The sequence below is a fragment of the Flavobacterium sp. LC2016-23 genome (assembly GCF_009674775.1).
Lineage (GTDB): Bacteria > Bacteroidota > Bacteroidia > Flavobacteriales > Flavobacteriaceae > Flavobacterium.
In genome coordinates this window covers 1-115343 of sequence record NZ_WKKE01000004.1, presented here as the reverse complement: position 1 = coordinate 115343, position 115343 = coordinate 1, and the positions used below count along the sequence as shown (strand labels likewise).

Sequence of the window (115343 nt, the reverse complement as noted above, 5' to 3'; positions counted from 1 at the left end):
GGAGGCGGTGAGTTTAATGTTTGTGTTTCACTGGCCAATTATGGTATAAATGCGGAGTTTGTAACCCGCCTGCCTGAGAATGAAATTGGAGGATCCGCACTGAAGGAAATGCGAAAAATGAACGTAGAGTCTAAAAACATTGTTTTTGGCGGCGAGCGTTTGGGAATTTATTTTCTGGAAACCGGAGCCGGAACACGCGGCAGTAATGTGGTTTATGACCGTGCACACAGTTCCATGGCAACTATTCAGAAAGGAACTATTGACTGGGAGAAAGTTTTAGAAGGTGCGAGCTGGTTTCACTGGAGCGGAATCACTCCGGCGATTTCAGAAAGCGCCGCTGAAGCCTGTCTGGAAGCCATTAAAGCAGCTCATAAAAAAGGAATCACGATTTCATGTGACTTAAATTACAGATCAAAATTATGGCAATACGGTAAAACGCCAAGTGCCGTAATGCCGGAAATGCTGCAATACAGTAATGTAATTCTGGGCGATATTGATACTGCGTATTTTATGTTGGGAATTCCGAAAGTGAATCCCAATTATCAGGACGAGAAATCACTTCCGGTTTTGTATGCTAAATTATTCGAATTGATTCCGGATTTAAAAATTGCCGCCACAACACTTCGTTATTCTGTAAGTGCTTCGCACCAGCGTATTGGTGGCGTTTTGTTTGACGGAAAAACAATTTATCAGGCAGCTGTAAAAGAAGTAACGCCTGTAGTAGACAGAGTAGGCAGCGGTGATGCTTTTATGGGCGGATTGATTTATGGTTTATCGGAATATCAGAATAATAACCAGAGGGCTTTAGATTTTGCAGTGGCAGCCTGTTGTTTAAAACATACCATTGCAGGAGATTACAATCTGGCTACTTTAAAAGAAGTTGAAAATATGCTGGATGGCGATTCTGCCGGATTGGTATCAAGATAGTTAGCAGAAAATGGCAAAATATTCAAGAATTGAAGTGGCTTCGCAAATGAAAGAAAACGGAATGGTTCCGTTGTTTTTTCATTCTGATATCGAAGTGAGCAAGAAAGTGCTGAAGGCCTGTTATGACGGAGGTTCAAGATTAATGGAATTTACAAGCCGCGGTGATTTTGCTTTTGAGGTATTTGGCGCTTTAAATAAATACGCTCTGGCTGAATTACCGGGAATGATGTTAGGGGCAGGCTCTGTAACAGATGCTGCTGCTGCGTCTTTGTACATGCAGCTCGGAGCTAATTTTATTGTAACCCCGGTATTCAGGGAAGATATTGCAATCGCCTGTAACCGCCGTAAAGTATTGTGGTCACCGGGTTGCGGAACGCTGACGGAGATTGCCAGAGCGGAAGAATTAGGCTGTGAAGTTGTCAAATTGTTTCCCGGAGATATTTATGGACCGGAGTTTATAAAAGCAGTAAAAGGGCCTTGCCCATGGACCAGTATTATGCCAACAGGTGGCGTTTTGCCGACAGTGGAAAGTCTTACTTCCTGGATTGGGGCCGGCGCGTTTTGTGTGGGTTTGGGATCACAATTAATTTCGAAAGAGATACTCGATAACAATGATTTTGACGGCTTAAAAACGAAAGTAAGTCAGGTATTGGAGATCATCAAAAATATTAAAATAAATAAGGGATAATCATACCCGTTCCTTATTTGGCTTGCCATTTTTTTAAAAGTTTTTAGATATTGTAACAGAGCATTGCGCTTGCAAAATAAATCTTGTCACTCCTCACAGCAAATTTTATTTTACTCACTCAGGTGTAATGCTTCTTTTACAATTAAAAAAATAAAAGCTAAATAAGTACCTAATATGATTGTTTATAATGGTGTAAAGAATTTATAATGGAAAAAATAAACAGATCAAATACGGAGTTTTCAAATAAGCTTCCAATAAAAATTGTACAATTTGGCGAAGGTAATTTTTTAAGAGCTTTCGTAGAATATGCGATTCAGAAATTAAATCAGGAAGCTGATTTTAATGCAGGAATTGCTGTGGTACAACCGATCGATAAAGGCCTGGTTAATATGATTAATGCCCAGGATGGTTTGTATACTTTGTTTATGAAAGGGGTGAAGAAAGGACAGGAAATCGAGGAAAAAGAATTGATTACCAATATTGTAAAGGCAATCGATCCGTATGCCTCTTTTCAGGAATACCTGGCTTTGGCCAAAGAGGAAGAGCTGGCTTTCATTATATCAAATACTACGGAAGCAGGTATTGAATATATAGAATCGGACCTTCCGACGATGCAGCCTCCGGCTTCGTTTCCGGCAAAATTAACGGTGCTTTTACACGAAAGATTCAAGCATTTTAACGGAGATACATCCAAAGGATTAACGATTATTCCCTGTGAACTGATTAATTATAATTCAGATACTTTAAAAGAGATTATTTTAAAATATGCAACGGAATGGAAACTGGGGCAGGATTTTATTTCCTGGCTTTTAAACAGCTGTTCTTTCCACAATACCTTAGTAGACAGAATTGTTCCGGGATATCCAAAAGACCAGATTGAAGAATACAACAGTCAATTATCCTATAAAGATGATCTGATTGTAAGTGCGGAAAGTTTCTTTTTATGGGTGATTGAAGGTGATGAGGACCTAAAAGCAAAACTTCCGTTTGAAAAAACAGATTTAGATGTAAAAATAGTAGCAGACATGCAGCCTTATCGTACCCGAAAAGTTAGAATTCTAAATGGTGCACACACGGCTATGGTTCCGTTTTCATTGCTTTATGGAAATGAAACTGTTAAAGAAACAGTTGATAATGCATTTACAGGAGATTTTGTAAACAAAGCTGTTTTTGATGAAATCAACGATACACTGAATATGGACAAAGCAGAGTTGACCAGTTTTGCTGAAGAAATTCTGGACCGTTTCAGAAATCCATTTATCAAGCACTTATTGTCTTCGATTGCCTTAAATTCGATTTCTAAATTCAAAGTACGTGTTTTGCCAAGTTTGACAGAATATGTGGCTATTCATAAAAAATTGCCCGTTCATCTGACCTTTGCATTTGCCTGTTTAATTCGTTTTTACAAAGGAACATGGAAAGGGGAAACGCTGCCATTGAATGATAGCGAAGATATCATTGCTTTTTTTAATGAAGTTTGGAAATCAGATGATTATAATAAAATAGCGACACTGACACTGCAGAATAAAAGTTTCTGGGATGCCGATTTAACGGTTATTCCTTCTTTGACGGAAGCGATTGCAAAAGCACTAAAGGAAATTGATGAAAATGGTGTGGAACAAGGTTTTTCCAATTTTAAAAAATAAATAATTCAGGAACTCACATACGATAGTTATGGAAACGCAAAAAAAATTAATAAAAGTTAATCCTACCGATAATGTAGCGGTAGCCTTAGTGAATCTGGTGGCTGGAGAGGTAATTAACTTTGAAGGTGAGGATATTACAATTGAATCAGATGTGAAGATGAAGCATAAAATTGCTTTGGTTCCTTTGAATATAGGTGACAGGATTATTATGTACGGTGTCTTAGTTGGAAAAGCAAGTGCCGGAATCGAAAAAGGCGGATTGCTTTCTACCCTAAATGTAAAGCACGAAAGTGATAAAGTGACTGGTAAAACGGAAACTATTGGATGGACAAAGCCCAATATCGATAAATGGAAAGATAGAACTTTTCTGGGCTATCACAGAGAAGACGGACAGGTTGGAACTGAAAATGTATGGTTGTTTTTCCCCCTGGTTTTTTGTGAAAACAGAAACATCGAAATCCTTAAAGATATCTTCGAAAAGGAATTAATGAAGCCTAAGGAAAATGATTATCAATTATTGCTTCGTTCTTTGGTGAAAACTGAAACGGGGGGTACAGGTAATGAAGCGGCTTCAAACGATGCTAATTTGTTCAATAATATTGAAGTGAAATTTATTACACATCAGGGCGGATGTGGCGGAATCCGTCAGGATTCGCACAGTCTGGCTAAATTATTGGCGGGATATGTAAACAATCCAAATGTGGCGGGAGCCACTGTTTTGAGTTTAGGCTGTCAGAATCTTCAGATTCAGATTTTTAAAGATGCTTTGGATGCCATAAATCCAAACAGTAAAAAACCGGTTTTAATTTACGATCAACAGCAAATAGGAACTATTGAAAAGATGTTAAGCAGTGTGGTAAAAGACACTTTCGAAGCCATCAAAAAAGCAAACGATATTCAAAGAACGCCGGCACCATTGTCTAAATTAACCATTGGTCTGGAATGTGGCGGTTCTGACGGTTTTTCCGGAATTTCAGCCAACCCGACATTAGGCGTGACCTCAGATTTACTGGCTGCTTTGGGAGGAACAACCATTCTTTCTGAGTTTCCTGAATTATGTGGTGTAGAGCAGGAACTGGTCAACCGTTGTGTAGAAGACGAAAGCGGAAAACGTTTTCTGGATTTAATGCAATGGTACGAAAAAACAGTGGTAGATGCAGGTTCAGGATTCGATATGAATCCATCTCCGGGAAACATAAAAGACGGTTTAATTACAGATGCGATGAAATCTGCCGGAGCTGCTAAAAAAGGAGGGACTTCACCAATTACAGGTGTTTTTGATTATGGAGAATACATCACAAAACCGGGATTAACGTTGCTTTGTACACCAGGAAACGATGTAGAATGTACCACTGCAATGGTAGGTTCAGGAGCTAATATGGTTTTGTTTACAACAGGTTTGGGAACTCCGACAGGAAATCCGATTGCACCGGTTGTGAAAATTTCCTCTAATACGGAATTAGCGACGAAAATGTCTGACATTATTGACATCGACACCGGCGGAATTATTACAGGCGAGAAATCGATAGACGAAATGGCCGATGAAATGCTGGAATTCATTATCGAGGTTGCAAGCGGTACCATTAAAACCAAAGCAGCCATCTTAAACCAAAATGATTTTATTCCCTGGAAAAGAGGGGTTTCGCTTTAAGAATTTAGCATAATATAAACGTAGAGACGCACAGCAAACGTAGAGACGCACAGCAGTGCGTCTTTTTTTGTTTACCATGTAAGTGATATGAGAAAATATAAGCCACAGATTGTGGTGATTTAAATGATTTAAAAAAAGGTTGCCACGAATTACACGAATTCACACAAATTATTAGCGTAAAGATTCGTGCAAATTAGTGTAATTCGTGGCAAAAAAAAGACGTACAGCAGTGCGTCTTATCTTGTTTTACCATATAATTGATTTAGAAGAAAATGTAAGCCACAGATTGTGGTGATTTAAATGATTAAAAAAAAGGTTGCCACAAATTACACGAATTCACACAAATTATTAGCGTAAAGATTCGTGCAAATTTGTGTAATTCGTGGCAAAAAAAAGACGCACAGCAGTGCGTCCAAATAATATTGTTTAAGCGAAGCTGCAGCAAAAATGCGCAAAGCTAAAATGAACTTACATCACTTATATGGTAAAGAAAAAATTTAAATGGCAGTTCTCGAAGACGATTTACGAATGTGTAATTCCGGTGCGAGCACTACCTTTTTTTCGATTTTGATCGTGTCGGTTTTATCAACCTGTTCCAGGAAAACACGGGCTGACATTTTTCCCATTTCAAGGGGAGACTGGTCCACGGAAGTAATCGATAATTCCATGAATTTGGTAAACGGTTCATTACTGAAGCCTGCTACGCAAAACTCCTTAGGGATACTGATGTTTTTATCTTTCAATTCCTGAATAGCTCCTAAAGCAGCAAAATCACTCGATGAAAAAATAGCATCAGGCGGAGTTTTGAGCTCCAGTAAAATATTTACGGCATCTTTACCGGCCTCGACGCTACTTTTGGTACGAATTACATATTCTTCTTTAAATGTCATTCCGTTATCCAGTAGTGCTTGTTTATAGCCTAAAAACCTGTTTTTAAAAATTTCAAGCGACTGATCTCCTGAAAAATGAGCAATATTCGTACAGCCTTCATCAATCAGATGTTTTGTGGTCATGTATCCGCCTTTAAAGTCGTTGATCGTGACAGAACTTACACCATCAATATGTTTGCTTCTGTCAAAAAATACCAGAGGTACATTTTTTTCTAAAACATAATGAAAAGCACCTGTGTTTTCGTTGGTCACATCAGTAACAGACATTAGTATGCCATCTACCTGCGCATCGATTAAGGTATACAGGTTTTCATTTTCTCTTTTAGGATCTTCATGGGTCTGGCAAATAATAACCTGATAACCATGCGGGTGTAATTCTTCTTCAATCCCCCTGATAACAGAAGCAAAGAAATTGCTGTCAATACGGGGAACAATAACGCCTATATTATTACTTCGGCCACTTTTTAATGCCAGAGCCAGCTTGTTCTGCTTGTAATTCATTGAAGCTGCCGTTTTGATCACTAACTCACGGGTGCTTTCTTTTATTTTCGGATTGTTATTTAACGCCCTGGAAACTGTAGCAGCAGTGATATTTAATTTTTTGGCAATATCATAAATAGTTATTTTTTCGCTCATTCAAAAGGTTTTCAGGTTAATTACTGGACAAAAGTACATCTTTTTTAGCTAACAAATAAAAATTGTTATCGATTACCATAACTTGTATCTCAAACGTTTTCAATGTTACAATCATAATAAATTATTCATTTTTTTACATTAAGTGTAAATATAGTTCCTAATAAAAATTAAATATATAAATTTTTTCTAAATAAATTTGGTGCAGTCAAACTATTTTTTTACTTTCGTGTAATCGATTACATAAAAGGTTGCATTTGCTGGCCTCAACTCATAAAATATTCTTTAAATGATTACAAATAAGACTATAACAGTAAAAAATGCAGCCGTTTTCGGTTTGGTATTCCTGTTTTTTTTGTCCTGTGCTAAGCAAGTATCCGGTATTTCTGAAGCTGATCCATGGAAAAAAAAGGATTTAATCATAAAAAGCATCCATTTGACGCATTTTTCCGACAAGACTTATAATATAAATGATTTTGGTGCAGTAGCCGACGGAAAAACATCTAATACAATGGCTTTTGAAAAAGCAATTAAAGAATGTGCTCAAAACGGTGGTGGAAAAGTACTGGTTCCAAACGGAAAATACCTTACCGGGCCGATACATTTAGAAAGTAATGTAAACCTGCATTTAGAAGATCAGGCAGAGATTCTTTTCAGTACAGATGCAAAAGAATATCCCTTAGTGCATACATCATGGGAAGGAACAGAACTGATGAATTATTCCCCTCTTATATATGCAAAAAACAAAACCAATGTTGCGATAACCGGCAAAGGGACCCTTAACGGTCAGGCCAATAGTACAAACTGGTGGATTTGGGCAGGAGGTAAAAACTACGGATGGCAGAAAGGAATTCCATCACAAAATGATCCGGAAAACCGTGAAGTTTTGATTGCTATGGCCGAAAAAGGAGTTCCGGTCTCCGAAAGGGTTTTCGGTGAAGGACGTTATTTACGGCCAACTTTTATTGAATTCTTCGAATGCAATACTGTCTTAGTAAAAGATGTTACGATTATTAATGCTCCTTTTTGGGTTTTACATCCCATAAAATCAAAAGATATGATCATTGACGGGGTGCTGGTAAACAGCCACGGACCTAATAATGACGGATGTGACCCGGAATATTCCCAAAATATAATTATCAGAAACTGCACTTTTAATACGGGAGACGACTGTATTGCCATCAAATCAGGAAGAGACGCAGACGGAAGAAGAGTTGCCATTCCAAGTAAAAATATTATTGTTCAGAATTGTAAAATGATAGACGGTCATGGCGGAGTAGTTATGGGCAGTGAAATATCGGCAGGAGTCAATAATGTTTTTGTTGAAAATTGCATCATGGACAGTCCAAATCTTGACAGGGCCATCAGAATTAAAACCAACTCAAAACGAGGCGGCACAACAGAGGATATCTATGTCAGGAATATTGAAGTAGGGACGGTGAGAGAATGTGTTTTGAGAGCAACAATGACCTATGATGTGTACGGAGCCCAAAAAGGAAATTTTATACCGGCTATCAGAAATATAAGTCTTGAAAATATCAAAGTCAAAAACGGTGGAAAATACGGGATTCTGGCCGATGGTTACAAAGAATCACCGATAGAAAATATCACATTTAAAGATGTCGTAATTGAAAAAGTAGATTCGGTCTATTCGCTTAAAAATGTTAAAAATGTAAATTTTATAAATACTTATATCAATGGAAAAAAAGTAGAATCAATTAAAAACTAAAATAACTATCAATTAACCAAACTATTAAATAAACTATGAACATTAAAGAACTATCAAAGAAAAAAATAAAATACAATGTGGTATTTTTATTTTTCCTGAATTTCCTTTTGAGCAATACAGTGAGCGCTCAGTCTACTGTGATTGAGGGGAAAATTACAGATGCAGCAGGATTATCGCTTCCGGGAGTAAATATTCAGGAAAAAGGAACTAAAAACGGAACTTCAACAGATTTTGAAGGGAGTTTCAAAATAAATGTTACAAATAATAAAGCAATATTAGTTATCACTTATTTAGGATTTCAGACACAGGAAGTTAGTGTTGCAGGAAAGTCTAAAATAAATGTGAGTCTGGCAGAACAATCCAATTCATTGAATGAAGTTGTAGTCGTGGGTTACGGAACGGTAAAAAAGACAGATTTAACAGGTTCGATCAGTACCATTAACGCTGCAACCATTACCGAAAGAAATACAACAAGTGCTCTTGAAGCCATTCAGGGAAGTACACCCGGAGTTTCCATTACCTCTTCTTCAGGACGTTCCGGTGACGGATTTAAAGTGGTCATCAGAGGAAATAACTCTTTGGTAGGCTCTTCTCCATTATACGTTGTAGACGGAGTGCCTGTTGATAATATTGATTTTCTTAATCCACAGGATATTTCAAGAATGGACGTTTTAAAAGATGCTTCTTCTGCTGCTATCTACGGTTCAAGAGGAGCGAGTGGTGTTATCATTGTAACCACTAAAAGCGGTGCAAACGTAAAATCCGGAATCAATGTAACTTTTGATTCTTCTTACGGTACAAAAGAAGCGGCAAGACTTCCGAAAATGATGAATGGTGAAGAGTGGTGGAAATTTCACCAGGTAGCTTACATGAGCGCAACACCGGCTACTCAGACCCCGGCACAGCTTGCCACGTTAGCCGGAAATCAAAGTCCGTTATTAGTATCAAGAGCAAAAAGCGGTTACAATTTTGACTGGGCAGACGCGGTTCTTAAAACAGGTATGACCCAAAATAACTATCTGAACGTTTCCGGACGTTCTGATTCGGGTCTGAGTTATAATTTAGGTTTTGGGGTACAAAGTGACGAAGGGCTTATTGACAATGATTCAACTGATAAATATTCTTTTAAATTAGGATTAAATCACAAGATAAACGACAAATTTACAACTGGTGCCAACATTACTATTGCCAGAGTTGCTACACAATTAGGAAGTGATTTAGCCATGCAGGACGCTTTCAGGCTTAGTCCGTTAATGTCTCCATGGGCCGTTGATGCTGCCGGAAATGAACAAGTAGGAAATTTGTTTTTTCTGCCTGGTAAATTAACCTATCCTGATGGTTCATGGGCAATTAATAAAACGAGTACCGTTAACCCGTTAATGGAAATTGCCAATTCTTCCCAAACCGAAAAAACATGGCAGTCTGTGGGTAACGTATTTTTTCAATACCAGCCCTTAAAATGGCTTTCCTTTAAAACAACATTTGCAGCCGGAATAGAAAATACGGTTACAAGCACCGGATATGGCGCACAAACCAATGCGGGTGTTACTTTAAATGGAAAAAATTCAGCATCGATTAAAAACTTCAATAATTTCAATTACACCTGGGATAACCAGATTGATTTGAAAAAAACTTTTGCGGGAGTACATGATTTTAGCGTATTGTTACTACAAAGTTTGTATTCTAACACAGATGAAACTTCTTATTTGTATTCTAACAATCAGCCTTTTAATACAGGATCTAATAATATGGGATCCGGAGTTCAGACCAGTTATAACATAAGCTCAGGGTATCAAAAAAATACATTAAGCTCTTATGCCGTTCGTTTAAATTATACGTTTAAAGACAAATATTTATTAACAGCTTCTTCCAGATGGGACGGGTCATCTGTTTTGTCGGAAGGAAATAAATGGCAGAGTTTCCCTTCTGTAGCCTTAGGATGGAAAATCAACAAAGAATCTTTCTTAGAAAGCAGCACTGTAATTTCGGACTTAAAACTACGCGCCAGTTTGGGGTATACCGGAAATGATAACGTAGCTCCTTACACTTCTCAGGCTTTATTAAACCAGCAGACTTTTTATGCGAACGGGGCGAATGTAGTTTCCGGCTGGCAGACCGAAAATTTAGCCAATCAGCAGTTGACCTGGGAAAAAACAAGAGAACTTAACTTCGGACTTGATTTTGGATTCCTGAAAAACAGAATTTCGGGTAGCGTAGATGTTTACGACAGATTATCTGACAAGCTAATCTACAAACAGGAATTACCTCTTGAAACAGGATATAAAAATACTTTTGCCAACGTAGGTTCGGTAAGCAATAAAGGGGTCGAGGTTTTATTAACGACTAAAATTATTAAAAGTGACTTCGTAAACTGGGAAACTACTTTTACCTTCACTAAAAACGTAAATAAACTGGAATCTATCTACAACCAGGATAAGGTGAGTGATATTGGAAATAAATTAATTTTAGGATCAGAGTTAAATCCTAATTACAATTATGTATATGATGGTGTCTGGCAGGAAAGTCAGAAGGCAGAAGCAGCAACTTATAATATGCTGCCGGGTCAGGCAAAACCAAAAGACCTGAATGGAGATGGTAAATTTAATAGTGATGACAGAACGGTAATTGGTAACGTCAATCCGGATTGGCAGGGAAGTTTATATTCTAAATTAACCGTAGGGAATTTTGATTTTAACTTTTCGGTACTGACAAGTCAGGGACAAACCGTTTTGAGTACTTTTCACCAAAACTTTGCCGATGTAAGCGACAGAGGCCGTCAGAAATTAGCAATGGATTATTTTATTCCGACAAACGGAACAGGTATTGAGGCGAATGCGAATAATACAAACCCAAGACCAGGACCGGTTGCCACTGGTGCAGGAGCTTACTGGACTTCTTTATTCGGTTATTACAGAGATGTTTCTTATGTGAAGATTAAAAATATATCTTTAGGATACACATTTAATGCAGAATTGTTAAAAAGACTTAAAATGAGCAACCTGAGAATTTATGTAAATGTTTTAGATCCGTTTGTATTTACAAATTTCGATGGATATGATCCGGAATGGGCAGCATCTCCTTTTGGAGTAAACCGTCCGGCATCCGTGACAACGCAGTTGGGAATAAGTGTTAAATTTTAATCAAGACATCAAATGAAAAAAATAATTATAGTATTAGGAATTATTATCTCGGCTTTAAGCTCTTGCAGCGACTATATTGAAGAAGAAAGCCTTTCAAATGTACCGGCTGATGAAACTTATAAAACCGCATCCGGATTTCAGTTATTGGTAAATTCAAATTACGCCTGGCTAAAAAGTATTTACGGCGGAAATCCCTGGTTGTTTGAATCCGGCACAGACATGTACGCTGAGGGAAGAACACCGGAACCGGCAGGTCTGAGCCAGTACACGCTTTTAATTCCTACGGCAGATAACGTAGCTGATTTGTACCGTCCTTGTTACCAGTTAATTCAATCGGTAAATAAAACGATTTACTATTCAGGAATAACAGAACAGACTTCAAACTTAAATACTTTAGTAGGAGAAGCCAGATTTTTAAGAGCACAGGCTTATTTTTTACTGGTACAGACTTATGGCGGTGTTCCAATTGTAAATGAACATGTTACAAGTCCTGTTTTATCTTTTAAAAGAAATACAGCGGAAGAAGTGTATACGCAAATTATAGGAGATTTAGACGCAGCTTTAGCAAGCGTTGGAACTTCTGCGTATGCTACATCCGGAAAAGTAAACAAAAGAGCTGTAAATGATTTACTTGCTAAAGTGTACCTAACCAGAGGATATGAAACTTATGGCAAACCAGACGATTTCTCAAAAGCTGCGGCTTATGCAGACGCTGCTATTGCCGGACAAACTTTAGGTATTGCTTTCGATCAGTTATTTAAACCCGGCAACGATTTAAATGCAGAAACAATTTTTTCTGTTCAATACGACAAAGCGTCAACAAGCACGGATCCTACCAAATTAGGAAACAACCAGTTTTACTATTTTGGCCCTTATTTAGGAGGAGCAGAAACAGGAGCGCCATTAAGAAGCTATAATTTATGTCCAACAGCTTATGCTTTGAGTTTATATGAGAAAGGGGATAAAAGATGGGATGCCACTTTTATGACCGAAATACTGGAAGGTCCGGAAACTAACAACGGACAGACTAAAACAGTTCTTTATTTTCCGTATTACAGAAGTGCCAATCCGGCTGCTTTAAAAGTGAGACATTTTTACGAACCAAAATGGTTTACGCCTGCGGACAGACTGGCCTGGGAAACGGCTAATGCATCCAGAAAAGCAGCCACTTTTGTATATCACCCTTGGGGAGAATACGATGCAGCGCATACTTTAATCGATAACCGTGACTGCTATACCATTCCCGTAAAGAAGTTTGATGACCCGGATCCGACTACACCATCCAGTACAGGTCCTGTTAGTACAAGAGATATTATTGTGGCCAGATTAGGTGAAACGTATTTAATTGCGGCAGAAGCCTATTTAAAAGCAGGTGTACCAGCAACAGGTTTAGATCGTTTAAACGAAGTGAGAAGAAGAGCCGGAGTAGCCAATGCAACAATCGGACAATTCAATATCGATTATATTTTAGATGAAAGAGGAAGAGAATTGGTGGGAGAATACAAACGCTGGTTTGACTTAAAACGTACCGGAACATTAGTGGCCAGAGCTTCGGCTTATAATTATAAAATTAAGGCTGCAAACTTTGTTGGGGTAGGCGGACAGTTAAAAATTTTAAGACCAATCCCTCAAACGGCACTGGACTTAAATCAAAATAAAGATTTTCCACAAAATCCGGGATATTAGTAATTTGTAATTTTGAAATATTAGTTTTTTTGAAGCAGTTAAAAAGGAGTCTGAACATGGTCAGGCTCCTTTCTTAACTGAAATTGAGAAATTGAAGATGAAAAAAATAGTAGTACTTTTAGTCTTGTTTTTAAAAGTCATCGATGCTCGAAGTCAATACCGTACAGATACTTCATACACCGTAAAAAGTACCTATGCCAAATTAATAGATACCTATCCTTTTATAACAGTTGCCCGGTCAGAAAAAAATCCAAATGTTAATCGGCTGAATGATGTGGTTTATGATCGGAAAAAAAGCAGGGCCTTACATTTTGATGCCTTTTTAAATAAAAACAAAAAATTAAATCCCGCTGTAATCCTGATTCACGGAGGAGGCTGGAGATCCGGGAATAAAAACCAAATGCATGAGCTGGCGCAGGAAATAGCTTCAAAAGGATATTCTTGTTTTGCCATCGAATACAGATTATCAACAGAAGCAAAATACCCGGAAGGGATTTACGATGTAAAAAATGCGATCCGTTTTATAAAAGATAATGCCAAAAGATTCCGTGTAGCTCCGGACAAAATTGCGGTTTTAGGATGCTCTTCGGGCGGACAAATGGCAGCTTTGATCGGTACAACAAATGGAAATCCGGCTTTTGAGGATGTAACGAATAAAAGCAAATCCTCTTCAGCAGTAAACGTAATTATAGATATAGACGGTGTTCTGGCTTTCAAACATCCCGAATCAAAAGAAGGAGAAATGGCCGCTTTTTGGCTGAATGGGACTTATGATGAAAATCCGGAAAACTGGAAAAACGCTTCGGCTTTAAGCCACGCAGACAAAAATACACCACCGGTACTTTTTATAAGCAGCAGTTTCGAAAGATTTCATGCCGGAAGAGACGATATGATTGTCCTTTTAAATCAGAATAAGATTTATAATGAGGTTAAAACAATAGAGAATTCACCACATTCCTTTTGGTTTTTTCAACCCTGGTTTAGTCAGACGATTGTTTATACCACACAGTTTTTAGATACAATTTTTAAATAATTTACCCTATAATGAAAGTAAAAATAAAAATAGCAGCCTTAGTACTATTCGGTTTTACTGCTGCAAATGCCCAAAAATACGATGTGAAAACAGCTAAAACCTATGCCGAAATTTCAGCCAAAACAGACGGAAAATGGGAAGGCCGAAAATATATTGGTGGTACAGTTTTTAAAAATGTAGACAAATTAAAATTAGCTCCGGAACATACCGATCATTCTTTTGATATCCGTTACGAAGGCCCGGGATGGGAAAATAACAGAATCGGATACCGTTTGTATCTGGACTGGAGAAATGCGATTGATATTTTCGGAAAGAAAACGTCAGCGAATATATTACCAAAAGTAGGGCAGGATAATTTCGATTCGTACCACGAAATGAGCGATTGGGGAGCAGATATCCTGAAAGCCGGAAAAGGAATCGGAATCGGATCCATCGATCGTTACCTGAACAAGGAGAAATTACACTTCCGTGAAGTCGATTCAACGATTGCCTATGTGAGCAATAAAACCAACGAATCGGTAGTAAAAATTGATTATTACGGATGGAAAACAGCGGCTGATAAAATCAATTTCACCTCAGAACTGACCATTAAACCGGACCAGCTATATACACAGCATACCATAAAAGCATCCAAAGCCATTCAGGGAATTTGTACCGGAATCGTCAAACAGAAAAATACCGAATTACTTAAAAAAGAAAGCAAAAATAAAAAATGGGCTTATCTGGCCACTTACGGTCAGCAATCCTTAGTTCCGGATAAACTTGGAATGGCTATTTTCTACCAAGTAAGTACAATCGAGAGTATTGAAGATACGGATTTAGATTATTTGTTAGTATTCAAACCCACAACCAAAGCAACTTCATTTTACCTTTTGGGCGCCTGGGAACAAGAAGTAAACGGAATTAAAACACAGGAAGAATTTGTAAAATACCTGAACGATAAATTAGAAGTACTAAACAAAAAAGGTAAAATGTAATCGTATGCTTAAACCGGTCTGTGTAAAAATCAATTTTATAAAATGCCTTGTTGTTTTACTGCTCATTGTTAACAGTAAAGTAACAGCACAGCAGCAGGATGATTCATGGGTTATTTCCGATCAGTTAAAATGGTCGGAAAGAACAGCACTTTCTATTTTAAATAAATACCCGAATGCCTGGCAGCTCGATGGAAATGACAAGCCTAAGTGGGATTATAAAATGGGTTTTGTATTGTGCGGTTTTGAAAAATTATATCAGAAAACAAACAACAAAAAATACCTCAATTACATAAAAGACTACGTTGATGAAATGATCGACAGTACCGGAAACCTTAAAAAATACGATAGCAAAGAATACAATATCGATTATTTAAGCCCGGGAAAACTTTTGTTTAATTTATACGATCTGACAAAAGATCCCCGCTATCTAAAAATTACGGGACAATTAAGAAATCAACTCGAAACCCAGCCGAGAACACCAAGCGGAGGATTCTGGCACAAACAGATTTATCCGGACCAGATGTGGATTGACGGCCTGTATATGGGTGAACCTTTCTACACGCAATTTACCGTAAAGTATGAAAATGGAAGAAGCCTGGACGATATTGCTAAGCAATTTGAACTGGCGCAAAATAATATCATCGATAAAAATACAGGTTTACCCTATCAGGCCTGGGACGAAAGTAAAGCAATTGGCTGGGCCAATAAACAAACGGGAACTTCACCAACCATCTGGGGGCGCGGGATTGGCTGGTACATGATGGCATTGGTTGAAACACTGGATTATTTCCCAAAATCACATCCAAAATACAAAGTACTGGTCGGATACCTCAATCAGATTGCAAAAAATGTAAATGAATGCAAAAGCCCGGAAGGGTTGTGGTACCAGGTAGCAGATAAGCCTCAGTTGTATGGCAATTATGTAGAACCATCTGCTTCAGGAATGATTATTTATGCCTTTGCAAAAGGGGCAGACAAAGGATATTTGCCTTCATCCTATAAAAAAACAGCCCAAAAATCATTTGACAGTTTTGTAAAAGAATTTGTAAAAGTGGATAAAACAGGAGTAATAACGATTCTCAATGTTTCTTCCAATGTAGGACTGGGAGGAAAACCGTTTCGCGATGGCACCAATGATTATTACCTCACTGCCAAAACAAAAGAAAACGGGGCAATAGGTATAGGAGCATTTTTGTTAAGTGCAATCGAGTTGAATAAATAACAGAATTTAAATATATTTTGAAATGAAAAATAACAGAAAAAAAGGATTTGTATCGGTTGTAATACTTGGACTTATGGTTTTGACAAGCTGTAAAATAACCTCTCAGGAACCGGCAAATAAGGATATCGTTATTTCTAAAGATTTAAAATGGTCCGATAAAATGGCTTTGACTTTGATGAAACGCCATCCTCAGGCCTATATGATCGACGATTCAAAAACAGCCAAATGGGATTATGTCCACGCCCTGGTTTTACATTCCATCGAAGAATTATATAAAAAAAATCCGGATCCAAGATACAAAGCCTACATAAGAGGTTATGTAGACACACTGGTACAAAATGATGGCAGTATTAAAACGTATGAATTCGATAAGTATAATATTGATTTAGTGGTGCCGGGCCGTCTTCTTTTTGATATTTATGCTACTTCAAAAGAACAAAAATACCTTACCGCTTTACAATCCATCCGCAAGCAGCTTGCCGAACAGCCACGTACAAAAAGTGGGGGATTCTGGCACAAACAAATCTATCCGAACCAAATGTGGCTGGACGGGTTGTATATGGGAGAGCCCTTTTATGCACAATATACCGTTACATTTGAAAACGGAAAAAGCCTGGATGATATCGCAAAACAGTTTGAGCTGATTCAGCTGCATGCAACCGATCCAAAAACAGGATTATTATACCACGGCTGGGATGAAAGCAAAGAAATGCCATGGGCAAATAAAGAAACAGGAAACTCTCCTAATTTCTGGTCCAGAGCTTTAGGATGGTACACCATGGCTTTGGTTGATGTGCTGGATTATTTCCCAAAAGACCATCCAAAACAAAAAGAACTGGTTAAATACTTAAATAATGTTTCGGCCAGTTTAGCCAAATATCAGGACAAATCCGGCTTATGGTATCAGGTAACCGATCAGGGCGCCAGAAAAGGAAATTACCTGGAAGCGTCAGGATCATCGATGTTTGCGTATGCTTTTGCCAAAGGAGCCAACAAAGGATATCTGCCTGAAAAATATAAAAAACTGGCCAACAAAGCCTTTGACGGCCTCACAACTCAACTGATCAAAAAAGTAGATGAAGACGGCGGAATCACCTTAACCCAGGCTTGTCAGGTGGCGGGTTTAGGAGGGAATCCATATCGTGATGGCTCTTACGAATATTACGTAAACGAAAGAAAAAAAGACAACGATCCGAAAGCAACAGGCCCTTTTATTCTGGCAGCATTAGAATTGAACAGATAGGTCAGATCAACTTTTTTGTTTTGAACACAAAGACCTGACAGGTTTTAAAAACCTGTCAGGTCTAATCAGAAAAGCTAAATTTTCTTTAAATGAAAAACATAAAAATCATCTTTTTTTTGTTATCCGTATTTTCGATACAACCGAATTTCGCACAAGTGTGGATTCCGGATAATGGAGACGGAACCTACACCAACCCGATTATTCATGCCGATTATTCAGATCCGGATGCGGTTCGGGTAGGAGATGATTTTTACATGACCGCTTCATCTTTTAACTGCATTCCGGGAGTACCGATTTTGCATTCCAAGGATTTGGTTAACTGGAAAATTATAAGCTACGCACTGGCCAAACAGCCGCCATTCGAAACCTACAATACAGTACAGCACGGGAATGGTGTCTGGGCTCCGAGTATTACTTATCATAACAATGAATTTTATATTTATTACCCCGATCCTGATTTTGGAATTTATATGATAAAATCAAAAAAAGCCGAAGGCCCATGGTCGGAACCGCTTTTGGTGAAAGCAGGCCTGGGACTTATCGATCCAAGTCCTTTATGGGATGATGACGGAAAGGTGTATATGGTTCATGCCTTTGCGGGAAGCCGTGCGCAGATTAAGAGCTTGTTAGTGATTTGTACCATGAATGCAGAAGGAACCGTGGCGAACAATGACGAGGTCATGATAATTGACGGACACGAAAGCGAAAGCACCATTGAAGGCCCGAAGTTTTACAAACGAAATAACTACTATTATGTTTTTGCTCCGGCAGGCGGCGTCTCTACCGGCTGGCAAACCGTTTTAAGATCAAAAAATGTTTGGGGGCCTTACGAGAAGAAAAAGGTTTTAGAACAGGGAAAAACCAGCATAAATGGCCCACATCAGGGCGCCTGGGTACAAACCCAGACGGGTGAAGACTGGTTCATTCATTTTCAGGACAAAGGCGCTTATGGCAGAATTGTGCACCTGCAGCCCATGAAATGGGAAAACGACTGGCCCGTAATGGGACAGGATTTGGATAAAAACGGCATCGGAGAGCCGGTCACCACTTTCAAAAAACCGAACGTTGGAAAAAAATACCCAATTGAAACCCCTGCCACATCAGACGAGTTTAATTTGCCTACATTAGGATTGCAGTGGCAATGGCAGGCCAATTCCCGGATTCAGTGGGGATTTCCAACCAGTTCAGGCTATTTGAACTTGTTTTGTATCAACAGTATTAAGGATGAAAAGAGAATTTTTGACGCTCAGAATTTATTGCTGCAAAAATTTCCTGCCGAAGAATTTATGGCTACCACCAAACTGACTTTCAATGCCAGACTGGACGGGGAAACGACAGGTCTTTTGATAATGGGTTTGGATTACAGTTATTTATGCCTGAGAAATAATAATGGCAAATTGTACTTGAATCAGAAAACCGGAACTTTTGACAAAACAATTTCGGAAACAGAAACAAAAGCTGTTTTGGTCGAAAACAATACGATATACTTAAGGGTTAAAGTGAAAAAAGGAGGCATCTGCAGCTTTTTTTACAGTTCCGATGATAAAAAATATCAGCCCATAGGTACCAATTTTACTGCCAAAGAGGGAAAATGGATCGGAGCCAAATTAGGACTTTTTGCTTTAAGTCAGAAAGTGACCAACGATTCCGGTAATGTAGCTGTGGACTGGTTTAGAATAACGAAATAAAAGAAGATGATTCCATTAAAAAAAATAATAGTATTTACTTTATTACTTACAGGCTTTGCAGCAATCGCTCAGAACAGTTATAAAAGCGGGTCTGATAAAGAAATGATTGTGGCGCAGGACGGCTCGGGGGATTTTACAAAAATTCAGGAGGCCATAAATGCGGCTCCGTCATTCCCGTATGAAAAAGTAACGATCCGTATCAAAAACGGAACTTATGCTGAAAAAGTCAGAATCCCGGAATGGAATACGCATCTGGAGCTGATTGGGGAAAGTAAAGAAAACACCATTATTACTTTCGATGATAATTTTTCGAAAATAAATTTAGGAAGAAACAGTACTTTTCATACGTACACGGTTTTAGTGGAAGGAGATGATTCCTCAGTATCCAATTTAACCATTAAAAATACTTCAGGCGATAATGGTCAGGCCATTGCATTGTCGGTGGTGGCGAATCGTGTACAGGTTTCAAATTGCAGGATACTGGGAAATCAGGATACATTGTACCTGTCAGGTGAAAAAAGCAAACACTATTTTAAGGATTGTTATATCGAAGGAACAACTGATTTTATTTTTGGAAGCGCTACCGCTTTATTCGAAAATTGTGTGATTCACAGCATAAAAAGCTCTTATATCACTGCTGCTTCAACTCCGCAGGGAAATGATTTCGGTTTTGTTTTTAGAAATTGCAAACTGACAGCCGATCCTTCTGCAACAGCCGTTTATCTCGGAAGGCCGTGGAGAATTTATGCCAAAACAGTGTATCTGAATTGTGAGATGGAAAAACAGATAATACCGGAAGGCTGGCAAAACTGGTCAAAACCCGAAGCTGAAAAGAATGCTTTTTATGCCGAATACAATTGCAAAGGCGAAGGACATCAGCCGACAAAAAGAGTTTCATGGTCGCATCAGCTTTCAAAAAAAGAAGCTGAAAAATATACTACAGAAAATATTCTTCAGGACAGCGTACCAAACTGGTTTTCCAAACAAAAATAGTTTTCATAAAAAGACATTAAATATGAATTTCAGAGGCCTTCTTTTTCTAGTAATTTCATGGAGTTCTTTCGCCCAGAAAACGGAATTTCCAACTGCAGCAGCAGAGGCTATCGTGAATAGAATCCAGCTGCCCGTTTTTCCTTCGTATGAGGTAAATATTGTAAAACTGGGGGCAAAAGGAGATTCTGTAACCAATAATAAAGCCTTTTTCGACAAAGCGATGGCCTTGTGTAAAAAGAACAAGGGCGGAACCATAATTGTACCCAAAGGGATCTATAAAGTAAATGGTCCGATTCACTTTGTGAGCAATGTCAATCTTAAAATAGAAAAAGGCGCTAAAATTAAATTTAGTGATGCCCCAAAAGATTATCTGCCAATGGTACTGACCAGTTGGGAAGGAACAATGCTGTACAATTACAGTCCATTAATTTATGCCTACGAATGCTCGAATATTGCCATAACCGGTGAGGGAACAATTGACGGTGAAGGAGGCAATATCTGGAAAAGCTTTAAAGCCAAAGAAAACGACGGCAAAATGCGCAGTCGTGAAATGAACCATAACAGCGTGCCACTGAACGACAGAAAGTTTGGGGAAGGTTATTTTATGCGTCCACAGCTGATTCAGTTTTTTAATTGTAAAAATATTCTGGTTGAAAATATCCGTATCGAAAATTCCCCGTTCTGGTGTCTGCATCTCTTGAAATCAGAAAGTATCACCGTTCGCGGAATAAGCTATAAATCATTGAATTACAATAATGACGGAATTGATCCGGAATACGCGAAAGATGTTTTAATTGAAAATGTAAATTTCGATAACGGCGACGACAATGTGGCCATTAAGGCAGGCAGGGATCATGAAGGAAGAGCCAATTCGGCTACGCCAAGTGAGAACATTGTGATTAGAAATTGTAATTTCAAGGGACTTCACGGAGTGGTTTTGGGCAGCGAAATGTCTGCCGGAATTCAGAATGTTTATGTAGAAAATTGTAAAACCGCCGGCTATCTGAAAAGAGGAATCTATATCAAAACCAATGCAGATCGCGGCGGTTTTATAAAGAATATCTTTGTCAATAACCTGAAACTGGATGAAGTAGAAGACTGCCTGTATATCACATCCAATTATCATGGGGAAGGAAGCGGTTTTCAGTCGGACATATCGAATGTTTACTTTTCGAATATCACCTGCAATAAAGCCACAGAATCCGGAATTGTGATTCAGGGATTCCCGGAGAAAAAAATCAGGAATATCTCTTTAAGCAACATCGAAATAAAATCGGCAAAAAACGCCCTGTCAAATGAAAATGCGGAGAATGTGCTTATGACCGATGTTTTTATTGGTCAGCGGGCGACTGTTCCCTCGGCAGCTAAGTAAAGAGGTTCTGAGTCTCTAAGATTCTGAGGTACTGAGGTAACAAAGGCCCAGAGTTACAAAGGTTCAGAGGTACAAGTATAAGTTAATAAACTTTGCGTCCCGATAGCTATCGGGATTACGTAAACCTTAGCGAACCTTGCGGTTAGTATTAACTTTCAAATCGAATAATCCAAAAATCCAAAAATCGAATAATCGAATAATCCAAAAAATGAAATACTTCCTTTCCATTTTATTTTTAATTTCCCTGAGTTGCCGGGCACAAAAAACAACGCTCTATTGTATTGGTGATTCGACAATGGCTAATAAAAAAGATGCCGATAAAAATCCGGAGCATGGATGGGCGCAGGTTTTACAACCCTTTTTTAATGAAAATATCATTGTAGAAAACAAAGCGGTAAACGGGCGCAGCACCAAAAGTTTTATCAATGAAAAACGCTGGGATTCCATCTGTAAGAAACTCAGAATAGGGGATTATGTTTTTATCGAGTTTGGCCATAATGACGAAAAAATAGCAGATTCAGCGCGATACACCAATCCGCATACAAGTTATCGGTATAATTTAATCCGGTTTGTAAAGGAAAGCAGGGAAAAAGGAGCAATTCCAATTTTATTAACTTCTATTGCAAGGCGAAATTTCAACGAACAAGGAGTATTGGTCCCTACCCATGGCGATTATCCTTTACAAACAAGATTGGTAGCACAGGAATACAAAGTGCCTTTTATTGACTTAGAATATTATACCGAATTGCTGGAGCAATCCTACGGACCCGAAAAATCAAAGTTGCTTCATTTACATTTTAAGGCAGGCGAAGTTCCGTATTATAAAGAAGATAAAAATGATGATACACATCTTTCTTTAAAAGGAGCTAGGGAAATCGCCAAAATTGTGATTAGTCAAATCAGACTTTCGAAAGATCCTGCTCTTGATCAATTAAAAAAGGGTATTAAATAACGATTTTTATTCCCTTCTTCAGGTTACAATTTCAGGAGCATATCCTGCCATTTTCCGATAAGGCTTTTTCACAAAATCTTCTGATGGTTTTCGTTGAAAAACAGCATAATATTTGGAGTGAAAATGGTTCATTCGTGTATAATTTAATTCATATACAATTTCTATCAGGCTACTGTAATTGCCACTTTGAAGCAGTTTTTTTGCCAGGATCATTTTTTCTTTTAAAAAAAGATTTTTAGGCGTATCGTTAAAATGTTTTTTAAACAGCATTTTATATTTGGTAGAAGACATGCCCGCCATTTCCGATAAGAAATTTATCGTAGGGAAGGGATTGCAGAGGTCTTTTAAAAAATAATCCTGTGTTTTAATAACCGCCTCAAGGTCCGTTTCCGTAATTTCATTTTTTTTCACCGATAGATTTTCATAGCGATTCAAAAAGTTTCCTAACAGCTTTAGTGAAATTCCTTTTAAGTAAGAATCGAATGAATGCTCAAAAACAGACTTATCAATAAGCGATCTGATCAGGAAAATACTGTTGCTGTCAATATGGTCGTAATAATAAAGGGACTTTCCCTCCTCTTTGTTTTTTTGTTTATGACATTCTTCTATAGAGTTAGTTTGCATAAGCTCCTTCAGTAATTTTTTGTCAACAAGCAGCCGTAATGCCTTGGTTCGTTCATTCACAGATGGCTTAAAAGAACTTTCCGTCTGATTGTCTATAATGGCAAGACCGGGATTTTCTCGGGAACCAATTTTGTACTCTGCCGTATCAATTTCTATAAAATTTGCGGAATCACTTAAATCAAAATGAAAGATATAGGATTCATTTTCAGATTTCAACCGGTTTATTTCAACCGGTTCCGTTAAAATAAAATCGATAAACAGTACAGAAATTCCCGGAGCGATAGGGGTGAAATACGTATGGCCTGTACCAAGAGTTTCCGGGATAACAATTATTTTATTATCAATAAGTTTTCCTTGTATTTCCTGAACTAATTCTTGCTGCCATTCTGGTTTTAAACTATAAAAATGATTGATTTTTTTCATAACTGTAGGTATTTGATTTATAACTGTTTCATAAAACTCTTTGGCGATAACCCGAAATGTTCCTTAAAGTTTAAGGTAAAATGAGAATTATTACTAAAATGAAGTCTGTTTGAAATTTGGGATATACTTAATTGTCCGTCTTCAAGAAGTTCTTTTGCAAGTGCCATTTTATTGTTCATGAAGAAAGAATAGGGGGTTAAGCCGGTCATTTTTTTAAACAAAATCTTAAACTTCGTTTCAGACATTTTAATTTTTTCTGTCATTGACAGTATGCTCGGAAATGGGCCTTCAATATTTTCAATTAAAAACATTTGCATTGCTATTATATTTTGAATATCTGATTCCTTAACGGTTTGAATAATAATCCTGTTGCGGGCTATTTTCTTTAAATAATTAGACATCAGCATATGTACCGTAGCTTTAAGATTTAAATCGAAAACCGGGCCACCTACTTTTAATTTGCGGAGATCATTGAGTATATGAAAACTATCATTACTGATCCTGTCAAACCGGATAACCGTGTTTTTTTTGGGATCGGTTATTTGCTGCAGGTCGGAGAAAAGAACAGTATCATCTTTAATAAATGCAGCAAGTTTGTTTTTTTGTATGAATATGCAAAGGGCATAAGTATGACTTCCTGATTTTATCTGGTAATTGGCTTTTAAACTGCCGTCTATGACAGCCAGATTGTATTTCCATCGCCCTAAGTCGCAGATGGTATTATTGGTCATTAAACGGGCTTCACCATCGGTAAGGTCATAATAGAATCCCACAAAATCATCTTTCGGGTTTTTTTGTATAAAATGAAGGTTTTTATGATATTTCACATCGATATAATAGGCTACGATCCCTTTTTCGCACTCCAGAAAATATCTGGTTCCCGATTGTATATCATCTGGAACAACTATAAAATTTCCGTCTATTTTTCCATCAAGTTGTCTTGCAAACGGTTCTACCCAGCTTAAATCAGCACAATAAGAATGTTCAATTATTTTCATGTGGCATTATGGTATTACAAAATTTTACTGCTTTAATTTTAATAGTTTACGAAGAATTTAATACGCGATTATTTGTTTCGTTCTTTGAAATTATTTTGTAAGAATTTGAATTAAATTTGCTTTTCCGGAGGTAATTTAGTGTAAAAAAGCTTGCCTTTTTTATCCGTTTTATAAGTGTAGGGATTCAATTGATAACTGTAATTTTTTGTCGATTTGGGACCTGAAAATGCATAAAAAAACAGCTTCGGTCTTAAAATCTGCAAAAAACCTTATTCTGACATTTTTATGTCTTAATTGAGCTATCCTGTAAGTACTATTCCGCTTAATTTTGCTTTTTTCAGAAGAGAAATAATAATGAAAGAACAAATTAATTAATACCATAAGAAATGAATACTTCTAAATTTTCTGCAGAGTTTGAGTTGAATATTAGTGAAATACAAAAGCTAAATAAGATGTATTTTAAGCGTTTGTATAAAGGAAGGGTTACGGTCTTTTTTATACTTATTGTGGTCGCTTTTCTTTTTTTTGATTTTTTAAGTTTAGAAAGTCAGGAAGATTTTATGAAATGGCAGTTAAAGAGCTTAATTCTGATTGTTTCGTTTTTTATGTTTCATTATTCATTTGTAAACGCAACATGCAAATTCTTTTTTAAGTGTATGAAAAAAATTGCCGTTTACAGCGGTCTTACAGGCAGCTATAAGCTTAATTTTACCAGTTCTTATATTTATGTAAATTCCCCGCTGGGTGCTTTTGCTCACAAATGGAGCCAGATAGATAAAGCAGTTTTAACTAAGGATTTCTTCTTTTTATATATTAAGGACAAGGATCAGCATATTATTTCTATTTCGAATAAATCTGATAAGAACAGAAACATGACTGATTTAATCACATTTGTCGAACGTCATGTTATGCATATTACTAAAATGTGAGCATTTAGCAGCGCATTTGATAAATATAAAATAGCATACAGTTTTTTGTGTCTGATAATTATCAAAAAAAGAAAGGACCGAGCCCCTTTATACCCTTTGTATCTCCTTAAAATGCGTTGATAATCTTTAAGAATTTACTTCAATAAGGCACTGTAGCAGGTGAAAGCAAAAAAATAAAAAATAAAAATGGAGATTATTTTTTTTGTAATTAACTGAAAATAAGAGGTCAAGCGCGTCGGTTAATTTAATATTAACAGGTGAGGCAAAAACAGGCATAATTTTAACATTAAAGATGCGTTATCTATCAAGCAAACTTTTATTTTTGCGCCTTAATTTAACAAGTATAAGCATGAAAGATCTATTAGTAAAAATCAACGCCGAAATCGACACATTCAAAGCAGAAGCTGAATCACTAACTGAAAAAGGTGTTAAAGCTGCTGGACCAAGAGCCCGTAAATCAACTTTGGAAATTGAAAAACTTTTAAAAGAGTTTAGAAAAGTTTCTATCGAAGAATCAAAAAAATAATATTTGTATTCAGGAACAAAAACCTCGTCTAAGCCTTAGACGGGGTTTTTTTATGGAAATTATTTAAATATTTCTATACGCTCTTTAGAGCTGGCCTGTTTTAGGCCTTTACCTATAATTCTATTCCTGCTTCTTCTGATTTTGACACAATCCTTACGATTTGTAGTTCTTTACCAATATTATTTCAGGATTTGCGTTTCTTATTAGAAACTCTGTTCAGGTGTATTATTTTACTTTGAATAATTTTTCCAAATACTCCACTTTTTCTTTTTCGGCCTGAACCAGTTCTTTTTCAGCCTGAACCAAACGTTCGTAAAGTTCAACTACTTTATCCAAAGAATTAAAATTACAAGTACTTTGGGGACCAAAATTACTACCAGAAACAGTTTCATTAAAAGTGTTGAAATAATTAACCACCCCTTCCTCCGAAAAGTTTTTAATAGCCTCTACCGTTACACCCAGAGCTTTTGCTACTTCAACTAATTTTTCTTCATCAATAGTCTCGCTGTTTTCCATAATAGAAACAGCCTGTTGATTGGTTCCTAAAGCCTGCGCTAAGACTTCTTGTTTTATATATTTCAGTTCACGAATACGGTTGATTTTTCGCCCGATGTGATTTGGTCTTGTTGCTGTGCTCATACTTCAAAGATATTTAAGATTGTTTTAAAAATAACGGTCGCCCCAAAACGAGATTTTTGTGGTGCGATACTGTTTTTATTGTTTGTCAGGGAGGAAACAAAAATACTTTTTTTATGTGTATTTTACTACATGTATTTCGTTTTTCTTGTATCTGATCTTACTGCAAGTCTGCCTGAATGGGGCAGGCGAAAAGCGGTGTAAAACTTGATATTTAATTTGTGTCAAATCTTAGAAGATTAAGAGTAGAAATAACAGCTCCGATCAAGTAATTCATACCATTAATTTGTCGTTAAAAGTGGCTCATTCTTCTTTAGAATCAGCCGCTTTTTTTATGGTACATTAAGTTTTTTATAAACCGAAATATGTATTTTTTTTTCCTTAGCTTTCGTGGTGCAATAAGTGTAAAATATACTTTTTTGACTTAAAAAATGATATATAAGTAAAATCGTTAGATCTAAAAATAAATAACAGGTAAAGATTGACGTTTGGATTTAATTACAACTCATAGTTATATTCTATAAGACCATTTGTAAGAAAAAAAATAGGATTATGCGTAATATTGCGATAGGAAGTTTTGTTTAAATTTCAGCATTTCCAGATCATTTTTACGTAGGAAATGATTTTTTGACCATCACTTTCTTTAAAATTTCCCCCAATCTCTAAAATAACTATTAATCAATTATGTTCTTTACTCTTACTCATGATCAGGTACAATTTTGCTATGGATCAAAACGCTGGCAATACAGTTTTAATGAAATTGTAGAGCTCGGATTACTTAAAAAAAAGAAATCCTACTTTCTTGAAAATGGTGTTTTTATTGCCATCACTGCTATAGCTTATTATTGCATGGTTTTTTCAGATTTAATGGAAATGTATTATATCGTGCCGACTTTATTATGCTATACTATTATCATTATTTCCAGATTTCATACGGATATCGATGCCGAGTATTATGTTATCGTAAAAGATGTTTATAAAAGAGAAATCCGGGTTAAGATAAAAAATCTGGACCGGCCTGTCATAGGAAAACAAATTGATCAGTACTTAAACCTTGAGTTCGATCGGATGGTACAAAAACAAAAATCCAACACTTAAAAAAAACAAGTAGATGTTATCAAACGAAACTTTTGGCTACGATCTTGCTTTTATCGTCGTTGCCGTAGTGTATGGTTTTATTATTACGACCAAAAAAAAATAGAAATGCAGCTTCATTAACCTACCATTGAAGTTGTATCAGATTACGTATTAAAAGGTATAGTTACAGTACCCTAAATTTAATAGTGAACTGTTAGCTGTACGAGATCCCCCATAAAGAGCTTATGACCACTTCAATAAAAAATAAAATTAAAAGCATTAGAGAGTTAAAAAATTATACTCAGGAATATATGGCAGATCAACTAGGCGTTACCCAGGCGGGTTATAGTAAAATAGAAAAAGGAAAGACTGTTCTTTCGTTTGTTAAATTAGTAGAAATAGCCCGTATATTAGACGTCAGTGTAGAAGATATTCTTAGTTTTGACAGTCAGCGGTATTTCAATAATTTTAATAAAGTTGAAGGAAATAATAATGGCAGCATTCAGATTAATTCTGATAACAATCCGGCTTTAAAAGAGCTTTATGAAGATAAAATAAGGCTGTTGGAAAAATTACTTAGCAAAACGGAAGAAGAATTAAACAGGTACAAAAAGAAGTTCGGTCAGCTTTAGAAAAAATAAAAAACGAGGTTTTTAAACCTCGTTTTTTATTTTTATCCTTTTATGTTTTATACAGTCTGATCCTCTGTAGTGGCGTCGGGAGCGTTTGTTTTTACGGAAGCGATTCCATTATCTCTGGCAGAAGTGCTTTCATACATTTCACTTGCACCAATGATCTGTCCATTTCCTGCTTTTAGGTTGAAATAAGGTTTTCCGCTGCTGGATTCCTTCTTGTCGTATTTGCTGTCGTCCTGCGAGTTTGTTTTTACAGATTCGATTCCGTTTGTACAGGCGGATTTTGTAGAATAGCCTTCGCTGGTCAGGATAGTCTGGCCGTTTCCTGCTTTTAAATTAAATTGAAATTCACCATTTGCTCTTGTAGTAATTACAAATTTTCCCATAGGTTTTTTGGTTTTTTAAGTTAGGTATTAACTATTTTGATAGTTATAAAAGTACAAAACTTAGTAGTACAAATTATGCCGCGACAAAAAAATATTTGATCATTTCACCACCAGAATTCTACTGTTTTTTATTGAAAGCAGCTAAGATATATTTCTGGTTGATTTCGTCACTTGGAGATTGTGAATTGTAATTTCCACCGGTAATAATCGTAACCATATTTTGTTCTTCCCAAATGTAAATTTTCTGTCCGCCGTTTCCCTGGGCCGCTTTTCCATTATAGCGCACTCCGTTTACATCCAGGTATTTGAGCCACCACAAATAACCGTAATTAACCCCTTGGACCACTGATTGTTTGGTCAGGGATTCCTGTACCCAGTCTTTAGAGATTACCTGTTTGCCATTCCACATCCCTTTATTCAGATAAAGCAACCCAAATTTCCCCATATCTCTGGGAGTTAAATAAATTTGGCAGAAGGTTTCTGAACTTGAGGTATCCGGTTTAAAATTCCAGGCGAAATTTTTAATGCCAATATCTTTAAAAAGAGTTTGTTTCGCAAAGTCGGGTAATGGCATTTTTGTGGCTTTTTCAATAATCCGGCCCAGTGTGATCGGATTTCCGGAGCAATACATTCCTTTTCCTCCGGGTACGTCAATCATGGGTAAGTCGAGGGTAAATTGTATCCAGTCAGCCGAATTATTCATGGTTGTTTCGTTGCCTTCCGATTTTGGGTTACTCACGTCACAATCCAGACCACTTTGGTTGGTTAAAAGGTTTTTAATGGAAATTAGCCTTTTATCTTCGGTAAGATTTTTAAAAGTATATTCTGGGAAAAAGGAAAGCACGGTTTCGTCTTTGCTTTTTATCAAACCTTTGTCAATAGCAATTCCGGTAAGTGCCGAGATAAAACTCTTGGTGGCAGATCGCAGTTCGTGTAATTTGGTTTTATTGTATTCGTAAAAATATTCTTCAAATACCAGTTTTCCGTCTTTAATAATCAGAACACTATGAACATTGGGTAATGTACCGTCTACGATTTTCTGCATCATTTCAGTCAGTAATGCTTTGTCTAAACCGGTTTTATCAAGATTTCCTGTTGGAATTCCATCCGGATCTTGTTTGGGCGGCTGGTATACGTACTTAAAATCTTTCGCGTTGAGCCTTGGATACCACATTTCTTTTGGGAAAACTACTTTTTTAGAGAGCAGGTTGTAACTATTTCCTTCAGTAGAATAACCGGTAATAATTCCTGCTTTTCGGTCAAAAGTTACTTTTTCATTTGACATATTTTCAAAAATATCTTTGTCAATGGCTTTTAATTTGTATTTGCTTTCGTTGATAATGGCGAATAAAACGGTGTCTTTTGGTGAAGCGGCTATTTTAAGAGAACCTTTATTTATATATTCATAAACACCTTCATATTCCTTTAATTGTTCGTAGGTAATTTTGAATTTTTGTTGTGCATAACCGGAATAAATCCCCAATAAAAATAACAGAAGCAAATGGTTTTTTTTCATTCTTTTTGGTTTTAAAAGATTGTTCGTTAGTTAATTAAGGAAAGTTATAAAAAAAAGAGACATCTAATTATTAATTAGTGTCTCTTTTTCATAGGTATGTATTTTTTAATACGCTTATTTAATGCTGATCGGCACTTCAACCATTGTTTTATCCCAGCCAATTACTAAATTAGCACCAGTACCCTGAGCGGTAAAAGCAATCGATAAAGCTTCTACAGGAGTTGAGATTGGTTTAACCGGAACAACAATTTTCACAAGGTCTTTACTTGCATCATAAGGGTAAGCGCCCCATAAATCAATTTCTTTATTGATAATAACGGTCCATTTGTCTTTCTCAGGAATTGCAAAAAGGCTATACGTCCCTGCAGGAACCGCAACACCATTGATCGTTACCGGTTTGTAAAATTTGATTTCCGTGTTTTCGTTAGCACCCACGCGCCATACTTCACCAAACGGAATTAATTCTCCAAAAATAGCTCTTCCTTTTGCAGATGGTCTTGAATAAATAACTTTGATGACAGGTGAAGGCGTATCTGTTTTCTTAAATTTTACAGCTTTATTCGGGAAATAAGCAATATCAGCAGGGCTGGCATCCAAAGGTGCGAATTTAACTTCCTGTGCATTAACAGAAAAGACAAACAATAAAAGAAGGGTCAGTAAACTAAAATTTTTCATAACGTAGTATTTTTAATATGATTCATACAAAAATAAGAGAATAAAGAATAGGAAAATATTAAATTTTTAGTCCTTTTTCTTTTTTTCATACCAGTCGTGCATAATGTAAAAGGCTTTCTTTTTCTGACCGTCGTTTGAGATCAGCCCTTTTCTGTTGTATTCGTCCTGAATCCCCGGCAGTAATCTCCTTGGTGATCTGAAATCTACCAGAATCCAGGGGCTCAATCCGCTGAGGTGTGGTATTTTTTCGATCATTTTCAGGTTCTGAATGTACAGGTATTCCTGGTATTCTTCTGTCCAGCGTTCGTTTTTTTCTCCATGTAAACCGGCTTTGGCATCACCTCCAAATTCAGAAACAATGACTGGTTTGTTGTATTTGGTTTTCCAGAGGATCTTTTCGGCATCTTCCAGATTTCCGCCGTACCAGCCTAAATACTGATTGAATGCAATGATGTCTAAATACTGACCGATTTCATCATTGATGGTTCCAAAGCCATCTCCGCTTTGCGTTAATAATGCCGCACTGATCAATCGCGTATTATCCAGTGATTTGGTATGGTCAACCAGGTTTTTGATGAAATTATTTCTGGCATCAGATATCGGAGTTTCATTGGCCATAGACCAAATGATAATACAAGCTCTGTTTTTATCTCTCGTAATGGCTGCGGTTAACTGGTCCTGAGCATTGTTATAGGTTTCTTTTCTGGTAAATTCAACCGTCCAGTACACCGGAATTTCTTCCCAGACCATTAAGCCTAATTTATCCGCCAGTCGGATAATGTTTTCGTTATGCGGATAATGGGCCAGACGGACATAGTTACAGCCTAATTCCTTTGCCCAGTTCAGCAGGCGTAAAGCATCTTCTTCAGAATTGGCACGTCCGCCTTTGGCATTTTCTTCATGAATGGAAATGCCGCGCAGGAAGATTTGTTTTCCGTTCAGTAAAATTTTATCCTCCTGCGTTGCAATAGTTCTGAAACCGATGGTATCTTTTAATTTTTCTCCGTTGAAATCTATCGTAACCGCATATAATTTTGGATTTTCAGGTGACCAGTACGAGATGCTTTCGGATGGAATTTCAAATTTCAAAATCCCATCAGTGCCTACTTTTCCTTTGTAATTGATTTTTAATTCGGGAATGGCGATGGCTATCGCATTTTGTGCCGGATTGAAGTTGTTGATTTTGATAAAACCTGATATTTTGTTTTTATCGTTTTTGTTCAGTTGAATGGTATAATCTTCCACAAAAGAGGCTGATTCTTCGATTAGGGTAACATCACGCGTAATCCCGCCGTAATTCCACCAGTCGGTATTAAGCGTCGGTACATCTTCTTTATGACGCGTGTTATCTACTTTGATGACCAGATAATTGTCTTTTGCTTTTACAATCGAAGTGACTTCATAATTAAAGGGCGTAAAACCGCCTTCGTGCGTTCCTAATTTCTTTCCGTTTAAATACACATCGGCTTTGTAATTTATAGCTCCAATGTATACAAAAAGCCTTTTTTGGGCTTTCAGGTCATAATCAAAGGATTTTTTGAACCATACATTTCCTTCGTAATATTTAAGCTCCGGAACCTGTGAATTCCAGTCTCCCGGAATGTTTATTTTGGGTGATTTGTCAAAATCGTATTCTACCAGTTCCTGTTTGTTCACAGCGTGATAATTACTAAAATAAGCAGCGTTGGAAGGCTTGGCCTGTTTGTCGTAAACATCATGGTGAAAACTGTAATATCCTGTTTCGTAGGGGTCAACGATATAATTCCAGACCCCGTTTAACGAAGTGGTATGTCGGTTGGGAACGTTTGAAATTAGGCTTTGTGCAAATCCTAAAACGGAAGTGGTCAGGAGTAATGTGGTTAATAGTTTTTTCATTTAGTATAGTATTAGTATGTTGATGATATTTAACCGCAAAGTCCGCAAGGAAAGTTCGCTATGGTGCGCAAAGCTTAAAAAAAACATAGCGAACCTTGCGTAAAACATGGCGTTCTTTGCGGTTAAACCCTAATTTACCGGGATCTTCAAATATTCCCCTTTAAAATTCTGGTTCAGCACCGTCATTTCGATCGGAATATTCAATCCATCAGGAATTACTTCAATCGAAGCTTTTCCGTTTGCCATCCGTATGGATTCGCTTCCGGTTGGTGTTCCCTGGCTTTTCATTGTTTTGCCTCCTTTAAGGCATTGGAAATATACGCTTTCTTCATAATCTAAACAACGTAAATTGTTGTTATCTATAGCAATAGCCGTTACAAGGTAATTTCCGTTCTTTAATTTCTGGGAAGACAATTGTAGCGAAACTGCGGATTCATTTTTAATAAAACGATAATTTATTTTCAAAGTATCCGAAACCGTTTTGCCGTCTTTATCTTTTCCAATAGCGATTAAAATGTTTTCTCCTTTTTTGAAGTTAACGTCCCAGGTCAGGCCGCAGGCCGGATAACTGGTGATATTTCGTTGTTTTTCACCCAGGGATTTTCCGTCATGGTATAAAGTCACTTTTTCGCAATTGCTAAAGACGCTTAGAATTCTTGGTGTATTTTCGGGCCCCTGGCGTTCTGTCCAGGTATGCGATTCGATGTAGGTAAAAGGTTTGTCGCTCCAGTAACTTTTAAAAACATAATACGCATCTTTTGGAACTCCGTTTCGGTCCACCAGTCCTTTTTGGTTCATGTACGGAATATCATCTTCGGGACGCAGCGGCGTTGCAAAATCCTTGAATGCCCATTGAACATTACCCACAAATGTTGGATCATTCTCGGATATATGCAAATGCCAGTCGAATAAATCGACAATATAATTTTCGCTCCAGTCGCCAATTTGGGCAATGTTAGCCACTTTGGTCTGTACAATGGCTTCTTCCCAGCCTTCGGCTTTTATGATATTTTCGCCTGTAACCGGATTTTCGCTGTGACGCCCCACGTGACTGTCGCCGCCATATTCGGCATGGATAAAATGTTTGTATTCTTTCTTGTACAAATCAATTGCTTTCTGATAGCTTTTATAACTCCCGGAATACCAGCCGGACCATATAGAAGGGGAGAAGACGTCTACAATCTGCGAACCTTCATAGTATTTTCGGATCGCTGTTTTTCTGTTGGGATCCATTTTATGGGCGATATCGTTTAGCTCCGTCAGAAAAGCATTGGTCTTTTCGGTATTGTCTCCGTCAGGAAAATCGGGAAGCCAGTTCATTTCATTTCCCAAAGACCAGATAATGATACTCGGGTGGTTGTAGTTCTGATTGATGATTTCCGCCAGCATGTTTCTGGTATTGGTTTTCCAGAGTTCATCGCCAATTCCGCCACGGCACCAGGGTAATTCATCCCAAACCAAAAGGCCGAGTTCGTCACAGGCTTTATAGACTTCGGGATCTTGCGGATAATGCGCCAGACGAACAAAATTAGCCCCCATCTTTTTTATGGATTCCATATCGGCACGGTGTTGCGCATTGCTCATGGCAGCACCAACACCGGCTTGTTCTTCGTGTCGGTGTGTACCGCGAAGCAATAGTCTTTTTCCGTTCAGGTAAAAAGGGCCATGATCTTTAAATTCAAACCATCGGAAACCTACTTTTTCAGTAACGCTGTCTTTGGCCTTATTTTTTTGGGATAAAACAGCTGTTACGGTATATAAATTCGGTTTTTGGGTATCCCACAATTCCGGATTTTTGATGTTTTCGAATGTGATGGTTGTTGTTTTATTGGTAACTGAAACGGTTTTACCGGCTACTTTTTTTCCTTTCGGATCCTTAAGAGTGACCTTCAGGGAAAGATCTTTTGTATTGTCCGGATTTACGGTCGATGCGATAATTTGTAAAGAGGCTTTTTTGTCGGAGACTTGCGGAGTGGTAATTTTTAGCTTATCGATATTGTTTTTGTATTTGGAAATCAGCCAGACATCGCGCGTAATCCCTCCATAAATAAAGAAATCACTTTTCTGTGAGGGAATAATTTCAATGTCATAACTATTGTCTACCCGAACAAAAACAGCATTGTTTCCTTCTTTGATAAAGTTCGTAATATCGATGGTAAAGCCAATATATCCGCCAATATGACCTCCGGCTTCTTTGCCATTGACATATACTTTGGTTGTGACATTAGCACCTTCGAAATATAAAAAATACCGTTTATCAGGATCTATTTGTGCAATGTTGAGCTGTTTCTGATACCAGCTTGCATCACGCCTGTAACCGGGATTTAAGTCGGTGGCGTCTTCGCTGTTCCAGCTGTGCGGCAGATTTATTCCGGTCCAGTTCGCTGCTTTTTGGGCATCGTTCAGGTTTGGAGTATGGTTTTCTAAATAAAGCCAGTGGTCATTGATATTTGTTTTAGTACGCAAATCAGTAGTTGCCTGAGCAAAAAGGCTGCCCAGGCAAAACTGAAAAACAAAAATGAAAGTAAAAAAAGAGCTATAGTGGTACGATTGTTTTCTCATAAGTTATAAGTCTTTTTTTCTTAATAATGCTTCCAGAAAATAGTAATCGGCATATACGATGGGTTCATCAATTTCATCTTTCTTAGGCCAGTTTCCTGTGCTGTGATCTAAAATAAAAGGCGCATTGATTTTAGGGTTTACAATATAGTGGTCTGACTCTAAAGTCCTGATTACCTTGTCGGCATAAGTCAGATAGCTTTTGTTTTGGGTATAGCTGTACAATTCGTATAATGCAGAAGCCATAACGGTTGCGGCAGAAACATCGCGTGCGGCATTTGGAATCGACGGATCTTTAAAATCCCAATACGGAATTCCATCTTCCGGTAGGTCTTTGTTTGTAATGAAAAATTGTGCTGTTGCTTCGGCCTGCTTCAGATAGGCCGGATCTTTAGTATATCGGTACGACATGGTAAAACCGTAAACGGCCCAGGCTTGTCCGCGTGCCCAAACCGAATCGTCATTATACCCCTGAAGCGTAGTTTTTTTTCTCACAGCTCCGGTATCAGGATTATAATCGATGACGTGATAACAACTGTTGTCTGCCCTAAATTGATTTTTCAGTGTGGTGTTGGCATGTTTTACCGCGATGTCGTGATACTTTTTATTGCCGGATAATTTGGCCGCCTCAAACAGTATTTCAAGGTTCATCATATTATCAATAATGACCGGATATTCCCAAATGTCTTTGTTGAAATCCCAGGAACGAATCGCTCCGGTTTTTTCATTAAAACGGGTACACAACGTTTCGGCTCCTTTGATGATCACGTCCTGGTATTCCGGTTTGTTTTCGACTTTTAAGGCTTCGCCAAAAGCGCAGTATACTTTAAATCCAACATCATGAGAACCACTGTTCACGCTTTCTTTTTTGCTGAAAGGGGTCCACTTTTCAGCCTGTTTTTGGTACTCGGAATTGCCTGTCAATCGATACAGCTGCCATAAGTTTCCGGCAAAAAAACCACTGGTCCAATCTCGCGAAGGTACTTTCTTTATGAGATTGGATTTCAGGTTCATGCTGCGCGGCATGGACAGGGAATCAACAGGATATTCCAACATCATTTTGTAACGGGTTTCCAAAAGAGTGCTGGCGGTTGCAGGCGTATTTTTTGTTTGCGAATTAATTCCGGATTTGCACGCTGTTGCCAGCAATGCAAACCCTAGAATTAAAGTAAAAAAACTAACTTTATTCATACTAATTAATCTAATGTTTAGTAACCCGGATTGTTTGGTTTTAAATTAGGATTGATGGCCAGCTCCGTTCCCGGTAAGGCAAAAAGGTAATCCCTGTTCGGATCAAAATTGGCATGAGGCTCAAAACCATCCGGACCAAATACTTCAGGACCGTTTTTCAGTCTTTTAATGTCATACCATCTGATGTATTCAAAGGCAAATTCGAGCCTTCTTTCATTAATGACCATTTTTCTAAAATCAACCTGAGATAATCCCGGAGTTACATTTGCAGGAAAAGAAACTTGTTTTCCGGCTTTGTTTCGGGCTCTTGCCAAAACCCTGTTTACATAACCGTCTGCTTCTGAGGTTCCCGGAGTAATTTCGTTTAAGGCTTCGGCGGCCGTCAGCAATACTTCGGCATAACGCATTGTGATGTAATTGTGTTGCGAAGTTCTTCCGTTAGCACCGGCTTTCCCCGGAAAACGAAAATATTTGGCAATATGTGGGCGAGGTGCTTTTTCGTTATCGCTTGACGGATAAATTTGCAAAGCCCCACCCGGACCTGTTTTCTTTCTGATGATCGTATCAAAACTTACCGCTCTTCTGTAATCTCGCTGGTCCCAGTCGTTAAAAACTTTTAAAGCAGGTACCGCTACAGAAAACCCCTGACCATAGCTGTAACTATCGTCTTTTAAGGAACCCGTAAAAAATGCCGTATAATCCTGACCGTAGTTTCCGGATACTAAGTTGTTGAAATCAATCGTGAATAATGGTTCTTTTAATGCCGCGGCTTTATTGGCATTAAACAAATCCTGAAAATCAGCATCCAGTCCCAATCCGAATTTTGCTTCGTTGCTAATAACATATTTCGCTTCATCGTAGGCTTTCTGGTATTGCCCTAACGTCAGGTATACAGAAGCCAGGTAACCTGCCGCTGTTCCTTTTCCCGGAACGGCTTTTACTTTTGGTTTGTCGTCCAGCCATTTTTTGGCAAATTCCAGATCTTCAATTATTTTAGCATAGACTATGGCTTCTTTGGTCCGGCTTAATTTATCGACCTGGGAAACTTCATTTACGGCAAAATCAATATAGGGAACGTCTCCAAAAATGCGAACCAGATGATAGTACGTAAAAGCTCTTGCGAAATAGGCCTGTGCAACGATGGCATTTACTTTTGCAGGATCACCCGGTGTTTTTTTCGCGCCTTCAATCGCCTGATTGGCCGCTGCAATAATGATATAGGATTGTGGCCAGAAGTTCGCCACAAGCGCATTGGTATCATTCATTTTAAAATCGTTGACATCGATTCTCGCGGCCTGAGTCGTTCTGTCACCAATATCGGCCATATCGTCTCTTAGCATCAGTGCAATTGTAAATTCCCTTCCCCAGTAATTGTTGTGGGCAATGTTGGCAAAACTTCCGTTTACAGCAGCCTGTAAATCGTCTGTATTGTTAAAAAAGTTAGCGGGACGAATGATTCCAACCGGATGTTCTTCTAAATCAGAGCACCCAAAGGCGAATATTCCCAAGAAAAGAAAAGCTATATATTTTTTCATAATGTGTTGTATTAGACTAAAATTTAATATTAAATCCGAATGTAAAAGTTTTCACATTTGGATAACTTCCATATTCCAGACCCAGATTCGTATTACTTCTGGCATTAGTATCATTCAGATAACTGGTCTCCGGATCTGATCCCGGATAATCGGTAATGGTCCAGATATTTTGTGCACTGATGTAAAAACGAACTTTGCTCAGTCCCATTTTAGAAACAATTTTTTCACTTAAACTGTATCCGACAGAGATATTTTTCAGACGGATATAACTCGCATCATACACAAATCTTGAAGTAACCCTTTTCGTTCTTGCCGCGTTGGCTGGAACGTTGGTATCGGTGTTGGTTGGCGTCCAGGCGTCTAAAACTTCTGTGGTAGCATTGTTATTTCCGGAAGCCAGTTCCATCAAGGTGTAATTTAAGACCTGATTGCCTTCTGAACCCTGGAAGAAGATATTTAAATCTAAATTTTTATACGTGAAATCATTATTCAGACCGAAAATGAAATCAGGATTCGGATTACCAATAATCGTTTTATCGTTGGAATCTAATTTTCCGTCACCGTTTACATCTTTAAATTTTTCACCGCCCGCAGTCGTTTCGAAGTTACCCGGAAGTGCCGTTTCTCCTTGTTGCAGTACACCGTCATAAATAAATCCGAAGAAAGAACCCACCGGTTGTCCCACTCTCAGAATCTGAGATTCTGTTGCGAGGAAATGTCCTGGTGTGGAGTTGATCAAAAGGTCTTTGTTATCGGCTAATTTCAATACTTTATTTTTGTTCGAAGAAATATTAAAACTGGTGGACCAGGTGAAATCGGCCCCGATAAAGTTTTTCGAATTAATTCCCAATTCCCAGCCTTTGTTTTCCAGTTCACCTACATTCTGAAGCTGCGATCCAATTCCCGAAACGCCCGGTAAAGGTCTGTTGAACAGCAAATCTTTGGTAATGGTTTTATAATAATCGGCTGTCAGGCTTATTCTGTTGTCAAACAAACCTAAATCAATTCCGTAATCCTGCTGATAAGACGTTTCCCATTTCAGATTTGGATTGTCTAATGAAGTCAGCTGCACCGCATTTACAATTACGTCACCGCTCACATCGTAAATTTCAGAGAATCTCGACAGGGTAGAGTAGGCCCCGATGGAAGGATTTCCGGTGGCACCGTAACTCGCTCTCAGTTTCAGGTTTGAAATGATTTTGCTGTCTTTTAAAAACTGTTCTTTGCTGATATTCCAGCCAATCGCTCCCGAAGGAAAAGTTCCGTATTTGTAGTTTTCACTAAAGCTGGAAGAACCATCGCGTCTGGCCGTAAACGTTAGTAAATATTTGTCGTCGTAATCAAAGTTCAACCTTCCGAAAGCAGAAATCAGTTCTGTTTCTGATAAAGAGGAATCCGGTTTTAAGAAAACCGTTCCGGCTCCTAAATTATGATACGAATTGGTGTTCGTTAAAAATCCTCTTGAAGCGGCAAAAGAGCTTTCGTTTTTATTCTTTTGATACGAATACCCTCCAAGCACCGTAAGGATTCCTTTCGAAATGATTTCTTTTTTATACGTCAGGTAATTTTCTGTCAGGAAAGAGGAATTTCTGTTGTTGCTCACAGAAGCTTCTCCTTTGATATTTTTTCCTGCAATTAAAGTCGAAGGAAGGAATCTTCCCGTCTGTGAATTAGAATCGGATAAGCCTAAAGTAGTTTTGAATTCAAGATCTTTTGTGAATTTATAATTGGCAAAAAAGTTGTTCCTGCTGACTACCGAAACTGTTTCCAGTATATTATCCATGGCTGTCGCATACGGATTATCGATATCGTCACCGATCGGAGCCGTAGACGTGTAACTGCCGTCTGCTTTATAAATTCCTAAATCAGGCATAAAACGGTAAGCTGCCGCGATAACACCTGCCGCCCCTGTACCACCGGCACCGGTTTGGGAAATAATTCCATCTTTGTTTTGTTTGCTCTGAAAAGTATTCAATCCCACTTTAAGCCTGTCGGTTAAGTCAGCTTCCAGATTGCTTACTATCGAATATTTGTCTATTCCGGAATTGATGACTACTCCGTTTTGGTTGAAGTAATTCCCCGAAACATAATATTTGATTTTATCAGAACCTCCTGAAAAAGACAGCGACGTATTCGAAACCAGTCCGTCACGATAAATGACGTCCTGCCAGTCTGTATCTGCCGGTCCTTGTGTGTGTGTCGTAAAACTTTTTCGGTAGGCAGCAAACTGATCGGCATTCAGTAAATGCAATTTATTGTTCACCGACTGGGTCGAAGTCGAATTGCTGAATTCAATTACCGGTTTTCCCGGTTTTCCTTTTTTGGTCGTCACCATAATAACCCCGTTGGATCCTCTTGATCCGTAGATCGCTGTTGCCGAAGCATCTTTTAAAACTTCAATAGAAGCAATATCCTGAGGTGCCGGCATCGAAACACCTGCAAAACCATCGACTACAATAAGGGCATCTCCACTGGCATTGATAGACGTTCCTCCACGGACCCTGATTTTCACGGGAGCGCCAGGTTCACCACCATTATTCGACTGAACGGCTACACCCGCAGCGCGTCCCTGTAAAGCCTGTTCGGCATTCAATAAAGGGTAAGCGGTAAGTTCTTTGGCCGTGACAGAAGACACAGAACCAGTGATATCACTCTTTTTACGGGTACCGTAACCGACTACAATTACTTCTTCAAGGTTTTTCGTATCGGGTTTCAGGCTGATATTGACAACGGTCTTGTTTCCTACCGGAATTTCAACGGTCTGGTATCCGACAAAGTTGAAAACAAGGACCGCATTTTTTTCGGAAACAAAAACAGAGTAATTTCCGTCCATATCTGAAGTGCCTCCCACAGACGATCCTTTGATATAAACATTGGCACCAGGAAGTCCGAGCAAGTCTTCACTGGAAGTGATTTTTCCGGTGACTTTTCTCTCCTGTGCATTCACAATAATGTTTCCCAGTAAAAAGACTACCAGAAAACACCATTTAAGCGACTTAATTTTTTGGTTTGTAAACATTCATTTTTTGGTTTAAGGTTAATGTTAGATCAAATAAAAAAGCAATAAACTCATTCCGATTATCAGAATCATAAACAGAAACTGCAGTAATATGAATTTTGTTTTTTTGAATTTCATACGACAAATGTATACGCCGAAAACGATATAGAAGTACAAAAAAGGGTATCTAAAAATACAGATACCCTTTTTTAAGCCTTGAAAACAGTGGATTTTTTATAGTACGGAGAGCGGTTTTGAAAATTTGTCAGCAAATTGTGACGGAGTTTCCCCATATCTTTTCTGGAAACATTTACTGAAGTATTTCGGATTGTTGAATCCGACTTTATAACTGACTTCTGAAACGTTTAATTTATTTTGTTCTAATAATTGCGCGGCACGTTTTAATCGTATTTCATGAATGAATTCGTTGGGCGTAAAATTGGTCCATGCTTTTACTTTTAAAAATAACATCGTGCGGCTGACCCCTAATTCGGAACAGAAAAACGGAATGTCAAACTGTTCATTGGAGATATTATCTTCTACAATTTTGAATGCCTTTTTTAATAATTCCTCATCCAGTGAAGAAACCGTTATTTCGGACGGCACAAAACTGTCTTCACTCGAAAACCTGGCTTTTAATCTTTCCGTAGAGTTCAGCAGGTTTTTGACCCGGAGTTTAAATTCTATCAGATTGAAAGGTTTGCTGATATAATCGTCAGCACCGCTTTCGAGGCCTTCAAATTTATACACCAGAGAAGATCTCGAAGTCAGTAAGATGACCGGAATATGACTGGTTTTTAGATTTTCTTTTATTCTGGAACACAGTTCTGTACCCACCATTTCGGGCATAATGACATCGCTGATAATTAAATTCGGAACATGCTGTAGCGCTTTTTCCAGAGCCGTTTTCCCATTGTCGGCGACTATAATATTGTAGTCTTTTTTGAGGAGATTTTTTATGAAATTCCGCAAGACCTTATGATCTTCAACGATAAGAATAGTTGGTTTTTCGGCATTCACGACGAAATCATCGATATCCTCGGGTTCAGTGGCTTCACCGGTTTCCAGTTGGGCAGTGTATTGTTGGATATCATCACTGATTTTGAAATCCTGGATAATTTCTTCTTCCTTAAGATGTGCCCTGCCCATCGGAAGGGTCACGGTAAAAATGACACCTTCTGTTTTTTTATTGACAACATCAATAGTTCCTTTATGCAGTTTTACAATGTTTTTTACGATTGATAAACCAATTCCTGTTCCCTTATTGTAGTTTTTCTGCACGTTGTTGTGCATCGGAATTTCAAAAAACAAATCGAAAATTTTATCGATATGCTGCCCGGCAATCCCAACTCCGGAATCTTCTACGGCAATATACAGGTTCTCGTGATCGTGATTGATTTTAATATGAATGCTCCCTCCTTTTGGCGTATAACGGAAGGCATTCGAAATCAGATTATAGAAAACACGTTCTAATTTATAGCGGTCAAAATAAACCAGGATTTCCTCTTCTTCCGCTTCAAAAGTATACTCATAGCCACCGTCTTTGGCGTATTCTATAAAAGACAAAAAGATTTCCCTGGTAAATTTGACGATATTTCCGTTGGCCGATTCGAGTGCGACCTGATGGTTTTCGAGTTTCCTGAAATCCATCAATCGGTTGATAAGGCTTAACAGATGGTTGGCACTTCCTTCAATGACCAGCAGCTTTTTGTACATTTCGTTGGTTCCGTTGTAATCGGCCAGTATTTGTTGTAAAGGCCCAAGAATCAGGGTTAAGGGTGTTCGGAACTCATGTGAAATATTGGTAAAGAAATCCAGTTTGGCGCGATTGTTTTCTTCGATACGTTTGGTTTCGAGGTATTCCAGTTCTAATTTTTGTTTCAGTCGGGCTTTCGATTTGATAATCCAGATTAAACCATACAAACCCAGCCCAATCAATATTCCATACAATAAAAAGGCCCAGATACTGCGCCACGGAGCCGGATTTACCGTAACGGTCAGTGTAGTGGGAGTGGTGTTCCAGACCCCGTCGTTATTGGCGCCTTTCACCTCAAAAACATAAGTCCCGGGATTCTGAATGGCAAAGATCGCTTCACTGTTTTTAGTGGTCGTCCAGTTGTTTTCCAGGCCAATTAAACGATAACTGTACTGATTGTTTTTGGATCGAATGTAATTTGGAATGGCAAAACTGATCGAAAAATTAGCTTTGTCATAATCCAGTGTGATGTCTTTGGTATATCCGATGCTTTTCGCTAATATTTTTGCCGAATCATTGGGCTGAATCGTCTGATTTTTAATTTTCAGACTGGTGATTAAAACCTGAGGAGCATAGCTGTTGATCGATATTTTTCCGGCATCAAAATAAGTCGCACCGGAGGGACTGCCAAAGTAGAATTTATTCGAGTCCAGTTTTAAGGAAGAATTGTCATTAAACTCATTACTTGCCAAACCATCTTTCTGGTCGTACAAAACCACTTTTTTCTGAGTGGTGCTGTATTTTATGAGGCCCTGATTGGTACTGATCCATAAGTTTTTATTGTCATCTTCCAAGATGGAATGTATCGAAGTAATAATAGTATTTCCGGCTCTTAAATTGACGCTGTTGAATTTTTTTCCATCAAAACAATGAAGCCCTTTTGCTTTTGTGCCGACCCAGATTTTGTTCTGGCTGTCCTGAAATAAGGTAAGAATATCGTCTCCTGATAAAGAAGAATTGTCAAAAAAGTAATGTTGGATGGCATATTGATTCGGTTTGAAAGTATTCAGGGGAATGCAATTCAGGCCATTTTGGGTGCCTACCCAAAGCCTGTTTTTCTTGTCAATCAGCAGCGTTCGAATGATATTATTGGTCAGGAAGCTGGCTTTTGCCGTATCGTTTCCGATGACGGTAAAGGTTTTGTCAGTCGAATTGTATCGGATGAGGCCTTTTCCAAAAGTGCCGATCCAGACGATTCCATTGGCTTGTGTTTTGAGGGCATAAACACCGGTTTCTTTTAATAATTCCCGTAATTCCGGACTAATACGGAGGTCTTCAATTCTTTTGGAGACCGTATTATAAGCCGATAATCCTTTCGAAAAAGTACCGATCCACAGTATGTTATCAGGAGAAAGCGACATCGATTTGATATCGTTTTTGTTGTGCTGTCCTGTTTTACTGTTGATATAACTGGTTGCTGAGGTATTCGGGTTGTAAATGGTAATTCCACCGCCTTCAGTACCAAAATAGATGTTTTTATTTTTGTCTGTAATGATCGAACTGATGACATCAAAACTCATCGGAATCTTTTTGGAGTTCTGGTTGTAATTCGAAAAATTGACATTCGAAACGTCCCAGATATTCACGCCTTTGTAATAACAGCCAATCCAGACGGAACCTTTTTTATCTACAAAAACCGATTTTACCTTGTCAATTCCGTTGTTGTTATTACTGTTGTTGATTTTCTCCAGGCTTTTATCTTTTGTGTAAATATAAATTCCGTCATAAGCGCCAATCCACAAAGCACCTTCGTTGTCAATAGCGAGAGAACGGATATCTGTATGGATTTCGCTGTATTTTTCATTTGGTAAGAAAGAAATAAAATGGCTTTTTGTATCCATTTTTAAAAGCCCTCTATTTTTGGTACCAATCCATAAATTGCCTTGAGTATCTTCTGCAATGGCTTGTACATTCAGGAGATCTGTCTGATTTAAAGGATAGTTTTGAAAGGATAGTTTTCCGTTTTTACGGCTGATCAGTTTGCATAAACCTTTTGTGGTTCCCACCCAGATTTCTCCTTTTGTGGTTTTTAAAACACTGAGAATATTGTTGCTCGCCAAAGTGGAAGTATCTGTATCGGAATGAAAAACAGAAGTAAAAAGCTTTGTTTTTTTGTTGAAAATACTCAGTCCTTTTGAGGTGCCAAACCAAAGTTCTTCTCCAATTTCCCTGATGCACCAGACGGCATTACTGCTGATGGTGTGATTCGTTTTATTGTGCAGGTATTTTTTGAACGTATTCGAAACCGGATCGTAGCAATTCAGTCCGTTGTAGGTTCCCACCCATAATTTTCCGGCATTGTCTTCTTCGATAGCCAGAATATCATTGTTGCTGATGGTCGTTTTATCAGTTGCATCATTTCTGAAAACGGTAAACTTACTGCCGTCATATTTGTTGAGTCCGTCACGCGTTCCGAACCACATTTGCCCCAATTTATCCTGATGGATGGCAATGACTGAACTTTGCGAAAGCCCGTCGGTGGTGGAGATGTTTTTGAGACGGTATTTATTCTGGGAAAACAAATTCCCAGTAATAAAAACAAAAACCAGAAAGACTATCTTGTATTTCATAGCGTTTTTTTTTAGGTGCAAAGGTGCAAAGGTGCAAAGGTTCAGAGGTTCAAAGGTTCTTAGTTGCTAAGGTTTAGAAGATCAAAGTGTTGAAGTTTATGTAATCGATTTTCTGTAATAATCACTGCATCTCTGAAACTTTGTTACTCTGTCCCTTTGCATCTTTGTACCTGACTTCATTTTAAGCGCTTTTTTAATTGATACTCATATAAGGAAGGCACTTTTTCCATTGACTGATTTAAAAACTCGATATACGGATCTGGTTCGTATTTTACTTCGAATTTGGCATTTCCATTGACACCAATGATCCTTGCCAACGGACCGTCTTTCATGCCGTAAAGCAAAACTGGTTTTTGAATTTCCTCCGGATTTATCACTTGTACGTTGAGGTTCCAAAAAGTACTGTAAGGTCCGTGAGAAGGTTTCCAGTAGTCGGCACCGCCACCGCCAAATAAAGCATAGCTGTTATTGCTGTCCGGAGTTATATGGACCGTAATATGATCGAATAAATTCTGGTGATTCGCGCCGGAATGCTGATCTAAAACAGGATCGGCAAAGACTTCACAATTCTGGTAGACATTTTTAGTAGCAAACGTATTGAAACTCAACGGGTGAACGGCTTTGTTATAGACTTTTAAATTCTTAACCAAAACGTTATGAACGCCGCCTAAGGTTACAGTATAATGCGCCATGTGGTTTCCATCGGTTACAATATCCTGAATGGTTACATTGGCAATTTCTTCTGCCAGAATTCCACTGTCGGCATTGGTGATGGTAACATCTCTGACCCAGCTGTTAAAAACACGGGTTAGGAAAATAGCGTTGTTTCCCGGTTCTACATGATGCGCTACTCTCGGAATGTCCGGAAAGGTAAAACGCAGGTGCTCTATACCGACTTCGCTTAAATGTTTCCATTCTGTTAATTGTGCCTGATAACCTGGTTTGATGGAGATTGTCAGAGGCGTTTTTAAGGTGATTTTGGAGCCCGAAATTTTGGTAATTTCAACCTGCTGTCTTACGATAGGTAATTTTGGAAATTTCCAGTGATGTGACCCTGGTTTTACATTGGCGCCTTTGTATAAATCTTTGATGATTTCGCCATTTTCCCCGTCTTTATTGAATAATTGTAATTCCACAACATCACCTACTTTCAATCCGTTTACTTCTGACACGGTTATAATGTGTTCGCCCATATTGCCACTGTTGACTTTCGCTAAACTTGCAGGAGCAGGCTCGTACTTATCCAGATAGGATTTTACTCGTTCCCCCGGAATCTGGGTCCAGATAAAACCTCCTGACCAGGCATATTGTGAAAAAGGCAAATCAATATTGTTTTCATTTTCACGTTGTCTTTTATCGAAAGTGGTGAGGTATTCGCGTAATTCCGCCAGTGATTCAGGATCTTTTAAGTACATCATGGGTCTGGGGCAGTAAATCTCTGTTCCCTTGGCACCGGAACCTGCGCCGCGAAGGACGAAATTACTTCTTTCAAGATATAAAACAGCGCTTAGTATAATCCTTCCGGCAGGCAATTGCAGGATTACATTTCCTTCAACAGCATTGGCTGCCTGTATGGCTTTTAATAAGGCTTTCGAATCGTCTAAATCATCATTTGCTTTTACGCCAAAATCTGTCGCATTAATAATTTTGCCTTGAAATTCGGGAAGACTGGTTTCTCCAAAATGATAGCCTGCGTAGCTGAAATCGGGTAAGTAATTCGTTTTTGGATCCGCAAGTATTTTTGGTATTTGCTGACCTGTTACACTGCTGTTTATAAAAAGACTGCAACAAATGAGGAGGATTTGGCGGGTCATGTTTTGTGGTTTTTTGTGGTGGTTAGTAAAGCTGGTATTCTTTGGGAGTTATATTTGGGTCATAGGCGCAAAGTTTTTATTTTGTTTGTAATGTGGCTGTTTTTTATTGTGTAATTGTATTTCACGCAAAGGCGTAAAGTTTTTTTATTGGTTTAATTGTATTTCACGCAAAGTCACAAAGTCGCAAAGTTTTTATGTTGTTTTGTAAGTTTTTGCTTTAATTTATATTTTCACGCAAAGTCGCAAAAGCGCAAAGTTTTTATATTGTTTTATAAGTTTTTGGTTTAAAAAAATCCGTTTAATCTGTGAAATCTGTGGCAATACATTCATAAGAGGCCAAGCATTTTTTCATTTCGACGTAAGGAGAAATCACACTAGAAAATCTATACTGGAAGTTGCAAATCTTTGCAGAGTTTCGAGTGTGATCCTTCGTTCCTCAGGATGACAAAAATGTTACCGAACTTTGCGGCTTTGCGTGAAATCTTCACTCCTAAAAACAATCCTTTTAATCTGTGGCTAAAAAAAAACTTAAATGCTTCTTTTAATCCCCATTTCAAGGCCTCTCAATTCGGCAAGACCTCTTAAACGGCCAATTCCCGAATATCCCGGATTTGTTTTTTTATGTAAATCGTCCAGCATCTGATGACCGTGATCCGGACGCATCGGTAAATTGCTGCCGTTTCTTTTTTCAACTTCCAAAATGGCTTTGACCACTTCGTACATATCGACGTTGCCTTCGAGATGATTGGCTTCGTAGAAACTGCCTTCTTCATCTCTTTCGGTACTTCTTAAGTGGATAAAATTCATTTTGTCACCATGACGTCTTACAATTCCGGGCAAGTCATTATCTGCTCTTACTCCGTAGGAACCGGTACACATTGTAAACCCGTTTGATTTAGAATCTATTGCGGCCATCAGTTCCATCAGATCTTCTTCGGTACTCACGACTCTTGGTAATCCTAAAATCGGGTAGGGCGGATCGTCCGGATGAATGGCCATCAGTACCCCCGCTTTTTCTGCAACAGGAATAATTTCTCTTAAAAAGAAGAAGAGATTGTCTTTTAGTTTTTGCCTGTCAATATGATTGTAACCGCTTAGAGTTACCAGAAAATCTTCTACTGAATATGCTTCTTCGGCTCCCGGAAGCCCGGCCAGAATGTTCTGCTGTAATTTTACTTTATCAGCATCAGTCATTCCTTCGAAGTATTGAGTCGCCTTTTCAATCTGTGCAGGAGTGTATATTGCTGAGACGCCCGGTCTTTTCAGAATAAACAATTCGAAAGCCGCGAAAGCATTAATATCAAAACGTAAAGCTTTTGATCCGTCGGGCATTTCATAAGACAAATCGGTTCTGGACCAGTCTAAAACGGGCATGAAATTATAACAGATACATTTAATGCCGCACAAGGCAAGGTTTCGGATGCTTTCTTTGTAGTTTTCAATGTACTGCAGGTATTTTCCGGTTTGTTTTTTAATGTCTTCATGCACCGGAATACTTTCCACAACAGACCATGTTAAACCCGAAGCACCTTCTTTGGGATCTCCATTTTTGTGTTCAATTTCAACTTTTCGTTTTATTATTTCTTCAATCTGCCATACTTCCCCATTTGGGATATGGTGCAGTGCCGTGACAATTCCCGTTGCTCCGGTTTGTAAAATATCTTGTAAAGAAACCGGATCGTTTGGGCCGAACCATCTTAACGTTTGTTCCATTCCATTTTATTATTTGATAGTTATTTTAAATACTTGTTGCAGCAAATCCACCATCGACTTTCAGGATGGTTCCTGTTACAAATTTTGACATATCACTGCATAAAAACAGCAAGGCGCCGTCTATATCCTGAGGGGTTCCAAATCTTCCCATTGGTGTATGTTCAATGATTTTTTCACCTCTTGGAGTCAGTTTGCCCTCCGGAGTCAGTAATAAGGCACGATTTTGTTCTCCGATAAAAAAGCCCGGTGAAATAGCATTAACCCGAATTCCTTCTCCATATTTGGTAGCCAGTTCGACCGACATCCATTGGGTGAAATTGTCGATTGCTGCTTTTGAAGCCGAGTATCCTACAACTCTGGTCAAAGGTCTTTGTGCAGATGCTGATGAAATGTTGATAATAATTCCTTCTTTCTGTTTAGCAAAAAGGGCTGAGAATACCTGCGACGGAAGCATGGTTCCGATGATATTTAAATCAATTACCTTTTGTAAGTCTTCGGTTTTTAAATCATAAAATCCCTGATCGGGACTGATAGTCGCTCCTGGCATATTTCCGCCGGCAGCATTAATCAGAATGTCCAGACGACCGTATTTTTCTACTATTAAATCTTTTGCTTTTTCTAATTCTTCCTTGTTTAATACATTGGCCTGAATCGCAAATGCTTTTCCTCCGTTTTTTTCAATTTCTGCCACGGTAGTGTTGGCTTTTTCGATAGATTGGGAGACGATTCCCGTAATAACGCCCTGCCTGGCCAGTAGGTTTGCCATATTGCTTCCAAGTACGCCGGCGCCGCCTGTAATCAGGGCAATTTTTCCTTTAAGGTTAAAGATTGAATCCATATTTGAGTTACTATAAATTTATTTTTTTCGGATGGTTTCAATCAAAGACAAAACCCTTAACGTTTCCTTTTCGATGGTATCGTACGCTCCGTGTTCCATTACTTTTTTACTGATCAGTCTGCTTCCCATTCCAACTGCTGAAACTCCTGCTGTAAACCAGCTTTGAATGCTTTGCAGGGTCGTTTCTACACCTCCGGTAGGCATAAAAATCAGGTTGGGGAAAATATCTTTTATACCGCTCAGGAAATCCGGTCCCAGGATGTTTCCCGGGAAAAGTTTAATGAATTGTACTCCCGCGTTTTCTGCTGTTATAATTTCAGTTGGCGTCATACAGCCCGGCACATACAAAACTTCTTTGCTTGTCAGGAAATCAGATACTTCTGCAACAAAGCCGGGGCTTATAAAAAAATCAGCTCCGATGTTGTGAAATTCTTCTGCCTGTTCGATATTTTTTATGGTACCGATTCCTAAAAGCATTCCGGGCATTTCGGCATTTCGTATTTCAACCATTTTCCTGAAATTGGACGCTGCTTCCGGACCTCTGTTGGTGTATTCAACCGCTTTGATTCCGGATTTGTAAAGTACGCGCAGTACTTCGATACTTTTGTTCTCATCGGTATTGAAATACAAGGGAAGAATTCCTTGTTGTACAATAACATCTATGGTATTCTGAATAGTGTTCATAGCTTATATTTTTACTTTAAAAACGATTTTTTTTAATAATCCTTCGCCAATCATGGCGGCGTGTACATCTTCCGGAAACAGGATAGCAAACTGTTTTTCCTCCAATTGAAAAAACATATCGGGAGCATCATGAAAAAAACGAACGTCTTTTTCGTCACTGTAATCCCCGTTTGGATGGGTGCATTTCTCTCTCGGTTTCCAGGCAAAAGTCTCAGGTCCTTTAATGGAAATCTGAATGTCAATATTTTTGTCATGGCATTCAAAACCTTTAATACTTTCTGCTCTGGTAGTTCCTTCGCCCGCAATTACAATTATTTTCAGGCCCTCTGTAATTTCAAAACTTCCTTCTTCCAGTTTGGACAGGTCATTTTGGTTTACGTAATCGAAAGCTTTTTTAAAATTCGGATGCAGGCTGTAATATTTTGTGGCATTATGTAATGAATCTATTATCATTTTTTTGCGTTTTATAGTGAGTTGTTTGTCTTGGGGTTAAGGCGTTTTTTCTTTTTAAAATACTATTTTTGTATTTTCTCGTGTACGCACACGGTTTTTTACAAATGTATGTAAAAAGTTAACTCAAAGCATTTATCTTTGATAAAATAATTAAATGTACACATTTATAGAATCCTTTTAACTTAAATACAAATAATATCATAACAATAAAAAAAATAGCAGAATTAGCCAGTGTTTCGCCGGGAACTGTCGACAGGATTATTCATAATCGTGGACAGGTGACGCAGGAAAATGTCGATAAAGTAAATGCTATCATTGAAAAATACGGCTACAAGCGAAATATTCTGGCGAGTAATCTGGCGCTGAATAAAAAATTTCATTTTGCCATTTTTTTACCGAAATATGAAAATCTCGAATATTGGAAAAGCCAGATTGCCGGAATCGAAAAAGCCGCCATTGAATTTCGAAAGTTCGGCGTTGTGCTGGATTATTTTTTCTACGATTTTGATATGGCTTCTTTTAGGGAATCTGTTCAAAAAGTATTAAATTTTGAATGCGACGGATTGTTGTTTGCTCCTGTCTTTTACGACGAATCCATTCGTTTTTTGAAGGAATATGAGAAAAAGAATATTCCGGTAGTCATGATCGATTCTCATATTAAAAGCAATCAGGAACATACTTATGTAGGGCAGGATGCTTTTCAGAGTGGTTATCTGGCCGGAAGACTGATTAGTTTTGCAGTGAAAAACGAAAGGCAAGTACTGATTTTTAAGATTACCAGAGAAATAGAAAGTACATCGGTTTATTTGCAGCGTATTGATGGGTTTTATTCTTTCTTTAAGGATCACGGGGAGCTGAACAATTTCAGGTTCTCAGAAGTAACAATTAAAGATTCCGGGATTGACCAATTACATATGGATCTGTTTTCAGGGGTTAACAGCGTTTTCGTACCTAATTCCAGGGCTTATATTGTCGCCCGGTTTTTAGAAAAAAACAATATAAAGGGCGTTCGTATTATTGGTTATGATTTACTGAAAGAAAATATCGAATATTTAAATAAAGGAATAATTGATTTTCTGATCAACCAAAGACCCGAAGAGCAGGGGTACATGGGGATTAACCATTTGTATAAAAAAAGAGTTTTGCAGGAAGCCGTAGAAAACACGCACTATATTCCGCTGGAAATTATAGTGAAGGAGAATTATTTCCCGGCTAAGAAAACACTTTAAATGTAAACCCGACAGGTTTCAAAAACCTGTCGGGTCTGGAATTATTTCTTTAACTTAACAACCAAAGGATTATTTATTTTTTTGGCAAAGGAACTTAAATAAGTTTCCCATTCTTTTTGCGTTTTAAACGGGCTTCCTTTTTTCCATCCAAAACCTGCGTAGTACACGACTTTATGTTTTTTAACTTTTAAATTTCCATAGAGATTACTCAAATCTGTTTCCTCCGTAATATGATTGTCAAAAGCGGTCAAAGTACCTTTTGGAGCTACAAGACCGGTTCCGATTTCAGAATCGTCGATAGGTTCCCAATGACTTAGCCAGCCTTCTTCCAGATTCGTTCCAATGGTACCTTTTTTATCGTGAAGCGTTATTCCGGCAGCGATGTTTTTGGTACCTTTAATGGAAATTTCAAAGCGGGAAAGGTAACTTCCGTAATCCAGGCTGATGAGTTTAGATTCGGTTATTTTGTGGCCATTCGCGTCCCAATCGGCATAGGTTAGTATGAAACTGGTTCGTATCGGGCCTGTGGTAATGGTCTTCCAGCTGATGAAATTTCTGGAAAAATAGTATTTTCCTTTCTCATTCACGGCAATTCCGCCAATTCCGCGGCTGTCTCCCACATGAAAGTTGTCTAAACCTTCACCGGTATCTTTGTGATACGTTCCGGTTCCTAAAGTTGCCTTTTCGTACCATTTATTGATAATCGGATAATCGACTCTTTTTAACCAGGCATCAATTCCACTGGTCAGCGTACCTCCGGGAATTTTATCTTCTACCATCTTTTGTGCAACGGGACCGTATGTCCTGAAAGCTACTTTGTTGTTCTCCCACGCATAATCGTCGGTACGTTCGGGAACAAATCTCGAATAGCAATTAATATTTTTGGAGTCCGCAGCATCCGATGGCACAATTTCATACTCTTTTTCAGAAGAAGCACTTATTTTAGGCTGGAACAATAAAACATCAGCGTTGCCGTCGCCGTCATTATCAACAGACTGGCTTTCTAAAGATAAACCGGACTTTTTTTCTTTCACGGCATAATTTTCAAGTTTAGCGGAAGAAGGAAGTCCAAGTGATTTTTTGGTTAGTTCAACAGTTTCAAATTCTCTGTCTACAGGAAGCAGGTTGGTAACCGTTACTATTTTGTGCTGAGAATAAGCGACAAAACCAGCAGACAGTATAACGGTTAATAAAAGGTGTTTTTTCAAAATAGTATTTGTTTTAATTTATCAATGTGAAATCATTTTTATGAATTATAAATTTACAAATCAATTACCGGAAAAGAATACAAAATTGGAGTAAAAATGTACAGCTCATTAAAATAGTAGTTAAAAATCATATTATTTAAAGATTTAAAAAAAGTAGATTACGGAAAACAGTAAAATGTAGTTTCAAAAAAAATCTAGATTTGATTAATTTATAAAAAGAATAAATCACATGAGATATATTCCCAATCTAATCCCTGAAAATTCAAAGGTTTTAAAAGATTATTTTAAAGTTCTAAAGCCTTCCAATAAAAAATCAAATTCAGGTTTAATTGATTTTTTAAGATGGTTTGGCGGAGTCCTTTTAATAATTTTTGCATTAGTATATTTAAAACATCCTTTAGTCACTTTGCTATTTGGTTTTATGGGTTTTATGATTTTACCTCCCGGGCATAACTGGGTGGAAAAAAAATTTAGATTCAGCTTTACGACGAAAATAAAATCTATTTTAGGATTTATACTTTTTTTAATTTCTATTCCTCTTTTAGGTCATTACAATGCATTAGATAAAGAAGAAGCGTATTTATTAAAGGTTAAAACAGAGCGTGAAGAAAAGCAAATAGCAGAAAAGCTACGAAGAGAAAAAATTAGAAATGACAGTTTGATTTTTTACATAGCTGCAAGTTCTCAATTTACTGGTAAGCATAAAACTGATCAAGCAGTAAAGCTACTTAAAAAAGCTGTTGAATTTGCAGAATTACCCGAAGATAAAGCAAAAATAGCATTAGAAAAAAAGAATATCTCCACGGTGAAAGCATTTGATTTAGTTAAATCTGAGAAATATCATTTAGCCTTAAAGATATTAGATGCTTTAATTTTAGATGATCAAAGTAATTCGAATTTATTTTATAATAGAGCAATTTGTTACAGCAAAACAGGAAAAATCAGGGAGGCAGTAAATGATTGCAAAATTGTGACTCAGCTTGGAGATAAAATTGCAGACAGGTTGTATAATAAAATTAATCCAATAAAAAAGCGAATAACCGGATATATTACCCGTTGCTGTGATGGTTCTACATCTGGATCGACAGGACGGGGAACCTGTTCACATCATGGCGGAGTTTGTGACTGGCAAGAACCAGTTTACGAGGAATACAGAAAATACGAATAAATTATGAGACAAGATATTTTTCAATTGGTACCATTGGTAGATGCAAGTTTTTTCCAAAAAATATTTAGGCAACTGCCAACTGAAAATAGTGTTATTGAACTAAATAATTTACTGGCGTCATATCCGTTAAAGGAAATTTTAAATGAGAATATTTATGAAATTGAGCAACGTTATCAAGTAAATCTCAAGCAGGAATTTAAACTTAACTTAGAAGAATTTTATGCTGTATATTTAAATTATTATCTTAGAGATGGCATTTTAAATGATATAGATTTTGAAAATTTAGATCATTTAAAATCAATCTTATCACTAGAAAATGATTCTGTAGAGAAGTTGACTTATATGATAGGAGAGATAGTTTATAGAAGATTTTTTGAGAAAGCAATTTCAAACGGAAGGCTGATAAGAAAAGAACAAGATTTTTTAGATAAAATAGAAAAAGATCTTCAGCTACCTAAATCACTTATAAATAAGATTTCTGATGAAAGTAAGCGTAACTTTATTCAAAATTATGTTGAAAATGTGATTAAAAAGCAGGAGTTTTCACCCGATGCAGAACTCGAAATAAACAATATCGCTGAAAGTTTAAATATAGATTTACTTTTTAGTAACGAGATAACCAAGAAGTTAGAAAAACTTAAATTATATTGGAAATTAGAACACTTTCCCTTGTCTGCTATTACATGTGATATAGTTATTCAGAAATCAGAGCAATGTTATTTTAAAATTAATTCCGTCAAATGGTACGAACTAAAAAGTTTGCAACTAAAGCCATTACACTACAGTTTAAATATTAAAGATTTAAAAGCATTTTATCTGAATTCATATTATAAAAAATCAAATAACAGTACTTATAAATACATAGATTCCGGTAATTTATATTTAACTAATAAAAGAATTATTTTTACAGGAAAACACAAAGATTTAAATATAAGATCTGAGAAAATTTTGAGATTAAGTCCAAAATCAGATGGAGTGGAAATAGATAAGGAGACAATAAAATCTATATTTATTCAATTTCCAGAGAAAGCTGATGAATTTTCTTTAATTTTAGATAAATTAATAAGAGAAAGAGATTCTTAAAGAGAATAATTTGAACAATAATCTCCATGAAACAAAGCGCCGGCATATTACTCTATAAATTCATAGATAAAACCATTTATTTTTTACTGGTGCATCCGGGAGGCCCATTTTGGAAGCATAAGGACCTGGAAAGCTGGTCTATTCCGAAAGGGGAATTCATGACTGATGAAGAACCTTTGCCTGCTGCAATGCGCGAGTTTAAGGAAGAAACCGGTTTCGGACTAGAAGCAGAATCAGAAGAAGATTTTATTGCTCTTGAACCGGTAAAACTCAAATCCGGCAAAATGGTTTATGCCTGGGCGTTAGAATTTGACATTGATGTGACTTTGGTCAAAAGCAATGATTTCGAAATGGAATGGCCGCCCAAATCCGGAAGTATTAAAAACTTTCCGGAAATTGATAAAGCGGAATGGTTTCAAACCAACGAAGCATTAAAGAAAATAAACCCCGCACAGGCTGATTTTATCATACAGATCGTTTCAAAAATTTCTTCTTCACTCTAATATTTATCTGCTGCAGATCATATTTTTTGTAAATTACATTCTTGTATTCTGATAAAAGTAATCGGATGAATTAAAAATGTAAATAAAAAGTATGGATGTTAAATGTATAATTTTTGACTGTGATGGTGTTCTGGTAGATACTGAAAAAATTGGTAACGGAATTTTGCTGGAGATGGCAGCCGAACATGGTTTCGAAATGAAATTAGAAGAGGCATATCGCGATTTTAACGGGCGAAATTTAAAAGAATGCTTTTTACATATAGAAGATGCGATTGCCAAAAAACTCCCTGAAAGTTTTGAAAAGGAATACCGCCAGAGAAGCTTTGAAGCTTTCAGAACGCAGGTAAAACCTATGGAAGGTGTTGTTTCATTTCTGAATAGTCTGAAAATTCCGTATTGTGTGGCTTCCAGCGGCCCCGTTGATAAAATCAGGCTCAATCTTGAAGTGGCAGGATTATTAGACAAATTCGAAAATAAAATATTCAGTTCCTACGAGATTAACAGCTGGAAACCGGAACCGGGCATATTTCTGCATGCCGCCAAAGAAATGGGTTTTGAGGTAAAAGACTGTATCGTAGTCGAAGACAGCAAAGCAGGGGTAATGGCAGGCAGAAAAGGAGGTTTTAAAGTGTATGGTTTTGCGAATGGCTATAACGATACTGACTTAAAAGCCGGAGGAGCTGTACTTTTTAATAGTTATGTGGAGTTAAGGGGGGTGATTGGAGTTTAGGTTTTCAGTCACAGTTTACAGTCGCAGTTTACAGTTTGTGCGATAGCTGTGTCATTTCGACGAAGGACAAATCACACTTGTTGGTCGGCAAATATTGTCGAAATTCGTTGCGGAATTTCTTATGCGATGTACTTCGTCTGTTCGCTATCGATCGGGTCTTCCTTCGGTCGAAATGACACAATTGACCATAAAGCGTCGTAATTTCTCTAAAATAATTTGGCTTTAGCAAGGTTTGGTTCCCCTTGACCCATTTCAAATCTAATATTTCACACCCACATTCCAGAAATTATCTAATCATCACATTCTCTAATTATCAAATTCTTCTAATTCTCTCATTATCCAATTGATATATGAATGTAATTTGTTACAATAAAATAAATTTTTATATATTTGAATTTAGATATTCGTTTTTTTTGTGACGTAAAATAATATATTATCAATATTAGTGTTAATAAACAAACGATTTATTTTACGTAAAAGCGACTTCTCCCAAAGGATTGTTTTTACGATTGTGGTTTTCTAAACCATACCAATAACCTACACACCAAAATAAAAATGACGAAAAATATACGTAGACTTTTAGTTTTATCCATATTCTTTTTGCCCTATATCAGTACCGCCCAAATTAAAAAAATAGGGGTTCCTTTCATCACAAATTACAATCCGAAAACCTATAAGGCCGCGTCTGAAAATTGGGATGTTTTGCAGGATTCTAAAGGAATGATGTTTTTTGCCAACCATTTTGGAATTATGCAGTTTGATGGCGTACGATGGAGCATTGTAACCCAGCCGGACAACAAAAGCATGGTTCGTTCGCTTGCTATCGATAAAAAAGATAAAATCTATGTTGGGGCCCAGGGTGATTTTGGCTATGTGGTACAGTTATGCAATGGACAGTATAAATATACTTCGCTGGTGAATTTACTTCCGGCTTCGGCCCGAAATTTCGGGGATGTGCTGCATACTGTTATTCGTAAGGATGAAGTAATTTTTTTCTCTATTGAACGAATATTTATTTATAAGAATAACAAAATCAAAGTACTAAAGTCTCAAGTTAATTTTGATGAGTTTTTTGAAGTCGGACAGCAAATCTATGTTTCTGACAATACAAAAGGTTTACAGAAACTGGAAAAGGATGTTTTAGTTCCAATTCAGAATAGTGAACAGTTTGTCGGAATGAAGATTCGAAAAATCTTTGAAACTAAAAATGGCTTGCTCCTGCTCACCCAAAAGAACGGACTTTTCTCATATAAAGATAATCTCCTAAAACCTTTTGTAACAGAAGCCGATTATTTATTAAAGCAAAATCAAATCACTACGGGAGTTTTGCTTTCTGACGGCTATTTCGGTATCGGAACACGTCAGACGGGGTTGGTAGTCCTGGATGGTGAGGGACAATTGATTCAGCATATTAACAAACAAATGGGTTTGCAAAATGAATATGTAACGAATCTGAAAACCGATAAGGAAGGCAATTTGTGGGTTACACTCAAAGAAGGGATATCCGTAATTCAGATTTCTTCGCCTTTGTCGAGAATACTGGATACTTCCAATTCTGAAACTAAAATATACTGCAGTCAGATTTATCAGGACAAATTGTATATCGCAACCGATAACGGTTTGTTCTGGCTGGACTGGCAGGCGTATAAAACCGGTAAAAGAGAAAACGCACATTTTCAGCATATCTCAGGAATGTCTGAAAATGTATGGAATATCGGTGTTTTTGGAAATGCGCTGCTGGCTTTTGAAAAAAACGGAATCTTCGAAATTAATGGCGCTTCCGCAAAATTACTGGCCAAAATAGATGGGGCCTGGCAAGGCGTGATTATTCCAAATCACCCGGATTTATTGCTGGTGGGCGGTTACACCGGATTGTACCTGTTGAAGAAAATAAATAATGTCTGGGTGTATCAGCATAAGATAAAAGGATTTGAGGAAAGCAGCAGGATTATTGTAACGGATGCCGCAGGAAATATCTGGATTGCCCACGGTTATAAGGGAATCTATAAACTAAAGTTCAATGAAACCTACGACAGCGTTTCAAACCTTACATTCTATAATCAGGCAGATGGTTTTCCGTCGAGTTTGTTTTTAAATACATTCAAAATCAATAATCAGATTCTTTTTGGAACCACAAAAGGTGTTTACAAACAAGATGTAACCTCAAATAAAATGGTTCCGGATCCTGTTTTCAGGAAATATCTCGGAATGGAAAATCATATTCGTTTGCTTAAAGCAGACCATCAAAATAACATTTGGTATGTTTCGGGGGAAAATACCGGAAAAATAAATCAGAAGAAGCAGGGAAATCTTCACCTGGAAGAATTGCCTTTTAGAAAATTAAGGTATTTATATATTCCTGGTTTCGAAAACATTCAGACCACAGCGGGCGGTGATGTGTTTTTTGGAACACAGGATGGTTTAATTCATTACAACAGCACCAAAAGAAAGACGTACCAAACGAAATACAAATCGATTATTTCGGAGGTAAAATGTATTTTCCCCAAAGATAGTCTCTTGTTTTCGAGTCGTTATGATGTACTTCCTACCAATGTGGAATCTCCCCATGAGACCCTTTCTCCGGTTTTGTCCTATTCCAATAACTCGTTACACTTTTCATTTGCGGCCTTGTGTTACGATGAGGCGGATGCCACCAAATACGAATACTGGCTGGAAGGTTTTGAACCAAAATGGTCCGATTGGAGCCTGCAGACCGAAAAGGAATATACCAATCTTCCCGAAAACGAATATGTTTTTCACGTAAGGGCCAAAAATATTTACGATGTGGTGAGTGAAGAAGCGGTTTTCAGATTCGAAATTTCACCGCCCTGGTACAGGACAAGCTGGGCTTATATTTTGTACCTGACACTTTTTGCTGTTTTGATTTATACGATTATTACCTACCAAAAAAATGTTGCAGAGCGCAAACGTTCTCAATTGATCATCAATCAGGAAAAAGAACTATTGTTTACGCGGGCAGAATTTAACGAACAGAAATTACTTCTGGAAAAGGAAAATCTCGAAGCAACGATTAATCTTAAGAATGCCAAAGTAGCTTCGAATACCGTCAATCTTATTCATTTAAATGAAATCCTGCTGTCTATAAAAGAACTTATTACGGAGATCAAAAAAGAGAAAGATCCGGCAGTCAATTTAAATATACTGACCAAAATAAACCGGATTATCGATCATGAACTACAGGGAGATCAGCATTGGAATGAGTTTGAAGAAATCTTCAATCAGCTTCACGATAATTTCATGCAACGCCTCAAAACGAGTTTTCCGGAATTAACACCGCGCGACATGCGATTGTGTGCGTATTTGCGAATGAATTTCAATACAAAAGAAATTGCACCGCTCTTAGGAATTTCCGTGAGAGGTGTGGAAGATACCCGATATCGCATTCGTAAAAAATTAAAACTTTCTTCCGAAGCGAATATTACCGAGTTTATTCTTAATTTTTAGTTTTTTATTATTCAGTATAATCCTAGGTGTATTTACGCGCTTTGACGGCTATTTACTACATTTTTTTTACCTGTACCGTAGTCAAACCGTATCCCTAAATTGGCCTTACAGGTAGTTTATTTGTTAATATTGTTCATTATTACCAAAAATAACAGTCCGTTTTTGACAAATTGACTTTTTGATGGTGTAATACGCTTTACTAACAAAAAACAAAAAAAATGAATCAAAAAGACTCTTTTTTCGGCCGACCACCGAAAAACAATTCCGATTATCTGAAAAGGTTTTTTATTATGACAATAGTACTATTGTCCCCTTTTCTAAAACTACAGGCACAATGTAATACACTGGTCTGGGCAGACGAGTTTAACGGTACTACAGTTGATGCAACGAAATGGCAGAGTATTTCCGGAAACGGCTGTCCTTCACTTTGCGGCTTCGGAAACGGAGAAGCACAGCGTTACGATCCGAATCAGGCAACTATTGTCAAAGAAGGGACAAACAGTTACCTGAACATTCAGGCAAAGTACGAGCCGACTGCAGCCTTCCCGCAACAGCCTTATTCCTCAGCAAAACTGACGACACAAGGAAAGTATGCGCTAAAATACGGCAGGGTAGAAGCCCGCATGAAGTTATCTTCAGGAATGGGTGCCTGGCCGGCATTCTGGATGCTGCCTGCAGGCCAGTCGAATTGGCCGTTTACGGGTGAAATTGACATCATGGAAGCCAAACACAGAAATCCAAAGTCCATAGACGGAACCATTCATTACGACGGAGGCGGGTACCATTACACCGGAAGAAGTTATACTTCTCCAACCGATTTGTCTACAGAATTTCACGTTTATGCCGTAGAATGGGGACCCAACAGTATCAAATGGTTTATTGACGGAAACTTATTTCATACTGCAACTCCGGCTACGACCGTAAATGGCGGATGGCCTTTTAACGACCAGCAGTTTTACATCATTCTGAATCTGGCAGTGGGGAGTTTAGGAACGCCTTACACCAGTGTAAACGGAGCAGGAGTGGAACCCATTCCGGGTGATTTTCCGGCGAAATTGCAAGTGGATTATGTACGTGTGTACGACGGAAGTTTTGCAAATGGCGTAATCGGGGATGCAAAAGTATATCAAAACGAAACCGGTAAAACCTATACGCTGGGTGCAATCGCAGGAGCAAGTTACAATTGGACCGTTCCATCAGGAGCAACCATTACTTCAGGACAGGGAACCAATAGCATTACCGTTAACTGGGGAACTACGGGAGGAGATGTTTCGGCTGTAGCCACGGTGTCCGGCTGTACGGCCACCACGTATAAACTGGCCGTAACGACAGAAGTACCCTTGCCGGTAGAGAAAGTCCATGAAGATTTTCAAAGCAACAGGAATGTGCTGTATCCGCTAAAAACAGGTGTTTTAACAGAAGCTGTGGCAAATCCTTCGGCTACGGGTGTGAATACCTCTGCTTTGGTTGGGCGATATGTTCGTAACGCCTCTGAATTATACGATGTTTTAAACATTAAAAACGTAACCATTTCAAACGCGAACGATTATGTGTACGGAAGAAAAAAACTTTCATTTGACATTTATACGTCGGCTCCGGTTGGGACTAAAATATCCATGCAGTTAGAAAATAGCCTGGTAACCACAGCGATCAATTATCCTTCAGGAAGACATAGCGGTTACAAAGCGACTACGACTGTACAAAACAAATGGGAAACCATAGAATTTGAATTCGAAAAAGTAATCGATCCGAATACAAGTGCCTTATCAATCAATAACGTTGTGTTTCTTTTTGAGTCGAACTCGAATTCCGGTGCTACGTATTATTTTGATAATTTACTAACGAAAGCAGCTCCCGAAAAACCGGTTATTGCTACAGATGTCCTGCAGAATTATGACGGTATCAATAAAATTATAAAAGGCACGACTACAGGAACATATTCAGTAGTAGCCAATCCGGGTTCGAACTCAGTGAACGCTTCCGCGAATGTGGCGAGATACGTAAGAAACGTAACGGAACAATACGACGTCTTGTTTTTCAACACGCAAAGTTCCATTGAAGATGCCGGCTTATTGAAAAATCAGACCAACAAAATCATGATCGATGTGTATACTTCGGCTCCTGTTGGAACGGTGGTGAGTCTTAATTTAGAAAACAGTGCCACTTCGCTTCCGGCAAATTTTCCAACAGGAAGAAACAGTAATTATGTGGCGATAACCACCAAACAAAACCAATGGGAAACACTGACTTTCTACTATAATTCAAGCCCTGACGAAGGAACTTCGAATTTAGCTGTCAATCAGATGGTATTGTTATTTAATTCCGGTTCTTACACGAGCGATACGTATTATTTCGACAACATCAGAATTGGTGCGACTAAATTACCGGATACTTTTACACCGGGAGTAGTCTATGAAGATTATCAGACCATTCATAATATCACTTTCAGGGATGCTATCGGAACGTATACGGCAAATGCTGCAAACCCAAGTACCAGCGGAATCAATACCTCTTCAAACGTTGGTAAATACGTTAGAAAAGCAACCGAATTATACGATAATTTCTCGTTTAATTCCACGATTACCAATGTGGCAGATTTCAAAAGCGGCACCAAAAAATTCGCTATGGATGTGTATACTTCAGCTCCGGTTGGCTCTGTAATCTCGTGGCAGGCCGAAAGCAGCGCTTCGATTCCGTCGAATTTTCCTGTCGGAAGACACAGCGTGTATCAGGGTGTTGTCAAACAAACCAACACCTGGCATACCGTAACCTTTACCTACGCCAGTTCACCGGATGCTTCCACATTAGACAGCGAGGTAAATCGTTTTGTGTTCTTGTTTGAACCGGGAACAAGCTCCGGGAACACTTACTATTTTGATAATATTAGAAGTCTGAATTTAGTTTCTACAGAGAACCCGACGAACACTTTGCCATCTCCATGGGTGAGTACCGATTTAGGTGCTGTCACTCCGGCCGGCTCAGCCACTTATTCCGGCGGAACGTTTACCGTAAAAGGAGCAGGAGCTGATATTTGGGAATCAAGCGACCAGTTTCAATATGTAAATCAGCCGATTACGGGTGATGCTGAAATTATAGCCAAAGTAAATTCACTAACCAATACCAATACGTATGCAAAAGCGGGAGTCATGTTCCGTGAAACGCTTACGCCAACGTCTAAACATGCCATGAGCAATATTACGGCGACGGCAGGAGTAGAATTTTTATCAAGAGATGCCGTTTCTGTTCCAACAATTGCACAAGGAGCCGCAGGAACTACACCAAAATGGCTTAGAATCGTACGATCCGGAAATGTATTTACGTCTTATTCTTCAGATAACGGAACTACATGGACACAGATTGGTACGCCAAGAACTATTGCAATGGCAAGTACGATTTATGCGGGATTGGCCGTTACCTCTCATGCCAACGGAACATTGGCGACGGGAGTATTTAGCGATGTGATCGTAAGAAACATCACGCCTCCAACGAACAATGTCAATTTAGCTTTAGCGAAAACTGCTGTAGCTTCTACAGAAGAAAATGCCACACTTTCGGCTTCTAAAGCCACAGATGGAGACGGTACCGTTTCAAGATGGGCCAGTTCTTTTGCCAATGCCAGCGAATGGATTTATGTGGACTTGCAAAGCAACTATAACCTTAACCGAGTGGTTTTGAAATGGGAAGCGGCTTTTGCAACACAATACAAAGTCCAGCTTTCAACCGATACTGTTTTCACCGAAAATGAAACCGTAAATACACAAACCGCCAGTGATGGAGGAACAGATGATTTGGTGGTAAGCGGTACAGGAAGATACCTTCGAATTTTATGTACTGCGAAAGCTCTTGCTCCTTACGGATATTCTTTATTTGAGATCGAAGCGTACGGAACGGCATCAGCAGCTAAACAAGCTTCGGCTTCTAAAGAAATCGCTCCGGAAACCGTAACAACAGATTTAGCCATTTATCCAAATCCGGCAACTGATTATATTCAGCTTTCGGTATCGGGGAATTTGAAAAATAAAGAAGTTACGATTCATGATCTTGCCGGTAATCTGGTAGTCAAAAGTAAAATTGATACTACAACAGATCAAAGCATTATTGATATCAGCCGACTTCCAAAAGGAATCTATGTCCTGAATTTTAGTTCGGATGAAAAGAGCTGGACCAAGAAACTGATTAAAAAATAGCAGGACAGTCCGTAAAGTGCAGCATGCCTTTTTTGCCATGGATTTAAAAGATTTTGCCGGCGTTAGTTATAAAAAATCGGTACTAATCTTTTATACGGATAGCTATAGGAAGTGACTAATTTTTTGCTTTGCACAGTCGCGGACCGTCCTAAAATAATTATTAAAAATCCGTTGGGTGTGATGAATTAAAAGTAAATATACCGGTTTCCATATACCGGAGTTTAAATTTAAGGATAGCACCATACAATCACACCTGGCGGGTTAATACAATCATTTTTTGAGTAAAGTGATTGCACGTTTAAATTTTTATTTAGTAACCCCATAAAACTTTTACATATGAGAATAATTAAACTTAAAAGAATTTCTTTTCTGATAACACTGTTTCTGGTGTTTTCAAATTTGATGCAGGGTCAGGGCCCTATTCCCTTTACCATCAGTAATACGTCAACGTTTAATGACAACGAGCTATATGTAGCCATCGTTGGTATTGATTATACCACCGGAAATCACGTTTGGGTAAATGCCAAAACAAGTCAGGTTTTACCAATGAGTCCTTCTTACAATACGGTTACCGGGCCAACAATTGGCGGCAATACGGGACCTGGACAAAACTCAAAATACGCCAACTGCTTTACCAAACTGAGTGAAATTCCAAATAAAACTTTCACTTTACCGCAGATTGCAGGATGCAGGGTTTTTATAGCAAAAGGACAGCAGTTGTATTTTTATTTCTTTGGTGCCAGTGGTGCTCCCTCAGGATATACTTCACCAAATCCGTTAAATGCGACAGATCCGAACCAGGGAATTTTATATGAAATCATCGAATTGACCAATAACCAATATGGTTTCTTTGGAAATCCTTCGAGAGTGGATTCGTATAAATATCCAATGGGACTGGAATTATTCGGTGCAAACGGATACCAGAAACGTGTGGGGGAACTAAAGAAACATGCTGATATTGTTGCGGCTTTCAAAGCCAATGTACCGTCGGAGTTTCAGGGGTGTGTTAATGATGCCACCGGAGAAATTACCGCACCTTCCAAAACACCTGCTTTTGCAGACGGAACAGGAGGAACTTCAGTGGGACCTCAGGCGAATTACCTGAAATCTTATATTGATGCCATCTGGAACAAATACAAAAATGAAGATTTAATATTTTATGCCGGAGATGCCGGAGTTTTCAAAGGAAGAGTGATCGGTGAACAACTGGAAATGGTGGGACAGTCAGGAGGATTTGTAGGCCGTACAGGTCGTGTACAAAACCGACCTTCTACACAGGAAGCCCTGGAAGGTAAAGGAGTTCTGGACAGAAGATTAGTCGACGGAGATCTGGATCTTGTGATTCAGGCGCAATTAACGGCTGCGATTAACAGACATGTTGTCAATACGACAACTCCAAACCCGGGACAGCAAAACTGGTACGATGCCTCCAAATTTTATCAGGTGAATCCAACCAATCATTATTCTAAATTCTGGCATTTGCCGGGCATTAGCGTAGACAATCTGGCGTACGGTTTTGCGTATGATGATGTGGCCGATCAGTCGCCATCACTTCATTCGCCACAACCTACCAAAGTAATTGCCACTTTTGGAGGGTATGCCGGAACGGTTCCAACGGTACCAGCCACTACGGATGTGATTACGGTTTATAAAGATTGTAACTATACGGGATTTTCAGGCGGACTGACCATTGGAGATTATAACCTGGCGCGTTTGAATACGTTAGGGGTTTTAAACGATGATATTTCGTCACTTAAAATCACTCCCGGATTTCAGGCGATTTTGTATCAGGATGATAATTTTACCGGAGCTTCAACCGTAATCAATTCCGATAATTCATGTCTGAATACAACCTGGAATGATAAAGTGACTTCGATTCGAATTCTTGCAAACGGAACAACAACCTTAGGAAACCAAACCTACTTTCTGCAAAACAGAAACAGCGGCCTTAACATGGATGTCTGGACTGCCAGTTTAGCAAACGGAGCCAATGTTGCACAGGGAACTCCAAATTCAGCAAACAACCAAAAATTTACGTTTACGCATTTGGGAGATGGTTTGTATAAAATTATTGCCAATCACAGCGGACAGTCCTTGGATGTGAACAATTTTAATAAAGCGAATGGTGCCAATGTAGAGCAATATCCATACAATGCGACTACCAACCAACAATTTATATTGGTTTCTACAGGTGACGGATTCTATAAAATTGTAGCACGCCATAGCGGAAGAATAGTTGAGGTTGCAGGAGCAAGCACGGCAAATGGTGCCAACGTGCAGCAATGGGACAATAATAACCAGACTTGTGGACAATGGAAACTGGTTCCGGCCACCACTTCCCAAACTTCCGTTTTAATTCAGGCAGAAGATTATTCGGCCATGAGCGGCATTCAGGTTGAAGCAACAACAGATACAGGAGGAGGTTCGAATGTTGGATATACCGAAACAGGAGACTGGTTAGCGTATAACAGTATTAATTTTCCAACAACAGGTTCTTACCTGATCGAATACAGAGTAGCAAGTGCTGTTACGGGAGGTAAATTATCTTCTGACCTTAATGGCGGAACTATTGTATTGGGTAATGTTGATATTCCGAATACCGGAGGATGGCAAAACTGGCAGACGGTTTCGCAAACGGTAAACGTAAATGCGGGAACGTACAATTTTGGTATCTACATCCAAAATACAGGAATGAACATCAACTGGATTAAAATCACAAAAGTAGGTGCCACAGCTAAAATAGCTGAGGTAAAAACAGTGGAAGAAAAAGCAGCTCCTGTTGCCTTAAATGTTTACCCGAGTCCGGCAGATACGACACTTTTCTTTACTGCAGAAGTTTCAGGAAATGTAAGTATCGTAGATTCTCAGACCGGAGCAGTGGTTTCAGGACAAAAAGTAACCAATAACAGTGTAGATGTTTCACATTTAAGAGCCGGAGTTTATCTGATTGTATTAGAAAAAGACGGACAGAAAACGGTGAAACGTTTTATAAAAAAATAGTTTTAAAATGATAAAGCCTCGAAGGGTAAATTTAAAATTTAAAAATTTCAAATTCCAATCTGTGACTTCACGAATGATTTCACAGGAATCAATCTAAAATCTGAAATCTAAAATCTAAAATCGATCCTTTGAGGCTTTTTAAATTCTCCCCCAAAATTTATATATCAATTAATCTATTAAAAAATGTTACCATGAAAAACAATTACAAAGCGATCCAGCTGAAATGGATCCTGATTTTCGTTCTGGGTGTTTTTAACGTATCAATGGCCCAAAAAAAAGTTATTGCTTACATTCCAAACTGGATTGACCTGAATTCCTTTTCAGGCAGTGTACAGTACAGTAAATTAACGCACATCAATATTGCGTTCGAAAATCCCGATGCCAACGGTTATCTGACTTTCAATTCCGGAAGCAACACAATCATTAATGCAGCACATGCGCAAAACGTAAAAGTTTTTGTTTCTCTGGGAGGAGGTTCAGTTTCTGAAGGGGGTGCCATTCGTGACAACTACTTCAATCTGATTACACCCGGAAACAGGACAGCATTCATTCAGAAAATCTACGATTACGTGGTCGCCCACAATTTTGATGGTGTCGATGTGGATTTGGAAGGTCCGGCGATCAATGGGGATTACGGAGGTTTCGTAATCGCTCTGGCAGCCAAATTACACGCGAATGGTAAACTGATCTCAGCCGCGCTTTCAGAAGGATATGGTGGTGCCAATGTACCTGCATCTACTTTTGCCGCTTACGACTGGATCAATATCATGGCATACGATGCAACAGGTCCATGGGCACCCAATAATCCGGGACAGCATTCTCCGTATAGTATGGCGGTGAACCAGTTTAATTACTGGACAGGCAGAGGATTACCGGCAAGCAAAGCCATCATCGGACTTCCTTTTTACGGATACGGTTTTGGAGCTTCCGCCAATCAGGGAATTTCTTATGCGAATATTATAGCCCAATATCCCGGTTCAGAGAATCAGGATCAGGTAGGAAATACAATTTATTACAACGGAATTCCAACCATCAAAGCCAAAACAACATTCGCGATTCAGAATGCCGGCGGTGTTATGATTTGGGAATTGTCACAGGATGCTGTGGGTTCAAAATCATTATTAACAGCCGTAAATCAGGTCATTACCGGAAGTCAGCCGCCTGCAACAGGAACTTTGATTCAGGCAGAAAATTATTCAAGTATGAGTGGTGTTCAGACGGAAGCGACAACAGATACCGGCGGAGGCTTAAATGTAGGTTACGCAGATACAGGCGACTGGATGGCGTATTACAGTGTTAATTTTCCTACATCAGGTTCTTATGTAATTGAATATCGAGTAGCAAGTGCCGTTTCGGGAGCGAGAATTTCTTCTGATTTAAGTGCAGGAACCATTCAGCTGGGTGCTGTGAATGTACCGAATACAGGAGGCTGGCAAAACTGGCAGACCATCACCCAAACGGTTAATGTAAATGCCGGAACCTATAATTTCGGAATATACATTCAGAGTTCCGGTGTAAATCTGAACTGGTTCCGAATCACTAAATCAGGCGCATCTTTAACAGCAAAAACAGTTTCGCCGGAAAATGCAAAATCAACCGACATTGCCGGGCTTAATGTATATCCGAATCCAACGGCAGAAACGCTTTTCTTCAGTACAGAAGTTTCCGGAGCCAACGTTAGTATTATAGATTCTCAGGGAGGTGCTACAGTTTCAAATCAAAAAGCAAATAACAACAGTGTTGACGTTACCGGTTTAAAAAGCGGAGTCTATCTGATCTTAGTAGAAAAAGACGGAATCAAAACCGTAAGACGTTTTATTAAGAAATAAGGTAAAATGAAGAAAAATATAAAAGTTTTAATTCATTCAAAGCTACTCTTACTGGCCTTTATTTTTGTTGGTTTAAGCGGTCATGCTCAGGTGATCATGTTTGATGATTTTAATTATTCAGGCAATACTGACCCGCAATTGGCATCATTTAACAAATGGCAAATTATCAATGGAGTGAGTGGGCCACCGGAAGGAGCAGCATACAGCAGGAATAATGTAGCTTTTATTACAGACCCGAATGATTCCGCTAATAAGCTGATGACATTGAAAACAACGGTTAATGGTCAGTCAAAAGCGGTAACACATTCGCGAATAGAAAGCTCCTATGAATATTTTGAAGGAACTTATGCGTCAAGAGTCTATTTATCAGATGAATCATTTGCAACTAAAGATGCCAATATACAGACCTTTTTTACCATTGTAAGTTCAAGTCTTGCGCAGGATGGTTCAAAATATAGTGAAATGGACATCATAGAGTATATGGCTGCTGATAAATGGGGAGTTTCTCCGGACAACAGAGTGGGCTATACGACTTCCTATCACAAATATATTGCAAATCCGTGGAAGCCCTGGAAAACTTATTCTACCCAGCAAAAGTCCTTAGCCGGCTGGCATACTTTTATTGCTACCTACACAGATGGTGTGAATATCAGGTATTATATGGATAACACGCTTATTGCCACTCATTCTGTTACAGATAATGAAACGCAGGCAGGTCTCCCGGTTTATCCCAGAAGTACCATGCAGGTGGCATTCGCCAATTGGATCTGGAATAATGTATTAGGAACCGGTACTGGTAACAGAGAGAATACTTTCATGACCGATTGGGTTTTGTATTACAAGAATACAGCATTAGATCTGACCCAGGTTAATACGTTGGTAGCCACTTATAAAGCACAAGGATTGAAAAGAAGAAATCTTGCCGGACAAACATTTTATGACACTCCGCAAACCGGTGTTGCAACGGTGTATAAAGATTGTAATTATGGCGGATATGCGGTGAGTTTACCAGCTGGCAACTATACTTTAGCGAACCTTCAGGCCAAAGGAATTTCAGATAATGATATTTCTTCGCTTAAGGTGCAAAATGGTTATGAAGTAGTGCTTTATGCCAATGATAATTTTTCTGGTTCTTCTGCTGCAATTACTTCAGATAATACGTGTTTGGTCGCAAATAGTTTTAATGATGTTGCTACTTCTGTACGAGTGAGGGCGGTAACAAATTCGTCTTCGGTATTGATTGAAGGGGAGAGTTATACCAGCATGAGCGGAATTCAAACGGAAGCTACCACAGATACTGGCGGAGGCTTAAACGTAGGGTATGCCGATACAGGCGACTGGATGTCTTACAGCAACATTAATTTTCCAGCATCGGGTTCTTATTTGATCGAGTACAGAGTGGCTAGTGGTGTCAGCGGAGCAGTCATTTCTTCTGATTTAAGTGCAGGAACGATTCAGCTTGGTGCTGTAAATATTCCCAATACAGGAGGATGGCAAAACTGGCAAACGGTAAGTCAGACCGTAAATGTAAATGCCGGAACATACAATTTCGGAATTTATATTCAGAACACGGGTGTGAATATCAACTGGATCAGAATCACTAAGGCGACATCAACTTTAGCAGCAAAATCAGCTTCAAAGGATAAGATCGAAAGCCTGACCGTTTATCCAGGTCCGACCGATAACGAACTTTTCTTTACTACTGATGTTTCCGAAGCAAACCTGAGTATTATCAATTCTCAGGATGGTGCTACGGTAGTATCACAAAAAGGCCATGGAAACAGCATTGATGTGTCACGTTTAAAAAGCGGAATCTATCTGATTTTAGTAGAAAAAGACGGAGTCAAAACGGTGAGACGTTTTATTAAAAAATAAGTTTTTTAACCGCAAAGGATTTTAACCGCAAGGTTCGCAAAGGTTTAACGCAATGTTCGCTAAGTATTGTATTATTGACACATACCGCTTTGCGAACCTTCCGTTTCTTAACATATTGCATAGATAAAAAAACTTAGCGTGCCTTGCGGTTAAAACATTTTTAGCAAATAGTATTGCAACCCATTTAACCCCAAATTATATATGAAAAACAAGTACAGATTTCAGTTAAGTTTTCTCGTGTTTATGGCATTTAGCACTTTTGCCATGGCGCAGACCTCTTTAGGTTCGAGTAAAACCTTTATGAACAATTTAAAAAAAGAACTGGTAAATTCCGCTGCTTCAAAAAGTACCGAAAAAACAGTTTTACTTCAGGTTTCCAATTCCAAAAGCTTCAGTGGAAAAATCAATTTCAAAGAGTCAAAATCGTCAAGTGAGTTTTTGATTGGAGAAATCAAAAATGTAGCTGAATCCTCTTTTTACCTGAAGGTGATGGACAAATCACTGGAAGGACATATCATTTTCAAAAAGTCCAAAGAAGCCTATAAATACTATTCGGATGCTCAGGGAAATGCGTATGTCGAAAAAGTGGACATTAACAAACTGATTTGTATCGACTACAGAAATGTTCCTGAGAATACCAATAAAAAAACAAGTAAAACAGCGGCTGCCGCAATTGCACCGGCCTTGCTGAATTTGCAAAGTTTACCGGGTGCGGCAGGCTGTGTAATGTTAGATTTTGACGGTTATAATATGCCGGCCGGAAACCTTTGGAATAACGGAAACGCTATCAATGCAGCACCATCTGGAATGAGCGATGCAGATGTACAGCAACATTGGGAAGTTGTTTCAGAAGATTACAGACCCTTCAGCGTCAATGTAACCACAAGCGAGGCGGTTTTTAATTCTTACCCAAGAAACAGAAGAATGCGCGTGGTGGTAACTCCAACCAATACTGCAGCCCCGGGGGCGGGAGGCGTTGCTTATATTGGTTCCTTTAACTGGGACAATGATGTACCTTGCTGGGTATTTATTACCTCGGGTAAATCGGGTGGAGATGCCTCAGCGCATGAAGTAGGCCATACTTTCGATCTGGGTCATGACGGACGTACCAATCCGTCAGAAGGCTATTTCCTTGGAATCGACGGAACTTCATGGGCACCGATTATGGGCGCAGGGTATTACAGACCTGTCGTACAATGGAGCAAAGGAGAATACAATTATGCCAATAATACTCAGGATGATGTGGCCACTATCGCAAGTGCCAAGTTTGGTGTAGGATACCGCGGTGATGATTACGGAAATACTACGGGGTCTGCGGCAAATTTAGATTATAACGGAAGCGGTGCCATTAACCAAAAAAACGGAATAATTTCCAGTGAAGCCGATTATGACTTTTTTACGTTTACAACCGGCGGCGGAAATGTTTCCATTAATGCCAATACAGTCGGAAGAGACGGAAACCTGCATCTTTTGATCCGACTTTACAATGCAGCCGGAGCCGAGATGGGAACCTATTGGAATTCCGATCCTTTTGCTTTGAATGCATCTATGAATGTAAACCTCCCGGCCGGTAAATACTTTATTGGTGTTGATGGCAGCGGAGCAGGAAATGCAGGGTATGGCGGGTATTCGGCTTATGGTTCTATTGGTAGTTATTCGATTACCGGTACGATTCCTCCGGGAGGAACTATCGCTTCTTCAACAGATGTGATTACGGTGTATAAAGATTGTAATTATACCGGATTTTCAGGCGGATTAACCATTGGCGATTACAATATGGCGCGTCTGAATTCTTTGGGCGTTTTGAATGATGATATTTCTTCGCTAAGAATTACACAGGGATTTCAGGCTATTTTGTATCAGGACGATAATTTCACAGGAGCTTCAACCGTAATCAATTCCGATAATTCCTGTCTGAATACAACCTGGAATGATAAAGTGACTTCGATTCGAATTCTGGCCAACGGAACAACTTCTTTAGGCAACCAGACCTTCTTTTTGCAAAACAGAAACAGTAGTTTAAATATGGATGTCTGGGGTGCCAGTTTATCGAATGGAGCTAATGTAGCGCAGGGAACTGCCAATACCGGAAACAATCAGAAGTTTACGTTTACGCACCTCGGTGACGGATTGTATAAAATTATTGCCAATCACAGTGGTCAGTCGTTGGATGTCAATAATTTCAATAAAGACAATGGTGCCAATGTAGAGCAGTATCCGTATAACGGAACGACAAATCAACAATTTATATTGGTTGCTACCGGTGATGGATTTTATAAAATTGTGGCCCGTCACAGCGGAAAAATTGTGGAGGTTACCAATGCAAGTACCGCCAATGGTGCCAATGTACAGCAATGGGATGACAACAACCAGACCTGCGGCCAATGGAAACTGATTGCAACGACAACAGCACAAACGTCAACGTTGATTCAGGCCGAGGATTATTCGGCGATGAACGGCATTCAGGTCGAAGCGACTACAGATACCGGAGGAGGTTCTAATGTGGGTTATACTGAAACTGGCGACTGGATTGCCTACAACAACATCAACTTCCCAACTACAGGGTCTTATTTAATAGAATACAGAGTTGCCAGCGGGGTAACAGGAGGTAAATTATCCTCTGACCTGAATGGCGGAACAATTGTATTAGGCAATGTAGATGTACCCAATACCGGAGGCTGGCAAAACTGGCAAACCGTAACACAAACGGTAAATGTAAATGCAGGAACGTATAGTTTTGGGATTTACATTCAGAATACGGGCATGAACATCAACTGGATCCGAATTACAAAAGTGGGTGCGGGAGCTCCGGCTTCATCAGCAATTGTGGCGGAAGAACCGGAAACAGTTGCCCTGAATGTATATCCAAATCCAACGACAGATGTATTGTATTTTACAACAGCTGTAACGGGAGGAACTATTAGTGTTGTCGATTCCCAGACGGGAAGTCTGGTGAATGTACAAAAAGGCAGTGATAACAGTCTGAATGTTTCCCATTTAAAAACCGGAATTTATCTGATTGTTCTGGATCAGAACGGAAAAAAGACGGTGAAACGTTTTATAAAGAAATAATTTTTTCCAGAAACAGAAAGGCTGCCATTTACGGCAGCCTTTTTTTGTTATAAAGCGTAAGTGAAATTCTAAAATTGCAGTTCAGTTCCAGCTCCGTTGTTTTCGATAGTAATTGCAGTTATATTGCTTTTAGAAGGCGTTTGGGTGGGATACCAGTTTCGATTAGGTTTTACCATAATTAATAGACCTTCATCGTCTCCAACAGCAGCAAAAAGTTCACTGTTATCATTTTTGTTAAAGAACTCCAATCCATATTCTTGTCTTAGTTGATTCCCCAATTCCAACGGATTTTCAGTGACGATTCCGATTTCACTGATATTCAGAATTGATTTGGAACTGAATTTTGCTGTTTGGGAATTATGTAAATCATGTCTGGCAATGAATTCTAATAAATTGCCACTGTTATCGTAGAAATAAACGGCATTAGCATTCCAGTTTTCAAAATTTGCAATTACATTTTGATCCTCAATGTGAATTAAACTTACTTTGTTTTGGCACCATGCAATGGCTTCTGTCAGTTGGTTTTCCGGAATATTAAAAGCAAAATGATAGACAGAGTCAAATGCTGGATTTTCAGTGAATTCTAAAACAGAATTTCCGGCCTGAATAGTCACTGAATTTTTGCTTTTTTCTGTAATAGGAAGTTCTAAAATATTCTCATAAAATGCAGTGGTTTTTTGAATATTGCTGGTTTGAATTTGAAGGTGCTTTAATTTCATAATCGTAATTTTTAAGATCAGAAGAAAATTTCTTTTCGTTTCAGGCAAATTTAAAAAACGATAAAAGTATTTAAAATCATTCACCATTTTATACTTCAATGGCAGTATAGCCAATTCGTATGAAAATTGAGATAGGTAAAGGAAACTTTTTCGGGTGTGGAATTTAATACCACTAATTTAGATAAAATAATTATTTTTATTTAGAATGATTAAAAATAATTTGGATTAAAAGATATTTGAGTTTACTTTTGCGATGAATTTAAACTCCATACCAACATGAATATATCAACCAGTACAAAAGCCCTGTTTAGTTTGTTATTTCTGATTTCCTTAAATATAATGGGTCAGGAAACAGGTAAAATAAGCGGAAAAGTCACTTTAAGCGGAAACAGTCCGGCAGAAAATATTGCTGTTACGCTTAAAGGAACAAAACATAATGCCGTAACCAATGAGAAAGGGCAATATGAGATAAAAAACGTCAAACCTGCTACGTATACGATTAGTATTCACGCAGTAGGAATTCATCCAATCGAGGATAATATTACAGTTACTGCAAAACAAACCACAACCAAAAATTTCGCACTTGCAGAAAATCAGGAAGATTTGGATGAAGTGGTCATTACAAAAAACAAATACAAGCAGGACAAACCTTCTTTGTCGTTGCGTCTTCAGACTCCGGTTCTTGAAATCCCTCAAAACATTCAGATTGTAAGCGGTCAGACTTTAAAAGACCAGCAAATTATCAGTATGAGCGACGGGGTGATCCGTAATGTGAGTGGTGCCGTACGTGTCGAACACTGGGGCGATATGTATACCAATATTACCATGCGTGGTTCTCAGATTCAGGCGTTCCGTAATGGTTTCAATGTAGTGTCTTCTTTCTGGGGTCCTCTTACCGAAGATATGAGTTTTGTCGACCATATCGAGTTTGTAAAAGGCCCGGCGGGATTTATGCTTTCGAACGGAGATCCAAGCGGACTTTATAATGTGGTGACCAAAAAACCAACCGGAATCACAAAAGGCGAAGCTACGGTAATCGCAGGAAGTTATGATTTCTACAGAGCGAGCATAGACCTTGATGGAAAACTGGATAAAAAAGGTAAATTTTTGTACCGATTCAACGGGGCTTTGCAAAAGAAAGGTTCTCACAGACCCTTCGAACACAATGACCGTTACGTGATTGCTCCGGTTCTTTCGTACCAGATTGACGACAAAACTAAAGTTACACTGGAGTACAACTATCAGCATGCGAATATGTCTGAAGTAGGTTCTTATTATGTCTTTGGTGCTGATGGCGGCGGATATGCCACCATGCCACGAAATTTCACGATGACGCAACCGGGTATACCGGATACCAAAATGAATGACCACAGCGGATACTTCACTTTTGAACATAAATTTGATGACAACTGGAAACTAACGGCACAAACATCCTATTTTAAATACCTGCAGGAAGGGTATAGCTCATGGCCCACAGCTGTTGGTCCCGGACCAGTTTATCTGGACGCTGATAATATTCCTGATGAACAACTTGGAGTAGGTGAGGTTATCCGTAGTGTCGGGATTTGGGATGCTGAAAGTAATATGTATCTGGGACAAATTTTTGTCAATGGAAAATTTACTACGGGATCAGTTACCCACAAAATGTTAGGGGGTGTTGATTTAGGAAACAAAGAATATTTGGCCGACTTTTATCAGTCCCATAATTTAGATACTTACGATAATCCGTTTAATGTTTTTAATCCAAATTACGGAACACCGTCTAACGGATTGCCGAATTTTGATCGCAGTAAGCCTCTTAAAGAAAGATCTTTTGGAGGGATTACTTCAGAATATGCGGCAGGTTATATTCAGGATGAACTTGGTTTTTTTGAAAATAAACTGAGACTGACGCTTGCAGCAAGATACACCTGGGTCAATCAGTCAGGCTGGGGAGATGTTCAGGAAGACAGCCACATTACACCACGTGCAGGACTTAGTTATTCTATCACGCCAACAACCTCTGTTTACGGATTATACGATCAGGCTTTTACACCGCAATCGGGTATTATAAAAAGCGGAGAAGCGATAAAACCGCTTACGGGTAATAATATTGAGTTTGGTATTAAAAAAGACTGGTTTGACGGATCGTGGAGTACTACCGTTTCGGCATACAGAATCATTAAGGAAAATGAACTTACAGGAGATCCTGATAACGGACCAAATGATATTTGGAAAGTGGTATTGGGTCAAAAAAGAGCACAGGGTGTTGAGTTTGACGTGAGAGGTAAAATCCTTGACGGGCTGAACCTGATTGCGAATTACGCCTTTACGGAAGCAATTGTAACAGAATCTAATGTAAAATCTATTGTTGAAGGAAGTGCTTTAACAGGATTCTCAAAACATGTTGCGAATGCATGGTTAAATTATACACTTGTATCCGGCAAATTAAAAGGATTGGGAGCTTCTATAGGAGGAACTTACCTTGCCGGAAGACAAACAGATTCCTGGGCAGTAGGATTGCAGAAACTTCCGGAATATTTCAAACTGGACGGAGGTTTATCTTATGAAACCGGAAAAATGAAATTCACAGCCAATGTATTTAATATTCTTGACAAATATTTGTACAGTGGTTCTTATTACGCTTCAAGAAACGTGAATACGTATTACTGGCAGACCGAACAGCCAAGAAACTTCAGAGTAGGGGTAACGTACAAATTCTAAAAAAAATATTCTTTATACGCCTTTTGATTTATTGCGTCTTCCCGAAACAGGCAGACAGTTTAACAATAAAAGTTCTGTGAACCAGTCAGTTTTTCCTGACTGGTTTTTTTATTGCTGTGGGAAAGTTGATTTTATTTTTCACTTTCCCACAGAAGTTGTGTGAAAATGAATTTTTATTTTGGTTTTCCCACAAAAAGTGTGTGAAAGTTGATTTTATTTTTAGTTTTCACACAGAAAGTGTGTGAAAGTGAACTTTTATTTTCGTTTTCACACAATAGTATGGACAAGCAATGTGTAAAACGCAAGAAATAAAACGCAGTGACCCAAGTCATTCCGGGGAACGAGGAATCACAACTGCTAATCACGCACGCTGTTGTCGAATACTAGATGCGATTCCTTCGTTCCTCGGAATGACACCCGCTAATCATCAATGCTCTCCGACAACAGAATCTATCTAAAAAAAAGGGAGGCATACGTTACCGCATGCCTCCCTTTAGTGCCTTAAACGGAGCTTATTTATTGCTTCATTATAGATATCGCTTTACTGCTTTCATTGTTTTTAATAAAATAAATTCCGGTGGCCTGATCCGAGATATTAATCACGGTTCCTGTACCTTGTTTTATTTTAGCTCCTGATGCAGCGTAAACACTCCATTCTAATTCTTTTGATAAATGGAAGATTCCTTTTGAAGGATTCGGATACACCACAATCTTTCTGGATTCCCCAGTTGGGTCTTCGACGCCAAGATTGCAATTGTGAACCATATAGGTGATTTCTTTTTTATTGTTTCCTGTCGTATTAGTCACGGTTAAGGAAACAGTTTTATCGCCTTCCGTACCATAGACTACCGAGTGAGGACCAACTCCTGTTGCGGTTGCCGGTGTCGCACCGTCTCCAAAACTCCAGTTGTACGTATCTACTGTTCCGATAGAAACGGAGGTAAAAGTAACCGCTGTATTTAAACATCCCATAGAACTGCTTACTTCAAAATCGGCTACCGGAGCAGTCGCATTTGCGGATAAGGTAAATTCAAGTTTGTTGATGTTAATATCCGCTTCATCAAAAAACAAAGTGATGGTGTGCACACCCTGTGTTAAAGGAATATTAGGCACTGTTACCGTCTGCCAGTTCTGAAAACCGGTTGTATTGGGAATGTTAACCACTCCGGTTGCATTTACACCATCAACTTCAAGATGTACTTTTCTATTTTCATACGGAGTTGAAATTCTTAATTTAATATCATAATTTCCGGTCGTATTTACTTTTGCGGTGTATTTAAGCCATTCATTTTTGGCCACATACGCAATATTAAAACCGCCTTCATTACAGGCTTCAGTTCCTACGCCATCTCCGGGTCTGTAAGGGGTATCTCCACCGCCATTCGTATCCAGAAAGGCAGTTGGGCCTACATCATAATTTTCGGCTTCGATGACACCCGGAATCTGGGCAATGGTTCCCAGATAAGGGGCATTGCCTAAAGTAGTTGCCGTATAAAAAGCCGTATAGGTAATGGTTCCTGTTGCCGGTGCCTGAAAATTCTGATTGACCGTTCCACCCTGGCTCCAGTGATCAAAATCATATCGTATGTTTCCCACATATTGCGGTGTGGGAGCGTTCAGCGTTTGTAATTTGGCATTGGCAACCACTTTTTTGGTAGCAGGCGCTACAATAGGCTTTTGATTGAATTCCAGATTTAATAAAGCAGGAGAACTGGTGGTGGTAACATCCACAAGATTCGGATAAATATCGACATACGCAGAAGCGGTTAAGCCATTACTGTCGGTTACTTTTACCGTGAATCGGTACCACACATTCGGTGTTTTTTCCCCCTGATTGGACGCTACAAAAGTTCCTGATGCTACCCCTTGCGGACTTGCTCCTGGATGTGAATGTCCTGCACCCGGAATATCTTCATGAAATAAATCCATACTCCACGAGAAAGCGCTTGCCGGCAATACACCGTCTTCTATATCGGTTGCTGTAGCCGCAAAATTGACAATATCATCGGCATTCCATTTTAAGGTCGGTAAAGGAGAAACAAGTGTTACGGTCGGCGCATTGCTAAACGGAGTAACCGTCAGCGTAGCGGCATTACTCGTTACATTGCCTGCCGTATTGGTTACGACAACGCGGTAAGCACCCGCATTGGCATTCGTGACATTCGGGATGGTATAACTCGCCCCCGTTGCGCCTGGAATATCCGTATTATTAAATTGCCATTGGTAACTTAATCCAACACCGCTGGCTGTTACATTAAAAGTAACAGGATAGGTCTCCATTATCGTTTTGGATACCGGATGGTTGACGATAGTCGGAGCTGCGGTTTCAATATAATTCAGTCGGATTAAAGAGCCGTTGTTTCCGTAAGCACAATAATAAATATAGCCGTCATTTCCTAACATCATACCCAGTGCCATCTGCTGTGGAGCACTGTAAAATTCTGTAGAAACCGGATCTGCAATATTCGGATCGAAAGAACGGATTGCATTTCTTACGAAATCTTTAATGATAAATTTTCCTTCCAGATTCGGATAACGCGGAGTCGTCGGATTGTACAAAAGACCATTGGTCAAAGCATTTCCGATACTTCCCGTTGCGTAAGTAAAAATAGGGTTGGTAAATAAATTGGTTTCTGTTTGTTTTCCGTCACCTCCCTGAGGATGTCCCCAGGCATAATTGCGGATGGTTGGATTGCTGATTTCATTTACTTCTTCCCAGGAAGTTCCAACGTCCAGCACAAATAATTTATTGGCTTTTACGTTGGGAACAAGTCTCCACGGATTTCGGAATCCATAGACCCAGATGCTTTGTTTTTGTATGGAACCGCTTCCGTAGAATGGATTTCCGGGAGCCGGAAGTCCGTTTTCGGTTAGACGTAATATTTTTCCTTTGTAGGTATCCAAATCCTGAGAATTGGTATTTTGCTGGCTGTCTCCAACCGTCACATATAGAAATCCGTTAAAGAATTTTAGATCCCCGCCATTGTGAAAACCGCCGCCAATGGGTTCCAGCAACAGAATTTCCTGTCGGGCTACCACCTGATTGGTATTGTCGATCTGAACACGTTCAATGCGGTGTCTGATGACCGTTCCGTCGTTGATCGCATAAAAGACATAAATGTAACCGTTGGTGGCAAAATCCGGGTGCAACGTAAGTCCCAGTAAGCCTTGTTCGTTGTCGGTAACGGTGGTTACGGTAAAAACAGTTGAAACGGCATTATTCTGGAATACTTTTACGATACCGGCTCTTTCGGCAATAAAAATCCGCCCGTCTGAAGATTGTTCTAACGAAAGCCCTTCCTTAATAACTGCCGTAGGAGCAAGGGTTTCAGTAATGTACTGACAGTGGCCCTGCCAGGAGATCAATAAAAAGAAAAAATAGAGGAAAGTGGTCTTTAATCGTACATTTTCTAAGCTAAAACATAATTTTTTTCTCATAATTGTTAGTAGGTTTAGTGATGTGGGTAGCCAAATTTAACATTTTTTTACGTACTAAACTTAATTTAGGTATGAGATTTTTTTAGGAGTTATGAGTTGTTTGTTATGGGTTATGGGTTATGAGTTATGAGATGCAAGATGCAAGAGGCAAGAAGTGAAAACTGAAAAATCCAAGTGAACACTGTGACTGAATACTGTGACTGCGACTGAACACTTCGACTGAACACTTCGACTGAACACTGCGACTGACAACTCACAACTATCTTATCCACTTATCTACGATTGCTTTAAAGGTTTCCTTGTACTGCTCTCCGACGGTTATTTCTGCTTTGTCGATAAAGATGGAGTTTTTACTGATGGCGCTTATTTTATCCAGGGAGGCAATGTAGGAGCGGTGTATTCTCATGAATTTTGAAGCAGGTAATTTTTCTTCTAGTGCTTTTAAGGAAATGAGGGACAATAAGGCTTTTTGCGGCGCTTCCAAATGTACTTTTACATAGTCTTTTAAACTTTCAATATATAAAACATCCTTCAGGCTAATCCGTATCCATTGGTATTCCACTTTTAAGAAAATAAATTCATCGTCAATAACCTTAGGCAGATTGGAAGTTTCTTCGCATAATTCCAATACTTTGTTGGCGGCCCTTAAAAATTCTTCGTAGCTAAAAGGTTTTAAAAGGTAATCCACCGCATTTACCCGGTACCCTTCAATGGCGTAATGATTGTAAGCGGTTGTAAAAACAATTTTTGGCGTTGTTCCCGGTTGTTCCTGTAAAAGCCGGGCAAGTTCCATGCCCGTTAAGTTAGGCATGTTAATGTCCAGGAAAACCAGATCAGGCTGTTTCTCCCGAATGACGCTCATGGCTTCTACGGCATTGTCGCAGCTGCTTATTAATTGCAGGAATGGGGTTTGTTCGATAAAAGTCTCTACCAGGCGTAAGGCCAATGGCTCATCATCTACTGCTATACATTTTAATACGGTCATTTTTCTAAAGTTATTTTCAGGTTTACCTCGTATTTACCGTCCTGGTTTACACCGCAATCCATCCAGTGCCGGTTCGGATAAATAAGCTGTAATCGGCGTTTTGTATTCGTTAAACCAATTCCTCCCGGATCGGAGTTTGCTGTTTTTTCGAAAAAAGTATTCACTACTTTAAACTCAAGATCGGTTTCTTTCTGCTTCAAGGTAATGATAATTTCGCTTTTATCTGTTGCATGTACCCCATGTTTGAACGCATTTTCTACCAGGGGCAGCAAAAGCATCGGAACAATCGGATAATCCGTAAGTTGTTCCGGAATTACAGTTGTAATCGTTAATTTGCTATTGGCACGAAGGCGCATTAAGGCAATAAAATCTTTCAGGAAATCGACTTCTTTCAATAAGGTAGTTCTTTCTCCCTCTGTGCTGTAGAGCAGGTAACGCATCATGCGGCTCAGCGTGTGAAGGGCATTACGCGAATCCTCAATATTGCTGTACGTTAAAGAATAAATACTGTTTAGGGAATTGAAGAAAAAATGCGGATTAATCTGTGCTTTCAGCATCGCAAGTTCTGCCATCGTTTTGTCCTGCTCCAGCTTTTGTTTGTGCTGCGCCGCTTTCTGCCAGTGCTGTAACATCGCCCAGCTGGTGCTGATTCCTAAAACCAGCAGGGTGAACGTGAAGACCCAATTGTCAAAATAGTCATTTCTATATTTTTTGAATCCCAAAAGGGCGGCAATTTTATTGTGAAGGTCGGTTTGCGACGTATAAAAATAAGCAATAAGCTGCATGGCAAAGATGACCAGGAAAGCCCATATTAAATAAGTAGCCATATTGCCCTTAATAATGGTTTTCGGAACTATTATTTTAGCATTCGAATAAAAAATAACAATCATAAAGAAAAGTACGATTGTCTGCCACAGCCAAAAGAAGGTCGGAATCGTAATGTTCCAGCTTAAAGGGGTGTAAAACAGCATGATAAACCCCAGTAAAAACCAGCTAAGAATATGTATTCCGGGAAATAAATAGGGTCTAAAGAAGTTTGTTTTCATTTTAAATGATTATTTTTAAGACAATATTACATTTTATCTGAATACCATTTTTAACCAATCGCTCAATACAGAACCAGAACCTTTAAAAACCATTTTAGAGCCGACGAGAAAGAATTTAAACACTTGTTTAGTTTTTTATTAATTTCCATCGGGTGTTATCTTGTGTCTATCGATAGTTTACTGCTCTCCGTCTATTGGTCATTTTTTACATGTTATATTTTAGTTCCTTTGTTTTTGTATAATCGATAATTTACATATTATTTCCAATGAATAAGCAATCCTTTTTAAGCATTCTCGCAGTATCTATTTTTATCGCATCATGTGGTAATAAAAGTGATAACTCAGCTCAGGCCGGAGGTGCACAGCCCGTTAAAGAATATAAAACACTCGTTTTAGAGTCAAAATCAGCAACATTAAATACAGACTATCCGGCAAGTATTCAGGGACAGGAAAATATAGAAATCCGTCCAAGGGTGGAAGGTTATATTGAGAAAATATATGTTGATGAAGGTGCCGTTGTAAAAGCCGGACAGGCCTTATTTAAAATCAGCGCTCCCGAATACGAGCAACAAGTCCGCACGGCGGCTGCCAGTATAAAAAGCGCTCAGGCAGCGGTAAGTACCGCAAAATTAGCGGTACAAAAAGTAAAACCATTAGTAGAAAAAGGAATTATCAGCAAATACGAATTAGAATCTGCTCAGTTCAACTACGAATCAGCCATGGCAACACTGGCTCAGGCCAATGCAAGTTTAGTGAATGCCAAAACCAATCTGGGGTATACCACAGTAACAAGCCCCGTAAACGGAGTGGTCGGTTCAATTCCGTTTCGTTTGGGAAGTTTAGTGGGTTCTGCTACAGCGGAGCCTTTAACTACTGTTTCCAGTATTGGTAATGTGTATGCTTATTTTGCGATGAATGAAAAAATGCTTCTGAATTTTACTGATACCGACTCGAATGTATCATTAGCGCAGAAAATCAAAAAATTACCGGAAGTTTCCTTAGTGCTTTCAGACGGTTCTGCGTATGACCAAAAAGGACGTATCGAAACCATCAACGGATTAATCAATACAGAAACAGGTTCAGTAAACATCAGGGCCCGTTTTCCAAATCCAAAAGGGATTATCAGAAGCGGAAGCAGTGTAACGGTACGAATTCCGAAAGCGATAAACGAGGGATTACTAATTCCGCAGAGTGCCACTTTTGAACTTCAGGACAAACTTTTTGCCGTTGTGGTCGGAAAAGACGGTAAAACTAAAAATACAAATATTACAGTGATGGAAAACAGCACTGCAAATTATTATGTCGTAACCAGTGGATTAAAAGCCGGGGATCAGATTGTTTTAGAAGGCGTAGCCGCTCTTAAAGACGGATCTGAAATTAAAACAAATAAGGTGAGTGCAGAAACGGTTTACGCGGACTTAAAATAAGAAAATAACATGTTTAAAATATTTATACAAAGACCTGTACTTTCGACAGTAATATCGGTTATTATTGTCATTCTGGGGGTTTTGGGGCTTATCGAGCTTCCTATTTCCCAATACCCGGATATCGCGCCGCCAACAGTAAACGTTTCGGCAAGTTACACCGGTGCCAATGCAGATGTGGTACTTAAAAGTATTGTGATTCCGCTGGAAGAACAAATTAACGGTGTAGAAAACATGACGTATATGACTTCTACTGCAACCAATGACGGTAGTGCTTCTATAAAAATCTTTTTTAAAGTAGGAACAAACCCCGATTTGGCAGCCGTAAACGTTCAGAACAGGGTTTCCAGAGCGACCAGTTTATTGCCCGTAGAGGTAACTCAGGCAGGTGTAACAGTAACGAAGAGTCAGAGTAGTAACCTGCTGATCTTCTCTTTATACAGTGACAATAAAGCCTACGATCAGACCTTTCTTCAAAATTATGCCAAGATCAACCTGGTACCGCAAATCCAGCGTGTGGTCGGAGTAGGAGACGTAACCGTTTTCGGAGCAAAAGATTATTCGATGAGAATCTGGCTGAAGCCGGATGTCATGCAGCAATACAAGCTGATTCCGAGCGATGTTTCGGCGGCACTGGCCGAACAAAATATAGAAGCAGCACCGGGTAAATTTGGGGAGAACGGGAATCAGGCTTTTCAATACGTAATTAAATACAAAGGACGTCTGACCAGTGCCACGGAATTTGGCGATATCATTATCAAATCGGTTGGAAACGGACAAATGCTGCGCCTGAAAGATGTAGCTAAGGTAGAATTGGGATCACTGAGTTATAATTCCACCATTAAAACAAACGGTGTAGAATCGGCAGCGATGGCCATCAGCCAGACTCCGGGGTCTAATGCCCGTGATGTCATCATCAACTCCAAAAAACTGATTGAAGAAGCCGCAAAGAGCTTTCCAAAAGGAGTAAAATATACGATTCTGGTTGACGTTAACGAAAATCTGGATGCTTCTATTGAAAAGGTAATCCATACTCTGATTGAAGCTTTTATACTGGTTTTTATCGTCGTATTTATTTTCCTTCAGGATTTCAGATCTACTTTGATTCCCGCAATTGCGGTTCCGGTAGCGATTGTAGGTACGTTCTTTTTCCTGAATTTATTCGGGTTTACGATTAACCTTTTAACGCTTTTTGCGATGGTACTGGCGATTGGTATTGTAGTCGATGATGCGATTGTCGTCGTCGAGGCAGTGCATGCCAAACTCGATCACGGTTATAAATCGTCTAAAAAGGCAACAATTGATGCGATGAGCGAAATTTCGGGAGCGATTATTTCGATCACGCTGGTCATGGCTGCGGTATTTATTCCGGTGACTTTTATCAATGGATCTACGGGGGTTTTCTACAAACAATTTGGTATTACATTGGCGGTAGCGATTATTCTTTCGGCTATTAATGCGTTGACTTTAAGTCCGGCCTTGTGTGCCTTACTTTTAAAACCACATGCTGACGATCACAAACATAAAAGTTTTATCCAACGATTCTATACCTCGTTTAACGTTGCCTTTGACAATGTAACGGAACGCTACAAACGTTCGGTAAGTTTCCTTTCCGTAAAAAAATGGATTGTACTGGCGGCGATTCTTATTGCCGGGGCAGCCTTGTTTTACATGATGAAAACAACACCATCGGCTTTCGTTCCGGCGGAAGATCAGGGAACCGTTTTTGCCAACATCAGTTTACCGCCATCGGCTTCTATGGAACGTTCGGATATCATAGCCAAGAAAGTAGACAGTATTGCGAATACCATTCCGGGTGTTAAAAATACCCTTCGTATTGTGGGGCAGAACTTTACTGCGGGAGCGGGTAGTGCCTACAGTATGGTTATTGTAAAACTCGAAACCTGGGACAAGCGTGATTTAAGTGTTAATGATGTTATTGGCCAGCTTTTTGCCAAAACAAGCGGTATTCGCGAAGCCAACATCTTCTTTATTTCTCCGCCAACCATTCAGGGATTTGGACAAAGTGGTGGATTCGAATTCCAATTGCAGGACAAAGGAGGGCATTCAACAGCAGAATTCTTTAAAGTGAATACGGAATTTTTGAAAAAATTGTCCAAACGTCCTGAAATACAGTATGCAACAACGCCATTTAATCCCGGCTTTCCACAATATATGATGGAGATTAATCTGGCTAAGGCCAAAGATGCAGGGGTTTCTGTCAATTCTATTTTGTCTACGATGCAGGGTTATTACGGTGGATTGTATGCTTCGAACTTTAATAAATTCGGAAAACAATACCGTGTGATGGTCCAGGCTTCTCCCGAATTTCGGGCGAACACAGAAGGGCTGAACAAGATTTTTGTCCGAAACAGCTCCGGAACAATGGCACCGATTACAGAATTTATAAAAATGACCAGGGTTTTCGGACCGGAATCCATTTCAAGGTTTAACTTATTTACGTCGATTGCAATTACGGGAGCGCCAAATCCGGGCTTTAGTTCAGGAGATGCGATTAAAGCGATTCAGGAAGTGGCGGCCGAAAATCTTCCGGCAGGGTATGGCTATGAATTCTCCGGACTGACCCGTGAGGAACTGGCTTCGGGAAGTGAAACGATCTTTATTTTTATCTTGTGTCTGGTGTTTGTTTATTTCCTGTTAAGTGCTCAATACGAAAGTTATATTTTGCCGTTTGCCGTATTATTCTCCATTCCGTTTGGATTGGCCGGTGCTTATTTATTCTCGATTATATTCAAGTTAAACAGTAATATCTACCTGCAGATTTCCTTAATCATGCTAATTGGATTGCTGGCCAAGAACGGTATTTTGATTGTGGAGTTTGCCTTAGAACGAAGAAGGAAAGGATTGCCAATTGTTCAGGCCGCCGTTGAAGGAGCCGTAGCACGTTTACGACCGATTTTAATGACCTCTTTTGCCTTTATTTTAGGACTTGTTCCTTTGATGTTTGCTTCGGGAGCCGGTGCGGTGGGTAATAAATCCATCGGAACAGGAGCTGTTGGGGGAATGTTAATCGGAACCATTTTGGGAGTATTTGTCATTCCGGTCTTGTTTATCGTTTTCCAGACGTTACAGGAAAAAGTGAGCGGACCTGCCAAAGACGGTTATGATGAAGATGATGAGGAGGAAGTAGCACTATTAGACACTCAGAAGGAGTAATAATTAAATTAAGAAAAAAGATGACTCATAGTTCCAATAAATATATACTTCTGGTACTGGCAGCCGCACTTTTAAGTGCGTGCTCCATTACCAAAAAATACGAACGCCCCGCAAGTGTTTCGACCGAAAAGTTGTTTCGTGATGATACTGCTGCCGATACCACGACACTGGCAACGATGCCGTGGCAGAGTGTTTTTAAAGATGCAAAACTAAATGCCCTGATTCAGAAAGGAATCGACCAGAATCTGAACCTGAAAAATGCGATCGAAAATATCATTCAGGCGCAAGCAACGTTACGTCAGAGCAAACTGGCGTATTATCCGACCTTGAACCTCGATGCGAATGCAACGCACACGAAACAATCCGAAGCGGGGCTTAACTTTCCGGCAGGAATCAATATCAATACGCTGACAACGACTTACAAACTGGCTCTGAGTACGTCCTGGGAAGCGGATATCTGGGGAAAATTAAGCAGTTCCAAAAGAGCGGCCCTGTCCAGCTACCTGGCTACAGATGCAGCCAAACAAGCCGTTCAGACCCAATTGATTTCGGATATTGCCAATAATTATTTCCTGTTACTGTCCTTGGACAAACAACTGGAGATTACCAAAAAAACACTGGAAAGCCGTATTAAAAACGTAGAAACGATTAAAGCCCTAAAAGAAGGAGCCATCGTGACCGGTGCCGCTGTGGTACAGAGTGAAGCCAACCGTTATGCGGCAGAAGTGCTGATTCCGGATTTAAAGCAAAGTATTCGCGAAACCGAAAATGCCCTGAATATTTTATTGGGACAGGCTCCCGGAACCATCGAAAGAGGGGTATTGGAAGATCAGGTAATTCCTGAAACCATTAAGGTTGGTGTATCTTCGCAGTTGCTGGAAAATCGTCCTGATGTGCGTCAGGCGGAATTTAATTTCAGAACGGCTTTCGAAAGTACCAATTTAGCGCGAACTTATTTTTATCCGAGCCTCACGCTTACGGCAAGTGGCGGTTTTTCGAATTTACAGTTAAAAGATTTTTTCAGTAACTCTGTTTTTTATTCCCTTGTCGGAGGATTGACGCAGCCGCTTTTCAATCAGGGACTTAATAAAGCCAGACTGACTACGGCTCAATCGAAACAGTTACAGGCGTTGAACACTTTCCAGCAAAAGCTTTTAACAGCGGGGCAGGAAGTTTCGAATTCCCTGTACGCGTATCAGATGGCAGTTGAAAAACAGGATTCGAGAGCCAGACAAATTGAATCATTAGAAAAAGCAGTGGATTACACACAACAACTTTTAGAATACAGTTCTGCAACCAATTATACAGATGTATTAACTTCAGAACAAAATCTGTTGTCGGCGCAATTAAGCGGTGTAAATGACAATCTGCAGAAGTTACAAGCGCTGGTTAACCTGTACCGTGCTTTAGGTGGCGGATGGAAGTAATTTTTTAAATAAAAAAACGACCATCATCATCGTTAGTTAATTTTGGTTAAAAACGTCTCAATTTTTTGAGACGTTTTTTTGTTTTAGCCTTCGACTCCGCTCCTCCTGACACCAGTTTTGAATTAAACCTGCGAGTTACTATATTAGTACCCTAGATAAACCAGACCGCCAATTTTAATAACAAAGCCAAAAACAAGCTGAAATGGAGAATATTACAGTAATAATCATGTTGTTGTTCGGGGTTGCCTTCCTGAGCCTTTTAAGCAAGAGATACAATTTTCCCGTTCCAATCGTGCTGGTACTTTGTGGAGTCACCATTAGTATTATACCGGGACTTCCTGTAATTGCCTTAAATCCCGACGTGGTTTTTATTATATTTTTGCCGCCGCTTTTGTATCATGCTGCCTGGTATACGAGCTGGTCTGATTTTAAGCAGGCGGTGCGTCCGATCACGCTTGCGGCTGTCGGTTTGGTTCTTTTTACCACCGTTGCCGTTGCCATTGCGGCACACTGGCTGATCGATGATATTTCATGGCCGCTGGCCTTTTTGCTTGGTGCGATTGTTTCTCCGCCCGATGCGGTTTCGGCAACAGCCATTACCAAAGGATTAGGTTTACACCCAAGACTTATTGCGATTCTCGAAGGTGAAAGTTTATTAAACGATGCCAGTGGACTTGTAGCGTATAAATATGCGCTTACCGCGATTACAGCCGGGAATTTTGTACTTTGGCAGGCCGGACTGAATTTCTTTATCATGTCGACATTGGGGATTGCGATTGGTTTAGGAGTAGGTTATGTCATGAGTATTATTCATAAAAAATTTGTGTGCGACGATGTTATCGAAGCCACACTTACTTTACTGACGCCTTTTTCCTCTTATTTAATTGCAGAGCATTTTGAATGTTCGGGTGTTTTGGCTGTCGTGACAACAGGGTTGTATCTTTCGGCACGATCTGGTACGATTTTCACGCACGAAAGCCGCATCATGACCAATACAATCTGGAGCGTGCTAACTAATATTCTAAACGGTTTAATATTTATTTTAATCGGTCTTCAGTTGCGTGCTATTATAGAAGGAATAGGCCATTACTCGGGAATGTCTTTGTTCATTTGGGGTGCTTCGGTCAGTATTGTGGTGATTGTCGTCCGGTTTTTGTGGGTGGTTCCGGCCACGCTGGTTCCGAGGTTTTTAAGTAAAAGAATCCGTGAAAAAGAAGAATTCGATTACCGCAACATGATTGTTTTCGGATGGTCCGGAATGCGAGGCGTGGTCTCGATGGCGGCTGCTTTGGCTTTACCTCTGACTATCAATGATAATGAAGCCTTTCCGTTACGAAACCTGATTATTTATCTGGTGTTCTGTGTCATCTTATCTACGCTGGTCATTCAGGGGCTAACCTTGCCGTGGGTGATTCGTAAATTAAAATTAGAACCTTATTCCATTTTAGCAGAAGAATATGGAATCCGTAATATAATTGTTTCGGAAACGATTGCCCATATCGAAGATAATTTTTCCTTATTGAATGATGATCTGCTGCATAATATAAAAAGCAAATACGAGGTGAAATTCAACCGTTTGCAGAAAACCGAATTACCGGCCAACTTCTTTGGAAAAGGGAAGGTAATGGGTGGCGAAATCTTCAATGATTTTACCAAATTACAAATTGATCTGCTGAATGTAGAGCGTTCCAAACTTGAGGTTATGCACAAAAAAGGTTCCGTAAACGAGGAAATATTTCGTAAAATCGAAAAAGAACTCGATCTCGAAGAAACCCGTCTGTGGATGGAAATGTATGAAAACTAATGATAAACAAAACCTCTGATGTCTTACTGAATCAGAGGTTTTACTTTTGTGCCTATAAGTTCGATGGCGTTCATTAATTGTGAATGGGTGAGTCCCGCATTATCCATCTGGAAAGTAAATCTCGAGATTCCGCCCAATGCATCGCTGTGGCGTAGAATTTTCTCGGCGACCTGCTCGGGATTTCCAAGAACGAGAACACCTTTTTCATCGCTCAGATAATCAAATTTTTCTTTGGTTACGGGCGGCCAGCCACGTTCGAGTCCTAGTTTGGTCCAGAGTTCGGCATAACCGGGGTAGTATTCTGCGACAGCACTTTCATTGGTAGCGGAAACATACCCGGGCGAATGTAAACCGACTTTTAATTCTTCGGGTTTGAAACCGTTCGCATGTCCGGCTTCGCGGTACAAATCTATTAAAGGGCGAAAACGGTGCGTTTGTCCGCCAATCACGGCCACCATCAAAGGCAAACCTAAAGTTCCGGCTCTGACAAACGATTCCGGGCTTCCGCCAACACCCAGCCAAACGGGTAATTTTTCCTGTATCGCTCTTGGGTAAACCGGTAAATTATTTAATGGCGCACGGAATTTTCCGGACCAGGTAACAAATTCATTATCGCGGACCTGCAGCAACAGCTCGAGTTTTTCCTTGAAAAGTTTATCGTAATCGTTCAGTTCAAATCCGAAGAGGGGATAGGCTTCAATCGAAGACCCACGGCCTACGACAATTTCGGCCCTTCCTTTGGAAATCAGATCCAGCGTTGCAAAACTTTGGTAGACCCGCACCGGATCTGCGGCGCTAAGGACGCTCACGGCACTCGTAAGCCTGATTTGTTTGGTTCGTGCTGCAGCAGCACTCAGGATTACAGCCGTAGCCGAATCTAAAAACTCTTTTTTGTGGTGTTCGCCAATTCCGAAAACATCAAGTCCGACCTGATCGGCAAACTCAATTCGCTGAAGCAGTTGCTCCATGGCCTCTACACTGCTAAGTGTGTTGTTATCGCCGTACATCGCCGACGCAAAACTGTCTATTCCTATTTCGATCATGACGTAAAGATACTAAATTCAGTTTTTTTACGGTTACGAAATTGTTTTGAAAAACCTAAAATTTTGGTAAAAATGTCAGGCTTTTTGATATAACATTCACGAAGTTATTCCGAGGATATTTGCTGAAGCTCCGTAAACCGATGATTGCCATTACAAATCGAATTGATGATCGGCAGTTTCCATTTTCCACCTAAAACGTATATGGTGTCCTGCAGGGCCTGGACTTCTTCTTTCTGGTTTCTTTGCATTGGGTTATTTCTTTTAAACAATAACAAAAATACAATAATCGAAATTTATGATTGATTTATTAGTTGCAAAGATTTAATGTTTCTGTGTGTAATCTTTCAAAATCTTCGTTTTCAATTGTGAGGATTTTATTTTCATCTAAATTGTTTAAGATAAAGAGCTCTACATTTTCATACTCTTTTGCTATTCTAATATTTTGCGCCATTTGCTCTCTATTGATATTCCATCCATAAACAACAACCATTTTATATTTCAGCTTTTCAGATATTTTAATTCCCTGAACATTGTCTTTATCAAAATGAATCCAAGCATTTTTACCTTTAATTTTATTAATAAATTCGTTTTTGGTTTTTAAGTAAGATGCTAAATCCCTATTCCAACCTAAATTTGTTTTTAAATCAAAATAATGAGTCAAAATATTTTCAGAATTTATAATAGATAAATCTGGTTTAAATTTAGTAGCTTTTCCATTTTTACTAAAACGTATTGAAGTTACTTTATCCACTAAATATTGTAAATCCAATCTGTTAATTTTTGTAGCTAAATAGAGTGCAAATAAATCTTCAACGTAACCCGAAGTTACATGAGCCATTCCTCTTTGAATATTATAACCTCCGTCACCTTCGATTAAGTTTTTAGCATTTTGAGTGTATAAATGTATTTTTTCGACAAATTGTTCTTGAGTCATTTTTAAATAAGGTAGTTAATTAATATTCTTCGGAAAGTTCTTTAGTTGACAAATCATAAGTTTGAAAATATATAGGAATTGATAACTTTTTCCTTATATGTTTGATATAATTTTTAGCATCATCTAAATCTCCAAGTTTTTGCGAAACAATAATTAATTTTTTTGCATTTTCCTTATCTATCCAAAAACAATATTCCATTAATTGACCGATTGCTTCTCTGATTGAAGTTCTGGTTGAATTATATGCTTTAATTTCATAGAAAATATATTCATTATTATTTCTAACCACTAAATCTATTCTATTATTTGAATATCCACTATCTAATTCTGTACTTATATTTTCAGATCCATATTGTGATTTTAAAATTGTTTTTAATCCATCGCAAAGAGCTTTATGTACGTAAGTAACTTCGATTGCTTTTGGTGTTCTATTATAATGAGAATTTTTTATAACTGCATCTTCATTATTTTTATGTTTTTTTTCTGAATCTGAGATAAAGCTAAAACTGTTATCTAGTTTATCTTTTCTAAATTCTTCTCTATAATTGGCAAAAGTATAGCGCGATAATTCATAGATTTTACTATTTTTTGGTAATTCAAAATATGCACTATTAAAATTGATATCTCTAGGTGAAAATTTTATATTAAATAAATCAACTCCATTCCACTCAGAAAAACCTTTTGCATTTGCTCCACAATCAATTATTTGAGATTTCATTTCATTATGCCAATTATTCTCAATGTATCTATTCTTTATTTTTTGCGCATGATTATCATCAATTACTTCTACATTATTAATTTCCCCAATCCAATATCTTTTTTTAGTAATACTATCAATTGTATACAACCAAACATTATAAATATTATTTGTATAAGCTTTTTGTTGCTTTCTAATAGGCTCTAAAAATCCATAATGAAAGCCGTCAATTAATTTACTAGTATCAAATAGCCATTCTTCATGTCCATAACCAAATTGACCTTCATGAGTTTTTTTATTTTTGCTTTTTCCTTTTAAACCGGATGGTTTTACCCATCCATTTTCATTCCATGTTATTCGAGCAATCCTTTTTTCATTTTTGGCTGTGCTGTCAATCTTATTCCCAATTTCTTTAAATGTCATAGTTAAATTCCGATTTATTATTTAATCTTTTTCAAAACAGATAACAATCTAGGAATTTTATCTACTTGAGTTTCCGTCCAAAATGTATAGTTTAGAACTTTATCATCATCATAACTATTTAATTTTATAGTGATTTTTTTATTTTTTTCATAAACCAAATAATACATTGTCATTTCTTTTGCTTTGAAAATAAATTCAGAAGACTTATCTTTTAATTTTAAATCAAGATTTGGAATAACATTATCTTCAACAAAACTTATAAATTCTTCAATTTCATCAATTCCGATCCAAGCAGTTTTAAAGGTTTCGGGATTTTTAATGAACATATCTACCTGCAGAGCATTTACTTTTGTACCTGTTTTTATATCAATAACTTCTATTGGATAAAAATTTACATATTCCCCTATTCCAGATTTAAACTCTGCGGTTGTATTCCAATCTTTATTGATTCTTGTAAATTGTGCTTTGTCAATAAATATTCTTGTCGAAGATTCTACATTTTCTTTTTGTGAATAAGAAATAATAGAAAATAAAATTAAAATGAGGGTTAAGGTATTTTTCATAATATTATTATTAAGTTTAGTTATATAAACAAAGATTACATTTTAGTTATAATGTATTTGACGGAAATCCATAACCACTAATATTTATTACCAACAAGTGTAAACGAATTACATAAACAACACAATACGTATTTATACGGGTATTTCAAATAACAGAAAAATAAAAACCCGTGCAGCTAAGGTGTCCTACGCTGTAAAGAGAGCGTCGCAGTTGTTTCTAATACTGCCACCATACCGCACGGGTAAAAGTTTTTTTTGGATGGTATTTTTTGTGATTAGAAAAAAAGAACCCGCACAGCTAAGGTGTTCCTACGTTACAAAGTGCGTTGCGGTTGTTTCCAATACCGCCACCATACTGCACGGGCAATTTTTCTTGGTGGCATTTTTGTATTTAGAGATTGCAAATATATAAAAAAGTAATATTTTATTTACAATTTATTTTAACAGCAATTCCGATACCTATCGGGAGCAAAGTTATTTAGATATAGCTTTGCGAACATAGCGTTTTTACAAAGTTCCTATTATAAAAAAACCTTGCGTCCATTGCGGTTAAAATACCAGCTGTCCATTTCAACCTGCTCTTTGTCCGTTTGGGCTGTTTTCTGATTTTAAAACGTGGATTATCGAAATACTTTTGACGAAGAAATGAACCGATAATCATAATTTAATATCAAAAAAGATGAAAACAAATACAACCACCGGACGCAGCTTATCGAATGTACTAGCGACAGGCGCGCTTATTTTGATTGCTGCCACAGGATTTGCGCAACAGAAAAATACAGCGGATGCAGCAGCCATTCGCCCGTATCACATCAGTGTTTCGGAAGAAGCCATTACAGACCTTCGCAACCGTGTCAATGCGACCAGATGGCCTGCACAGGAAACCGTGACGGATCAGTCACAGGGAGTGAAATTAGCCCAGATTCAGGGTTTGGTAAAATATTGGGGAAACGATTACGACTGGCACCAAACAGAAACCAAACTGAATGCATTGCCGCAATTCATTACTATTATAGACGGATTGGACATTCAGTTTATTCACATTCGTTCGAAACACAAAAATGCCTTACCGTTAATCATTACCCACGGCTGGCCGGGATCTTTCTTTGAACTTTTGAAAGTGATCGGACCTTTAACAGATCCTACCGCTTACGGCGGAAAAGCCGAAGATGCTTTTGATCTTGTCATTCCCTCCATGCCTGGTTATGGTTTCTCTGAAAAACCAACGGGAACCGGCTGGGGACCTGAAAAAATTGGTGCTGCCTGGGATGTTTTAATGAAACGTCTGGGGTACAAACATTATGTTTCGCAAGGCGGTGACTGGGGTTCTGTGGTTGCAGATGCCATGGCACGTCAGGCTCCGGAAGGATTGTTGGGCATTCATGTGAATATGCCTGCCACAGTTCCGGCAGATGTTGCTAAAGCTTTGAAAAACGGAGATCCCGCACCTGCAGGATTATCGGTTAAGGAAAAAGCGGCTTTTGTTTCGCTGAATAAATTGTACACCCGAGGCGGAGGGTACGCCGGAATGATGGTCACACGCCCTCAGACTTTAGGATACGGACTTACCGATTCTCCGGTGGGACTGGCTTCGTTTTTCCTGGATAAATTCAACGAATGGACGTACAGCGGCGGAAATGCGGAAAAATCACTGACCAAAAACGAAATGCTGGATGATATTTCTTTGTACTGGTTTACCAATACGGCCAATTCATCTGCACAATTGTATTGGGAAAACAACACCAACAACTTTAATGTGGTGGAACAAAAAACACAAGAGATCAAAATTCCGGTTGCCGTAACCGTATTTCCCGGAGAAATCTATCAGGCGCCGAAAAGCTGGGCGGAAAGAGCCTATAAAAACCTAAGTTATTTTAATGAAGTAAACAAAGGCGGTCATTTTGCCTCATGGGAAGAGCCACAAATTTTTACCATTGAACTTCGTGCCGCTTTTAAATCATTACGTAAATAAATTCAAATTCAACACTGTCCAATTCAGCCCTTACTTTGTCCGTTTGACCTTTTTTCTGATTGTAAAACGATCATTGTCAGGGTATCTTTGATAAAGAAATTAATGAATCAATATTTTGAAAATCAAAATAATATGAAAACTATACGAAACAAAATCGTTTTGCTGACAGTGCTTTTTCTAAGTGCGAATTTTAGTCAGGCGCAATCAGAAAAACAAACGAATACAATCGGGATAAGCAGTTCTCTGGGCACCTTAAAACAAATCAATGCAGGATTATTGAATGTGGGGTATACCGAAGCAGGTCCTGCAACAGGAAGTCCGATTATTCTGCTTCACGGCTGGCCTTACGATATTCACAGTTATAGTGAAGTGGTGCCAATTTTAGTGGCGAAAGGCTACCGGGTGATTACGCCTTATTTAAGAGGTTTTGGTACGACTCGTTTCCTTTCGGATGCTACTTTCAGAAACGGACAACAGGCTGCTTTGGCCAGTGATGTTATTGCATTGATGGATGCGCTCAAAATCAAAAAAGCAACGATTGGCGGATTTGACTGGGGAGCGAGAACAGCCGTGGCCGTGGCAGCGCTCTGGCCGGAACGCGTAAACGGTCTGGTTTCGGTAAGCGGATATCTTGTAGTAAATCTGGAGGCGAACTTAAAACCGCTGCCTCCAACAGCGGAATACGGCTGGTGGTATCAGTACTATTTTGCTACGGAAAGAGGGAAAACCGGATACAGACAAAATACCTATGAATTCAATAAACTGATCTGGAAACTGGCTTCTCCGCTTTGGAATTTCGATAAAGCGACCTACGATCAGACGGCACAGTCTTTTGATAATCCGGATCATGTGGCCATTGTAATTCATAACTACAGATGGCGTCAGTCCCTTGAAGCGGGAGAATCGAAATACGACAGCCTGGAAAAACGATTAGCCGCAAGACCTGATATTACAGTTCCGGCGATAACTATCGGTAGTGATTTTGACGGTGCTTTTGCGGATGGAAAAGCGTATGCAAACAAATTCAAAGGGAAATACGAACACCGAATCTTAAAAGGAATTGGACATAACGTGCCTCAGGAAGATCCGAAAGCATTTGCACAGGCGATTATTGATGCAGATGGATTTGGGAAATGAGGAGAGTTGGGAGTTAGGAGTTGGGAGTAAAGAATATAGAATCAAGAATATAGAATCAAGAATATAGAATCAAGATTAAACGATAAACAATAAACAATTTAAAAATTACAATCATGGAAAATTCAAACATCTCACAGCCGGAAAAAATTCTTTATACCGGAAAAACACATACAACAGGAGGGCGCGAAGGGGCTTCCAGAAGTTCAGATGATAACCTGAATGTGAAACTGACTTCTCCGGGTTCTTTGAGACCGGGAACCAATCCGGAACAGTTATTTGCTGCTGGATGGTCGGCCTGCTTTATTGGTGCCATGGGCATTGCAGCCGGAAAAATGAACATCAAACTGCCGGCAGAAACGGCTGTAGATACTGAGGTAGATTTGGCGGTAACCGCCGGAGAATACTCTTTACAAGCCCGCTTAAATATCAGTCTTCCGGGTTTAGAACCTGAAACAGCAAAAGCAATTGCTGCCGAAGCGCACAAGACTTGTCCGTATTCTAAAGCGACAAGAGGAAATATTAATGTGGAGATTACTATTCTTTAATTTCCTAAAAGAAAATCCCTTCCATCGAAGGGGTTTCTTTTTATTGATCCTAATTTAGAAATCATGAAAAAAATAAAAACATCTTCCCTTTTTGCAAGCGTGTTACTGCTAATCGGAATGAGCAGTTGCGCCCAGAATAATCCGGATCAAAAAGCTACAAAAGGAATTGCTGTTTTGGAGTTATTTACTTCGGAAGGCTGTTCCAGTTGTCCGCCCGCAGATGAGTTGCTGGGGAAAATTCAAAATGAAAATAAAGACGGCCAGGTCTATGTGCTTTCGTATCATGTCGATTATTGGGACAGACAGGGCTGGAAAGATATTTTTAGTAATCAGGAGTATACCAGGAGACAATACGATTATGCCAAGTGGCTCGGAAAAGAACCCATTTATACACCACAGGTTGTTGTAAACGGTAAAAAGGATTATATCGGTTCTGATGAAGTCACCGTTCGAAATGCAATCAGCAGCGCACTTTCCAAACCTGCAACTGCCGAAGTAACTTTGAAGACAACTACGGTAAATAATAAACTGAATGTACATTATTCCGTAAACGGGATCTCAAAAAACAGTCGATTGCTGCTTGCGGTGGTACAGAAATCAGCCAAAAGCAATGTGAAAAGAGGAGAGAATGCCAATCGTGTTTTGTCCCATTATCAGATTGTAAAAGAACTTCATAGTGTTGCACTAAAAAATAACGGAAACGGAAGTACCATTGTTGCCGCACCAAAAGATTTTATAGCCAAAGATTTTGAAGTAATTGGTTTTGTTCAGGATACGAATTCCGGAGCGATTTTGGGCGCTGCAAGAGCAGAAAACAACTAAGTGAGAAATCAATTTAGACATATAAAATTTTCAAAATAAGCTTACCTTTGGGTAGGCTTTAATGATTTATATAACAATGGAAAAACAGAAAAAACGTTTTGAGGTATCGGGAAAGGTTATATGGGGAAGTTCCATATCGCTGGCCGTTCTGGCCTCGGTACCTAAATTATTTGATTCTTTTTCAACAGCGGGTGATATTGTCATTAACTCCTCTATTACGTTGTTGTTTTCAGTTTTTATATGGTATTACAACATTTACAGCCTGCCGAAATTTTCGTCGCAGCGGAATTCCAAAAGCCTGTTCAACGGAAAACTTTTGCTGAGCGTACTTTTGGGTATTGTCATAATGGTGATATTGGTCATCGCGCATCAGGAACTTTTTGAAGTTTCAAAAATGGATGCGCCGATTATGTTCGAATTGAGAGGGCTTCTGATCAACCTGATTGTGTATATGTTCCTGCACCTGCTTTTTCAGAACTATCAGACCCAACAGCTGGGCGTGGAGCTGGAACTCACCAAAGCGGTAAACCTTGGGGCGCAATACGAATTACTGAAACAACAGGTCAATCCGCATTTTTTGTTTAACAGCCTGAATACCTTAAAATCAATGGTCGATATCAACGATCCGATGAGTTCTGATTTTATCTTAAAACTTTCTGATTTTTACCGTTTTACACTCGAAAGCAGAAAAATGGATCTGATTCCGCTTCGCGAAGAACTTCAGATTCTGGATTCCTATGTGTATTTGCTGAAGGCCCGATTTGAGGATGGATTTGTTTTGGTGAATGAAGTTGATCCGAAACAATACGATTCGGCTGTTCCGCCTTTTACGCTGCAGCTGCTGATCGAAAATTGTATCAAACACAATATTGTATCGCTGGATAAACCTTTGGTCATTAAATTGTACAGCGAAGGAGATTTCCTGGTGGTAGAAAATCAGATTCAGCTGAAAAGAGGGGCTCTGTCGACCGGAGTCGGACTCGATAATATCAATCAGCGTTTCCTGCATTTGATCCATAAAGAGATTGAAATTGATAAAAATGAAACTACTTTTAAAATAAAAATTCCAATGATCTATGACTATCATAATAATTGAAGACGAGGTAAAAACGGCCAAGGCCCTTGGCCAGCTTATTCTGAGTATCAGGCCTGATGCGCAGATTTTGTCGTACATACAAAGTATTGACGGTGCGGTCAGTTACCTGCAGGAAAACGATCAGCCTGATCTTATTTTTATGGATATTCAGCTGGCAGACGGTCAGTGTTTTGAAATTTTCAAAAATGTGGAAGTGTTATCACCGGTCATCTTTTGTACCGCTTTTGATGACTATGCGATTGAGGCATTCAAATCTAACGGAATTGATTATGTATTAAAACCTTTTTCGAGAGAAAGTATTGCCCAGGCCATTAAAAAAGCTGGAGAACTGAAAAACTTTTTTCAGCGCAACAAAAAGGCGATGCCCGATTTCGATTATTTACTGACCCGAACTGGCGAGAATACAGGGAAAAGCAGTTTTCTGGTTTTTAAAAACAACAAATACCAAACGGTGCAAACTGAGAACATTGCGTTTTTTTATATCAAATACGAAACGCCAACGATCATGACGCTGGATAAAAATGAATATCAGATTACACAATCGTTAGACGAGGTTCATAAATTATTATCGCCCACCCAATTCTTCAGAATCAACAGGCAATATCTGGTGAATTTTTCAGCCATCAGGGAGGCAGAACATTATTTTTCACGCAAACTGATTATCAAATTGACAATTCCGACAGAAGAAAAATTACTGATCGGAAAAGAAAAAGCAACCGCTTTTCTAAGCTGGCTCGAAAACCGATAACCCGTTAATTTCTTCCGGTAAAGGAACAAGTAACAGGTTATGAAAGGAGTAAAGAATTTATAATTCCGGAAACATAAAACAGCTCAGAAAGAAAAGAGCCGATAAAATAAAACTTACGATTAAGATGATTTTTTTCATTGTGAGGATTTAAATTTTAATAAAATAAATTGCCCGCGACTCAATCCCGGGCATTTTTTTTTGGCACTACTTTGAAGTTAGTTTGCCTGAATTGCGGCAGGGCTGTAAGTAGCGGTATATAGTTTTCTAAACATAAAGTATGTTACGCTTACCATTACAAAAGCAATAATAGCATCAATTGTAGCGGGAAAACCCAACACACAAATTTTGGAGACAAAGGCAAAGATGATATCGAAAAAGACACCGGCAAATACCCATTCTTTTAATCGAAGCAATTTGTTTGGAATCAGTAAGGTGATTACTCCGGCTATTTTGAATACCCCCAGCAAATAGATAAAATGTGCGGGATACCCTAACTGCTGTGTGATTCCCCAGACAATTGGGTTTGTAGTCAGTTCGAAGAAACCGCTGGCGCCAAACCACAAAGAGGTTAATACAATTCCTGTCCAGTAAATAATTTTTGTTGTTTTTGAGTTCATAATTTTTATATTTTAAGTTATTTAACAGGACAAAATTGTGATTTTCGTGCTAAATAAAATAACAACATAATGCCCAACCGGACAAAATGAACTTCGAAACAGACAATGGTTATTGTGGAGCTTTACCGCAAGGCCCGCAAAGGTTTTTTAGAATTAGAGTGCGTTTTAAGTTCGCAAAGTTGACAAACTAACTTTTAGCATTGTATAAGCCTTGCGAACTTAAACTATACACAAAGTATATCAAAAAAAACTTTGCGGGCCTTGCGGTAAAAAAACTTCGCGTTAAAAAACATTCAGAGCAATGCCCCGGTTTCGGTAATTAAAACCTGCATAAGCTCTTCGGCACTACGGTGTTTTAAGCCACTTGTATTTTGCCCGGACCAGAAACTGATCATTTCTGTTTTTCCCTGCGCGAGGGCGGCGGCTTTCAAAGGAGCAATTAACCTCGTCTGTAATGGAAAAGGCAAAACTTCCGTTTCAAAAGGAACAGCATCCGATATTCGGTTACTTAACATGCGACCCATTCTTCCCGTAAGCGATTTTGAAACCGTAGTAGGATTGGCTGTACCGGATAACAGTACTTGTTTGTGAAGTGGTGTTGCTCCTGACTCCTCTGTAACCATAAAGGCGGTACCCAATTGTACAGCATCGGCTCCCAAAGTCATCGCGGCTGCAATACCTTTTGCATCGATAATACCACCGGCTGCGATAATGGGCGTTTTTGTTTTCGCTTTTAGCTGTTGCAAAAGGGTAAACAGTCCCGTAAAAGAATCCTGGGCAGGTCTCAAAAACGAAGGCCTGTGTCCGCCGGCTTCAAATCCTGAAGCCACAATAGCGTCTACCTGCGCTTCTTCCAGAGCAAGGGCTTCTTCTAAAGTGGTGGCAGCCCCAACCGTTTTAATGCCTAATCTTCGGCTTTCGTTCAGGATTTCTTTCGAAGGAATTCCAAAAATAAAACTGAAAACGGCAGGTTTGATTTCGAATAAAGTCTCGACCTGTTTTTCAAATTTCGACGGAATATCGGCAGAAAGATCCGGTAACGTAATTCCTAATTCATCAAAATAAGGTTTGAAAAGCAGTTTGATATGCTCTAATTTTTCAGGCGGATAATTAACCAGTGTTTGATCCACATCACTGACCCATAAATTGATGTTAAAAGGTTTATCGGTCCGTTCTTTTATGGCTTTACCGGCTTCCAGAATTTCTTCAGGAGTCAGCGTATAGGCACCATAGCTTCCTAATCCCCCGGCATTGCTGACCGCAGCCAATAAAGCGGCAGTTGAAAAACCAGCGCCCATCGGACCCTGCAGAATAGGATATTGTATGCCCAGTAATTGTGTTATTTTAGTTGAATTCCACATCACAGCTTAATTTACATGTGTTAGTAATTTGTTTACAATCACCCATTTGCCATCAACAACAGCAAGACTAAGCTGATCATAATAGTTATAGTCAAAGATCGGAACTTTCACTTTAGCCACAGCCGTATTATTGATGACTTCTAAAGATACGATTTCCATATTGAATTTTTCTCCGAGTTCCTGAGGACTTTTACGGCTTTTTACACCTTCCAGATATTGATCCAGCGTTTTAAAATAAGGCACTCCCTTAATGTCTCCAACGATTAGCGCTTTTGGGTGAAAAGTCTTTTCCAGTAAAGCAGTATCACCCTTGTAAATTCCATTAAAATAATTCATAAGTAGCGCAGTAATCAAAGCTGCACTGGTACTAAAATTGTCCATAATTTTTGATTTAAATAAACCGGCCGGGTGTAATGGATTACAACTTCTGTTTTGAATTACACTCAACAGGCTTAAGTGATTAAAAATTAAAGTATACTGTGACCGGCAACGTGTCCGCCATCTAAATTAATAATTTCTCCGGTAACAAAATTACTTTCAGCCAGATAGAGTGCCAACTCGGCTACATCTCTGGTTTCTCCGATACGGTTCAGCAGGTGCAAACCAGCCAAGGTATCGGCATTGTCTACTCCGGTTTTGGCCTGCAGCGGACTTCTGATGATTCCGGGCGCTATGGCGTTGACACGGATATTGTTTTTTCCGAATTCAGCGGCAAGCTGTCGGGTCAGTGCGTGGATTCCGCCTTTGCTCGAAATTGGAGCCGTGGCCGGGAAACCGTCAATGGCGTGATCTACCAATACCGTTCCGATATTGATAATAGAACCCTGACCTTGCTGCAGCATTTGTTTTACAGCTGCCTGGCTGGTAAAAAAAGTTCCTTTAAGATTGATGCTTAACAAACGGTCCAGGTCTTTTTCTTCTACCTCCAGAAAAGATTTTGGTTCAAAGATTCCCGCATTATTGATCAATACATCCACACCGCCAAAACGGGCTATGGCAGTTTCAACCAGTTTTTTTCCGGTTGCAGTAAGACTAATATCTCCAGCTACCATCGCTACTTTCTCCGGATTTCCAAGTTCCTGATAAGTAGCTTCAAGGTTAGCTGAATTCGCTGAGTTGATCACGAGATTATGTCCTTTTTCCAGAAATAACTGAGCGATTGATTTTCCGATTCCGGTAGAAGCACCGGTTATGATTATTGTTTTCATTATGATTTTTATTTTTGTAACTAATTATTTTTTCTGTGCGGTAATTCCTTTTTCACGAAGCACAGAAACCTGTTCTCCTGCAAAACCCCAGTCGTCTAATTCAATTTCCTGAATGACAATATGTGTAAGGCTTGGATCTTTATCTAAAACATCAGTTATAAGATTCGTAATTCCGGCTATAAGCTGTTGTTTTTGTGCTCTTGTAACGCCTTCGCGTGTGACTTCTATTTTTACGTACGGCATGATTTCCAGAATTTAAGCAAGTTTAGCTGTAACGTCTACGTCCAGTTCAAACTCATTGTAAATAAGCGTATCTCCGAGATTAGTGAAGAAATTTCCGGAGCGGAATTTCATATCGTATTTGGTACGGTCAACGATAATTTTACCGGCAGCTTTCAGTTCGTCACCGCTGGTTTTTACTTCCAAATTGAATCCGATTGGATGTGTGATCGCTTTGATGGTCAGTTTACCTTCTACAAAATAGTTTGTATCAGATTGTCTGGCTGCAGAAGTAATGTCTAAAGAAGCGGTGTGGAATTTGTCTGTTGAGAAAAAATCATCAGAAGCCAGGTGTCCGGCAAATTGCTGGTTCGTAGCGGGATCGGTTACGTCAAGGATTACGATAGAAGTCGTGTCTATCACTATAGTTCCTCCGGTAAGATCTCCGTTGGTAAAGGTGAAGTTTCCTTCCTGAATATCGATTGTTCCATTGTGTGCACCGGTTACTTTTTTACCGGTCCAGTTTACATTGCTTTGTGTAGCTGCAATTTTAAAATTTTGAGTTTCCATAGTATTGTATTTTTAAATTGTTATTAATTTATAGTACAAAGGAATGGCGATTCTCAAAATTCATTACGTGATGTAGATCACATTCGTAAAAGGCTATTTGGAAGCATTATACAATCGGCTTAACGTTTCCCGGGAAACGCCCAGATAAGCGGCAATTAAATGTTTTGGAACGGTATTGTAGAGGGCAGGGTAGAGCGCCAAAAGTTCTTCGTATCTGGTTTTGGTATCGTTATTCATAAAGGAAAGTAATCTTTTTTGCGCAGCGACATAGCCTTTATTGGTTCTCCATCTGAAAAAATGTTCTGCCTGATGCAGTTCACTGCAGATTTTCTCACGGTCACTGTTAGAGAGCGAAAGGATTTCGGCATCCGAAACACAATCTACGTTTATGGTCGCTTTCGTTTTATTGTAAAGCGCCGCATAATCAGACGCCCACCAGGTGGACATGGCAAATTGCAGGATGTACATTTTGACCTCGTCATTGACAAAGAAAGCTTTCAGGCAGCCGTCAATTACAAAATATTCTTTGTCGACTATATCTCCTTCACTAATAATGCTTTGCCCTTTTTTAAAAGTTTCCGGTTTAAAATGCGAAAAGAAATAATCAAATTCATCGTCCGTAAGTGACGCAATTTTTAAGACATGTTCTTTTAAAAGGGCTTTGGCTTGCATTTGTTTTGAATTGGATAAACGAAATTACAAATTAAATGATTGTCGAAATTCAATCGGCGAAATATTTGTTTGATGTGAAAAGGTTGTGGGAGTTTAACCGCAACGCACGCAAGGGTTTACGCAAGGTTCGCAAAGTTTTTCTACCACAGATTTTTAATCATGCATCGCGATAAATATCGTGCCGCAAAGTTATTATAGATACAGCTTTGCGATCGTTGCGTTTTACAAGGTTCCTAAGATAAAAAAAACCTTGCGTGCGTTGCGGTTAAATACAATTACAGCTTTGCGAACCTTGCGTTTTCACAAAATTCCAATACGAAAAAAACCTTGCGTGCATTGCGGTTACCGTCGCCTGTCTCAAAAATAACTAAAACAAAAAACCGGAAGCGAGCCACTTCCGGTTTGATTTGACAGATAAACGAATGAATTAGTTTTGTAAATAACGTTCAGCAGGTTTTCCGGTTTGTGAACCTGTGAATAATTTGATGCGGGCCTCTTCGTACGCCTCAATTAATTCCTGATTGTGCACCGATGGGAAAGTCGCTAATTCACCCGCCTCTAATCCGGCAAGAGCGGCATCCACACAATCTTCTGTGGTCATAATCGCAGCCTGATCCAATGCAGATAAAGGTACTCCGCCAACTTCCCAGATTTCAGTGGCTGTAATAGAAGGGTTCACCAGTTGCACTTTGATATTGGTTCCTTTTACTTCTTCCTGTAATCCTCTGGTATATTGTACCACAAAACCTTTTGTTCCGCTATACACGCTGCTTATCGGTAAAGTAAAAGCACCCAACACCGAACCAATATTGATGATAGTTCCTTCGTTACGTTCGATAAAGGAGGGAAGGATGGCATTGGTTAATACCATAAGTGAAGTAATGTTGACGTCTACCATTTCTTTTTGTTTTTGAATCGGGGTCTTCGCTATCGGTGCCATGGTAGAAGTTCCGGCATTATTAATCAGTAAAGTGATATTGCTATCCTTTTGAATGTCGTTTGCTACTTTTTCCAGATCTGAAGCTGCACTTAAGTCGGCCACTAAATTGGTAACGGTCACGCCGTAAGCAGCGCGAAGTTTTTCGGCAAGTTCTATTAATTTTTCCTCACGTCTGGCTACCAGTTTCAGGTTGTAACCGTGTGCGGCCAGTTTTTCAGCAAATACTTTTCCCAATCCGGATGATGCTCCTGTTACTACTGCAGTACCTAATTCATTGTTTGTTTTCATGATTTTTTATTTTAAATGTTTTTTTTATGATCCTTTTAAATTCAAATTAGATGTAAACTAATCTGTTTACACTTGCAAATGTATACAGAACTGTTTACATTTGCAAAAGAAAAAGAAGAAAAAAATGAAAAATAATTCAGAAAGCGCTGCGAAGTCACTGAAACGGGAAGAAATGGTGAAGTTTGCTTTTGATACTTTTTACAAAAACGGCTTTCATGCGACTGGTGTGGACACGGTTATGGAAGGGACAGGTATTTCTAAACGGACTTTATACAAACATTTTGGTTCGAAAGAAGGCCTTATTCTCGCCACCATCGATTATTACCGAACCAACATGCGCGAAATTATTTTAGGATATATCCATAGTGATCCGAACGCCCGGCCTGTAGATAAGGTGCTGCGTATTTTTGATTTTTTGATCGAAAGGGTAGAAGGCGGGCACTACAATGGCTGTTTTGTTATGAATGCCAAAACGGAATATACCAACAAGGGCACTGAAATTGAGGCCAGCTGTGATCAGTATACGGCAGGAATCCAGCAGCTCATTGAAGCCACTCTGAAAGAAGCGAATGTACCAGACTATCAGGATCTGGCTGTTCAGATTATGATGCTTTTTGAAGGCGCTATTATTCGCAGTAAAGTAACGCGCAGTGCCGATACGATGCGACTGGCTAAAAATGCCGCCAGAATGCTTTGTGAATACAAATAAAAAAACTCCGACAGATTGCCGGAGTTTAATTCATCTTTATACTAAGAGATTTATTTTTTAGCCACTTCTTTTGAGGCCGTGATGATTACTTCTGCTACTGCTTTAGGCTGAGAAATAAACACTACGTGACTTCCTTTTATTTCTGTTATTTTTGTTTTAGAACGTTTGTACATGTTACGTTGTATATCCGGAGTGATACTTTTATCTTCTGTAGCTACAATTCCGTAAGCGGGTTTATCTCTCCAGGCTGCTTTGGTAATCGGAGTTCCAAAACCTTTGGCATAAAAGGCACCTTGTGAAGCAAACATAAAATCAGACTGCTCTTTTGGAAGATCTCCTGCAAATCCTGCGTGGAATTTTGCCTCATCGTAATACGCGATTCCTTTGTCGTCCGGAGCCAAAACACCATTTTCCGGAGCCGGAGGTGCTGTTTGTAACCATTGTACAGAGTTTTCGCCATTATCAGGCTGTAAAGCTGCCACATACACTAAAGCGGCTACTTTTGGATGATTTCCAGCTTCTGTAATTACAGTTCCTCCCCATGAATGTCCTACTAAAATAGTGGGTCCGTCTTGTTTGTCAAGGGCTAAATTGGTGGCTCTCACATCGTCTTCAAGAGATGAAAGCGGGTTTTGAACGATCGTTACGTGATATCCTTTTTTAGACAAAATATCATATAATCCTCTCCAGCCTGAACCATCTGCGAAAGCGCCATGAACTAAAACTACATTTTTTACAGCTGGTGCATTTTGTGCAGTAGCAGTAGTAACTGAAAATAAGAAAGAGAAAAATAATACGGCGAACATGAAATAAGAATTCAATTGTTCTTTTGTAGTGGTTGTTTTCATAGTGTTTGAATTTAATTTTTTAATTAATAATTAATAATTGATAATTAATAATTAATAATTAATAATTGATAATTGATAGTTGATAATTGATAATTAAGCGGTTAATACGACTGATAATGTGATTTCTGTGTTCAGTAATTTAGAAATCGGACAGATTGCTTTTGCTTTTTGAGCCAATTCCTGAAATTGTTCTTCAGTGATTCCGGGAACTTTTCCTTCCAGTTCCAATTGGATTAAAGTGATGGTCCCGTCTTCGAAATTTACTTTTGCTTTTGTATTTAAATCTTCCGGCACAAAACCTGCTTCAGACAATAAAAAGCTTAACTGCATCGTAAAACATCCTGAATGTGCCGCTGCGATTAATTCTTCCGGATTGGTTCCAACGCCTTCTGCAAAACGGGTTTTAAATGATAATTGTGCATTGTTTAATGTGGTGCTTTGTGTACTGATGGTTCCTTTTCCTTCCATTCCTGTACCTTTCCAATTTGCGTTTGCTGTTCTTGTAAATTTCATGATCTTAATTTTTTATTTGTTGTTTTAAATTTTTATGTTTTCAAAATCGTTGTTCTGATTTGATGAGACAAATTTATGGTAGGTATGTTTATAAATCAAATTAATAATTTTGTATCTTTATAAATTAAAATTATAATCATGACCATTCAACAATTAAAATACATCGTGGCTCTTGACGAAGAACGCCATTTTGCAAATGCTGCCGAGGTTTGTATGGTTTCTCAGCCGGGATTAACCATTCAGCTGAAAAATCTTGAAGAAGAAATAGGAATTAAAATTTTTGACCGGACCAAGGTTCCTTTAACGCCAACGGTACTCGGAAAAGAAATTATCAGCAGAGCCAGAAAGATTTTGCGCGAGACGAATGAAATCCGTGATTTTGTGGTGAATGAAAAAAATACACTGGAAGGGGAGTTGAAAATTGGTGTAATTTCGACTTTATCTCCGTATTTGATTCCGCTTTTTATTAAAGTAATGAAAGAGATTACGCCAAAGGTCCATTTTATCATTAAAGAAGCCAACACCGGACAATTAATGCACGACGTAGAAACCGGTGCTATTGATGTGGCGATTATGGCTACGCCAACCGGAAATAAAAACCTCATTGAGCATCCGGTTTTTCAGGAACCTTTTGTGGCCTACCTGAATAAGGAACATCCGATGGCAAATGAAAATTTTTATGAAATTCAGCCCGGAGACAAACCCATGTTATTGCTGCTTCAGAATGAGTATTGTTATAATGCGCAATTGCTGGATATCTGCGGACTGAAAGCACCCGGGCCTATAAAAGACCAGTTTAGTTACGATATCAGTTCTATCGAAACTTTAAAAAACCTTGTTCGCGCCGAATTGGGATTTGCGATTATACCACAGCTTTCTACCTTGAATGAAAAAGAAAAAGAACTTTTTAAGCCTTTTAAAGATCCAAAACCAGTGCGTGAAATCAGTTTTGTGGTTTCAGATACTTTTTCGAAAAAATTATTACTGGAAAAAATGAATGAAGCGATCTGGAGCTGTCTGCCGGATGCTATTAAAACCAATGTCAGTTACCGAAAAATCAGATGGAACGATTCTCCCTATTTTGTGGATGCAATCAGTAAAGTGTAATGAAAATAATACTTAGGTACTATTTTAAAATATGGCCCATAAAAAAAGGCATACGGTTACGTATGCCTTTGTTTTTTACTATAATTAAGTATTAATGAATTGCAAATCTTAACCTGATTCCGTATGCGACTAATCGCACGTCATTTACGTATTGGGAATTCAGTACCGTGTTGTGCCCTAACTGAACCGGTAAGGCAGCATTATACTGAACCAGATTTTTATTATCTTCTTTGTCGTAAATATTGTTCAGTCCATAATCAATGTAAGCACCAATATAGACGGAACTTTTGTCACCAAATTTTTGTTTTACACCTGTTTCAAAAGTAGCGGAATAGGAAATTTCGGTATTAAGGTCTTCTTTGCCGACTTTGATATTATTTGTGCTTGCAAATCCTGCAAAAGCCGGAGCAAACAATTCTACGTTATACTGCGGATAGTAACCGCTGGTAGTCAGATTGTCTATCGTTGATTCATAAGAACCATTTATGGCAAAACCCACTTTGGCACCTGCTGAAACATACAATTGAGTTGTTCCCGGAGTTTCAAACTGAATATTAATAGGAACATTTATGTAGCCTAATTTTTGGTTTTCTCTTAAATTGGTAGCCCGGTATCTAAATTGAAAGGATTCATTTTCAGCATCAACAGTTGTATATTGTCCTGTAATATACTGAAATTTGGCATCCGTCTTATACGTCTGATATTCGGCACCAATTCCAATACTTAGCCCTTCGTTTAAATAATACGAATAACGAAGACCTGCACTAAATCCGTTTCCCTCGACTAAATCACCCGGTGAATCATATTTGATAAAAGATGACGGACCGGCAACAGCAATGGAAATTTCATACTTTTTATCCTGACCGTAACTACTTAAGCAAGTGCCTAAAAGAGCCGTAACCATCGATAAAGAAGCTATATGGTTTGTGATATATTTTTTCATATTGAAATTATATTATGCCAGTGCGGTTCAAAAACAGCACTGGCAGATTTTATTTATTTTACAAGTACTTTTAGTGTTTTCTTGAAACTTGCAGCTTCAATCACCACAACAAACATATTACCATCTGTATTTCCAGGTAGTTGCACTTCAGTTTTTACCGTTGATGATTTCAATGTTTTGATCAATTGTCCTGAAACAGAGTATAAGCTAATTTGCATATCTTTTATCTCGTCTTCAGGGAAATCTGCTTCAACTGTAACCACTTTTCCTTTTTCAGCCGGATTAGGATAAAGTTTTGCCTGAAATGAATTTTGTAATACAATCTTGCTTGGGCAGGTTTGCAGTACTTTTCCATCCTTGGTAGTCACTTTTACCATATAATCCGCAGTTGGATCCAGGGTGTTATTTTGACTGTCACCGGCTGAATAATATTGACCGGTTCCTATCAGTACACCATTTTTGTACCATCCGTAGGCAACAAACTCATAACCACCATTGGTTAAAGGATTGTTGTTTACTAAAAGTGTATTGTTGAATTTCATACGAACGATGTCAGAGAAACCAAACGGTTTTTCGATCACCAGATTGTAATTTTTCACTACGCTTCCGTCTTCTGAAGTTACTGTAATTGGCTGGTTGTAAATTCCTGCTTTAGGTAACGGAATTGTAAAGTTGGCCGCTGGTGTAATCGTTGCATTTGCATCATTTTCAATGGCTACAGTAAGATTTCCTTGCCCGCATTCTACCAGGTAATTAATTACTACAGGCGGATTATTATAAACCGTGTTACCAATAGTGATTTTAGTAATATCAGCATTGCTGTTCATGATAGTCAGCGTTTGTGAAACGCCTGTTGCCGGAAGGTAATTTGCATCACCGCTTTGGTTTGCCGTAATAATTCCCTGACCCGTTCTAAGCATGGTTACTAAACCTGAAGCAGACACAGTTGCCGGTGGCAAAGCAGAAGTATAGGTGAAAGAATAAGTCACCGGTAAACCTGAACTTGCAGTAGCTCCCAGATTGAAGGTGTTATTAGTTCCCAGTGTTTTAACAGGTATAGCAGCAAAAGTAATGGTTTGTGCAGCTTTATCGATCGTCAGTTCTGCTGTTAAAGTAACAGGAGAGCAATTCGGCATAGTAGATGCCGGAGATACGACAGCAGTAATAGTATAAACACCTGCATCAATTGCACCGTTTGCATTTCCTGTTGCCGGTGTTGTTGAATAGGATACAGTAGCTCCAGTCGGAAGACCTGCAACGGAAAGCGTTTGAAGACTTCCATTATAAGTAACCGCTGTATCTGTAAAAGTAACCTGATCTAAAGGAGAAGCAGTTACAGTAACCGTTTGATTTTGTGTTGAAATATTTCCATGACCATCATCATAACTCCAGATAATCACATAAGTACCGGCTGAAGTGTAATTTAAAGGTGAAGCGGTCGTCGCGGTAATAATTCCTGCACAATTATCAGTTGCTGTCGGAACAGCTATTTCAGCTGATAAAACAGCACAAGAATTAGTAATAACCGGAAGATTCGCTACGTTAGGTACCGGAGCAGTTGTATCCGGAGTCGTTAAGATCGTGATTGGTTGTGTTGCAGTACATCCGTTTGCATCAGTAACGGTTACAGTATAAGTTCCTGCAGTCAATCCTGAAGCCGTAGCTGCAGTTCCGCCTGACGGTGACCATGCATACGTATATGGAGTAGCTCCACCTGCTGGAATAACAGTTGCAGAACCGTCCGTTCCTCCAACACAACTCACATTAGTTTGCGTAAATGTAGTTGTAAGTGGCTGAGGTTCTGTAATGTTAAAACTTTGAGTTGCAGTACATCCATTGGCATCCGTTACTGTTATAGTATACGTTCCGGCAATCAGACCTGTTGCTGTTGCAGCAGTTCCTCCGTAAGGTGCCCAGGAATACGTATATGCACCAGTTCCTCTGGAAGCAACTATTGAAGCAGATCCATTTGTACCTCCGTTGCAGCTCACATTAGTTTGTATTAAAGGAGTAGCAAGAAGAGCCTGTGGTTGTGTAATAGTAAAGCTTTGTGTCGCTGTACATCCATTTGCATCTGTTACGGTTGCAGTATAAGTTCCTTCACTTAACCCTGTTGCCGTAGCAGCAGTTCCGCCAGATGGTGACCATGCGTAAGTATAAGTACCAGTTCCGCCAGCTGCGATCACTGTCGCAGAACCATTAGATCCTGTATTACACGTTACATTGGTTTGTCCACCGTCAGCTGCCGTTAATACAGTTGGTTCGGTAATAGTAAAAGTTTGTGTTGCAGTACATCCGTTTGCATCTGTAACCGTTGCGGTGTACGTTCCTGCAGTAAGTCCTGATGCTGTTGCAGCAGTTCCACCTGAGGGAGCCCATGAATAAGTATATCCGCTGGTTCCACCATTCGCAATTACAGTTGCAGATCCGTTAGCTCCTGAATTACAAGATACATTAGTCTGAGCTCCTGCTGAAGCTGTAAGAGCAGTAGCAGGTTCTGTAATAGTAAAGCTTTGTGTTGCAGTACATCCGTTGGCATCTGTAACCGTTGCAGTATACGTTCCGGCAGTTAATCCCGAAGCTGTGTCGGCAGTTCCGCCTGAAGGTGACCATACATAAGTATAAGCGCCAGTTCCTCCTGTTGCACTTACTGTCGCAGACCCGTTAGATCCTGAATTACAAGATACATTCGTTTGTGCTGCGGCTGAAGCTATTAGAACAGTTGGTTCTGTAATGGTAAAACTTTGTGTTGCAGTACATCCGTTGGCATCTGTAACCGTTGCAGTATACGTTCCGGCAGTTAATCCCGAAGCTGTATCGGCAGTTCCTCCTGAAGGTGACCATGAATACGTATATCCGGCAGTTCCGCCTGTTGCACTTACTGTCGCAGACCCGTTAGATCCTGAATTACAAGATACATTAGTCTGAGCTGCGGCTGAAGCTATTAGAACAGTTGGTTCAGTAATGGTAAAAGTTTGTGTTGCAGTACATCCGTTGGCATCTGTAACCGTTGCGGTATACGTTCCTGCAGTTAATCCTGAAGCTGTTGCAGCAGTTCCTCCTGAAGGTGACCATGAGTAGGTATAAGAAGGAGTTCCGCCTGTGGCACTTACTGTTGCAGATCCGTTAGACCCTGAATTACAAGATACATTAGTCTGAGCTACAGCTGAAGCTGTAAGAGCAGTAGCAGGTTCTGTAATAGTAAAAGTTTGCGTTGCAGTACATCCGTTAGCATCTGTAACCGTTGCAGTGTAAGTTCCGGCAGTTAATCCCGAAGCTGTATCAGCAGTTCCACCTGAAGGTGACCATACATACGTATAGGTACCAGTTCCTCCGGTTGCACTTACTGTAGCCGAACCATTAGATCCTGAATTACAGGAAACATTGGTTTGAGCCGCAGCTGAAGCTATTAGAACACTTGGTTCTGTAATGGTAAAACTTTGTGTTGCAGTACATCCGTTAGCATCTGTAACCGTTGCAGTGTATGTACCTGCAGTAAGTCCTGAAGCTGTAGCAGCAGTTCCGCCTGCTGGTGACCATGAATAGGTATATCCGGCAGTTCCTCCTGTAGCACTTACCGTAGCAGACCCGTTAGATCCTGAATTACAGGAAACATTGGTTTGAGCTGCGGCTGAAGCTATTAGGACAGTTGGTTCTGTAATGGTAAAAGTTTGTGTTGCAGTACATCCGTTGGCATCTGTAACCGTTGCGGTGTACGTTCCTGCAGTTAATCCTGATGCTGTTGCAGCAGTTCCTCCTGAAGGTGACCAGGAATAGGTATATCCGGCAGTTCCACCAGTTGCACTTACTGTTGCAGACCCGTTAGATCCTGAATTACAAGATACATTAGTCTGAGCTGCTGCTGAAGCCGTAAGAGCAGTAGCAGGTTCTGTAATGGTAAAAGTTTGTGTTGCAGTACATCCGTTAGCATCTGTAATGGTTGCTGTGTACGTTCCGGCAGTTAATCCTGAAGCTGTAGCAGCAGTCCCTCCAGATGGTGACCATGAATACGTATAGGAAGGTGTTCCTCCGGTTGCACTTACTGTAGCCGAACCATTAGATCCTGAATTACAAGATACATTGGTTTGAGCTACCGGTAAAGCTGTAAGAGCACTAGCAGGTTCTGTAATAGTAAAAGTTTGCGTTGCAGTACATCCGTTGGCATCTGTAATGGTTGCTGTGTACGTTCCGGCAGTTAATCCGGTTGCCGTGTCTGCAGTTCCACCTGAAGGTGACCATACATACGTATACGTACCAGTTCCACCTGTTGCACTTACTGTTGCAGACCCGTTAGATCCTGAATTACAGGAAACATTGGTTTGAGCCGCGGCTGAAGCTATTAGAACAGTTGGTTCTGTAATGGTAAAACTTTGTGTTGCAGTACATCCGTTGGCATCTGTAACCGTTGCAGTATA

Annotated in this window: 82 protein-coding genes and 1 pseudogene (1 of these 83 running past the window's edge); 43 read left to right on the top strand and 40 right to left on the bottom strand. The window is 39.0% G+C overall.

The window, feature by feature from the left end; all coding sequences use genetic code 11:
* The 4 genes from GJU43_RS04610 to GJU43_RS04595 all read left to right on the top strand — a co-directional run.
* Window positions 1-927, top strand: the 3' portion of a protein-coding gene (locus GJU43_RS04610; RefSeq protein ID WP_154339650.1) for a sugar kinase. 96 nt of this gene lie to the left of the window's left edge; 927 of the gene's 1023 nt are visible here — the last part of the coding sequence; the start codon falls outside the window, past its left edge; it ends in the stop codon at window positions 925-927.
* A gap of 10 nt (window positions 928-937) precedes the next feature.
* Window positions 938-1615: a bifunctional 4-hydroxy-2-oxoglutarate aldolase/2-dehydro-3-deoxy-phosphogluconate aldolase gene (locus tag GJU43_RS04605; protein ID WP_154339649.1), complete on the top strand. Its 678-nt coding sequence runs from the start codon at window positions 938-940 to the stop codon at window positions 1613-1615.
* 206 nt (window positions 1616-1821) lie between these two features.
* Window positions 1822-3261, top strand: coding sequence for a tagaturonate reductase (locus GJU43_RS04600; protein WP_154339648.1), 1440 nt, complete (start codon window positions 1822-1824; stop codon window positions 3259-3261).
* A 28-nt stretch (window positions 3262-3289) separates the two neighbouring features.
* A complete protein-coding gene (locus GJU43_RS04595; protein ID WP_154339647.1) occupies window positions 3290-4912 on the top strand; it encodes a UxaA family hydrolase in 1623 nt (540 codons plus the stop codon).
* A 497-nt stretch (window positions 4913-5409) separates the two neighbouring features.
* On the opposite strand, the gene GJU43_RS04590 is transcribed toward GJU43_RS04595, so the two are convergent.
* On the bottom strand, window positions 5410-6438 hold the full coding sequence (locus tag GJU43_RS04590; protein ID WP_154339646.1) for a LacI family DNA-binding transcriptional regulator: 1029 nt from the start codon (window positions 6436-6438) through the stop codon (window positions 5410-5412).
* A 286-nt stretch (window positions 6439-6724) separates the two neighbouring features.
* Between GJU43_RS04590 and GJU43_RS04585 the strand changes: the two genes are divergently transcribed.
* From GJU43_RS04585 to GJU43_RS04535, 11 genes are all read left to right on the top strand, one after another.
* A complete protein-coding gene (locus GJU43_RS04585) occupies window positions 6725-8164 on the top strand; it encodes a glycoside hydrolase family 28 protein (protein WP_154339645.1) in 1440 nt (479 codons plus the stop codon).
* Window positions 8165-8199: 35 nt separating this feature from the next.
* On the top strand, window positions 8200-11304 hold the full coding sequence (locus GJU43_RS04580) for a TonB-dependent receptor (protein ID WP_154339644.1): 3105 nt from the start codon (window positions 8200-8202) through the stop codon (window positions 11302-11304).
* A 12-nt stretch (window positions 11305-11316) separates the two neighbouring features.
* Window positions 11317-12990, top strand: a complete 1674-nt coding sequence (locus tag GJU43_RS04575; protein WP_154339643.1) for a RagB/SusD family nutrient uptake outer membrane protein — start codon at window positions 11317-11319, stop codon at window positions 12988-12990.
* Window positions 12991-13087: 97 nt separating this feature from the next.
* On the top strand, window positions 13088-14023 hold the full coding sequence (locus GJU43_RS04570; protein ID WP_154339642.1) for an alpha/beta hydrolase: 936 nt from the start codon (window positions 13088-13090) through the stop codon (window positions 14021-14023).
* Window positions 14024-14034: 11 nt separating this feature from the next.
* On the top strand, window positions 14035-15000 hold the full coding sequence (locus tag GJU43_RS04565) for a DUF4861 family protein (protein WP_154339641.1): 966 nt from the start codon (window positions 14035-14037) through the stop codon (window positions 14998-15000).
* A gap of 4 nt (window positions 15001-15004) precedes the next feature.
* Complete coding sequence (locus tag GJU43_RS04560) at window positions 15005-16222, top strand: glycoside hydrolase family 105 protein (RefSeq protein WP_154339640.1); 1218 nt, start codon at window positions 15005-15007, stop codon at window positions 16220-16222.
* A gap of 22 nt (window positions 16223-16244) precedes the next feature.
* Window positions 16245-17465: a glycoside hydrolase family 105 protein gene (locus tag GJU43_RS04555; protein ID WP_154339639.1), complete on the top strand. Its 1221-nt coding sequence runs from the start codon at window positions 16245-16247 to the stop codon at window positions 17463-17465.
* Between the two features lie 89 nt (window positions 17466-17554).
* Entirely contained in the window at window positions 17555-19153 is a 1599-nt protein-coding gene (locus GJU43_RS04550) for a glycoside hydrolase 43 family protein (protein WP_154339638.1), read from the top strand.
* A gap of 6 nt (window positions 19154-19159) precedes the next feature.
* A complete protein-coding gene (locus GJU43_RS04545; RefSeq protein ID WP_154339637.1) occupies window positions 19160-20146 on the top strand; it encodes a pectinesterase family protein in 987 nt (328 codons plus the stop codon).
* A gap of 22 nt (window positions 20147-20168) precedes the next feature.
* Window positions 20169-21518, top strand: coding sequence for a glycoside hydrolase family 28 protein (locus GJU43_RS04540; RefSeq protein ID WP_154339636.1), 1350 nt, complete (start codon window positions 20169-20171; stop codon window positions 21516-21518).
* Window positions 21519-21726: 208 nt separating this feature from the next.
* On the top strand, window positions 21727-22470 hold the full coding sequence (locus GJU43_RS04535; RefSeq protein WP_154339635.1) for a rhamnogalacturonan acetylesterase: 744 nt from the start codon (window positions 21727-21729) through the stop codon (window positions 22468-22470).
* Between the two features lie 18 nt (window positions 22471-22488).
* Here GJU43_RS04535 and GJU43_RS04530 read toward each other — a convergent pair whose 3' ends face one another.
* Window positions 22489-23517: an AraC family transcriptional regulator gene (locus tag GJU43_RS04530; RefSeq protein ID WP_154339634.1), complete on the bottom strand. Its 1029-nt coding sequence runs from the start codon at window positions 23515-23517 to the stop codon at window positions 22489-22491.
* 17 nt (window positions 23518-23534) lie between these two features.
* Window positions 23535-24515 (bottom strand): helix-turn-helix transcriptional regulator, encoded by a 981-nt coding sequence (locus GJU43_RS04525; RefSeq protein ID WP_154339633.1) that lies wholly within the window; start codon window positions 24513-24515, stop codon window positions 23535-23537.
* A gap of 386 nt (window positions 24516-24901) precedes the next feature.
* On the opposite strand from GJU43_RS04525, the gene GJU43_RS04520 reads away from it, so the two are divergent.
* A complete protein-coding gene (locus tag GJU43_RS04520; protein ID WP_154339632.1) occupies window positions 24902-25444 on the top strand; it encodes a hypothetical protein in 543 nt (180 codons plus the stop codon).
* 349 nt (window positions 25445-25793) lie between these two features.
* Window positions 25794-25970 carry a histone H1 gene (locus tag GJU43_RS04515; RefSeq protein ID WP_132037023.1) on the top strand — a complete coding sequence of 59 codons (177 nt, stop codon included), beginning with the start codon at window positions 25794-25796 and terminating at the stop codon, window positions 25968-25970.
* A 225-nt stretch (window positions 25971-26195) separates the two neighbouring features.
* Here the strand turns inward: GJU43_RS04515 and GJU43_RS04510 are convergent, their stop codons facing one another.
* Window positions 26196-26609, bottom strand: coding sequence for a helix-turn-helix domain-containing protein (locus GJU43_RS04510; RefSeq protein WP_154339631.1), 414 nt, complete (start codon window positions 26607-26609; stop codon window positions 26196-26198).
* Window positions 26610-27290: 681 nt separating this feature from the next.
* On the opposite strand from GJU43_RS04510, the gene GJU43_RS04505 reads away from it, so the two are divergent.
* Together GJU43_RS04505 and GJU43_RS04500 are read left to right on the top strand one after the other, a co-directional pair.
* Window positions 27291-27704 (top strand): hypothetical protein, encoded by a 414-nt coding sequence (locus tag GJU43_RS04505; RefSeq protein ID WP_154339630.1) that lies wholly within the window; start codon window positions 27291-27293, stop codon window positions 27702-27704.
* A gap of 224 nt (window positions 27705-27928) precedes the next feature.
* On the top strand, window positions 27929-28315 hold the full coding sequence (locus tag GJU43_RS04500; RefSeq protein WP_154339629.1) for a helix-turn-helix transcriptional regulator: 387 nt from the start codon (window positions 27929-27931) through the stop codon (window positions 28313-28315).
* Between the two features lie 56 nt (window positions 28316-28371).
* Here the strand turns inward: GJU43_RS04500 and GJU43_RS04495 are convergent, their stop codons facing one another.
* The 14 genes from GJU43_RS04495 to GJU43_RS04430 all read right to left on the bottom strand — a co-directional run bounded on the left by GJU43_RS04495 (window position 28372) and on the right by GJU43_RS04430 (window position 50881).
* Window positions 28372-28704 carry a YegP family protein gene (locus GJU43_RS04495; protein ID WP_154339628.1) on the bottom strand — a complete coding sequence of 111 codons (333 nt, stop codon included), beginning with the start codon at window positions 28702-28704 and terminating at the stop codon, window positions 28372-28374.
* 118 nt (window positions 28705-28822) lie between these two features.
* On the bottom strand, window positions 28823-30220 hold the full coding sequence (locus GJU43_RS04490) for a serine hydrolase (RefSeq protein WP_154339627.1): 1398 nt from the start codon (window positions 30218-30220) through the stop codon (window positions 28823-28825).
* A gap of 114 nt (window positions 30221-30334) precedes the next feature.
* Window positions 30335-30895 carry a DUF2911 domain-containing protein gene (locus GJU43_RS04485; RefSeq protein ID WP_154339626.1) on the bottom strand — a complete coding sequence of 187 codons (561 nt, stop codon included), beginning with the start codon at window positions 30893-30895 and terminating at the stop codon, window positions 30335-30337.
* A 66-nt stretch (window positions 30896-30961) separates the two neighbouring features.
* Window positions 30962-32770 carry a glycoside hydrolase family 2 protein gene (locus GJU43_RS04480; RefSeq protein ID WP_154339625.1) on the bottom strand — a complete coding sequence of 603 codons (1809 nt, stop codon included), beginning with the start codon at window positions 32768-32770 and terminating at the stop codon, window positions 30962-30964.
* 129 nt (window positions 32771-32899) lie between these two features.
* Entirely contained in the window at window positions 32900-35332 is a 2433-nt protein-coding gene (locus tag GJU43_RS04475) for a glycoside hydrolase family 2 TIM barrel-domain containing protein (RefSeq protein ID WP_154339624.1), read from the bottom strand.
* A 3-nt stretch (window positions 35333-35335) separates the two neighbouring features.
* The gene (locus GJU43_RS04470; protein WP_154339623.1) at window positions 35336-36520 is read right to left on the bottom strand and encodes a glycoside hydrolase family 88 protein; all 1185 of its coding nucleotides are present in this window, start codon (window positions 36518-36520) and stop codon (window positions 35336-35338) included.
* Window positions 36521-36537: 17 nt separating this feature from the next.
* Complete coding sequence (locus tag GJU43_RS04465) at window positions 36538-38055, bottom strand: RagB/SusD family nutrient uptake outer membrane protein (RefSeq protein ID WP_154339622.1); 1518 nt, start codon at window positions 38053-38055, stop codon at window positions 36538-36540.
* A gap of 16 nt (window positions 38056-38071) precedes the next feature.
* On the bottom strand, window positions 38072-41074 hold the full coding sequence (locus tag GJU43_RS04460; RefSeq protein ID WP_154339621.1) for a TonB-dependent receptor: 3003 nt from the start codon (window positions 41072-41074) through the stop codon (window positions 38072-38074).
* A gap of 213 nt (window positions 41075-41287) precedes the next feature.
* Window positions 41288-45379, bottom strand: a complete 4092-nt coding sequence (locus tag GJU43_RS04455; RefSeq protein ID WP_154339620.1) for a two-component regulator propeller domain-containing protein — start codon at window positions 45377-45379, stop codon at window positions 41288-41290.
* 176 nt (window positions 45380-45555) lie between these two features.
* Window positions 45556-47193 carry a hypothetical protein gene (locus GJU43_RS04450; protein ID WP_154339619.1) on the bottom strand — a complete coding sequence of 546 codons (1638 nt, stop codon included), beginning with the start codon at window positions 47191-47193 and terminating at the stop codon, window positions 45556-45558.
* A gap of 528 nt (window positions 47194-47721) precedes the next feature.
* Complete coding sequence (gene uxuA, locus GJU43_RS04445) at window positions 47722-48906, bottom strand: mannonate dehydratase (protein ID WP_154339618.1); 1185 nt, start codon at window positions 48904-48906, stop codon at window positions 47722-47724.
* Between the two features lie 25 nt (window positions 48907-48931).
* The gene (locus GJU43_RS04440) at window positions 48932-49744 is read right to left on the bottom strand and encodes an SDR family oxidoreductase (protein WP_154339617.1); all 813 of its coding nucleotides are present in this window, start codon (window positions 49742-49744) and stop codon (window positions 48932-48934) included.
* Between the two features lie 18 nt (window positions 49745-49762).
* Complete coding sequence (locus tag GJU43_RS04435) at window positions 49763-50428, bottom strand: bifunctional 4-hydroxy-2-oxoglutarate aldolase/2-dehydro-3-deoxy-phosphogluconate aldolase (protein WP_154339616.1); 666 nt, start codon at window positions 50426-50428, stop codon at window positions 49763-49765.
* Between the two features lie 3 nt (window positions 50429-50431).
* On the bottom strand, window positions 50432-50881 hold the full coding sequence (locus tag GJU43_RS04430; RefSeq protein ID WP_154339615.1) for a YhcH/YjgK/YiaL family protein: 450 nt from the start codon (window positions 50879-50881) through the stop codon (window positions 50432-50434).
* A 197-nt stretch (window positions 50882-51078) separates the two neighbouring features.
* Here GJU43_RS04430 and GJU43_RS04425 point away from each other — a divergent pair, with 197 nt between their 5' ends.
* Entirely contained in the window at window positions 51079-52110 is a 1032-nt protein-coding gene (locus GJU43_RS04425; RefSeq protein ID WP_370455498.1) for a substrate-binding domain-containing protein, read from the top strand.
* A 41-nt stretch (window positions 52111-52151) separates the two neighbouring features.
* Here GJU43_RS04425 and GJU43_RS04420 read toward each other — a convergent pair whose 3' ends face one another.
* Window positions 52152-53318, bottom strand: a complete 1167-nt coding sequence (locus GJU43_RS04420; RefSeq protein WP_154339614.1) for a DUF4861 family protein — start codon at window positions 53316-53318, stop codon at window positions 52152-52154.
* Between the two features lie 229 nt (window positions 53319-53547).
* Here GJU43_RS04420 and GJU43_RS04415 point away from each other — a divergent pair, with 229 nt between their 5' ends.
* The 10 genes from GJU43_RS04415 to GJU43_RS04370 all read left to right on the top strand — a co-directional run bounded on the left by GJU43_RS04415 (window position 53548) and on the right by GJU43_RS04370 (window position 74230).
* A complete protein-coding gene (locus GJU43_RS04415; RefSeq protein ID WP_154339613.1) occupies window positions 53548-54486 on the top strand; it encodes a DUF3761 domain-containing protein in 939 nt (312 codons plus the stop codon).
* Window positions 54487-54489: 3 nt separating this feature from the next.
* Entirely contained in the window at window positions 54490-55569 is a 1080-nt protein-coding gene (locus GJU43_RS04410; RefSeq protein ID WP_154339612.1) for a hypothetical protein, read from the top strand.
* Window positions 55570-55595: 26 nt separating this feature from the next.
* On the top strand, window positions 55596-56072 hold the full coding sequence (locus tag GJU43_RS04405; protein ID WP_154339611.1) for an NUDIX domain-containing protein: 477 nt from the start codon (window positions 55596-55598) through the stop codon (window positions 56070-56072).
* Window positions 56073-56163: 91 nt separating this feature from the next.
* Window positions 56164-56802, top strand: a complete 639-nt coding sequence (locus tag GJU43_RS04400) for an HAD family phosphatase (RefSeq protein ID WP_154339610.1) — start codon at window positions 56164-56166, stop codon at window positions 56800-56802.
* 555 nt (window positions 56803-57357) lie between these two features.
* Complete coding sequence (locus tag GJU43_RS04395; RefSeq protein WP_154339609.1) at window positions 57358-60267, top strand: triple tyrosine motif-containing protein; 2910 nt, start codon at window positions 57358-57360, stop codon at window positions 60265-60267.
* A gap of 290 nt (window positions 60268-60557) precedes the next feature.
* The gene (locus tag GJU43_RS04390; protein ID WP_229655001.1) at window positions 60558-64454 is read left to right on the top strand and encodes a family 16 glycosylhydrolase; all 3897 of its coding nucleotides are present in this window, start codon (window positions 60558-60560) and stop codon (window positions 64452-64454) included.
* A gap of 336 nt (window positions 64455-64790) precedes the next feature.
* Window positions 64791-67454, top strand: a complete 2664-nt coding sequence (locus GJU43_RS04385; RefSeq protein ID WP_154339607.1) for a beta-1,3-glucanase family protein — start codon at window positions 64791-64793, stop codon at window positions 67452-67454.
* Window positions 67455-67645: 191 nt separating this feature from the next.
* Window positions 67646-69283: a glycosyl hydrolase family 18 protein gene (locus GJU43_RS04380; protein WP_154339606.1), complete on the top strand. Its 1638-nt coding sequence runs from the start codon at window positions 67646-67648 to the stop codon at window positions 69281-69283.
* A gap of 6 nt (window positions 69284-69289) precedes the next feature.
* Window positions 69290-71158 carry a carbohydrate-binding protein gene (locus GJU43_RS04375; protein ID WP_229655000.1) on the top strand — a complete coding sequence of 623 codons (1869 nt, stop codon included), beginning with the start codon at window positions 69290-69292 and terminating at the stop codon, window positions 71156-71158.
* Window positions 71159-71359: 201 nt separating this feature from the next.
* Window positions 71360-74230: an RICIN domain-containing protein gene (locus tag GJU43_RS04370; protein ID WP_229654999.1), complete on the top strand. Its 2871-nt coding sequence runs from the start codon at window positions 71360-71362 to the stop codon at window positions 74228-74230.
* Window positions 74231-74298: 68 nt separating this feature from the next.
* On the opposite strand, the gene GJU43_RS04365 is transcribed toward GJU43_RS04370, so the two are convergent.
* Complete coding sequence (locus GJU43_RS04365) at window positions 74299-74949, bottom strand: VOC family protein (RefSeq protein WP_154339605.1); 651 nt, start codon at window positions 74947-74949, stop codon at window positions 74299-74301.
* 276 nt (window positions 74950-75225) lie between these two features.
* On the opposite strand from GJU43_RS04365, the gene GJU43_RS04360 reads away from it, so the two are divergent.
* A complete protein-coding gene (locus tag GJU43_RS04360) occupies window positions 75226-77652 on the top strand; it encodes a TonB-dependent receptor (RefSeq protein ID WP_154339604.1) in 2427 nt (808 codons plus the stop codon).
* A 516-nt stretch (window positions 77653-78168) separates the two neighbouring features.
* Here the strand turns inward: GJU43_RS04360 and GJU43_RS04355 are convergent.
* The 3 genes from GJU43_RS04355 to GJU43_RS04345 form a co-directional block, all read right to left on the bottom strand.
* On the bottom strand, window positions 78169-81090 hold the full coding sequence (locus tag GJU43_RS04355) for a PQQ-dependent sugar dehydrogenase (protein WP_154339603.1): 2922 nt from the start codon (window positions 81088-81090) through the stop codon (window positions 78169-78171).
* Between the two features lie 259 nt (window positions 81091-81349).
* A complete protein-coding gene (locus GJU43_RS04350) occupies window positions 81350-82075 on the bottom strand; it encodes a LytTR family DNA-binding domain-containing protein (protein WP_154339602.1) in 726 nt (241 codons plus the stop codon).
* Complete coding sequence (locus tag GJU43_RS04345; RefSeq protein ID WP_154339601.1) at window positions 82072-83121, bottom strand: sensor histidine kinase; 1050 nt, start codon at window positions 83119-83121, stop codon at window positions 82072-82074. Before GJU43_RS04345 ends, GJU43_RS04350 begins: the two co-directional genes overlap by 4 nt.
* A gap of 266 nt (window positions 83122-83387) precedes the next feature.
* Between GJU43_RS04345 and GJU43_RS04340 the strand changes: the two genes are divergently transcribed.
* From GJU43_RS04340 to GJU43_RS04325, 4 genes are all read left to right on the top strand, one after another.
* A complete protein-coding gene (locus GJU43_RS04340) occupies window positions 83388-84548 on the top strand; it encodes an efflux RND transporter periplasmic adaptor subunit (protein WP_154339600.1) in 1161 nt (386 codons plus the stop codon).
* A gap of 9 nt (window positions 84549-84557) precedes the next feature.
* A complete protein-coding gene (locus GJU43_RS04335) occupies window positions 84558-87722 on the top strand; it encodes an efflux RND transporter permease subunit (RefSeq protein WP_154339599.1) in 3165 nt (1054 codons plus the stop codon).
* Window positions 87723-87742: 20 nt separating this feature from the next.
* A complete protein-coding gene (locus tag GJU43_RS04330) occupies window positions 87743-89149 on the top strand; it encodes an efflux transporter outer membrane subunit (protein WP_154339598.1) in 1407 nt (468 codons plus the stop codon).
* Window positions 89150-89351: 202 nt separating this feature from the next.
* The gene (locus tag GJU43_RS04325) at window positions 89352-90953 is read left to right on the top strand and encodes a Na+/H+ antiporter (protein WP_154339597.1); all 1602 of its coding nucleotides are present in this window, start codon (window positions 89352-89354) and stop codon (window positions 90951-90953) included.
* Window positions 90954-90976: 23 nt separating this feature from the next.
* Here GJU43_RS04325 and GJU43_RS04320 read toward each other — a convergent pair whose 3' ends face one another.
* The 5 genes from GJU43_RS04320 to GJU43_RS04300 form a co-directional block, all read right to left on the bottom strand.
* Window positions 90977-91993, bottom strand: a complete 1017-nt coding sequence (locus GJU43_RS04320; RefSeq protein ID WP_370455497.1) for an LLM class flavin-dependent oxidoreductase — start codon at window positions 91991-91993, stop codon at window positions 90977-90979.
* Between the two features lie 107 nt (window positions 91994-92100).
* Window positions 92101-92244 carry a helix-turn-helix domain-containing protein gene (locus GJU43_RS04315; RefSeq protein ID WP_229654998.1) on the bottom strand — a complete coding sequence of 48 codons (144 nt, stop codon included), beginning with the start codon at window positions 92242-92244 and terminating at the stop codon, window positions 92101-92103.
* 59 nt (window positions 92245-92303) lie between these two features.
* Window positions 92304-92930 carry a hypothetical protein gene (locus GJU43_RS04310; protein ID WP_154339595.1) on the bottom strand — a complete coding sequence of 209 codons (627 nt, stop codon included), beginning with the start codon at window positions 92928-92930 and terminating at the stop codon, window positions 92304-92306.
* A 19-nt stretch (window positions 92931-92949) separates the two neighbouring features.
* Complete coding sequence (locus tag GJU43_RS04305; RefSeq protein WP_154339594.1) at window positions 92950-94050, bottom strand: hypothetical protein; 1101 nt, start codon at window positions 94048-94050, stop codon at window positions 92950-92952.
* Between the two features lie 17 nt (window positions 94051-94067).
* The gene (locus tag GJU43_RS04300) at window positions 94068-94613 is read right to left on the bottom strand and encodes a hypothetical protein (RefSeq protein WP_154339593.1); all 546 of its coding nucleotides are present in this window, start codon (window positions 94611-94613) and stop codon (window positions 94068-94070) included.
* Window positions 94614-95292: 679 nt separating this feature from the next.
* Between GJU43_RS04300 and GJU43_RS04295 the strand changes: the two genes are divergently transcribed.
* From GJU43_RS04295 to GJU43_RS04270, 6 genes are all read left to right on the top strand, one after another.
* Window positions 95293-96585, top strand: coding sequence for an epoxide hydrolase family protein (locus tag GJU43_RS04295; RefSeq protein ID WP_154339592.1), 1293 nt, complete (start codon window positions 95293-95295; stop codon window positions 96583-96585).
* Between the two features lie 132 nt (window positions 96586-96717).
* Window positions 96718-97722, top strand: coding sequence for an alpha/beta fold hydrolase (locus GJU43_RS04290; protein ID WP_154339591.1), 1005 nt, complete (start codon window positions 96718-96720; stop codon window positions 97720-97722).
* 113 nt (window positions 97723-97835) lie between these two features.
* Entirely contained in the window at window positions 97836-98267 is a 432-nt protein-coding gene (locus tag GJU43_RS04285) for an organic hydroperoxide resistance protein (protein WP_154339590.1), read from the top strand.
* Window positions 98268-98330: 63 nt separating this feature from the next.
* Complete coding sequence (locus tag GJU43_RS04280; RefSeq protein ID WP_154339589.1) at window positions 98331-99089, top strand: thioredoxin family protein; 759 nt, start codon at window positions 98331-98333, stop codon at window positions 99087-99089.
* Between the two features lie 76 nt (window positions 99090-99165).
* Complete coding sequence (locus GJU43_RS04275) at window positions 99166-100185, top strand: sensor histidine kinase (protein ID WP_154339588.1); 1020 nt, start codon at window positions 99166-99168, stop codon at window positions 100183-100185.
* Complete coding sequence (locus GJU43_RS04270; RefSeq protein ID WP_154339587.1) at window positions 100166-100933, top strand: LytTR family DNA-binding domain-containing protein; 768 nt, start codon at window positions 100166-100168, stop codon at window positions 100931-100933. The genes GJU43_RS04275 and GJU43_RS04270 overlap by 20 nt, the downstream gene beginning before the upstream one ends.
* Before the next feature lie 215 nt (window positions 100934-101148).
* Here GJU43_RS04270 and GJU43_RS04265 read toward each other — a convergent pair whose 3' ends face one another.
* From GJU43_RS04265 to GJU43_RS04230, 8 genes are all read right to left on the bottom strand, one after another.
* A complete protein-coding gene (locus GJU43_RS04265) occupies window positions 101149-101550 on the bottom strand; it encodes a DoxX family protein (protein WP_154339586.1) in 402 nt (133 codons plus the stop codon).
* Between the two features lie 293 nt (window positions 101551-101843).
* Entirely contained in the window at window positions 101844-102911 is a 1068-nt protein-coding gene (locus GJU43_RS04260; RefSeq protein WP_154339585.1) for a nitronate monooxygenase family protein, read from the bottom strand.
* A gap of 6 nt (window positions 102912-102917) precedes the next feature.
* Window positions 102918-103292 (bottom strand): nuclear transport factor 2 family protein, encoded by a 375-nt coding sequence (locus GJU43_RS04255; protein ID WP_154339584.1) that lies wholly within the window; start codon window positions 103290-103292, stop codon window positions 102918-102920.
* A gap of 86 nt (window positions 103293-103378) precedes the next feature.
* The gene (locus GJU43_RS04250; RefSeq protein ID WP_154339583.1) at window positions 103379-104119 is read right to left on the bottom strand and encodes an SDR family NAD(P)-dependent oxidoreductase; all 741 of its coding nucleotides are present in this window, start codon (window positions 104117-104119) and stop codon (window positions 103379-103381) included.
* Window positions 104120-104143: 24 nt separating this feature from the next.
* Window positions 104144-104362 carry a 4-oxalocrotonate tautomerase family protein gene (locus GJU43_RS04245; protein WP_154339582.1) on the bottom strand — a complete coding sequence of 73 codons (219 nt, stop codon included), beginning with the start codon at window positions 104360-104362 and terminating at the stop codon, window positions 104144-104146.
* A gap of 12 nt (window positions 104363-104374) precedes the next feature.
* Window positions 104375-104908 carry a YceI family protein gene (locus GJU43_RS04240; protein WP_154339581.1) on the bottom strand — a complete coding sequence of 178 codons (534 nt, stop codon included), beginning with the start codon at window positions 104906-104908 and terminating at the stop codon, window positions 104375-104377.
* Window positions 104909-105001: 93 nt separating this feature from the next.
* Window positions 105002-105580 (bottom strand): Crp/Fnr family transcriptional regulator, encoded by a 579-nt coding sequence (locus GJU43_RS04235; RefSeq protein ID WP_154339580.1) that lies wholly within the window; start codon window positions 105578-105580, stop codon window positions 105002-105004.
* 427 nt (window positions 105581-106007) lie between these two features.
* Window positions 106008-106808 (bottom strand): SDR family oxidoreductase, encoded by an 801-nt coding sequence (locus GJU43_RS04230; RefSeq protein ID WP_154339579.1) that lies wholly within the window; start codon window positions 106806-106808, stop codon window positions 106008-106010.
* A 124-nt stretch (window positions 106809-106932) separates the two neighbouring features.
* On the opposite strand from GJU43_RS04230, the gene GJU43_RS04225 reads away from it, so the two are divergent.
* Window positions 106933-107517 (top strand): TetR/AcrR family transcriptional regulator, encoded by a 585-nt coding sequence (locus GJU43_RS04225; protein WP_154339578.1) that lies wholly within the window; start codon window positions 106933-106935, stop codon window positions 107515-107517.
* Between the two features lie 50 nt (window positions 107518-107567).
* Here GJU43_RS04225 and GJU43_RS04220 read toward each other — a convergent pair whose 3' ends face one another.
* Window positions 107568-108365 carry an alpha/beta hydrolase gene (locus GJU43_RS04220; RefSeq protein ID WP_154339577.1) on the bottom strand — a complete coding sequence of 266 codons (798 nt, stop codon included), beginning with the start codon at window positions 108363-108365 and terminating at the stop codon, window positions 107568-107570.
* Between the two features lie 93 nt (window positions 108366-108458).
* A complete protein-coding gene (locus tag GJU43_RS04215; RefSeq protein WP_154339576.1) occupies window positions 108459-108878 on the bottom strand; it encodes an OsmC family protein in 420 nt (139 codons plus the stop codon).
* A gap of 138 nt (window positions 108879-109016) precedes the next feature.
* On the opposite strand from GJU43_RS04215, the gene GJU43_RS04210 reads away from it, so the two are divergent.
* The gene (locus GJU43_RS04210; protein ID WP_154339575.1) at window positions 109017-109985 is read left to right on the top strand and encodes a hydrogen peroxide-inducible genes activator; all 969 of its coding nucleotides are present in this window, start codon (window positions 109017-109019) and stop codon (window positions 109983-109985) included.
* A 91-nt stretch (window positions 109986-110076) separates the two neighbouring features.
* Here GJU43_RS04210 and GJU43_RS04205 read toward each other — a convergent pair whose 3' ends face one another.
* Window positions 110077-110928 carry an outer membrane beta-barrel protein gene (locus GJU43_RS04205; RefSeq protein ID WP_154339574.1) on the bottom strand — a complete coding sequence of 284 codons (852 nt, stop codon included), beginning with the start codon at window positions 110926-110928 and terminating at the stop codon, window positions 110077-110079.
* A gap of 53 nt (window positions 110929-110981) precedes the next feature.
* Window positions 110982-115343: pseudogene (locus GJU43_RS04200) on the bottom strand (hypothetical protein); the annotation flags it as partial.

Excerpts from the sequence above, each read along its gene's own strand:
- GJU43_RS04605 (WP_154339649.1), top strand. The coding sequence starts at position 938 with ATGGCAAAATATTCAAGAATTGAAGTGGCTTCGCAAATGAAAGAAAAC.
- GJU43_RS04600 (WP_154339648.1), top strand. The coding sequence starts at position 1,822 with ATGGAAAAAATAAACAGATCAAATACGGAGTTTTCAAATAAGCTTCCA.
- GJU43_RS04595 (WP_154339647.1), top strand. The coding sequence starts at position 3,290 with ATGGAAACGCAAAAAAAATTAATAAAAGTTAATCCTACCGATAATGTA.
- GJU43_RS04590 (WP_154339646.1), bottom strand. The coding sequence starts at position 6,438 with ATGAGCGAAAAAATAACTATTTATGATATTGCCAAAAAATTAAATATC.
- GJU43_RS04585 (WP_154339645.1), top strand. The coding sequence starts at position 6,725 with ATGATTACAAATAAGACTATAACAGTAAAAAATGCAGCCGTTTTCGGT.
- GJU43_RS04580 (WP_154339644.1), top strand. The coding sequence starts at position 8,200 with ATGAACATTAAAGAACTATCAAAGAAAAAAATAAAATACAATGTGGTA.
- GJU43_RS04575 (WP_154339643.1), top strand. The coding sequence starts at position 11,317 with ATGAAAAAAATAATTATAGTATTAGGAATTATTATCTCGGCTTTAAGC.
- GJU43_RS04570 (WP_154339642.1), top strand. The coding sequence starts at position 13,088 with ATGAAAAAAATAGTAGTACTTTTAGTCTTGTTTTTAAAAGTCATCGAT.
- GJU43_RS04565 (WP_154339641.1), top strand. The coding sequence starts at position 14,035 with ATGAAAGTAAAAATAAAAATAGCAGCCTTAGTACTATTCGGTTTTACT.
- GJU43_RS04560 (WP_154339640.1), top strand. The coding sequence starts at position 15,005 with ATGCTTAAACCGGTCTGTGTAAAAATCAATTTTATAAAATGCCTTGTT.
- GJU43_RS04555 (WP_154339639.1), top strand. The coding sequence starts at position 16,245 with ATGAAAAATAACAGAAAAAAAGGATTTGTATCGGTTGTAATACTTGGA.
- GJU43_RS04550 (WP_154339638.1), top strand. The coding sequence starts at position 17,555 with ATGAAAAACATAAAAATCATCTTTTTTTTGTTATCCGTATTTTCGATA.
- GJU43_RS04545 (WP_154339637.1), top strand. The coding sequence starts at position 19,160 with ATGATTCCATTAAAAAAAATAATAGTATTTACTTTATTACTTACAGGC.
- GJU43_RS04540 (WP_154339636.1), top strand. The coding sequence starts at position 20,169 with ATGAATTTCAGAGGCCTTCTTTTTCTAGTAATTTCATGGAGTTCTTTC.
- GJU43_RS04535 (WP_154339635.1), top strand. The coding sequence starts at position 21,727 with ATGAAATACTTCCTTTCCATTTTATTTTTAATTTCCCTGAGTTGCCGG.
- GJU43_RS04530 (WP_154339634.1), bottom strand. The coding sequence starts at position 23,517 with ATGAAAAAAATCAATCATTTTTATAGTTTAAAACCAGAATGGCAGCAA.
- GJU43_RS04525 (WP_154339633.1), bottom strand. The coding sequence starts at position 24,515 with ATGAAAATAATTGAACATTCTTATTGTGCTGATTTAAGCTGGGTAGAA.
- GJU43_RS04520 (WP_154339632.1), top strand. The coding sequence starts at position 24,902 with ATGAATACTTCTAAATTTTCTGCAGAGTTTGAGTTGAATATTAGTGAA.
- GJU43_RS04515 (WP_132037023.1), top strand. The coding sequence starts at position 25,794 with ATGAAAGATCTATTAGTAAAAATCAACGCCGAAATCGACACATTCAAA.
- GJU43_RS04510 (WP_154339631.1), bottom strand. The coding sequence starts at position 26,609 with ATGAGCACAGCAACAAGACCAAATCACATCGGGCGAAAAATCAACCGT.
- GJU43_RS04505 (WP_154339630.1), top strand. The coding sequence starts at position 27,291 with ATGTTCTTTACTCTTACTCATGATCAGGTACAATTTTGCTATGGATCA.
- GJU43_RS04500 (WP_154339629.1), top strand. The coding sequence starts at position 27,929 with ATGACCACTTCAATAAAAAATAAAATTAAAAGCATTAGAGAGTTAAAA.
- GJU43_RS04495 (WP_154339628.1), bottom strand. The coding sequence starts at position 28,704 with ATGGGAAAATTTGTAATTACTACAAGAGCAAATGGTGAATTTCAATTT.
- GJU43_RS04490 (WP_154339627.1), bottom strand. The coding sequence starts at position 30,220 with ATGAAAAAAAACCATTTGCTTCTGTTATTTTTATTGGGGATTTATTCC.
- GJU43_RS04485 (WP_154339626.1), bottom strand. The coding sequence starts at position 30,895 with ATGAAAAATTTTAGTTTACTGACCCTTCTTTTATTGTTTGTCTTTTCT.
- GJU43_RS04480 (WP_154339625.1), bottom strand. The coding sequence starts at position 32,770 with ATGAAAAAACTATTAACCACATTACTCCTGACCACTTCCGTTTTAGGA.
- GJU43_RS04475 (WP_154339624.1), bottom strand. The coding sequence starts at position 35,332 with ATGAGAAAACAATCGTACCACTATAGCTCTTTTTTTACTTTCATTTTT.
- GJU43_RS04470 (WP_154339623.1), bottom strand. The coding sequence starts at position 36,520 with ATGAATAAAGTTAGTTTTTTTACTTTAATTCTAGGGTTTGCATTGCTG.
- GJU43_RS04465 (WP_154339622.1), bottom strand. The coding sequence starts at position 38,055 with ATGAAAAAATATATAGCTTTTCTTTTCTTGGGAATATTCGCCTTTGGG.
- GJU43_RS04460 (WP_154339621.1), bottom strand. The coding sequence starts at position 41,074 with ATGTTTACAAACCAAAAAATTAAGTCGCTTAAATGGTGTTTTCTGGTA.
- GJU43_RS04455 (WP_154339620.1), bottom strand. The coding sequence starts at position 45,379 with ATGAAATACAAGATAGTCTTTCTGGTTTTTGTTTTTATTACTGGGAAT.
- GJU43_RS04450 (WP_154339619.1), bottom strand. The coding sequence starts at position 47,193 with ATGACCCGCCAAATCCTCCTCATTTGTTGCAGTCTTTTTATAAACAGC.
- uxuA (WP_154339618.1), bottom strand. The coding sequence starts at position 48,906 with ATGGAACAAACGTTAAGATGGTTCGGCCCAAACGATCCGGTTTCTTTA.
- GJU43_RS04440 (WP_154339617.1), bottom strand. The coding sequence starts at position 49,744 with ATGGATTCAATCTTTAACCTTAAAGGAAAAATTGCCCTGATTACAGGC.
- GJU43_RS04435 (WP_154339616.1), bottom strand. The coding sequence starts at position 50,428 with ATGAACACTATTCAGAATACCATAGATGTTATTGTACAACAAGGAATT.
- GJU43_RS04430 (WP_154339615.1), bottom strand. The coding sequence starts at position 50,881 with ATGATAATAGATTCATTACATAATGCCACAAAATATTACAGCCTGCAT.
- GJU43_RS04415 (WP_154339613.1), top strand. The coding sequence starts at position 53,548 with ATGAGATATATTCCCAATCTAATCCCTGAAAATTCAAAGGTTTTAAAA.
- GJU43_RS04410 (WP_154339612.1), top strand. The coding sequence starts at position 54,490 with ATGAGACAAGATATTTTTCAATTGGTACCATTGGTAGATGCAAGTTTT.
- GJU43_RS04405 (WP_154339611.1), top strand. The coding sequence starts at position 55,596 with ATGAAACAAAGCGCCGGCATATTACTCTATAAATTCATAGATAAAACC.
- GJU43_RS04400 (WP_154339610.1), top strand. The coding sequence starts at position 56,164 with ATGGATGTTAAATGTATAATTTTTGACTGTGATGGTGTTCTGGTAGAT.
- GJU43_RS04395 (WP_154339609.1), top strand. The coding sequence starts at position 57,358 with ATGACGAAAAATATACGTAGACTTTTAGTTTTATCCATATTCTTTTTG.
- GJU43_RS04390 (WP_229655001.1), top strand. The coding sequence starts at position 60,558 with ATGACAATAGTACTATTGTCCCCTTTTCTAAAACTACAGGCACAATGT.
- GJU43_RS04385 (WP_154339607.1), top strand. The coding sequence starts at position 64,791 with ATGAGAATAATTAAACTTAAAAGAATTTCTTTTCTGATAACACTGTTT.
- GJU43_RS04380 (WP_154339606.1), top strand. The coding sequence starts at position 67,646 with ATGAAAAACAATTACAAAGCGATCCAGCTGAAATGGATCCTGATTTTC.
- GJU43_RS04375 (WP_229655000.1), top strand. The coding sequence starts at position 69,290 with ATGAAGAAAAATATAAAAGTTTTAATTCATTCAAAGCTACTCTTACTG.
- GJU43_RS04370 (WP_229654999.1), top strand. The coding sequence starts at position 71,360 with ATGAAAAACAAGTACAGATTTCAGTTAAGTTTTCTCGTGTTTATGGCA.
- GJU43_RS04365 (WP_154339605.1), bottom strand. The coding sequence starts at position 74,949 with ATGAAATTAAAGCACCTTCAAATTCAAACCAGCAATATTCAAAAAACC.
- GJU43_RS04360 (WP_154339604.1), top strand. The coding sequence starts at position 75,226 with ATGAATATATCAACCAGTACAAAAGCCCTGTTTAGTTTGTTATTTCTG.
- GJU43_RS04355 (WP_154339603.1), bottom strand. The coding sequence starts at position 81,090 with ATGAGAAAAAAATTATGTTTTAGCTTAGAAAATGTACGATTAAAGACC.
- GJU43_RS04350 (WP_154339602.1), bottom strand. The coding sequence starts at position 82,075 with ATGACCGTATTAAAATGTATAGCAGTAGATGATGAGCCATTGGCCTTA.
- GJU43_RS04345 (WP_154339601.1), bottom strand. The coding sequence starts at position 83,121 with ATGAAAACAAACTTCTTTAGACCCTATTTATTTCCCGGAATACATATT.
- GJU43_RS04340 (WP_154339600.1), top strand. The coding sequence starts at position 83,388 with ATGAATAAGCAATCCTTTTTAAGCATTCTCGCAGTATCTATTTTTATC.
- GJU43_RS04335 (WP_154339599.1), top strand. The coding sequence starts at position 84,558 with ATGTTTAAAATATTTATACAAAGACCTGTACTTTCGACAGTAATATCG.
- GJU43_RS04330 (WP_154339598.1), top strand. The coding sequence starts at position 87,743 with ATGACTCATAGTTCCAATAAATATATACTTCTGGTACTGGCAGCCGCA.
- GJU43_RS04325 (WP_154339597.1), top strand. The coding sequence starts at position 89,352 with ATGGAGAATATTACAGTAATAATCATGTTGTTGTTCGGGGTTGCCTTC.
- GJU43_RS04315 (WP_229654998.1), bottom strand. The coding sequence starts at position 92,244 with ATGCAAAGAAACCAGAAAGAAGAAGTCCAGGCCCTGCAGGACACCATA.
- GJU43_RS04310 (WP_154339595.1), bottom strand. The coding sequence starts at position 92,930 with ATGACTCAAGAACAATTTGTCGAAAAAATACATTTATACACTCAAAAT.
- GJU43_RS04305 (WP_154339594.1), bottom strand. The coding sequence starts at position 94,050 with ATGACATTTAAAGAAATTGGGAATAAGATTGACAGCACAGCCAAAAAT.
- GJU43_RS04300 (WP_154339593.1), bottom strand. The coding sequence starts at position 94,613 with ATGAAAAATACCTTAACCCTCATTTTAATTTTATTTTCTATTATTTCT.
- GJU43_RS04295 (WP_154339592.1), top strand. The coding sequence starts at position 95,293 with ATGAAAACAAATACAACCACCGGACGCAGCTTATCGAATGTACTAGCG.
- GJU43_RS04290 (WP_154339591.1), top strand. The coding sequence starts at position 96,718 with ATGAAAACTATACGAAACAAAATCGTTTTGCTGACAGTGCTTTTTCTA.
- GJU43_RS04285 (WP_154339590.1), top strand. The coding sequence starts at position 97,836 with ATGGAAAATTCAAACATCTCACAGCCGGAAAAAATTCTTTATACCGGA.
- GJU43_RS04280 (WP_154339589.1), top strand. The coding sequence starts at position 98,331 with ATGAAAAAAATAAAAACATCTTCCCTTTTTGCAAGCGTGTTACTGCTA.
- GJU43_RS04275 (WP_154339588.1), top strand. The coding sequence starts at position 99,166 with ATGGAAAAACAGAAAAAACGTTTTGAGGTATCGGGAAAGGTTATATGG.
- GJU43_RS04270 (WP_154339587.1), top strand. The coding sequence starts at position 100,166 with ATGACTATCATAATAATTGAAGACGAGGTAAAAACGGCCAAGGCCCTT.
- GJU43_RS04265 (WP_154339586.1), bottom strand. The coding sequence starts at position 101,550 with ATGAACTCAAAAACAACAAAAATTATTTACTGGACAGGAATTGTATTA.
- GJU43_RS04260 (WP_154339585.1), bottom strand. The coding sequence starts at position 102,911 with ATGTGGAATTCAACTAAAATAACACAATTACTGGGCATACAATATCCT.
- GJU43_RS04255 (WP_154339584.1), bottom strand. The coding sequence starts at position 103,292 with ATGGACAATTTTAGTACCAGTGCAGCTTTGATTACTGCGCTACTTATG.
- GJU43_RS04250 (WP_154339583.1), bottom strand. The coding sequence starts at position 104,119 with ATGAAAACAATAATCATAACCGGTGCTTCTACCGGAATCGGAAAATCA.
- GJU43_RS04245 (WP_154339582.1), bottom strand. The coding sequence starts at position 104,362 with ATGCCGTACGTAAAAATAGAAGTCACACGCGAAGGCGTTACAAGAGCA.
- GJU43_RS04240 (WP_154339581.1), bottom strand. The coding sequence starts at position 104,908 with ATGGAAACTCAAAATTTTAAAATTGCAGCTACACAAAGCAATGTAAAC.
- GJU43_RS04235 (WP_154339580.1), bottom strand. The coding sequence starts at position 105,580 with ATGCAAGCCAAAGCCCTTTTAAAAGAACATGTCTTAAAAATTGCGTCA.
- GJU43_RS04230 (WP_154339579.1), bottom strand. The coding sequence starts at position 106,808 with ATGAAAACAAACAATGAATTAGGTACTGCAGTAGTAACAGGAGCATCA.
- GJU43_RS04225 (WP_154339578.1), top strand. The coding sequence starts at position 106,933 with ATGAAAAATAATTCAGAAAGCGCTGCGAAGTCACTGAAACGGGAAGAA.
- GJU43_RS04220 (WP_154339577.1), bottom strand. The coding sequence starts at position 108,365 with ATGAAAACAACCACTACAAAAGAACAATTGAATTCTTATTTCATGTTC.
- GJU43_RS04215 (WP_154339576.1), bottom strand. The coding sequence starts at position 108,878 with ATGAAATTTACAAGAACAGCAAACGCAAATTGGAAAGGTACAGGAATG.
- GJU43_RS04210 (WP_154339575.1), top strand. The coding sequence starts at position 109,017 with ATGACCATTCAACAATTAAAATACATCGTGGCTCTTGACGAAGAACGC.
- GJU43_RS04205 (WP_154339574.1), bottom strand. The coding sequence starts at position 110,928 with ATGAAAAAATATATCACAAACCATATAGCTTCTTTATCGATGGTTACG.